The organism is Desulfobaculum sp. SPO524, from assembly GCF_044987625.1.
In the GTDB taxonomy this organism is placed as follows: domain Bacteria; phylum Desulfobacterota; class Desulfovibrionia; order Desulfovibrionales; family Desulfovibrionaceae; genus Desulfobaculum.
On sequence record NZ_JBJDSB010000004.1, the window covers coordinates 1 to 115,343 of the forward strand.

The following is a 115,343-nucleotide window of genomic DNA, read 5'->3' on the forward strand; positions in this document are numbered from 1 at the left end:
CGCGAAGCACAGAAACACCAAAGCATTCGAACGCTTTTAAGCGTTCAGAGCGGCCAAGCCCGTGCCGTCCTCCACCATGCGCCCGCCACCAAGCCCCGCGCACAGCACCCGGTCAGCCCGCCCACACTAGCCTAAAAACCACGCCCGAGACCGCCTCGCACTCACCACCTCTCTTCATCCGGCTCCGGCTGGAGGGGGACGGGTGTCCAGAGGGTGAGGGGGAATCCTGCAAGGTTCCCCCAACACCCTTTGGCCGTCGGAGACACGGCGACAACATACAGAAATACCAACGAAAGCACTTCTCGGCCCCGCCACCATGGCGCATCACCACGGCCTCCATTTCTTCCATCCACTCGCACCTCCCAGCACCTCAGCATCCACAACCTCCGCCAATTCCATCCCCTGCGATCCCCACTGTCTTCACGCCGCCCCTCATCTTCCTTCCTAAAACAAAACACCCACCACGCCTCTCGCGCAGTGGGTGCTCCTCCTCTCCATCTTATCCGAATTCTTCTTGCTCAGTTAATCTTACTTCAATGTCTCCCAACACTGAGACAAATCATTCCTTGCCCCCACCAATTACCCCATACGCTGCATCCGCAAAATACCGATGCGTTGCCGTCATGGGATGCCAGTCATCCCACCACATGAAGCCATTCGCTTTGGGATAGGAGTAGGTGCCGAGCCAAGGGCTGTCGGTGACCTTGAAGGCTCCTGATGTGGCGAGGGTGTTGAAAAGGCCGTAGGCATCGACAGTGTGCAGGGTCACCTCCGGGTATTGCTGCGTGAATCCGCCTCCCCCGTGCAACGCGGCGCCCAGCTTTGCGTTAATGTCGACGACGAGTTGCGCCACCACATCCTTCACATGGGCGTATTCCCCCCTATAAGCCGGGGCGAGGGTGATGTCGGGGAGAGTGCTGACCAGGCATGTCCGCATGCCTTTGTCGGCAAGGCGGGCCAGTGCGCCGATGGTGTTGGCGACCACGTCGCCCGCGTCCGCGCCGCCTTCGTAGATGTCGTTAATGCCGATAAGCATAGTGCACAGGGCCTGCGGCAAGGCGTTGCCTTCGTCACAGGTGTCCACCTGCCATGCGAAGCCGGACCAGTCCTTGGGACCGGAGGTGTTGCCGAGGCCACTTTGCGCGCCGCACCATGCTCTGTCCTCAAGCGGTACGCCAAGACGCGCCGCGAGATGCTCAACCCACACGGGGCCGTTGCTGAGGCGGTTAAAGCCGCAGCCGTTGCTGAATCCGTTGTCCGAAAAACTGTCGCCAAAGGCGATAACCCGCTGAAACGCCATAAAATCTCCGCTGATTGGCCGACGCGATGGAACGGCGTTGATTTCTGATCGTGATCACTTTTCAACCCACGTACCGCGATGCACGCGGAAGTTCAATCCTTGCCGAGGCGGCAGGCGGCGGTTTGCCCTGCCCGCTCGATGCATAAGGTGCAGGTCCGGGCAGGAACGAGGAAGCCCGGCGAGACGTCATGGTCTAGCCATGAACGTGAGCGTTGTGGCGAGGAAGCGGACAGGGAGGGTGTTTCTTGTGGCTCCAGCGTGCTTTGGGGGGAAGTGAAACCTTGGCGCGTAAACGTCTCCTCATTCTTTGTAGAATGTTGTAGTATGCGTGGTGTTTGCATCTTGTGGTATGTGGGATGCGGGACCGGGCTTACGGAACAATGAATGAAGGTGGTGGATATGCGTGTGTGGCACTATGCAGTACTGGCTTTGTTGACGGTGGCGCTGTGCGCTGGGTGTGGCGAGGATGAGGTGCAGCAGCCGGAGGTGGTGCGTCCGGTGAAATCCATGCTCGTTGAGTCGCCCTCTAAGGGCCGGACCTATCGTTTTCCGGGGCGCGTTGAAGCCGCAAAGGAAGTGGAGCTGGCTTTTCGTGTTTCTGGCACGCTGGTCGAGTTGCCAGTGAAGGAAGGGCAGACCGTGGTGCAGGACCAGCTCATTGCCCGGCTGGACCCGCGCGACTTTGAAACGGAAGTGTCCCGCATCGAGAGCCAAATCAATGAAGCCAAGGCCCAACTGGAGGCGATGCAGTCCGGCGCGCGCAGCGAGGACGTTCGCAGTCTTGAGGCCAAGGTGGCTTCGGCTGAGGCGAAGGCCACGGAAGCAAAACTGCAGGCCGAGCGCAAGGCGAAGCTGTTTCAGGACAATGTAATTTCCAAGATGGAATACGACAACGCCGTGGCCACGCGTGATGTGGCGCAGGCGAATCTGGAGGGCGCGCGGCAGGAACTGCGCAAGGCGCGCCAAGGCGCGCGGCGTGAGGATGTGCAGGCAATGCAGGCGAGAATTGCTGGTCTGCGCACGCAGTATAAGCGCGCCATGGACGCCTTGGCGGACTCTGTGCTTCGCGCGCCATTTGCGGGCACGGTGTCGCGGAGGTATCTGGAGAACCATCAGGAAATCTCCGCACGCACGGCGGTGGTGAAGCTACAGAACCTGACGGATGAGGTCCAAATCGGCATTGATGTTCCGGAAAGCATTATTGCCCACGGCGAGCGCGGCGAGGCAGAACTTTTTGTGTCTTTTGAATTTTTGCCGGGTGAGCGCTTTCCGGCCGAGGCAGTGGAAGTGGGAACCGAAGCGGACCCGGCGACGGGCACCTTCCCGGTCAAGTTGGTTATGCGGCCCCGCAACGGCACCGAGCGCTTTAATGAAGACCGGCGCGGGACGAACATTCTTCCCGGTATGACTGCGGTCGTGGAGGCTGTGACCTATCCGCCCAAGCAGGATCAGGACGCGCCGCTGCGGGTGCCGGTGCATGCCGTGGCCGCGGACGCTGATGGCCGCCCGTATGTGTGGGTGGTCACCCCCAAGGACAACACGGTGCACAGACGGCCCATCATACGCGGCAGGCTTGAGGGAAGCAGCATTGAGGTCATATCCGGCCTTGCGGTGGGCGAGCGGATTGTGACGGCTGGCGTGGATTATCTGGTGGAAGGCCAACACGTCCGGATTGGCGAGTAGGTGCGTCATGAGCATAGCTGAATTTGCCATACGTCGCAGAACCGTGACCCTTGCCCTGTGCGCCGTCATCCTGCTGGGCGGGCTGTATGCCTACGAAAAGCTGGGGCGCCTTGAAGACCCGGAATTCACCATTAAGGACGCCGTGGTCATTACCGCCTATCCGGGAGCCTCAGCGCGCGAGGTGGCGGAGGAGGTGTCTGACGAGATTGAAACGGCGGTCCAGCAGCTAGCCCAGCTTAAGGAAATCACATCTATTTCACGTCCGGGGCTGTCCATTGTGACCGCGCGGGTGAAGGATAAGTTTGGGAAAAGCGAAATTCCGCAGGTGTGGGATGAACTGCGCCGCAGAGTGCTGGACGCCCAGCCCAAGCTGCCCCCCGGCGCGTCCACGCCGCAGGTGAATGACAACTTCGGGGACGTGTTCGGCATTTTGCTGACGGTGTCTGGCGAAGGCTACACCTATGAGGAATTGCGCCGCTATGTGCAGTTTTTGCGGCGCGAGCTTTTGCTTGTGGACAACGTGGCCAAGGTGGAGCTGTGGGGGCTTCAGGAAGAGGCGATCTTTATTGAATTTTCGCGCTTTAAGCTGGCGCGGATGGGCGTCAGCCCGGATGTGTTTGTGCAGGCGCTGGCGACGCAGAATCTGGTATCGCCTGCCGGGTCTGTGCAGGTGGGGCCTGAGCGCGTGCGCATCAGCCCCACGGGGGAGTTGCTGTCCGTGGAGGACATTGCAAGCCTGGAGGTGCGCGACCCGGCATCGAACCGGCTTGTGGCGCTCAAGGATGTGGCCACGGTGTCGCGGGGCTATGTGGACCCGCCGGACCATGTGCTGCACTTTGACGGCAAGCCTGCCCTGTCCATTGGCATTTCCGTGGCCCCCGGCGGCAATGTGGTGAAGCTGGGCGATGCGGTAAAAGCCCGCATGACGCAGCTGGAGCAGTACCGTCCTGTGGGTATGGAAATCGGCGTGGTGAACTTTCAGCCCGATGACGTGCGCAAGGCCGTGGATGGCTTTGTGGTGAATTTTATAGAAGCGCTGGCCATTGTGGTTGTGGTGCTGCTTGTCTTTATGGGGCTGAAAAGCGGGGTGCTAATTGGCGTGGTGCTGGCGCTGACGGTGCTGGCGACCATGATAGCCATGGACATGATGTCCATAACCCTGCAACGCATCTCCCTTGGCGCGCTGATTATTGCCCTTGGTATGCTGGTGGACAACGCCATTGTTGTGACCGAGGGCATGCTGGTGCGCATCGAGTCCGGTGTGGACCGCATCAAGGCCGCCAATGAGGTGGTGGGGCAGAATATGATGCCGCTGCTTGGCGCAACGGTCATCGCCATCTTGGCCTTTGCCGCCATTGGTGGGTCCTCGGACGGCACGGGCGAGTATTGCCGCTCGCTGTTTCAGGTGATGCTGTTGTCGCTGTTTATTAGCTGGGTACTGGCTATTACGGTGACGCCGCTTTTGTGCACCATGGCGTTTCGGCCAAAGGCCGGCGGCGGGGACGGGAGCGACGCCTACTCCGGGCGGCTGTTTACGGTGTACCGCCGGTTTTTGGAGGCCGCCCTTGCGTGGCGCTGGCAGACGGTGATTGTGCTGGTGGTGCTGCTGGTTGGGGCGGTGCTGTGGTTTGGCACGCTCAAGAACAGTTTCTTCCCGCCGTCCACGCGTCCGCAGTTCCAAATCCACTATTGGCTGCCCGAGGGGACGGATATTACGCGCACCGTTGCGGATATTTCCGTCATTGAGGACAAGCTGCTGGCGGATGAGCGGGTAACGTCCACGGCCTCGTACATCGGCAAGGGCGCAACGCGCTTTATGCTGGTCTTCGGGCCGGAGCAGTCGCAGTCCAAGGCCTATGGCCTCATCCTTGTGCGGGTGCATGACTATAACGACATTGACGGGCTTATTGACGAGTACGGGGCGTACTTGGCGGAGCGTTTTCCTGATGCGGAGCCAAAGCTGGATAAGTTCGTTCTTGGTCCCGGCGGCGGCTACGATGTGGAGGCGCGCTTTTATGGCCCGGACCCGGCGGTGCTGCGTACGCTGGCCAACAGCGCCAAGGATGTGTTCCGTACCTCGGCGAAGGCCACAGCCATCCGCGACAACTGGCGGCAAAAGAGCATGGTCCTGCGCCCGCGCTTTAACGAGACTATGGCGCGGCAGAACGGCATCACCCGGCAGGACGTGCTGGAAACGCTGGAGTCGGCCTTCACGGGCAGCCGCATAGGCGTGTACCGCGAAGGGGACGACCTGCTCCCCATTATTGCGCGCTCCAATCAGGAACTGCGCGATGACGTGGCCCATATCAGCGAACTGTACGTGTGGAGCTCCCTCACCCAGACCATGGTGCCCATCACGCAGGCGGTCACGGGCTTTGACGTGCTGTGGGAGGATACCCTCATCCGGCGCGAGAACCGCAAGCTGGTCATCACCGCGCAGTGCGACGCCGTTCCCGGCGCGCTGGCGAGTGAGGTGTTTCAGGAGGTTCGGGCAGGCGTGGAGGCCATTGACCTGCCCTTTGGCTACACCATGGAGTGGGGCGGCGAGTATGAAAGCTCGCGTGATGCGCAGGAGTCCCTTGCGGGGCTGATTCCCATCACCATCATTGCCATGGTGCTTATCGTCATCATGCTGTTCAACGCCCTGCGCCAGACGGTCATCATCTGGCTGACCGTCCCGCTGGCGATTATCGGGGTGACCTTTGGGCTGGCGGTGTTTGACCTGCCCTTTGACTTCATGGCGATACTGGGCTTTTTGAGCCTTATCGGCATGCTCATCAAGAACGCCATTGTGCTCATTGATCAGATTGATTTTGAGCGGCAGGGGGGCAAGGCGGACTATCAGGCCATTGTGGATTCGGGCGTCAGCCGTCTGCGGCCTGTGTGCATGGCGGCCATTACCACGGTGCTGGGCATGCTGCCGCTGTTGCAGGATCCGTTTTTTATCTCCATGGCGGTGACGATTATGTTCGGCCTCAGCTTTGCCACGGTGCTGACCCTCGTGGTGGTGCCGGTGCTGTACGCGCTGTTCTTTGGGGTGCGTGGGCCGGAGGCGGCGGTGTCAGGGACTGATTAATGCGTGGATTCTTGCCCGCATGTGTGGGCTGTGCTACGTCACCAGTATTCAACGAAATTGACGTCGGAGGTGAGATCGCATGAGTGTTGACGGATACATCCTGTACAGTGGCGGCGCACGCGGCGCGGAATCCTGCTTTGGCACGCTTGCCGAGCGGTATGGCATTCAGGAAGTGAACTACAGCTTTGACGGCCACCAGACCGAACGCACCAGAGGCATCCGGACCCTGACCACCGAGGAGCTTGCCCTCAAGGACGTGAGCCTGACCTATGTTTCACGGCTGATGAACCGTAAATTCTCGCGCGCTCCCCTGTTCCGCAAGGTGCTCCAGAGCATCTGCTGGCAGGTGGCCAGCGGGCACGAGGTGTTCGTGGTCGGCTCCATTCAGGAGGACGGCACCGTCACCGGCGGCACCGGCTGGGGCGCGGAGTACGCCAAAATCTGCAACAAACCCCTCTACGTCTTCGATCAAAGCAAGGATGCGTGGTTCAAATGGGCCAAAGCCCAGTGGGAGGAAGTGAAGGAGCCTGTTGTGGGGCACCATCATTTTGCCGGAACCGGAACGCGCTTTCTTGAGGAAAATGGCAAAAAGGCGCTGGAGGACTTGTTCTTCCGCAGCTTCGGCAACTAAGCCGTAGCGCAAGCGCCCCCAGGAACCACAAAGCCGCCCGGTCTGCATGCAGGCCGGGCGGCTGTCTTTTATGGTTTTGGATTTAGCGGAACATATACTTCATGGCGTAGCCAAAGGACGGGTAGGCCCACAGCATGGAGCGCAGGTCGTCGATGGAGACCTTGGTGCGCATGGCAAGGGCAAAGAGGTTCACCATTTCCTCTGCGGCGTCGCCAAGGACGTGCGCGCCGAGGAGTTGGCGGTTGTCCGCGTCGATGATGAGCTTGAACCCGGCGCACTTTTGCCCGATGCGTTCATACTCGGACCAGCCCGAGGCGTTGCCGGTGACGATGTCCACCGTGCGGCCCTGCGCGGCGGCTTGCTCTTCCAGCAGGCCCACGGCGGCAAGGGGCGGGTAGGTAAAGAGGGCGTAGGGGATGGGCCCGTATTCCATGGCCTGCGGCGTGTTGCTGAGCAGGTTGTGGATGACGGTGTCGGCCTCCTTGGCCGCAACCGGGGTGAGGGGCATACCGCCCGCGATAACGTCCCCCGCCGCGTAGACCGCCGGATTGGTGGTGCTGCGCAGGGTGTGGTCCACGGTGACGGCGCCCTTGTCCGTGGCGACGTTCGCGGCCTGGAGGTTCAGGTCCGCCGTGGCCGGAATGCGCCCTGCGGCCTGCACAATGAGGTCCGCCGGAAAATGCTCCGCGCCGCCGGGACCGGCATGCAGGACAAACCCGTCGTCCTCGGCGGTGATGCTGTGGGGCGGCAGGTCCGTGAGGATGGTGACGCCCTGTGAGCGCATGTGGTCCATAAGGCGCTGGGCAAGGTCGGCGTCAAAGGGCCTGAGCACCCGGCTGCTGCGGTGGACGATGGTGACGTCCGCACCGGCCGCGGCGGCGATGTGCGCCATCTCAAAGGCAATGAACCCGCCGCCGATGAACACGATGCGCTCCGGCAGGGCGGCAAGTTCCAGAAAGTCGTCGCTGGTGACGGCGTGCTCGCCGCCGGGAATGTCCAGCATGCGGGGCACGGCGCCGGTGGCGATGCAGATGCGTTCGCCCTCCAAGATGGCGGAGCCGGTGTCTACGGTGTTGGGGCCGGTAAAGCGGGCGCGGCCCTTGTGGATGTCCACACCGTTTTTGGCGTGCACGGCCTCGATTTTGTCCGAGATGGTGTCCGTGAAGGAGCGCTTGAAGGCCATGAGTTCCTGCCAGTCGATATGCGCCTGCCCCACCACGCCAAGGCCTGCGCTGTTGTGCAGGCGCTCGGCGGTTTGGATGACGTCCACCATCATTTTTTTGGGCTCGCACCCGCGCAGGGGGCAGGTGCCGCCGAATCCGTCGTGCTCGATGAGGGCGACGGTGCGCCCGGCCTTGTGACAGCGCGAGGCAATGCGTCCGCCTGCAGCGCCGGAACCTATTACAATCACATCGTAGTGTTTGGTGCTCATGGTTTTCGAAGCTCCTTTTATGCAGTAGGGTACATCATATGACACAGCATTCAACCCCTCAGCATACTGCAAAAAGTATACGGCGTGTACCTGTTTTGGCAACGGGGCAACAGTCCTGCCATGATGTGTCCGGCGCGGACATTCCGTGTTCCGGCTCCGGGCAGGATGCCGAAAGCGCTCCGGGCCTGCCGTGGCCCTCGCCCCGGTTTGTGGCGCAGGGTGACACCGTGCGCGACGCGCTCACCGGCCTTGTCTGGACCGCCAACCCCACCCCGGCGACCTTTTCCATGCCGTGGGACGAGAGCCTTGCCTTTGTGGAGCAGATGAACGCCGAGGCCTATGGCGGGGTGACCACGTGGCGCATGCCGGGGCGGCGGGAGCTTTTTAGCCTTGTCAGCTTTGCGGACCGCCGTCCGGCCCTGCCCGGAGGGCATCCCTTTGGGCGGGTGTTTCTGGGCTGGTATTGGACCTCCACCACCTTTGCCGGAGCGCCGACCCATGCGTGGCGGGTGCATATGGAGGGCGGGCGGATGTTCTACGGCCGCAAGGGCGAGGATTCGCTCCTGTGGCCCGTCAGCGGCGAAAGTGCCGTCCTGCCGGAGTCCGGCCAGCGGGACCTGTATGACCCGGCCGGACGGGACGCCCAGCATGGCGCGTCACTGCCTGCGCCGCGCTTCAGCCCTGAGGGTGACGGCGCGGTGCGCGATGCGCTCACAGGCCTGCGTTGGCGGCGCGCTGCGGACTTGTGCGGCGAGGTGGCGTGGGCCGAGGCCTTTGCACAGGTGACCGAGCTTGCCCGCCGCGAGGACCGTCCGTGGCGTCTGCCCACCATCCGCGAGCTGGAGAGCCTTGCCGATGCGTCCCGCTCGTTCCCGGCCCTTGCCGCAGACCATCCCTTTGGCGACACCGCCGACGCGTATTGGTCGTCCACCACCAGCAGCTTTGAGACGGATTGGGCCATGGCCTTTTACCTTGGCAAGGGGGCCGTTGGCGTCGGGCACAAGGGCACGGCGCGTTTTGCGGTGTGGGCCGTGATGGATGCGGATTAATTGTCTGTCAGCTTGAGGTTGCCGTAGCCACCCCAAGCCTGCTGCACCACGCCGATGACCACAAGGGCGTCCGGGTCAATCTGCGAGATCATAAACCGCAGGTCGCTCACGCGGGAGCGGCGCACCGTGCAGTAGAGCATGGTGCGGACTTCCTTGGAGTAGCCGCCTGTGACTTCCCACATGGTGACGCCGCGCTGCATCTCGTTGACGAGGGCGTAGCGGACCTGCTCCGGCTTTTTGGTGATGATGATGGAGGTGCGCAACTGGCTGGAGCCTTCCATGGCAAAGTCCGAGAACAACCCGTTCATGACGAGGGAGAAGAGCGCCAAGAGGGCCATTTCCCAGTTGTAGACAAGCCCGCCAAGGCAGATGACGCCAAGGTCCGTGAACAGGTAGACCTGGCTCATGGGGTAGCCGGTGAAGTTATGGATAATGCGCGCGGGGATGGACGTGCCGCCGATGGTGGAGCCAAAGCGGAAGATGATGCCGCTGCCAAGGCCGAACAGCACGCCCGCGTACAGGCTGGCTAAGAATTTATCATGCGTGATGGGGTAGGGGGCAAGCAGGCCCGGCATGATGTTCAGGAACAGCTCCACAAAGGCGGAAAAGGCAAACACCGCCATGATGGAGGAACTCAGAAAGCGCCAGCGCCCCAAGTACACAAAGCCCAGCATCAGGAGGGGAATGTTCACCAGCCAGATGACGATACCCTCGGACAGCCCAAAGGTGTCGCTCAGGATAATGGCAAGGCCGGAGATGCCGCCAGCCGTGATGTTGTAGGGCACCTGAAACAGCACAAAGCCAAGAGCCGCAATGGCGCAGCCCATCAGCACCATAATGGTGCGGAAGGTGAAGCGGCGGATTCTGGTGGCGAGGGGGAGTTCCAGCTTTTTTTTAATCTTTTGGCGCGTGTTCATGGGTGCAGGCTCGTTGCGGTTAAGGGGCTGTGATAAAAGAGTGCGCTGCAGCGCTTCTGGGTGACGTCTGGTCCCCCACGCCGCAAAAAGGCGTGCAGGCTGTGCCGTGGCCTTGTACGGGGCGGGCGCGGCATCATTATGCAGTCCACGCCTGATGTGGTGCGACGCCGTGCATAAGAACAGGCCATGGCCCGGGGGCACGCTCCACGTGTAGCATTATTTTGTCCGGGATGACAGGGGGATGCGGGGCGCGTCCCTATTCCGCCGTAGCGCGCTCGTCCGCATAGCGGGAAAGGCCAAGGCGCGTAAGCTCCGGGACGAGCTGGTCGTAGTTGTCGATGATATCCGAGAGGGCGTCCGGGCTGACCTTTTGGTAGTCCGTGGTCACCGGAGCCTTGGCCGGGTCAATGCCAAGGAAGGGAAACAGCTTCGTCTGCGTCTGCGGGGAAAAGGTGTGTGCGCTGCCCCGCACATGCCCCACCATGTCCTCATACGTGATTTCCACGTGCTCAAAGTCCGAAACAATGGCCCGAAAGCGTTGCTTGCGTTTTTCCAGTTGCACCAGTGTGCCCAGCAGGCGCTTGGTCAGCGTGACGGTGAGCGTGGTTTCGCCGGTGCGGACAAAGCCGTCGTACTCGCGCATGGGCAGGGTGCCTGTGTCCACACCACGGTTGCGGCACGCCAGCAAAAAGGCCGAGATGTGCGCGCGCAGGGTGTTGGTGCGGATGAGGTGGACCACCTTTGGCGGGTGCGTGGAAAAGTAGCCGGAGACAAAGGCCAGGCGGTCCCAGAAGTCGTACTTGATGTCCATGCCCACGATGCTGTGGCGGGCCATGCTGTCGAAGGTGGCGTCGATGAAGCGGCGGGCAAAGGCGTTCATATTGCGGAAGGTGATTTGCGCGGGGTCGCGCATGACGGCCTTGTGCCACTGAACGTAGAAATTCTCTTCCCTGTCCGGGCGGAAGGCCCAGTCGTCAAAGAGCGCTTCGCCGAACATATGCACGTCCGGGTGGCTGTTGAGGGCGCTGCGGAAAAAGTTGGTGCCCGAACGGATGGCGGCCAGCAGGATGAAGCGCGTCATGGACTCCTCACGGCTTGGGGCATGGGTAATACATACAGTATATATGGGGGCTTTGGCGCGGCGTCAACGCGTGTGCATTCCGGGCCGCGCCGCCGTGGTTGATAAACGTTCTATTTAGCGGTATGCAGGGCAGTCCTGCTGTGTGCCCTGTACTGGCTCCGCCAGAGCCGCCACGAACCGACTTCCCACCGGCCATGCGGCCTTCCTGACGGGCTTTGTCCATGTAGGAACGGCGCCGCAGCATTTCCAACGTGATGACGCTTTTTGCTGGATAACACCACCACCGGCCACCCCGGTGGACAATCTTCATCTTTCTTATGGCCCCGCGGGCAAGCCGTCCGGGGCTGCCGGAGGCGAACATGCTCCTGAGTCTGAACTGGTTGCGCGAGTTCGTTCCGTTCACGGGAACGGACGAAGAGCTGGCCGACAGACTGACCATGCTCGGATTGGAAGTGGAGGAGGTCAGCCACCCCTTCGCCCATCTTGAGAATGTTGTGGTCGGTCATGTGCTGGAGTGCGACAAGCACCCCGAAGCCGACAAACTGTCCGTATGCAGTGTGGACGTCGGCGAAGACGAACCCCTGCCCATCGTTTGCGGCGCGCCCAACGTTGCCAAGGGCCAGAAGGTGGCCGTTGCCAAGGTTGGCGCAGAGCTGCCCGGCGGGTTCAAGATCAAAAAGGCCAAGCTGCGCGGTCAGGTCTCCAAGGGCATGATTTGCGCCGAGGACGAAATCGGCCTCGGTGACAGCCACGCCGGCATTATGGTGCTGGACGAGGCCCTTGCCGTGGGCACCCCCCTTGTGGACGCCCTGAATCTCGACACCACCGTCTTTGACCTGGGCATCACGCCCAACCGCGGCGACTGCCTGAGCATGCTCGGCATTGCGCGTGAGGTGGCCATGGCCTACGGCCTGCCCCTGACCCTGCCGGAATGCGCCCTTGAGGAAGTGGCCGAGTCCGCCGCGGACCAGTTGACTATCCAGATTGACGACCCCGCGCTGTGCCCCCTGTATCAGGGCCGCATTTTGAAGGGCGTGCAGGTTGGTCCCGCTCCGGCGTGGATGCGCTACCGCCTTATTGCCGTGGGCATGCGCCCCATCAACAACATTGTGGACGTGACCAACTACCTGCTCATGGAGCTTGGTCACCCCTTGCATGCCTTCGACCGTGCCAAGCTGGCGGGCGATACCATCCGCGTGCGCGCCGCCGAAGACGGCACCGCCTTCACCACGCTGGACGATGAAAAGCGCGACCTGCTCGGCAGCGACCTGCTCATCTGCGACGCGGAAAAGCCCGTTGCCCTCGCCGGCGTTATGGGCGGCGCCAACTCCGAAGTGTCGGACGCCACCACCGACGTGGTGCTGGAATGCGCCGTGTTCGATCCGCCCACGGTGCGCAAGACCGCCCGCCGTCTGGCCCTGCACAGCGAGTCGTCCTTCCGCTTTGAGCGCGGTGTGGACCAGGGCAACGCCCGCTTTGTTGCGGACCGTGCCGCCAGTCTGATGGCCCAGCTTTCCGGCGCACAGGTGCTCTCCGGCGTGGCCGTGGCCGAGCCCACCCCGTGGGAGAACCGCACCCTGCGTTTCCGCCCCGCCCGCTGCAACAGCCTGCTGGGTGTGGACCTTGACGCCGAATTCTGCCGCACCACCTTTGAGGGCCTTGGCTGCTCCGTGGATGCCTCCAATCCCGAGGACTGGACCGTTGTGGCGCCCAGCCACCGCCACGACCTTGAGCGCGAAGTGGACCTCTATGAGGAAGCCGCGCGCGTGTACGGCATGGACCGCATCGAGGCCGTACTGCCCCGCGTGTCCAAGTCCCTTGACGGGTTGGCCCTTGCCGACCGCCGCTACGCCTTCACCATGCAGCTCAAGCACTGGGCGCGTGGCGTTGGCCTGAACGAGGCCGTGAACTACAGCTTTGTCGGTCACGAGGATTTGGATTTCTTCAATCTGCCGCAGGACAACCGCGTGCCGGTCATGAATCCGCTCTCCGAGGAGCAGAACGTGATGCGTACCGCGCTGGCTCCAGGCCTGTTGCAGAATGTGCGTACCAACGTCGGCCACGGCTCCGCCCGTCTGCGCCTCTTTGAAGTCGCCAAGGTGTTCTGGGCCGATGCCGAGTCCGAGACCACGGCCACGGAGCCGACCCGCCTCGGCATGCTGGTCTACGGCCGCCGCGAGCGTGAGCGCTGGCCTTGGCCCGAAGAGGAAAACGCCGCCTACGCGGACATCAAGGGCATGGTGGAGCACCTGCTCCAGCATCTGGAACTGCCCGGCGCGCAGTATCGCCTGAAGGACGGCCACCCCTATCTGGCCCCCTGCGTCGAGGTTGTCCTTGATGATGAGGTTATCGGCGAAATGGGCCGCATCAAGCCCGAAATCGCGGATACCTACAACGCCCGCCGCGAGGTGTGGATTGCCGAACTGGACGCCGACGCCCTGCAGGAATGGCACGAAGGCGTGCTGCCCGGCTTCTCGCCGCTGGCCAAGTTCCCGCCCATCAAGCGCGACATCACCTTCATCGCTCCCGAGACGCTGACCGCCGGCGCGGTGGTGGACGCCGTGCGCGGCGTGCAGGAACCCCTGCTGGAGGACGTGGTGCTGGTGGACTGCTACCAGCCCGAGGACGCGGAAACCCACAACCTTACCGTGCGCCTGACCTACCGCCACGCCGACCGCACCCTGAAGGACAAGGAAGTCGAAAAGCGGCATTCCAAGGTCGTTAAGAAGGTGCTGGACGCGCTTCCGGTACACGTCTAGAATATCTTGATAATCCGGCGGTCCGGACCGTTGTGGTCCGGACCGCATTTCCCAAAAGCGTACACGACAGGTTGGAGAGTGGACCATGGGCCGGACCTACCGCATCGGGCAGGCAGCTCGGAAGCTCAATCTCAACACCTCCGTGCTGCGGTATTGGGAGTCCGAATTTCCGCAGATACAGCCCATTCGCACCCGCAAAGGCCAGCGGCTGTACACCGATGAGCACATCGAACAGCTGACGCTTATCCGGCATCTGCTCCACGAGGAGGGGATGACCATTGAAGGGGCGCGTAAGAAGCTGGAGCGCGACGACGCCATCGCCGCGGCGGAAGCCGCCAGTGACGACGAAACAAGCGCGACCCTCCGGCTGGATGCATTCCGGCGGAGTATGATTGCCGAGCTTGAGGAGATGAAACGCCTCCTCAAGGGTGAATGACCACAACCCGCCCCCGTGGCGGGTTTTTTGTGAGCGATGACATGCGGCGCGCCGCGGTGCGCCGCCCTGAGGAGACGCCATGATTCTTGACGCATACGGCATGCAGCACTGGGCCACCTTCTTTGTTGCGGCCCTACTTTTGAATATTTCCCCCGGCCCGGATATGGGCTTTATCCTTGCCAACACCGTGCGCGGCGGAAAACGGCACGGCTTTGCCGCCATGTTTGGCGTGTGGACCGGTTCGCTGTGCCATACGCTGTTTGCCGCTGCTGGCCTGTCCGCACTGCTTGTGGCATCGGCCACGGCCTTTTCCATGGTCAAATACGCTGGTGCGGCCTACCTTGTGTGGCTGGGTATTCAGGCGCTGCGGTCCAAGGGCGCGTTTGCCGCGCAGGCGGGTGGCGGCCCTGTCGCCTCGCCGGGGCGCATCTACCGTCAGGGTGTGTTCATCAACATCCTCAACCCCAAGGCCGCCGTGTTCTTCCTCGCCTTTTTGCCGCAGTTTGTGGTGCCGGGGGTCGCCCCCGTGCCCATGCAGCTGGCCCTGCACGGGGTGCTCATTATTCTGGTGGCCGCCCTTGTGGAACCGATGGTCATCTTCGCCGGTGACCGCATTACCACCAGCCTGCGCTCCAACCGCCGCGTGTCGCAGTGGTTCGACCGCACCCTTGGCGCGTTTTTCCTCTTCCTTGGCGTGCGCCTCGCCGTCTCGCGCTAAGAGCGCGCCCCTTTGTCCAAAACGCGGCCCGGCATCCCATCATGGGGTGCCGGGCCGTTTGTGTTGCGCCGTACGGGAAAGGGCAGTGCATTGCCCAGTTATTGATAACAGGTTCCCAAGATTCGGGAAAAATGGTGCGCGGGTTGCCTGAAACGTTTCAGCGTCCTACGATGGGCCGTTTTTCCCTTTTGTCCTGCCCCTTCTCACAAGGCACAGAACGCCGGATGGCTGACGTTCGGGGACGGGACCGGTGTTTTAGAAACAGGAACGTAGAGAAATGAGCTACCCCATGAACGCAGTGCGCGGTGACATCTTCGGAGGTTTGACAGCAGGCATCATCGCACTGCCTCTTGCCCTCGCCTTTGGCGTTGCAAGTGGAGCGGGCGCGGCCGCCGGATTGTACGGCGCCATCGCCCTTGGACTTTTTGCTTCCATCTTTGGCGGCACCCGGACGCAGGTGTCCGGTCCCACCGGACCGATGACCGTGGTCATGGGGACGGCTGTCGCCGCCTTCTCGGGGCAGCCCGAGGCCGTGTGTCTGGTCGTGCTGCTGTGCGGTCTGTTCCAGATGCTGTTTGGCGTGTTCCGCCTTGGCGGGGTGGTGAAGTTTATCCCTTATCCCGTCATCTCCGGCTTTATGAACGGCATCGGCGTGATTATCGTGCTGCTTCAGATTCAGCCGCTCATGGGCTGCGAGAGCCTCAAGTCGCCGCTTTTGGCCCTGATGGGTCTGCCGGACGCAGTCGCCGCCATGAATCTGTATGCGGTGGGGCTCGCCGCCGCGACCATGGCCATTGTGTTCCTGACTCCCGCACGCATCTCGCGCGTTGTGCCGTCGCCGCTTATTGCGCTCATCTCCATGAGTGTGCTCGCCTACGCGCTGAAGATGCCCGTGCCCACCATCGGCGCTATTCCGTCCGGATTGCCCGAACTGCACATTCCCGGTCTGCCCCTTGCCGACTGGGGACGCATCGCCACCCTTGGCTTTGCCCTTGCCCTGCTGGGCACCATTGATACGCTGCTGACCTCCATCGTTGCGGACTCCATGTCCAAGGATCAGCACAACTCCAACCGTGAGCTGATCGGCCAAGGCCTCGGCAACATGGTGGCGGGCTTTGTAGGCGGCCTGCCCGGCGCGGGCGCGACTATGCGTACCGTCGTCAACATCAAGGCCGGCGGCACCACGCGGCTGTCCGGCGTAATCCATGCGCTGTTCCTCGTGGCGGTTCTGCTGGGCCTTGGTCCCCTCACTGCCAGCATTCCTCTTGCCGTCCTCGCGGGCATCCTCGTGAAGGTGGGTGTGGATATCTTGGACTACAAACTGCTGCGCCTTGTGCGCAAGGCCCCCAAGCAGGACCTCGTGGTCATGCTGGCTGTGTTTGGCATTACCGTGTTTGTGGACCTTATCGTGGCCGTTGGCGTTGGCGTGGCCCTTGCCTGCCTGATGCTCGCCTACCGCGTTGCCCGCCAGACGCGCATTCAGGTCACCAGCATGGAAGACGACGCCGACCGCGACAAGTACATGGACGCCATCACCGCCAGCGATAAGCAAGTGCGTGTGATTACCATCAACGGCGCGTTCTTCTTCGGGACATCCTCTCTTATGCAGGACAAGGTGGACCGCCTCTATGGAACGCGCTGTGTTGTCGTCAACTGCACCAGCGCGCCGTTTATGGACATCTCCGCCGTGTTCGCCCTGAGCGAAATGCTGGAGAAGCTGGTGGACGAAGGCGTGCGCGTGATGCTTGTGGTGAATGCGGACCAGCGCACCACGCTTGCCGAATGCGGAGCAGGGGACATTCTGCCCGCACAGGACGTCTTCTCCACGCTGGATACGGCCCTGGATGCCGCCCTTGACGCCGTGGCTATAGACCACAAGGACAAGGCCGCGCGCATCGCCGCGTTGCGCTACGCCAGCGCCTCGGCCTAAACGCCATGCATCCCGGCCCGTTGCCCGCCATATTCGGCCTCCGGCGCGGCGCAAAAGCCCCATGATACCGGGCGAGTGCAGGCATGGCGCGGATATGTGGACAGGCCGGGGAGAAAATGCGAAAAAAATGAAAAAGGGCGTTGACATTTGGGCCGATGCCACCTAGATATCTACCTCGCCGCTTGAGAGAGCGGCTTTGAAAACTCGTCGGGATGTGGCGCAGTCTGGAAGCGCACTTGAATGGGGTTCAAGGGGCCGGAGGTTCAAATCCTCTCATCCCGACCACGATGAGATTAAGGCGGGTTATGCAAAAGCATGGCCCGCTTTTTCTGAAAAACGTTGCCGCGCTTCGCCAGACCTCGAAGCCACAACCCCAGTGAGGCAATGATTAAGCCCATATAGCTCAGTAGGTAGAGCGCATCCTTGGTAAGGATGAGGTCAGCAGTTCAATTCTGCTTATGGGCTCCATCCGTCAGTATAAGGCCAGTCCGAAAGGGCTGGCCTTTTTTGCGTTCTGCGCACGGCGCAGGAAGACGGAAGACGGAAGAAAAGGCATGCCTCCGGCGGCTCAAGGGTGTGACACCCTTGAGAATCCCCAGGATTTTTGAGGCGGAAGCCGCCTCAAAAATAGGGGGGTGGGTGCTTGAAGAAAAACGACCGCGCGGCATTGCCGCGCAGTCGTTTTTTGGGTCTTGTTCTCTTCCCGACAGGGATTCTCACCGGTCTTCATACGGCGACAAGGCCCCCAAAAAAAATCTTCCCATCCACACGGACGGGAGCTTCACAGGGGTGACGACTGTTTCATGCACTGGCACCCGGCCTGTGCGCACATGGGATTCTCAAGGGCCCACGGCCCTTGAGCCTGCGGAGCAAAAAAACTCCCGCCCCATTCGCCAACACACTCCACCCGGCACGTCCCCGTTATAGGGGCAACTCCCCTTTAACGGCCAGCGGAATGCCGCTGACGGACAGCACCACGGTGCTGGCGCAGGCGGCGAGGCGTTGGTTAACGGCGCCGGTGAGGTCGCGGAAGCGGCGCGCGAGGGCGTGTTCGGGGACGATGCCGCTGCCGACTTCGTTGGAGACGATGACCACGGCGCAGGGGAGGTCGTCGAGGGCGCGGACGAGGTCGTTTGTGCGGGCGAAGACGTCTTCGTCGTCCATGCCTGCCATGAGGCAGTTGGTGACCCAGAGGGTGACGCAGTCGAGCAGAACAACGTCGGCGTGTTGGCTGGCGCTGAGGAGGGCGGGGACGATGTCGAGAGGTTCTTCGACGGTGGTCCAGCCTTGGCCGCGGGAGGCCTGATGGGCGTCGATGCGCTTTCGCATCTCGTCGTCGAGTGCCTGCGAGGTGGCGAGATAGACGCGGGCGGGACCGACGGATTCGGCGTAGCGCTGGGCGTAGCTGCTCTTGCCGCTGCGGCAGCCGCCTGTGACGAAGGTTATGGTGCTCATGCTGTATCCTTTGGCAGTGATGTTGGGATTGTGGGTAGCATGATGATGGGCGTTGCGCCAGTGAAGGTGCAGGGCGCAAAAAGGCCCACCCGGGGCGAGCGGGCGGGCCAAGGCTTGGGAGGCACACGGTACTGTACGAAAAGTGGCAGGGCTATTTGCGCTCCGCTGTGGGGGCGGCGCTGGCCTGCTGGGCGTCGTTGGTGTTCGGGGCGTCCTTCTTTTTGAAAACGCTGGCGAACAGGGAACGGGCCGAAGTGCGGGACGAAATGCTGGATCGGCAAACGGTCATGATATGAGCTCCAAGGGTTGAGGTCGCTGGGGGGCGCGGCATGGCTGTGCGGGGGCGGCAGTGGTGGGCAGGCCAGCTGCGCGCCGCATGGCCGGAAAGGTCGCCGCGATGATGTCCTTGCCCCGGGTGAGTGCGTTGACGACTTCGGGGTCGTATTTGGTTCCGGCAAGGCGCAGCACGTCGGCGTAGGCCTGCGAGAACGTCTTTGGGCGGCAGTAGGGCCGCGGTTGCAGCATGGCGGAGAGGCTGTCCGCCACGGCAATGATACGTGCGCCGATGGGAATGGCCTGCCCACTGAGCCCGTGGGGATAGCCGGAGCCGTCGAGGCGCTCGTGATGGTGCAGAATCATCCCGGCAATGCCGTTTTGCGGCGCGAGGGCCGCGATGGGGCGCACGATGTCTGCGCCCATGCGGGGGTGCTGCTGAATGATGTTCCATTCGTCGTCTGTGAGTGGCCCGGGCTTGCGCAGCACGGCGTCCGGGATGCCGATTTTTCCAATGTCGTGCAGATGCCCCGCTATGTGGATGGTCTCGGCCTCGTCCTCGTTCATGCCGAGGTGCAGGGCGAGTATCCGGCTGATTTCCGCGACTTCCTCGGAGTGGAAGTGCGTAGAGTGGTCCTTGGCGTCCACGGCGTTGCCGAGGGCCTCCGCGAGCTGATGCCCGGTAAGGGACAGCTCGCGGCAGGTGGCGAGACCGCATGTTCCGGTGCCGCTTGCTGAGGCGCTATGCCTTGGGCACACGGACATGCGGCAGGTGGTGCTCATGCGGCAAGCCCCTCAAGGTTGGAGCGGATGCGCTCGTGAAAGCGTGTTTTGGTCAGCCCTGTTTGGGTGACGGTGTCCAGCGCCTGCGCAAGAAGGCTGCGGGCCTCGTCTGTGCGGCCCTGCATGATGAGGATGAGGGCGAGGTTATGGCGCACCTTGGCGCCGGGCAGGGGAGACGTGCAGGCGCGCGAGCGCATAAGGGCCTGACGCAGAAGAAATTCGGCATTTTTCAGGTCGCCGTCTTGGCAGGCACGCATGCCTTGCCGGTTGAGCTGACCCATTTCCATGATGGGGTTCATGCGTCCCTCCGCGGGGCGTTTGGGCAATTGGTGTTGGTGCATTCAAGGCACTGTCGGAGCGTGGAAATGCCACAGGAGTGCATGAGGTGCAGGGGAATGTTGTTGGCCTTGGCGTAGGAGCACACTTCCTTGCGGGCCTTGTGGGACACCTGATTTGTGAACACAACGACGAGGTCGGCCTTGCCCAGCTTGGGGGCGATGGCGTTCTCCTTGCCTGTAAAGACCTTGAGCTTGACGCCCATATCCTTGGCGGCGTTGATGTAGTTCCGTTTCAGGCGGTCCATTCCGCCGATGACTGCTGCGCACATGACGTTCTCCTGTGGTGGACTCTTTCGCGCCTGCGCGCCACATGGCGCGCAGGGCGAAAGGGTTGATGGTGTGTGCCTAAAGGGCGCTCCCCATCTGGAAGGCGAGCGTTGCCAGCGAATAGGCAAGTGCCGTGTTGAATACGACGGAGAATGCAGCCCACTTCCAGCCCGATTCGCGGCCGATGACAACCACCGTCACGAAGCAGGGGGCATAAAGCAGGGTGAAGATGATAAGGCTGATGGCGCTCCACATGGTGAAGGCTTCGTCCGCGGCCAGCCGGTCGGACAGGCTGCCTGCGTCCTCGGCGTCCACTTCACCCAGTGAGTACGCGGTACCCATGGTGGACACGATGACTTCCTTGGCGGCGAAGCCGCCGAAGAGGGCGATGTTGGTGCGCCAGTCAAAGCCGGCCAGTTCGGTAACAGGCTCAAAGAAGGTGCCCACGCGGCCTGCAAAGGAGTGCCGCAGTTCGGCCTGAGCAAGATGGTGGTCAATGTCGCCAAGCTGTTCGTTCAGGGAGGCGATGGCGGTTTCGTCGGAGGTCTGCTCCAGCTGCTGCTCAACGGCGGCGCGCTGGGATTCAAAGGCCTGAGACTGGTCCTCGGGCAGGCCGGGGAAGGTCATGGCCGCCCACAGCAGGATGGAGATGGCCAGAATGACGGTACCGGCCTTCTTGATGTACTGCCAGCCGCGTTCCCAGGTGTGGATGAGCACGCCACGCAGGGTGGGGATGCGGTAGGGGGGCAGTTCCATAAGGAACGGCGTGGCCGGCCCTTTGATGACGGTCTTGCGCAGGATGAGGGCAACGATGAGGGCCATGGCCCAGCCCGCGAGGGTGATGATGAACAGTGCGTCAGCGCCCTGCTGCGGGAAGAACGCCGCGATGAGCAGGATAAAGACGGGCACCTTGGCGCCGCAGGAGAGATAGGGGGCCGTCAGAATGGTGGCCAGCTTCTCACGCGGGCTGCGCAGGGTGCGCGCGGCCATAACGCCGGGGACGGCGCAACCGCCGGGAATGCCGCCGGAGATAATAAAGGGCATCACGGAGCTGCCGTGCAGGCCAAACATCTTGAATACGCGGTCGAGCATGTAGGCCATGCGCGCCATGTAGCCAAAGTCTTCAAGGAAGGACAGGCAGAAGAACATAACAAGGATGAGCGGCACAAAGCCGAGCACGCCGCCTACGCCGTCGATGACGCCGGAAACAATAAGGGACTGGAAGAGTCCTGCCGGGATGGCGGCTTCTGCCGCACCGGACAGCCAGCCGAAGAGTTCCTCAACCCAGCCCATGGGAATCTCGCCCACGGCAAAGGTGAGCTGGAACATGCCGTACAGAACGCCCAGCATGATGATGGGGCCGAGGAAGGTGTTGGTCAGCACCCGGTCCAGCTTGTCGGAAATCTGCAGGCGTTCGTGGGTGACGTCCTTGCTGACCACGTCCTGCTTCACCAGGGAAGAGATGAAGCCGTAGCGGTGGTCGGCAATGAGGGCGTCGGGCGTGGTATCCAGCGTCTTTTTGACGTGGTCCGCCAGCTTGGCGGCGCGGGATTCCAGCTCGTCGGAGAGGGGACCGGCCTTGCGGCCACGTTCCAGCACCTCTTCGTCGCCTTCAAGGTATTTCAGGGCGACCCAGCGCGCGGGGAGACGGTCCGTCAAAAAGCGCGCGGCCATGATTTTCTGTTCCAGTTCGTCCAGGGCGGCGTCAATGTCCGCGCCGTAGGAGATGCGCAGGGGTTCCACTTCGCCTTTGTGGGCTTTGGCGTGGTCCAGTGCCTCGCTCAGCATTTTGTCCATGCCCTGACCATCGCGGGCGATGGTTTCCACAACGGGGACGCCAAGCAGGGTGGAGAGCTTGGCGGAGTCGATGAACATGTTGCGGCGCTTGAGCTCATCAATCATGTTCAGCGCCACAATGACGGGAACGCCCAGTTCAAGGAACTGCACAACAAGGTAGAGGCTGCGCTCAAGGGTGCCGGCGTCCACCACGTCAACGACGGCGTGGGGCTTTTCGCCGATAAGGAAGTTGCGCGCGGCCAGTTCCTCTTCGGAATAGGGGGTCAGGGAGTAGGTACCGGGCAGGTCAACGATGCGCGTGGCAGTTCCGTTGACGGTGATGGTGCCTTCCTTCTTGGTCACGGTGACGCCGGGATAGTTGCCAACGTGTTGGCGCGCGCCGGTCAGCGCGTTGAACATGGTGGTTTTCCCGGAGTTGGGGTTGCCCGCAAGGGCAATGGTCATTTCGGCATGCATTGCTTAGGCCTCCAAAAGCTCAACGGTAATGTGGTCTGCCTCATTGTTGCGCAGGGTGAGGGTAAAATCTCTCAAACGCAGGGCAACGGGGTCTCTGAGAGGGGCTTTGCCCACCAGCTCTATTTCGGTGCCGGGGACGAGGCCCATGTCGCGGATGCGGCGGCCCAGTTCACCATCAGCCTTTATGGATGCGATTTTTGCCTTGCCGTTTTGGGGCATCTTCCGAAGCCCAGTCACACGTGCCATCGAAGCCTCCTCTTTGCGTGATTGCTCGCGAAATGCAGTTTTCAGCAATTGAAATTCATTATCAACAACTGATCAAAAAAAATGGTTTTGGATGCCACATCGGCCTGTACGCGGTGCACTGCGCCTGCGCAGGAAGGCAGAAATGGAGCGGTGCGGCACATGGTTGCGCCCGTGCCGCCTCCAAAAGCACTGCCGAAGCTATTGAAGTTGAGAACCAATGTCAATTGCAAAGAGCATTTTTTCTCCCATTAAGGATACTTCTGTTGGATTTTCCGTGTGATGCCGGTCAAAAAATCGTCGCGCGCTGCGCTGTGCCGCACAACAGGTGACGACTTATTGACAATGAAAATCGATTTCAATATATGCCATGAAGCCGCCAAACGCAAGGACTTTGCAAACTTATATGACGGCATAACCTTGAGGAAGGCCGACATGCGTGTTGAAACGGGGATACTTGGCGTGCTGCTGGTTGTGGTTGTGGTCCCTCTTGGGACGGGAGCCATGCTGGTGCATGAGGGGTTGTACGCCGAGGCGGAGGGATTTTTGGCGTTGGGGTTCATTTTGTCCATTGTGCTGGCAAAGCCCATCGCGTGGGGCGTGGCCCATTACCTTATGATGGGCGAGGTGCGCTCCATGAATACATTTTGTGAGAATGCCCGCAATGGGGAGTATCCCACGTCGTGGGATCTGCCCGAGCAGACCGAGGGAGAAAGCGACCTGCTGCGGCTGCGGCGTAACCTGTATTGGTTGGTGCGCGCGGCGGCGAACCGTGAGGAGTGGCTCGCCGCGCGTCTGTCGCGTGCGGCGCGCTCCAGCTGGGAGTACGAGCGCCTTGCCAATGTGGACCCTTTGACGGGCGTCTCCAACCGGCGGCACTTTGAGCTGTTTATGCAGGAAGCAGTGACGTCCGGCGGGGTGATACATTTGCTGCTTGTGGACTGCGACGGATTCAAGGCCGTGAATGACACCATGGGGCACGCGGCGGGGGATGAGCTGCTCAAGCGGCTTGGTGCGGTGCTGTCCGGGGCTGTGCGCGGGCCGGAGGATTGTGTTTTTCGGTATGGCGGCGATGAATTTGGCGTGGTGCTGCGGGGGCGGGAGCGGGACACGGCGCTCGCTGTGGCAGAGCGCGTACGCGCGCGTTTTGCCCGTGAGGGGCGCGGGGTTACCCTGAGCATTGGTGTTGGGGAGTGCCGCGTGCGGCGGCGTGTAGACCCGGATGAGGCGGCACGGCGACTGCACGCGGACGCGGACGCCGCGGTGTACGCGGCCAAGCGGCGCGGGCGCAACCGGGTGGAAGCGGCCTGGACCCTGCCCGGCGGCGACGGTGCGCTGCGAAAGATGGCGGCGTGCGGCAGGACCGCAGGATAAGAACGCCAACCGAAGAATTGCGGAGAAGATGGCCGGACGGTCTTGCGGTACGCGGCGGAACCGGACAAAATGCGCCCAGCATTGCGGCCGAGCATGGGGCTGGCCGCCAACTCCGGAGAATATATGGGCCTTCGACGTACCGTGAGCCGGGGACTGGGCGCAGTTCTCGTTTGTCTCTGTCTTGTGGGGATGCCGACTCGTGGCATGGCGCATCCCCATGTTTTTGCGACGAATATCGCCACGTTTGAGTTTGACGCCAAGGGCGTGAAGGGCATCCGCCTGCTGTGGCACTTTGATGAAATGTTCGGATCCTTGCTCCTTGAGGACTACGACGCCGACGGCGATGGTGCCTTCAGCCCCGCCGAGCAAAAGGTGCTCAAATCCGAGGCCTTTGATAACCTGAAGAACTTTGGCTACTTCAGCCACCTGTCCATTGGCGGCCAGCCGCATAAGGTCACCGACGTGCAGGACTTTACCGCCGGGGTGGACGGGGCCGAGGTGTTCTACAGCTTTGTCATACCCTGCCGTGTTGCGCCGGGGACGGATATCTCGCTGGCGGTGTTTGACCCGGAATACTATGTGGACTTCTACACGCCGGAAGGTGCGGCCGTGCGCCTTGAAAATGCGGATGCGTATTCCGTGACCTCCAAGGTTGCGCCCAATGCGGACATTTCGTTTTCCACATGGCTTATTACGCCAACCGAAATATCCCTGCGGTTTTCGCGATGAAGCGCCGTCATCTTGTGGCCCTGTGCGTGGGGCTGTTTATATGTATGGCTGTGGCGCCGTCGTGGGCGGCGAATCCTTTTATGCGCGGCGGCTCCGGTGCGGATGACGCCCCGGCGCGTGTGACGCGTTCCGCACCCGCTTCGCACGGGCTGTTTGCGGCGCTGTACGCCAAAAGCGTGACCATTCAGCGCGACCTGCGCACCGGCTTGTCCGGCTACGTGCGGCGCCTGAAAACGTCGCCCTCGCCGTGGGAGCTGATGCTGTTTCTTGGGCTGGCCTTTGCCTACGGCGTGGTGCATGCCGCCGGGCCGGGGCACGGCAAGTCCGTGGCGTCGTCGTATTTCCTCTCGCGCGGGGGGAGTGTGGGGCAGGGCGTGGCCCTTGGCCTTGGCATGGGCGCGACCCATGCGGCGTCGGCGTCCCTTGTTGTGGGCGGGGTGTATCTGGTGGTCCAGCGTACATCCATGACCAATTTTGCGGCGGCCAGCGCCACCATTGAGCAGGCAAGCTACCTGCTCATCACCCTGCTTGGGGCGTGGCTGGTGTGGTCTGCCGTGGCAGGGATGCGCGGTGCAGATGGCGAAGGGGACGCGCCTGTTGTCCCGGCCACGCGGCGCAGCCTGTGGGCGGTGACGTTGTCGGCGGGTATTATTCCCTGTCCGGGGGCGGCGCTTATTTTACTCTTTGCCTGCGCGCAGCAGGCGCTGGCCCTTGGGCTTGGGGCCGTGGTCGCCATGGCCGCCGGAATGGGGGTAACCATCGCCGCCGCCTCCGTGGTGGCCGTGTGCTGCCGGGGGCTGATGCTTCGGTCCTGCGGCGCGCGTCGGCGCTGGCAGAGGATTGTGCGCCACATCGTGTCCCTTGGGGCTGCGGTGGTGGTCTTTGGCTTTGGGCTGATGCTCCTTATGGGGAGCGTTGCTTAGGCCCTGCCGTCTTGCAACAGTGAAGAAGCGTGAAGCGGGTGCGGAACCGGAGTGGTTCCGCACCCGCTTATTTTTTGGCGTTTGGGGCTTGCCCCCCAAGGGTTTCGCCGTGCTCCAGCACATCGTGGATGGCTTGCGACAGGACGGCGAGGTCAAAGGGCTTGAGCAGGATTTTGCGGATGCCGCTTTCGTCCTTGGTGATGTGGCGAATGCGGTCCGAAAAGCCGGTGCTGATGATGATGGGAATATCCGCCCGGATGGCCACAAGCTCCTCGGCAAGGCGCTCGCCCGTCATGCGGGGCATGGTCTGGTCCGAGATGACAAGGTCGTAGTCCGCGCTGTGCGTGGCAAACAGCGTCAGCGCGTGGTGGCTGTCCGTGGTGCTGTGGACGGTGTAGCCAAGGTCCTCCAGCATTTGCTGCAGCACGTCCACCATGCTCTGCTCATCGTCCACCACAAGGATGGTGCCCGAGCCGGGGATGACCTGCCGGGCGTCGCGCCGGGGCGCGTGCGGGTCGGTGTCCGTTTCCGGCAGCAGCACGGTAAAGGTGGTGCCCGCACCCTGCGTGCTGGTCACGCTGATGGTGCCGCCGATGCTGCCCACCATGCCGTGGACCATGGACAGCCCCATGCCCGTCCCCTTGCCCTGTGGCTTGGTGGTAAAGAACGGGTCAAAGATGCGGCCGAGAATGTCTTTTGGAATGCCGGGACCGGTGTCCGTGACCATGAGTTGCAGGTACGGCCCCGGCGCGGTCTTGGGGGAGGCCGACGCCGCGTCAATATGGCGGTGGTTGAGGCTCACCGTGAGTTGCCCGCCGGATTTGCCCATGGCGTAGCCCGCATTGGTGCCAAGATTCATAATGATTTGATGAATCTGCGTCGGGTCCGCAAGGACGGTGCGCCCACGGGCGTGGATGTCGCGGTGCACCTCAATGGTGGCGGGCAGGGTGGTCTCCAGCATATCCAGCACCTCGTCCAGCACCGGAGCAAGCTCCACAAGGCGGCGCTCCGGCTCGCGGCGGCGGCTGAAGATGAGGATTTGGTTGACCATCTCCTTGGCGCGGCGGCCCACCTTGGTGATGTTTTCAAGGTTGGTGTGCGCGCGGGAACCCGGCTCCGTCTTGAGGAGCGCCAGTTCCGCATAGCCAAGGATGGCTGCGATGAAGTTGTTGAAATCATGGGCGATGCCGCCGGCAAGTGTGCCCAGTTCCTCCATCTTTTGGCTTTGGCGGAGCTGCTCCTCCAGCTGGCGCTGTTCCGTGATGTCGCGCGTGACTTCCACGTAATTGATGACGCTGCCGTCGTTGCCGAAGATGGGCGACACCGAGGCGTCCACCTCGTAGAGCGCGCCATCCTTGCGCTGGTAGGTCGAATGTCCGCGCCAGACCTCGCCGTTTCGCAGCGAGGCCCACAGGTCGTTGTAGAAGGCGCTGTCCTGCCTGTCCGAACGGATAATAGCGCAGTGCTGGCCCACAAGCTCCTGCTTGCTGTAACCGGACATGCGGGTAAAAGCAGGGTTGGCGTATTCAATGACGCCGCTGGTATCGAGGATGAAGATGCCGTCCTCGGTCTGCTCAATGGCCGTGAGGAGCTGCACCCGCGCTTGGAGTTCCCGTTCAAGCTCGTCGGTGCGCTCGCGCACGCGGCGCTGGAGGGTGCGGTTCCATGAGATGATGGCTACCAGCAGGAGCACCACGGCGAGGATGCCAGCGCCCACCCAGTACCAAAAGCGCTTGTTCTGCAAAAAGAAGGACACGTAGTTTTGGTCCAGCGTCACCCATTTGCGGAAGATGCGTTCCTTTTCCTGCGGGGTGATGGAGTCCAGCCCTTTTTGGATGATGCGGCTGAGCATGGGCCAGTCCGAGCGCACGGCGATGCGGTTGTAGATTTTGAAATCCGTGTGCCCGGCCACGCGTAGGTTGGTGATGCCCTTGTCCTTGATATAGTAGCTGGCCTGCGGCAGGGAGATGATGGTGGCGTCAATTTCGTCGAAGGAGACGTGCAGGAGCGCCGCAAGGTAGTTGTACACCGGCTGGACGTGGATATCCGAGTGGTATTTCTCAATGAAGTCCAGAACGGCGTATTCTTTGGGCAGGGCAAGGTCCATGTCCTGCATGGTCTCAAGGGTAAGGAAGCGGTGCTGGCTTTTGTTGACGAGGATGACGGTGGGCAACTCCAAAAACGGGCGGGTAAAATGCATAAAATCCACCCGCGCAGGGTTGGCCGCAAAGGCGCTGATTATGTCCACCTCGCGGTTCTTGGCCTTTTCCAGCACTTCCGTGAGGTTCTTGGATTGTACAACCGTAAACTTTGTGCGTAGCTTCTTTTCCAGCAACGTCACATAGTCCGCCACCATCCCCTGATAGCGTCCTTCCGCGTCAAAGTATTCCAGAGGTTTGTTGGACGGCGTTGCCGCAATGCGGATGGTGCCAACATGGGCGCTGAGCCATTGGCGCTCGCGCGGGGTGAGGGGATCGTGCCAGCCCGCAGGGCGGGTGGCGATCCAAATCACCGCGAGCAGCAGAAGTGTCGCGGCAACGAAAAGTGGCGTGGATTGCCTGAGGCTGGCCTGATTGTCGGTCATAAGGCGGCTCCGGGACAGGGGTTACGCCGTGGCGCGGGGAAATGACGCGGCCCGCAAAAGGGCAGAAAGCGCATTCCGCCAGCGGGCGGGGACTCGACATCGCCTTGAAAATGGGACATGGAGCCTTTCAGTCGGCCACAGTAGAGCGCATTCCGCCGACGGTGCAAAGGGAGGAGTGATGGCACGCATTCTTATTCTGGACGATGATCCGGATATTACGAATATCATAACCCAGCTCGCTGAAGATGCGGGGCACGAGGTTGTTTCCGCCGCGACCCTTTCACGGGGTATTGCGGCGCTGCATGCATCCCCGGTGGACCTCGTGTTCCTTGATGTACGTTTGCCGGATGGAAGCGGTATAGATGCTCTGCCGGAAATCCGCAAGACACCCGCGCATCCGGACGTCATCATCATTACCGGCCTCGGCGACCCCGATGGCGCGGAACTCGCCATCCAAAACGGCGCGTGGGACTACATCGAAAAGACGAGCACCATCAAGCAGATTATGTTCTCCATGGACCGCGCGCTGGCCTACCGCGAGCGGCACAAAAAGCCGCAGCCTCTGTTAATCAAGCGCGACGGCCTTATTGGCGACAGTCAGGCCATGTTGCCTGTTTTGGAGAATGTCGCCATCGCGGCCAGCGGTGACGCAGGCGTGCTGGTCACCGGCGAAACCGGAACCGGCAAGGAAGTCATCGCCCGGACCATCCACGACAACAGCCCCCGCAAAAACGGACCGTTTGTGGTTGTGGACTGTGCGGCGCTGTCTGAAACCCTTGCCGAGGGCGAACTCTTTGGTCATGTGAAGGGCTCCTTCACGGGCGCCCATACCACGCGCACCGGCCTTGTGGGCCAGGCCGACGGGGGCACGCTCTTCCTTGACGAGGTGGGCGAGTTGCCGCAGGCGGTGCAGGCGACCTTCCTGCGCGTGTTGCAGGAGCGGCGCTACCGCCCCGTGGGGTCGACATTTGAGGAGGAGAGCGACTTTCGCCTCATCGCGGCGACCAACCGCGATTTGTACGTCATGTGCGAGAACGAGAGCTTCCGCAGCGACCTGTACTACCGCATCAAGTCCTGCCACATCTCCATGCCGCCCCTGCGCGAGCGTGCCGAGGATGTCCCGGACATCGCCCGTTTCCATTTAAAGCGCCTGTGCAAGCAGTACGACATTCCCGAAAAGACGCTGTCCGAGGATGTGTTGGTGGCCCTTGCCAACTACGACTGGCCCGGCAACGTCCGTGAACTGGTGCAGACCCTTGAGCGAACCCTCATGCGCGGCCGCGCCGAGGATGTCTTGTATCCGGAACACCTGCCCGTGGACGTGCGCGCCCGCGCCGCCCGCCGCGCGCTGGAGCACGCCGAAGGTGCCCCCAATAACTGCCCGCCGCAGGTGGTCATCCAATCCTATTCCGATTCCCTGCTGGCCGGTCCGCTCCTCGGCTTTAAGGAATACCGTAAAAAATGCATTGCCCACGCCGAGGGCAAATATCTGGAGCGCCTGCTGCAGGAAACCGGCGGCTCCATCAAAGAAGCCTGCGCGCTCTCCGGCCTCTCCCGCACCCGGCTTTATGTGCTCATGAAAGAGCATGGCATCACCCGGCACGGGGTGTGACGGGGCGCGGAGGAGTGGTCCTGGCGAAAAAGCGAGGATTTCCCCTTGATTTTTGATGCGGTCCAGCCATAGTGCGCCGCAGAACAATCGATATGGCTTGGGGCATAAATGGAGTGTGAGAAGTCGCAGAAGGAGAAAAGCGTGGCGCTTGGTGGAGAGAGCATTCGTGGCTGGATATTGGATTGGGGCAAGGCGACGGGCGCGGAGAAGGCGGAAGGCTTTCGCACGGCGCTGAGCTGGGTGTTTGTTGTCTCCCTTGCGCTGTTTCCCTTTGGACATTCTTTCCGTGAGGCGGGCCCGATTCTGTGCGGGGTGCTCCTTGCCTGCTATTACCGTTACGGCTATGCGGACTCCAACCTTGCCCGCTTTGGCGGCAAGTGGCTGTTTGCGCTTTTTTACGCCTTTGTGGCCGGTAACGTCCTGTGGTCCATGGATATGCCCCACAGCTGGGACTATGTGCGCCCCAACCTGTGGCAGGGCTTTTTGCTTCCCTTTATTGGCATGGAAGTAGTGCGTAGTGTCCGCGATTTGCGGCGCGTGGTTGTGGCGTGCTGTCTGGCGGTGTTTTTTCAGGGGCTGGATGGCGTGTGGCAGTTTTTTGCCGGCGTTGACCTCATCAAGGGCGACCCCATTATGAGTGGGCGATTGACGGGGTCCATGAGTACCTACCGCGTGGGGAACTATATGGGCATTGCGCTCTTGCCAGCGTGCGGATTTTGGGCGCTTTTGGCCGCGCCGCGGTCCGCGTGGGGACGTGCGGGGTTAACGGCGTTGGTGCTTGCTCCGGCGCTGTTTTTGTGGGTGTTTGCCAAGACGCGCAGCGGGTGGTTGGCGTTCTCCGGTGGGCTGTTCCTCCTGTGGGTGGCCGTTCTTGGCCGCTTTGCATGGTACAAGGTGCTTATCCCGGCCGCAGGGGCTGTGGCGCTTGTGCTGTTTGGCCCCCAGCGCGCGAGCCTTGAGACCGCCATGCAGGATGGGCGCGTGGAGATATGGCGCATTGCGTGGAAGATTTTTGAGTCCCACCCCTTCATCGGAGCCGGAGCCTCAACCTTTGGTCCCGGACGCGACGCCCTTGGGCTGGAGCTTGTCCGCAACCCCCATGATATTCCGCACCCGCACAACATCTATCTGCAGTTTCTTTCCGACGGCGGCGTGCTTGGTTTGCTCATCGGCTGCGCGTTCCTCTTTGGGCTGGCGTGGTGGGCGTGGCGCATTATCCGGCGCGGCATTTGGAACGGACGGCAGGGACAGCGCGTCTTTTGGACGCTGGCGGCCTTTGTGTGGGCTGGGTATATGGGTTACCTCATTACCGGCATGACCGGGCATAATTTTTACAGATCGTGGTGGCTGGCGCAGGGCATGGGCCTGCTTGGCGTGACACTCGGTGCCTGTGTGGCCGGGCGGCGGCGCGACACCGCGTAAGCACAGCATAGACCACGAGACGCACAAAGGGCGGCTCCGCAGAAAGCGGGGCCGCCCTTTGTGCGTGAAAGGCGTGGCGTGTGGCTAGGACGCGGCCATGGCGGCGTCAATGGCGCGCTGCATGTCGTCCTTGAAGCGCTGCGGACCGAAGGCTTCGGCGTGGGCGCGGATGGCGCTGGTGGAATAGGCCTCAAGGGTCTCTTCAAAGGCGGTGATGGCCGCAAGCAGAGACTCTTCGGTTTGCTCGTGGAAAAAGCGGCCGGTGACGCCGTCCTTGACGGTCTCCAATGCACCCCCCTGCCCGAAGGCGATGACCGGAGCGCCGGAGGCCATGGCCTCCACGGGCACGATGCCGAAGTCCTCTTTGCCCGGAAAGAGCAGGGCGCGGCACCGGGACATGTAGTCCCTGATGACGGAGAACGGCTGACGGCCCATGATGGTGACGCTGGGACCGGCCATGGTTTTGAGGTCTTCCAGTTGCTCGCCGCCGCCGATGACGACAAGGCGCTTTCCGGTGCGTGAGCAGGCGCGCACGGCAAGGTCCGCGCGTTTGTAGCCGACGAGTTCGCCTACCATAAGGTAGAAGTCCTCGCGCGGGGCGTCGTGGGTGAAGGCGTCCACCTCCACAGGCGGGTGCACCACGGTGGCCCTGCGGCGGTAGTGCTTGCGGATGCGGCGCTGAACAAAAGCGGAATTGGCCACAAACTTGTCCACCCGGTCCGCGCTGAGCCTGTCCCACAGGCGCAGGTAGTGCATGAGCGGGGCGATGAGGGCGCGCTTGAGCGTGCCCGCTGATGCAACATAATCATGATACATGTCCCACACATAGCGCATGGGGGAATGGCAGTAGCACACATGCGTGGTGTCCGGGCCGGTGATGACGCCCTTGGCCGGGCCGGATTCGCTGGAGATGACAAGGTCATACCCGCGCAGGTCAAGCTGTTCGAGAGCCAGCGGCATCAGCGGCAGGGCGTACTGATACCATTTGGCAATGCGCGGCAGACGCCCGATGAACGAGGTCTGCACCCGGCGGGCATTGATGGTGTCCGACATGGCGGCGGGGGCGTAGACGTGCGTGAAAATGTCAGCCTGCGGGTACATCTCGCACAGGGCTTCCAGCACGCGTTCGCCGCCCCTTCTGTTCACGAGCCAATAATGGACGAGGGCAACCTTCATGGTGGTCCTTGGAGGAAGAGGTGAAAGGGCTAGTAGGCGCCGTCGCCGTCAAGCACCACGCGGAAGGTGCGGGTTAGGATGTGGATGTCCATCCAGACCGACCAGCTACGGGTGTAGTACATGTCCAGCCGGATGCGCTCCGCGTAGGAGGTGTTGCTGCGGCCCGAGACCTGCCACAGGCCTGTGAGGCCGGGCATGGTGCGGGTGTAGAGGTCAAAGGCCTCCTGATAGCGTTCGATTTCGCTTTCCACAATGGGGCGCGGTCCCACAAGGCTCATTTCCCCAAGGGCGACGTTGATGAGCTGGGGAAGTTCGTCGAGGCTGGTCTTGCGCAGGAAGGCGCCAACGCGTGTAACGCGCGGGTCGTTTTTGAGCTTTTGCGTCTCGGCCCATTCCCTCGCGATGGCCGGATTGGCGGCGAGGTGGTCGCGCAGGACGGCGTCGGCATTGGGAACCATGGTGCGGAATTTCCAGATGCGGAAGGGCTGGCCGCCATGGCCGATGCGCTCCTGCCGGAAGAAGGGCGCGTGGCGGTCCTCAATGAAGATGGCGAGGGCGATAAGGGCGAAAAGGGGAATCAGCACCGGCAGGCTGAGGATAATGCAGATGAGGTCCATGGCGCGCTTGATGCGCTGGCGTACCGGGTCGTGCCATTTGGTGTGCGATTGCAAAAACTGCGTGCCACCGATGTCGTGCACCGTCAGGTTCAGCGTTTTGAGAAACGCGGGCGGCAGGAACAGGATGCGGCGGAAGTGGTTCTCCAGCCAGTGGATGCGTGAGGTATCCTCAAGGTGGTGCGGTTCAAGGGCGCACAGGACGATGGGCATGGGCCGCATCTGGGCTGTGTAGGCAAGGGCGTTTCGCGCCGCGTCGTCGTCCACTTCGTCCGAGGCAATGATGTGTTTGACGCGGATGCCGAGGCCGAGCTCTTTATCATAAAAGGCCGCAATATCGTCCACCATAGACCGGGGGCCGTACAGCACGGCGGGAACGCCCCACCAGTCCCTATCACTGAGCCTGGCGCGCACAAGGCTGCGGGCAAAGGGCACCGTGCCAAGGGACAGAAACCAGCCGCCGATGATGGCAAGGCGCGAGAAGTCGTCCGCCGTGCGCATAAAGAAGGTCATGGATAACAGGCTCAGAAACACAAGGCAGGTGGCGAGGGTCTGCCGCTTCAGCTCCTCATGCCGCGCCACCAGTATGCTGGGGTATAGCCCCGCAAAGGCGTAGAACAGCGGGAAGAGCAGGGTCACCGGCGACATCTCCATATAAAAGCCCAGCGAAAAACTGCCTCCAAAAACAAGGCGCAGCACGATGCACAGGCTCATGGGAATGGCGATGGCCAGGGTGTCGCACAGCACAAGAAGAAGATTCATTCGGGAAAAAAACACTGCGGCCTCGGTCTCTTAGGGGTGTACGGCGTCAGCAGGGCCACGCGGGGAAACTGGCCGTCTGCGCTTTCCATGCATTGGATTTATGGGCTTTCTGATAAGCTCCCCCGCATTTGCTTGTCAACGAACTGGGAGAATTTCCAGACATGGTCGCGAAGGCGACACCCCCCCCCGTCACAAAAACAGAACACCGATACAGAGGCCATTGCGGGGCATGTTCACAAAAGCGGAACAGTTCTGTTTTCCGGGATGCTATATCCCGTGTTTGTGAACCGTTTGTGGGGATGGCGGTGTGGTGTCGGTTCGGTGACAAAAGGGCGACTTGGCATTAAGCGTTTAATATATATAAGAAAATATCAGTTGGCACCCTTTGTGATGTAAGGGGGATGTCTGCGCGCTGCGAAAGCGCATTGCGAGACACCGAGTTTGTGGAGGGGGCCGGACGTGGGGTCCGGCCCTGACTCGCAAGGACGTTCAACCTTTGCCAGAGGGATGAAGACTGATGAAGAAGATTCTCATGCTCGTGCTCAGCATGATCGCCGCTGTGGGACTTGTCGCCTGCAACGACGAAAGTGCAAAGACCGGTAACGAACCCGTGGTGCTCAAGTTCGCCACCCAGCATCCTGTGGAGCACATGGCCCACAAGGCCGCCGAGCGCATCAAGGCCCGTGTCGAAAAAGAGACCGAAGGCCGCGTGCAGATCAAAATTTACCCCGCCAACCAGCTTGGCGACGCGTCCCAGATTTACGAGGAAGTCATCCGTGGCTCCATCGACATCGCGCACATCACCGTGCCGGACCAGTATGACTCCCGCCTTGGCGTTGGCTTCATTCCCTACATCGCCCGCGACTACGACCAGATTCGCGAAGTGTTCGCCAAGGGCACCTTCATCGACACCGAAATGGCGAAGATGCACGACGCCCTCGGCGTGAAGTTCTTCTCCTACTTCGGCGAAGGCTTCATCGGTGTGGGCACTGTTGAGCCCATCGAGAACATGAACAAGCCCGGCGTTGAAAAGGGTCTGATGATCCGCGTGCCCGGTCTGGACGTGTTTAAGTTTGGCGGCGAGGAGCTGGGCTTCCGCACCACCTCCATCCCCTACGCCGACACCTACTCCGCCCTGCAGACCGGCGTGGTCAAGGGCTGGCTCGGTGGCCCGCCGAACCTGAACTACCTCGGCTTCCGTGACGTCATCAAGCACTACTACCAGTTCAACGTGAACTTTGAGTCCACCCAGTACGTCATGAACAAGGCCAAGTTTGAAGGTCTGGCTCCTGAGGACCGCAAGGCTGTCGAGGCCGCCTTCACCGACGAAGGCCAGCAGAGCTTCCTGATGGCTGAGAGCGAAGACCAGATGTACCGCAAGAAGCTGGCCGAGGCCGGCGTTGAAGTGGTGACCTTCTCCACGCAGGAACTCGAAGCCTTTGCCAAGTACGTGCGCGAGCACGCCTGGAAGCGCCTTGAGAAGAACCTGACGCCCGAGATCGTCAACGGTCTGCGCGGCTCCTACGAGTAAGAGATAATCCGAATCCGGCAGGGCGCCTCTCCTCCATGCGAGGCGCGGGCGGCGGGCGATTGCCCGCCCGCCGCCACCCCTGCCTTCTTTCAGGGGGAGACGCTGTGACTTTTCTCGATAATCTGCACAATTATCGCTTTTGGCGGAACCTGAACCGGTTCCAGAAGTTCATGATGGCCACGTCGAGCATCCTCATCGTCGCCATGATTTGCATCGCCGTTGTGGCCCGCTACATTTTTGAATCCGACTTTTATGGCTCTGAAGAACTCATCTCCATGGTGGCCTTTTGGCTGTACTTCATGGGCGCGGCGCAAGGCAGCCACGACAAGAGCCAGATTTCCGCAGACATTGTGTCCTGCTACATCAAGGGCGATAAGACCCGCCGCATCATGCACATTGTGACGGACCTCGTCACCTTGGCTATCTGCCTGCTTGTGACCGTATGGGCTGTGCAGTTTGTGGCCTGGGGCTTCAAGATGAATCCCAAGTCGCCGGTTTTCCGTTTGCCCATGCTTATCCCGCAGTGTGCTGTGGGCCTCGGCTTCATCCTTATGTCCTGGTACCACCTCGTGTATCTGGTGCAGGACATCCGCACCCACCTGAAGCTGGTCCGTCAGGGCAGCTAACAGGGTTTCAATACAGGGAAGAGAGCAATGACCATCGCCATAGCCATGTCCATCCTTGTGGTGACGCTGTTCATAGGCGTGCCTATCCCGTTCGCCTTTTTCAGCTCCGCTGCGTATCTCATATATACTGGGGGCTACGACCCCAGCTTCCTGCTGCCGTACGGCTTTTCCAAGATGAACTCCATCGTCCTGTTGACCATTCCGCTGTTCATTATGGCGGGTGGCGTCATGGACAAGGGCCGCATCGGCGACAAGCTTGTTGACGTTGTGGATACCATCGCCGGACGCATCCGCGGCGGCCTCGGCGTTGTGACCGTTATCACCTGCGCCATTTTTGGCGCGGTGTCCGGCAGCTCCTCGGCCACGGTGTCCTGTATTGGCTCCATCATGATGCCCAAGCTCAAGCGCGCGGGCTATCCCATCGGCCACGCGGCGGCGCTGCTCGCCTCCTCCGGCGTGCTGGGTATTTTGATTCCGCCGAGTATGCTGATGATTTTGTACGCGTGGATGGGGAACCAGTCCGTTTTGGCCTGCTTCCTTGCCGCGTTTACGCCGGGCCTTATCCTCACGGTCCTGCTGTCCGCCGTGAACCTGTTCCTCTTGCGCAATAATAAGGACATTGAGGTCCGCCCCCACGAGCCCATTGGCGAAACCGCCAAGCTGTTCGTGTCCAAGAGCGCCAAGGCGTCTCCGGCGCTGATGATGCCCGTCATCATCCTTGGCGGCATCTACGGCGGCTTCATGACCCCCACCGAGGCGGCGGCTGTAGCCGTGATCTACGCCATTCCGGTGGCGATGTTCATCTACAAGGGCCTGAAGGCGCGCGACCTCGTGGCAACGCTTATCGAGTCCGCCACCACCACGGGCGTTATCATGGCCATGATGTTTGCGGTGATGATTCTCTCCCGCCTGTACATCATGGAGAACCTGCCCGATCAGCTCATGGGCGTGCTGACCGCAGTGTCGGAAAACCCAATTATCATCATGCTGATGATCAACGTGTTTATGATCGTCATGGGCATGCTGATGGACGACGTGTCCGGCGTGCTGCTTGGCACGCCAATCCTCGTGCCCTTGGTGACGCAGCTTGGCGTGGACCCGGTGCACTTTGCCGCCATCATGGGTGTGAACCTTGGCCTTGGCAACGTCACGCCGCCCACCGCGCCGCTTCTGTACCTGTCTGGCCGCATTGCGGGCGCGCCGGTGAACAAGATGATGAAGCCCACCATTTATCTTATCCTGTTCGCCTGGGTGCCCACGCTGCTCATCACAACGTATATTCCCGAAGTGTCCCTTGGTCTGGTACACCTGCTCATGGGCAACTAACGGACGCGCAAGGAGTTGATGATGGAATCTCTTCGGGAACTGTATCGCATTGGCGTCGGACCTTCCTCCAGCCACACCATGGGGCCGCGCAAGGCCGCGGAGCGTTTTTTGGCCGCACACCCCGAGGCCGCCCGTTTTCGGGTGACGCTGTTCGAATCTCTTGCCGCAACGGGCAAGGGCCACCTGACGGACTGGGCCGTGAACGACGTCCTTGGTGAGGACCGCACCGAAGTGGTGTGGAAGGCTGAGGAAAAGCTCCCCCAGCATCCCAACGGCATGCGCTTTGAGGCGCTTGACGAGGACGGCGCCGTGACCGGCGGCTGGACCGTGTACTCCGTTGGCGGCGGCGCCATCCGCGAGGAAGGGCAGGACGCCTCCGCCGGGGAGCAGGTCTACGACCTGCCGGATATCGCCACCATTATGGCCATGTGCCAGCAGAAGGGCATCGCGTATTGGGAGTACGTTGAGCAGTGTGAGGGCCCTGAGATATGGGACTTCCTGCGCGAGGTCTGGACGGTGATGGAAGCGGCGATACACCGCGGCCTCAAGGCGCAGGGCGTACTCCCCGGCTCCATCGGTCTGCGGCGGCAGGCATGGAGCTACTACCGCAAGACCAAGCACTCCGGGCTGGATATGCAGCAGACCGGCAAGGTGACGGCCTACGCCCTTGCCGTCTCCGAGGAGAATGCGGGCGGCGGCGTTATCGTCACCGCGCCCACCTGCGGCGCGTGCGGGGTGGTCCCGGCCGTGCTCCATTATCTGAATGAAATTCACGACGACCTCGACGAGGGCGATATGCTCAAGGCTCTTGCCACGGCAGGCCTGTTCGGGAACGTCATTAAACATAACGGCTCCATCTCCGGCGCGGAGGTTGGCTGTCAGGGCGAGGTCGGTTCAGCCTGCGCCATGGCCGCTGCCGCCGCGGCCCAGCTTATGGGCGGCTCTGTCGGCCAGATTGAATACGCCGCAGAGATGGGACTGGAGCATCACCTTGGCCTCACCTGCGACCCGGTGGACGGGCTGGTGCAGATTCCCTGCATTGAGCGCAACGCCTGCGCGGCCACGCGCGCTTTGTCCCGGGGCCAGATGGCTATCCTGTCCGACGGCACCCACCGCGTGCCCTTTGACGAGGTGGTCGAGGTCATGACCCAGACCGGGCACGACCTGCCAAGCCTGTACCGCGAGACGTCCACGGGCGGCCTTGCCAAGGCGTACGGCAAGCGTGTGCTCGGCGCAAAATAAAGCCCCCCGCCGCATCCTGCGCGAGTGATGCGGCGGTTTCGCACCTCCACCACGTTGGAGCATTGCGCCCGTCCGGAGCGGTTGACGCCGCCACCCGGACGGGCGCTTGTCTTTTCTGGGCGGGCGTTTGGACGCGTTATGACGCGGGGCGCGGGCCGTGCTATACTCCGGCAGGGCATATGACCCATGCAGAGGAGGAGCCTATGGGCGTTCGGATGGTAGTGGCGGCGATGTGCATGGTGATCCTTGCGGCGGGAGCCGCGTGGACCGCGGAGCAGGAAGGAGACGGTATGACAGCGCAGACAGCAGTGGCGACCTTTGCCGGAGGGTGTTTTTGGTGCCTCGAATCGCCTTTTGATAGCGAAGAGGGCGTGCTTGAAACGCTGGTGGGCTACACCGGCGGCGAAACGGAGAATCCGACGTACGAGCAGGTGTCGTCCGGCGGAACCGGGCACGCTGAAGCCATCCAGATTACCTATGATCCGTCCGTTGTAGGGTATGACAGACTGCTTGGCATCTTTTGGCGCAATATTGATCCGCTGGATGCGGGCGGGCAGTTTTGCGACCGGGGGAGTCAGTACCGCAGCGCCATCTTTTATCATGACGAAGAGCAAAAGCGCCTTGCCGAGGCCTCGCGCGATGCCCTCGCCGCGTCGGGCCGTTTTGACGGGCGGATTGTGACGGAGATTGTTCCTGCGGGCGCTTTTTGGCCTGCGGAGGAGTATCATCAGGACTACTACCGCAAGAACCCCATCCGGTATAAATTCTACCGCTATGGCTGCGGGCGGGATAACCGCCTCAAGGAAGTGTGGGACAAATAGCGCGGCGCAGTGGCAGCACATGATGCAGCGGCCCCGGACGGAAACGTTCGGGGCCGCTGTGCGTTTTTTAGACGTCGTCGGGAGTTTGGGACAGCAGCTGGGTGCCAAGGCCGGTGAGGAGCCAGTCCAGCGAGGTGCCGGTGCGGATGCCCACGGTCACCAGCCAGTCCGGCGGCACGCGGCGGTTCTTTTTGGCGTTGGAGATGGACGCCGAGGAGACGTTCAAGAACGCGGCGAGTTCCTTGTAGGTGGCGCTCTGGGTGGCGGTTTTCAGGCGCTCCAGCACGCGGGTGGGCGAGCGCAGCAGCTTGGCGCGCGACAGGTCGCGGACCGTGACGTACATGCGCGGCTCGCCAAAAAACGTGTCGTTGTAGTGGGCGCGGATGAACACCGTGGAGAACCTGCGGCGGCGGTAGCGCACGTCGCATTCAAAGCTGACGGGGCGCTTGCGGGAGAGCACGCGGCGCATGGCCTCCTGCGCGCGGGGCAGGTCTTTGGGGTGCAGCAAATCCACAATGGAGGTGATGTCCTGCACGCGGCCGTCCTCGGTGGCGCCAAGGATGGGCTGATGGCGTTTGGATGTGGCGGTGCGGATGATGCGGCCTTCGGAATCAATGACGAGAAGGGAGTCCGTGCCTTGCTCCATCAGGCTGTGCATGTAGGTGGTTTCCTTCTCCACCTCGTCCGTGATGTCCTTACAGATGCCGATGAGGCCGATGATATCCTGCGAGGCCTCGTCAAATACCGGGCGGCGGACGATGCGGTACCACTTGTCCTCTCCGGTAAAGTGGCGGGCCAGCGGTGTGGTGATCTCGCGCCGCTCCTGAAAGACCTGAATGGCGGTCTGGATGAGCGGGCGCGACAGGTCCTCCGGTAGAAATTCCGACTCCGTGCGTCCGGTGATGTCCGTGCGGCTGAGGCCGAAGGCGGCGCAGTAGGCGTCGTTGGCGGTGACGATGCGGTGGTCGCGGCTCTGCACCCAAGCGATATCCGGCAGGGCGTGGACCACGGGGGAGAAGTCCTTGGACAGCTTGTTGGTATGCGGAAAGCCGCTGGGCAGAAAGTAGCCGGAAAAGGCGCGGATGCGCCCGGAGGCGTCGCGCACGGGATGGGCGGTGTACAGAAAGCTGATGGGCGCGCCATTTTTGCAGCGCAGGGTCACCTGTCCGCGTTCAATGCCGCCGCGGCGGAGCATGGTTTTGATGGTGCGGCGGTCTTCTGGGCTGTAGTAAAGCTCGCCCGTGTTGGTGGCGAGGACTTCCTCACGCGTGTAGCCGCACATGGAGCAGATGGCGGCGCTGATGTCGAGGATGGCGCCGGCGGGCGTAATGGTGAAGCCCATGGCGCTTTCGTCTTCGTCCTCGCCCAGCGGATGCAGGGGCTTGCCCTGCGCCACAACAAGGTTGGACTGGCCTGACGGAGTGAGGATTTCCATACCCTGCCAGCGCAGTTGGCGTACGCCCGACCCGTCGCGCGTACGCATGCGCAGGACGAGTTCGGCCATGTGGGTGGTCTTGGAACTGCTGGCGATGGTGCCCTTGAGCGCGGCGACTTCCGATGGTTCGATAAGCTCGAAGATATTGCGCCCGAGGATTTCCTCGCGCGCTTGTCCGCGCCTGTCGAGATAGGCGTCGTTGACGTAGAGCACGGTGCCGTCGGGCTGAAAGATAATGCCGCAGTCTTCACTGTTGGACAGGCCACGGCTGTAGAACGAAAGGGCGTCCAAGGCGGTCTCCTTGTGGTGCTGCGTTGTGCGTGGTTGGCGCGGCTCATGCGCCTTGCGCCTGATGGGGCGCGCGGGGGGCGGCAACGGGGGCGGCGTCCTGCCGCTGTTACCGTCATGCCGTACGCTCCGGGGGCGCTTTGGCGGCGCATGACTCGGCGCGGGCCATGCGCGAACGCCCTGCACAGTGCCAGAGAGTTCATAAAAAGTGAATCGCCTTTCCTCCCCTTCATAAATCGTGAATGTAAAATGGCGGGGTGTGCCTTGCATAAAAGGTTTTTTGCGGTACTGTACCGCGCCTGTCATTAAGCGCGTGCGCGCGCAACCGTTTGATATTCTACAGAGAAGTGAGAGGGGGAAAAGAGTGAAAAAATGTCTTGTGGGGCTTATTCTCGCCCTGTTGTGTGGAGCAATGCTTGGTGGGACGGCGTTTGCGTCCGGCTACGGCATCTATGAGTGGAGTACGCGGGGCAACGCCCTTGGCGGAACGCTTATCGCCCGCGCCGACGACCCGAGCGCTGTGGCCTACAACCCGGCGGGCATCACCCAGTTGCCGGGCATCAACACCATGGCGGGCCTGACCGTTATCGCGCCCAACGCCGAGGTGAAGATGGCCAGCGGCGACGGCAACGGCAAGGGGGCGGATGCCGCATGGGCCATCCCGCACGCCTACTACACCCATCAGTTGAGCGACACCGCATGGTTTGGCGTTGGCACCTTCTCCCGCGTGGGCCTTGGCACCGAATACGTGGACGACGAGAACTGGGCTGGCCGCTACAACTGTTCCTACGCGGGCATCAAGTCCACCTCCCTGAACCCGAACCTCGCCATCAAGGTCACGGACAAGCTGTCCGTTGCCGCGGGTGTGGAGATCGTGTTTTTGGAGTTTGCGTTTGATAAGGCGGCGGACCTTGATGCTAAAGCAGGCAGTTCCGCACCTGATCCCAGCTCCAACACCACAGACGTGAAGTCCAAGACCCGCGCTCAGGGCTGGGCACCGGGCTGGAACCTTGCCATGCATTATAAGGCCACGGATTGGTTGTCCCTTGGCGCTGTGTACCGCAGTCAGGTGGATATGACCGTTGACGGTAAGACGCATTTTGACGCCAATCCTGGTGCAGCTGCGATGATTAGCGCTATCCCATCATTTAAGGCTGCCTTTGGCGACCGCACTGATTCCAAGGGCACCGCCCCCATTCCGGCGTCCACGTCATTCGGCATCATGGTCAAGCCCATGGATAAGCTGACTGTCGAAGTCGACGCCGTGCATACGGACTGGAGCTCCTACACGGACCTGACCTTCGAGCATGAAAATCCTGCCCTCGGCACTGTTGGCAGCGACAAGAACTGGCGCGACACCTGGCGCTACCAGTTCGGCGTGGAATACGCCATGCGCGACTGGATGGACCTGCGCTTCGGCTACGTGTGGGACGAATCCCCCATTGTTGACGACCACGCCGACTACGCCGTGCCCGGCAACGACCGTCAGATTCTGACCGGTGGTGTGGGCATGCGCTTTGACGAGTGGACCGTGGACCTGTCCTACGGCTACCTCTGGATGAAGGGCCGCGATATCGAAGCCCGCCCCGATGAGGGCGTGTTTGAATCCGAGATCGAAGACGGCCACTCCCATATGGTGGGCTTGTCTGTGAGCTATGCGTTTTAATTTGTGATGCCGGACCGCTGAAGCGCTTTCTGCCACTGCGCTTCGGCCGGGACCTCTCCGGTATGTTGCGGGGATGGATGCTACGTGCGTCCGTCCCCGTTTTTGCGTGCTGAGGGCGAAAGCTGTGAGTGAGGAGGGGTGATAGTCCCCTTGGCAAGGTGGCGGGGCACCGCGTGGGAGGGGAGCCTGGGCGGTGCAAGAATGGCGCGTGGCGACGCTGTATGCCGCAGGCGGCATCCGTACGGCGCTTTGGGCTCCACATCGCCGCGCATTCCGCCGCTATTCTTCCGGGGCCTCCGTGGGCAGTCCCGCAAGGGTGCGCTGCAGCCAGCGGGCGGCCGGGCGCAGGGTGCGGCCTCGCGGCCAGATGAGATAGATGGGCGCGGTGATGGTGGCGCCCTTGAATTCCACGGGCAGTTCCACCAGCCGTCCGGCGGCAAGGCTCTCCTGCGTGAGGGACGTGGGCAAAAAGGCCCAGCCCACGCCGGATTCCACAATGCTCCGCACAATGTAGTAGTTTTCGGCCAGCCACACCGTGTTGCCGATGACCGCCTTTTCGTCGAGCCGTTCGCCGCCGCGGCTGGTGGGAATGACCTCGCGGTAGGCCGCAAGGTCGTCCACGGTAGGCCCAATCATGGCGGAGAGCGGATGCTCCGGCGCGGCAACAACAGTGAATTCCAAATTATGCAGCAGACGGAAGTTGAGGGACGTTGGCGCGTCCTGCCGAAGCGGCGTCATCAGCCCAATTTCCGCGCGCCCGGAAGTGACGAGTTCCGCCACGTCACCAAGGGCGGCGAACAGGCATTCCAGCTCCACATGGGGGAATGTCTGGGCAAAATCCGCCAGCACGCGGTTCAGAACGTCCGGTGGGGCCATCTCGTCTGTGGCGATGGTGACGCGGTGCTCCATGCCAAGGGACAGGGTGCGGGCGCGCTCCTCCATCTCCGCCCCGCGTGTGACGATGTGCCGGGCGTCGCGCAGGAGGGCGTTTCCTTCCTCGGTAAGCACGGGCAGCTTGCCGCTGCGGTCAAAAAGGTCAACGCCGAGGTCGATTTCCAGATTCATAATGGCTGTACTGACGGCGGACTGCACTTTGCCAAGGCGCCGCGCCGCCGCTGAAAACGAGCCGCTTTCCGCCGCGGCGATAAAGGCTTTGAGATGTTCAAGGTTGAGACTCATGCCCACATCCTGTAGAAGGTTCATCCATCTTGATTCGAGATGGTATCTGACTGGATATTGCCTGTAAACACGATATACAGTCGGGTTGTTCGCACGGGATAACCGCGAACACTCAACGCCGGAGCCCCCGGCGGACCCACCCCTTCCTGATGAGCCAAAGCGCTGCGAGCGCGGCATTGCCGCGTCCCGTGACAGGCGGGGTGCGCACAACGCGACAATTTTTCAAGCGAGAGGAATATACAATGCGTACGACAAACGACCGTCTGCGCCACGCGGTTCTCTTTGAACTGTTTGGCCTGCTTATCGCGGCTCCCATGGCCGCATGGGTGACCGGAAAATCCATTTCCCACACAGGCGTTATGAGCCTGAGCCTCAGCCTGTCCGCCATGGTGTGGAACTGTGTGTACAACTGGGGCTTTGACCACATGCTGGTGTGGATGAAACGCCCGCTGCACAAGCGCCCTGTGTGGCTGCGCTCCGTGCACGCGCTGCTGTTTGAAGTCACTTTCCTGCTGCTGACGCTGCCCGGCGTGGCATGGTGGATGGATATGCCGCTGTCGCATGCCCTTGTCATGAATATTGGCTTCTCCACCTTCTTTATGGTGTACGCCTTTGTGTACAACTGGGCCTACGACATTGTGTTCCCCTGCCCGTCCGCGGCGCAGGCCGAAGCTTAACTCGGGCTTTTCTTGGTGATGCAAAAGCGCCCCCTCCTGGTGGAGGGGGCGCTTTTTTTTTGAGTTTCGCAGGTTCAAGGCGTTGCCCTTAGAATCCCAAGTGCGGTCAGAACGTGCGGGTGTGGAGGGGATGCGGCGTCTCTGTTGCGCTTTCGGGGGGGGGCAGTGAGAGGTGACGCCGTGTTAGGTCATCAGGTCGCGGACCTTGGCATTGGCGTCGGCCACGCGCTCGGACAGCAGGTTGACGATAAAGCGGTGAATGGCCGCAGTGAAGTGCGGCGCCTTGGCTTGCAGCTTGTGCAGGACCGTGGTGGACAGGCGGTACAGGGTGCAGTCCTCCGCCGCGATGATGGTGGCCGAACGCGGGGCCGAGGTATAGATGCCCATCTCGCCGAAGGCGGTGCCCGGTCCCATTTTTTTCAGGCGCAGAATTTTGCCGCCTTCCAGCTCCAATTGCACGTTCACCATGCCGGTTTCAATAAAGTACATGGCGTCTGACGGGTCCCCCTGCCGGAACACGGGCGTGCCCTTTTTAATCTGCACCTTCTTGAGCACTTTCATCAGCAGGGGAATATAGCGCGGTTCGGGGAAGACGGGCCGCAGAAGCTCCGCCAGGGGCTGACTGTCCACGGTTAGGGCGTCTTCGGCGTCGAGGATATGGTCCTCGGCCCATTCAAGGGCGTAGTCCAGTGAGGTGACAGTGAGGGAGTGGCGTTCCGGATCGTTCAGGATGCATCCCGCGCCCTTGAGCTGTTCCTCAAGCTCAAAGGGGATGTTGGTGAACACCAGCATAAAGCTGAACTTGCGCGCCATCTGCTGGAGCTTGGTGAAGGAGAGGGCCACGGAGGAGTCCAGCCCGCCGATAAAGGTGAAGTCGAGGAGCAAAAAGCGCAGGGGGTTGTGCTCTCTGTCGCGGATGCGGGAGTGGATGTGGCGGAGCAGGCCACTGATGGTGCCCAGAAAGATAAAGCCCTGCAAGGCGATGACGTGAATCTGGTCGCCTTTTTCCTTGAGGATGCGGAACTGTGAGGGCGCGCGGTCCACGTTGCTGTGGAAGGTTGCGCCGGACATTTCGTGCTTGACCACGCTCATGGAGCCGTAGCGTCCGGCAACCACCAACAGCGCGAGGGCTGCGCCAATGCCTGCGCCGACAAGGATGCCAAAAGCGCAGGTGAGGAGAAAGATGAGGACAAGCAGGGAGTAGTCGCCCTTATGCGTAAACTGCGTGCGGGTGGAGATGAGCCAGCGCCACATCAGGGACAGACCAAGAGCGAGGAGCAGACCCGTCGGGACAAAGCGCGGAATGTACGCAATGGCGTAGTGGATGCCAAACAGCGCGCCTGCGCAGGTGAGGGCGGCAATGATTCCAGCGACGGCGCCGCGTGCGCCAAGGGCCTTGTTGCTGAGGCTGCGCGATAGGGCGTAGGTGGCAGGCACGCCGCCTAAGAGGCCCGTCAGCAGGTTGCCCATGCCCATACCGAGGTATTCGCGGTTGATGTCCACGTCGCGGCCAAGGGCAATTTCCATCTGCGTAATTTTGTACATGGTGCCAACAAGGATAAGCCCCGTCAGTACCACGATGTAGCCAACGTTGCTGACAATGGCCGCAAGGTCCACGTCATGAACAAGGGATGAGGAGTAGATGTTCCAGAAGTGGTCCTGCGCCATGGGGGCAAAAAGCCAGCCCTGCATGCGCGCTGTGTCAAGGTCCATCCCAAAGGCGAAAAACGCCGCGTGCGCGCCGCCTATGGCAAGGAGCATCAACGGCAGAATAAGCGCGTCCCCGCGCCTGAGGCGCATAGCAATAAACAGCACCAGCCCGAAGGCCGTAGGCGGAATCCACATCAGGCAGGTGGATTCGTCAAACAGCCGCAGCAGCAGGTCCATCCCGGTCCCGGAGCACCCAACCACAAAGGCCAGCGTGTATTTGATGACATAAAAGCCCACACCCGCCGCCATGCCCCCGATGGCCTGAATGGGGACAAAGCGCAGCCAGTCGCCATTACCCACGCCGCCAACGGTCCACAGGCACAGCCCCACAAAGATGGTGAGGACCATGGTGGCCGCAATCAGGGTGGTGCGCACGACGATGGGCGCCGCTGTGTCTGGCAGGGCGGCGTGCACCCCGCCGAGGTACAAAAACAGCAGCAGGGCCACAATGGACTCCGGCCCGGCAAGGGCAAAGGCAACGCCGCTGCGCGAGGCGATGACCAGCCCCACCACGGTGGCGCTGATAAGAGTGATGCTGAGGGCGTGGGCGAAACTATTGGCCGTCGGCACCTGCGAGGAAATGAGCAGGGCGGCGGCAACGCAAAACAGAATGCTCAGCAGACCGGAGAACACCCCGGCAAAGAGGTTCAGCCCGAAGTTGCCCTGAAAGATATGCACCGGTTCTACTTCGGCTTCGGTGAGCAGTTCATGCGGGGCATTGGAGGGCGGCGGGACCGCTGAGGCGCGCGGCGTTGCGTCTGGAATCATGTCGTCCAGATTCAGTTCACCGGCCTCGGCTTCGGCCATAACCGGGGCGTCGCACGACGGGCAGGCAATGGTCTGCCCGAGCGATTTTTCGGAAACGGTGTGAGATTGCCCGCACTTATTGCAATGTACAACTGCCACGGTGCTGACTCCGTCTGAGTGGTTAAAGGCCAAATTTCAATCAATATAGCCTGTTTGCGGAGCAAAGTGCAACTCGTGGTGTGGAAAAAGAGTTGGCGCGGGAGCGCCGCGTACATGCAAGGCGCGGCACCAGTCGTCCCTTGCGGGGAGTGAAGGGGCGCTGGGGAACACCCCGTACCGCCAGAACCTATTCCGTATGTTCCCGGACAGAAGGGTTCCCCATGTTCCGGGGTGTACAGAGAGAACAGGTGGGGCAAGAACAGGAAAAGGGCGCGCAGGGCCAAGAACCCAATGCGCCCTTCCGGCCGAAGCCGGAAGGGCCGCAGGGCACACCGCGGCGGAGGGATGGCCGCGGCGTGACAGCATTCGTGTGATGGAGGTATGGAGGTAAAAGACCGGCGCAAAGCGCCGGATGGTTCCATGTTCCGCACGCGCCGCGTGGCTGTTTGGAGGACGGTGCGCGGCGCGTGCGGGAAATGGGTGTGACCGAGGTGGGAGCCCGGTCACCAAAGAGTGGGATACGGATTGGCTCTATGCGCCAAAACTGCTGGAGTGCTTCTTGGATTCGAGAATGTGAACACAGGCTGTACCCAAAGGAGGGAGGCCCGGTCGCCAGCAGTATGAGGGCTTTTATGAGCGTAAAGACATCCAGAGTATCCAACATGGCTTTACGTCGAGGTCGATGGGGCTCATCGTTCGCTCGTGGGTTCTATGTAGATATTTTCACATGGCATGGCAAGGGGTTTGTTCACTTTTTTAGTAGAGAAAAAAGATTCATAAAATACGTATGGTTAGCGAAAAGTGAACACTCATTCCTAACGACTTCTGCGCAAAGGCTTCAAAAAACTCCAACAAAAACAGTCTCTTACAGTGTCGTTTGGACGACGCAGAAATTTTGTGATCGCGATCATTAAGTTATATAATTCACATAATGTCGAGCGTTGCTGAATTCTGGCGTGTGGTGGGGTTTTGGTGGCGCTGCGGGCTGGCGCAAAAAAACGGGCGGGAAGCGCACTGCGCATCCCGCCCGTCGTGGTGGCAGAAAGAGTGAGGCTAGGACTCGACGAGTTCCAGATTCACCTCAAGGCGCGACAGGTTCACGTCGCGCAGGAAGACCCGCACGCTCTGGCCTATGCCAAAGCGTTTCTTGGTGCGTTCGCCCCAGATTTCCTGACGGTCGGCCATATAGGCGTAGTAGTCGTCCTCCAGCGTGGAAAGGCGCACAAGGCCTTCGGCCATGACTTCATTCAGCTCCACCCAGAAGCCAAAGTCCGCCACACCGTTGATGATGCCCGTAAACTCCGCGCCAACCTTGTCGCGCAGGAACAGGATGGTCACGCGGCGCAGGATTTCGCGCTCGGCCTTCATGGCCACACGCTCACGGGCGCTCAGGTGGTCGCCAAGGTCGGCAAGGGTGTCAAACTCCGGCGCAGGCACATCGCCAAAGCCCAGGGCCGCCTTGACCGAGCGGTGGATGACAAGGTCGGCGTAGCGGCGGATGGGCGAGGTGAAGTGGCAGTAGCAGTCCGAGGCAAGGCCATAGTGCCCCTCGTTTTCCGGGCCGTAGCTGGCCTGCATCATGGAGCGCAGCACAAGGCGGCCCACAATGAATTCCATATCCGTGCCCTCGGCGGCGGCAATGAGGTCACGCACGGCCTGCGGGGAGGGAGACGTGGGAATCTTGGACCCAAGCTCGGTGCGCGCCAGCATCTTAAAGACGGACTGGAGCTTCTCTGCATCCGGCGAGGGGTGCACGCGGTAGAGGCAGGGCATGTCCCGGTTCTCCAGAAAACGCGCAACCGCCTCGTTGGCGGCAATCATGAACTCCTCCACAATCTGGTGGGAGAAGGTGCGCGCCTTGGGCTGGATGTCCGTGGCGACGCCGTCCATGTCGAAAAAGATTTCCGGCTCGGGCAGGTCAAAGTCCAGCGTGCCGCGGTCCTGCCGCATACGGTTCAGGATGCGGGCAAGGCGCTCGGCGTCCTCCAGCATGGGAACAACGTGGCTGACGGCGGTGCGTTCGGCCTCGTCCTTGTCCTGCAGGATGCGGTGCACCTGCGAGTAGGTCAGGCGCGCATGGCTGCGGATAACGGCGGGGTAGAACGTTTCGCCGCTGCACTGGCCGTCCTTGCCGATGACCATCTCGGCCACCATGGCAAGGCGGTTGACGTTTGGGTTCAGACTGCACAGGCCGTTGGAGAGCGCCTCCGGGAACATGGGTTCCACGGACTGGGGGAAATAGTAGGAGTTGCCACGCTCGATGGCTTCCTTATCCAGCCCGCTGCCCGGCCGCACATAGTGGCTGACGTCGGCAATGGCCACCCACAGGCGGTAGCCTTTGCCCTCGGGGCGCACGCAGATGGCGTCGTCAAAGTCGCGGGCCGTTGCGCCGTCAATGGTGACCAGCGGCAGGTCGCGCAGGTCTTTGCGGCCTGCGAAGTCCGCCTCGCTCGGTTCAACGGGCAACTGTTGCGCCTCGGTCAGGGCGCTGTTGGGGAATTTGCGCGGCACGCCGTGCATCATCTTCACCAGCCCTTCCTGAACGGACACGTCGTCCTCGGCGCCTAGGGCCTCCACGGCGTCACCGGCCCACAGCTTGTGGTCCAGCTTTTCACCGGGCAGCACGGAGACAATGTCTCCAAGCGCCGGTTCTTCGTCCAGCGGCTCCGTGTCGCACATAATGTTGAACTGGAGCTTGGTATCCGTGGGGTGGGAGATGAACATGTCCGGGCCGAGGCGCTTGATGAGGCGTACCGTAATCTTGCGCAGGGAGCGGTCCAGAACGCGGACGATGCGGCCTTCCGGGCTTTTGCCCTTGCGGGCGGCGGGGATGACGGCGGCAACCACGCGGTCGCCGTTCCAGGCATCGCCAAAGTTGTTGGGGCTGATGAAAATATCCTTGCGGCGCTTGTCCTCGGGGAGGAGGAAGCCAACGCCCGAGCGCTGGACTTCCAGCGTGCCCGTGACAAGGGACATGCTTTCGGTCAGGCCGTAGGCGCCGCCCTTGGTGCGGATGATTTTACCGTCGTCCTCAAGGGATCGCAGCAGGTCTTTGAGCGCGCGCTTGGCGCCTTTGCCCTCCTGCAGGCGGGAGAGGATTTCGGCGATGCGCATGGGGCGGCCGACATCCTTGAAGAGCTTCAGCAGATTGCGGGGATTGATGCCGCGCTGGGCGGGACGTGTGTCCTCGCCGGACCGGGAACGTCTTTTCTTTCGTTTACTTGCCATAATGGTTTTATCGTATCCTTTGGATGTGAAATTTTGATGTCGGGGGAATCCGGCATTCTTGTACTGTGCTGGTCTGGGCGCGCTGTGTCCAGCCGTTTGGGCGTGTGGGCAGGGACGGCGCGCCGCGTGTGTGGTGGCGGCGCGGCCAGCGTGTGGCGGCGGATGAAGGGCCGGGGCCCGTTTTGTGTGGCGGCGCTGCGGACGGCTGCGCCGCGCGGGGCGTTAGTCGCGGGGGCGGAGGATGGTCCACCATTCTTCCCACCAGTTGGGGAAGGTCGTCTCCGCGAAGTAGGCCGGACCAAACTCCAGCGTGTGGTCAAAGGTCCACAGGTTGCGCGGCTCAAAGCGCGCCAGCTTCACGGCGTCCTTGGCCGTGCAGAGGATGTGGCGGATGTTTTTCAGGTTCGACTGGTTGCGGATTTCGTCCCAGTCGCGCTGGGTGTAGGTGTAGTGGTCGTCAAACCGCAGGTGCAGTGACGGACGGTCTCCCAGCAGGATTTCCGTGGTCTCCACCACTTGGTCAGGCTCGCCGACGCCGGTGACGAGGGTGTAGGGCGCGCCGCCAAAGGTGCGCGCGGAGTCGGCAACATCCAGCCGCTTGATGCCAAGGGGCTTGAAGGAAAAATTGAACACCGGCGCATTGTACTTGGCGAGGCGTTCCTGAATAAGCGGTTCCAGCGACTGGAACTCGTCCTCCTGACATTTGATAAGGAACGCGGCGGCGCGGGTGAGGGCGCCTTCATCCTCGCGCCACGATCCGGCGGGAATCACCGAGTTCCATTGGTCGATGAGGTCCTTGGGGCGCAGCAGCACAAGGTCAAGGTCGCGCTGCACTTTGAGGTGCTGGAAGCCGTCGTCCAGCAGAAAAAGGTCGGGGCGGAACTCGCGCCATGCCCATTTGGCGGCGCGGGTGCGGTCCGGGTCCACAATAACGCGCGACTCCGGGCACGAGCGCGCAAGGAGCAGGGGTTCGTCTCCGGCTTCCTGCGGCGTGCTGTCCGGGGTGACGAGGTAGTGCGGACCGGGCGGATTGGCCCCATAGCCGCGCGTGAGCACGGCGGAGCTGACATCGTGGCGCTCGCTCCAGCGCATCAGCCATTCCGTCAGCGGCGTTTTGCCACTGCCGCCCCAGCCGATATTGCCAATGCTGACGCAGGGGCGCGGGGGGCGGTGGGAGAGGATGCGGCCATGTTCATACCATTCGCGGCGGGCGCGCATGAGGCGTGCGTAAAGGCGGCTGGGCAGATAGAGCAGCGGGGCGAGAGTCTGTTGCAGAGAGAGTAGGTCGCTCATAGATAAAAAAAGGGGGTGGCACTGCGCCACCCCCGGGAAGGCTTAGTCTCGGGAGGCTCCAAAGAGCCTGAGGAGCATGAGGAACAGGTTGATGAAGTCAAGGTACAGGGTCAGGGCGCCAAGGATGGTGCCGCGGCGGATGGCGGTGTGATCGCCATGGGGCGCGGACTCGCCCATCATGCGCAGGCGCTGGGTGTCATACGCCGTCAGACCCGTGAAGATGACCACGCCAAGCACGGAAATGCCCCACTGCAGCGCGGAGCTGCCGACGAAGATGTTCACGATGGAGGCAATGATGATGCCGATGAGGCCCATGAACAGGAAGCTCCCCCACGAGGTGAGGTCCTTCTTTGTGGTCATGCCATAGACGCTCATACCCGCGAACATGCCCGCGCAGATGACGAAAGTCATAAAGATGCTCTGGCCGGAGTACACCAGCAGAATGCTGGACAGGGACAGCCCCATCAGCGCGCTGTAGGCCAGGAACATGCCCGTTGCCATGCCGGCGCTCATGCGCTGGATGCCAGCAGACAGGAAAAGCACCATGATAAAGGGCGCGAAGATGATGACGTAGCCCATGATGGACCCGCCAAAGAGCAGGTTCAGCATGGCGGGGCTGGACGCCGTAAGGAAGGCGCACAGCGCGGTGACGCCAAGGCCAGCGGCCATCCAGTTATACACGCCACGCATGAACGCATTCACGCCCTCGATGGAGCGCGTCTGCGAGCTGCTGACACTACCGAATCTGTTCATTGTATGTCCTCCTTGAGGATATTTGAGGCGTTTTACGTATGGGTGAATCTAATACCGATTGCGCAAACTGGCAAGTGCCACCGGATGGTACGGCGTAGAATGTGGCGAAAGTGCAGGGTTTTTCACATCGCGCAACTGTTCTACAACAGCGAAGGGACCCAGCGCACCAGTCCAAGCAGCAGCAAAAGCAGTCCTTCCTTGCGGCTGACCTCCCAGCCCGTGCGGATGCACAGCAGCACAATGGCCACGGAGCCTACCAGCATAAGTAGGCTGGTGGTGGCCGCGCCGGAAATGGCCAACGGATGCAGCAGGCTGGTCAAACCGAGCACGCCGCAAAAGTTAAACAGGTCCGAGCCGATGAGGTTGCCAAGGAGCATATCGTTCTTGCCGCGGACCGACGCCGCAAGGCAGGTGACAAGCTCCGGCAGGCTGGTGCCTGCGGCGACAATGGTCACGCCAATGGCCCACTCCGAAACGCCAATGTGGCGCGCCAGCTCTGTGGCCGCATCCACCATCAGGCTGCCGCCGAAGGACACGCACACAAAGCCCACCAGTAGCTTGGGGCCGTCCAGCCATGTGGCGATACGTTCGTCACAGGCGGGTTCTTCGGTGTAGGCGGTCTTGGGACGCCGCAGAATAAGCACAAGGATGTATGTGACAAGGGTGCCCAGCAAAAGTGTGCCGTCCAAGCGGCTGAGGGTGCCATCCAGCGTGGTGAGGGTGATAAAGCCCACAACGCCAAGCAGCAGCAGGCCATCACGCTTCAGCACGGGTTTTGCCGCGGCAATGGGGCGCAGCATGGCCATACTGCCGAGGATGATGCCAAGGTTGAAGATATTGGAGCCAACAACATTGGACAGCGAAATATCCGACAGCCCCTTGAAGGCCGCGGACGCGGTGACCAGAAACTCCGGGGCCGACGTGCCGATGGCAACAATGGTCAGGCCGATGATCAGTTCCGGCACCTTAAAGCGGCGCGCAATGGCCGCGGCGGCGTCAACAATAACTTCCGCGCCGAACCAGAGCAGCGCGGCGCTTATGAGAATGAACACGAACTGAATGAGCATGAAATCCTCAAGAATCAGGTCCGTCCGGGCATGCCACAGGCAGAGGGCGGGCGGACCCGGATGAGTGTTGGGTGAGTTGTCGAATACAGGATGATGCGTGCTCGTACCACATCATGAAGCAGCGGGTGTTGGCAACCTTGGGCCGACGAGGAAAAGCCCGGTCCAGCCGCGGTGGCGTCCGGGTCGAATCGTAATGAAAATCGTGGCCGTTGCCCGGCTCGTTTCTGTGGTGTTGATTCGCCTCAGGACACCCGGTTCGCGTACTGACCAGGCTTTGTGGAATACTAAGCAATACCCGTGCCGTTAGCGCTTTTTGGGGTCCATGGCATTGCGCGTTGGTATGGCGTCCTGCCAGGTGCATTCCTTCCAGCCAAGCGCCGTCTCGCGTGAAGGGTAAATGGTGACGGTGTGTTCGGTGTCACCCTGCGTGACGGTAACGGTGATGTCCGTTTCCGCGCGGCGCGCCTTGGGCGAGAACGACGCCATAAAGGCGGCGGCGTCACGTACGGCGTCTTCGGTCCATGCGCCGGTAAATTGACGCCCCAGCGCGAGGGGACCGGGATAGCCCACCACGTCAAAGACGAGGTCCGTCTCGGTGATGTTGCGGCGGATCATTTCATTACTATGCTGGTCGCGGCCGATGGTTAGCCAGTGCGTGCCCGCCCAGTATTGCCGCCCCACGTTGGACAGGTAGAAGTCCTGCGCCGTGGGCGCGGGGTGGTGCTGGAACACCGGCGCGTAACGGCAGGCCGAGGCCTGTTCCGTCAGGCGGCAGCCGCCAGCGGGGGTGGGGATGTCCGTGATGCCGAATTCTTCGGCAAGGCGTAGCTGGTCCTTACGGCCACGGCCGGAGATGCCGTGCAGGCGCTCGCGGTCCACCAGACCGGATTCCTCCATGGGCGTGGGCGGCAGGGTTTTGGCGCACAGCGGGCGCAGCAGCAGACCTTCGGTGTCGGATTCATTGATGACGGAGTTCATGGCGTCACGCCGCTGCGACATGGGGCGCTGGCCCACCACCTCGCCGGTGGCGATGAATGTGGCGCCGTACTTCTCCAGCAGCTGGCGGGTGTGGCGCAGCATGATGATTTTGCAGTCCACGCACGGGTTGTAATACTTGCCAAAGCCGTACTTCGGCTTATCAAGCATCATCTGGACGTAGTCGTCGCCGATATTCACGACGTCGATGTCCAGCCCGTAGGTTTTGCGCCAGCCGCGCACGCGGCCCGGATGCCCAAAGAAGGGCGTGACGAAGTGCAGGCATTTGACGCGGAGGCCCTGTGCCTGAAGAACCTTGGCCGACAAGAGTGAATCGAGCCCGGCCGAAAACAGGGCCAGAGCGTCGTATGTGGTGTTCTTGGTCATGGGAAGAAAGGCTATACCCATGCTCGGCGCGGGTGGCAAGGGGTGAGGCTGGCGGGAAAACCTTATGCCAAGCGGCTTCGTCAATTATTCCGAGAGAAATGGTCGGAATGTTTGCTGCACACAAATTTTCTCCTGCCGCCTCCCCTGCGGGGACACGTGCGCAGTTGCCGGACGGCGGGGGTTCTGCTATGTGTCGGAGGCTTTCGCTATAAATATTTCATGGAGTGATACATATGGCCAAACGTCGTACCCAGCAGCTGAGTCCCGAAGAAATGCGCAGGGAGGCATTGAGCACCGCTCTGTCGACCATTGAGCGCAAGTACGGTCAGGGTTCTGTCATGAAGCTGTCCGACGATGCGCATGTCAATATACCGACCATTCCCACCGGCTCCATTGCATTGGATATGGCGCTGGGTATCGGCGGCATCCCGCAGGGACGCGTCACCGAGGTCTACGGTCCCGAATCTTCGGGTAAGACCACGCTGACCCTGCATATCATTGCAGAGTGCCAGAAGCAGGGCGGTGTGGCCGCGTTTATCGACGCGGAGCACGCACTGGATATCAACTACGCCCGCCGCCTTGGTGTGAACACCGAGGAACTCATCATCTCCCAGCCGGACTACGGCGAGCAGGCGCTGGACATCGCCGACATGCTCGTGCGTTCCGGAGCCGTGGACATCATCGTTATCGACTCCGTTGCCGCGCTTATCCCGCAGGCCGAGCTGGAGGGGAACATGGGCGAGACGCAGGTGGGCGGACAAGCGCGCCTGATGTCCCACGCCCTCAGAAAGCTGACGGGTACCATCCATAAGTCCCGCGCTTCCGTCATGTTCATCAACCAGATCCGTATGAAAATCGGCATGACGGGCTACGGCAGCCCCGAGACCACCACCGGTGGTAACGCGCTGAAGTTCTACTCCTCCATCCGTATGGACATCCGCCGCATTCAGACCTTGAAGGACAAGGAAGAATCCTACGGCATCCGCGCCCGCGTGAAGGTGGTGAAGAACAAGGTCGCCCCGCCCTTCCGCGAGGCCCAGTTCGACGTGCTCTACGGCACCGGCATCTCCCGCGAGGGTGAGCTTCTGGATATGGGCGTCGATAACGGCATCGTGGAGAAGAGCGGCTCGTGGTACGCCTTCGGTTCCGAGCGCCTTGGGCAGGGCAAGGAGAACGTCCGCGCCATGCTGCAGGAAAACAAGGAACTGGCCCAAACCATCGAGACGGCCCTGCTCAAGCATCTGGGCGTCATTGAAGACGATGAGGCCGAAGCCCCCGCGGCGGAAACGGAAACGGAAACCGAAACCACCCCGGCCGAGGCATAACTTTACCCCAATCGGCGGGCTGCTCGCACGGAGCAGCCCGCCGACCTGCCTTTATACCCTAGACCCGCCAAAAGAATTTCATCGCCCCGCATGGGGCGAAACGCATGTGTACAGGAGAGCTGCATCGTGTTGAGTGCCAATGAGATCAGGACGAAATTCCTGGAATATTTCGAACGCCACGGGCATACCATCGTGGAATCCGCCTCCCTCGTCCCCAAGGACGACCCGACCCTGCTGTTTACCAACGCAGGTATGGTCCCCTTCAAAAAGATCTTTCAGGGGCAGGAAAAGCGTGACTACAAGCGCGCCACCACCTCCCAGAAATGTCTGCGCGTAGGCGGCAAGCACAACGACCTCGAAAACGTGGGCCGCACCGCGCGCCACCACACGTTCTTTGAGATGCTCGGCAATTTTTCCTTTGGCGACTACTTCAAGGAACAGGCCATCGGCTTTGCCTGGGGCTTCATCACCGAGGAACTCGGTCTGCCCAAGGATAAGCTCTACATCACCATCTACAATGATGATGACGAGGCCGCTGAGCTGTGGCAGCGCGTTGCAGGCGTTTCCCCGGACCGCATCTACCGCCTTGGCGAGAAGGACAACTTCTGGTCCATGGGCGACACCGGCCCCTGTGGTCCCTGCTCCGAAATCCACATCGATCAGGGCGAGCACATGTCCTGCGGCCCGGACTGCGGCATCGGCAAGTGCGACTGCGACCGTTTTCTGGAAATCTGGAACCTCGTGTTCATGCAGTACAACCAGCACGCCGACGGCACCCGCACCGACCTGCCCCGTCCCAGCATCGACACCGGCATGGGCCTTGAGCGCATTGCCGCCGTGTGTCAGGGCGTGTTCTCCAACTTTGATACCGACCTCTTCCAGTCCATCATCGGCTACACCGCCGAGCTTACCGGCGTGAAGTACCGCCAGCAGGGTGAGGACGTGGACACCGCGCTGCGCGTCATTGCCGACCACAGCCGCGCCATTGCCTTCATGATTGCCGACGGCATTCTGCCTTCCAACGAGGGCCGTGGCTACGTGCTGCGCCGCCTCATCCGCCGCGCCCTGCGCTTCGGCAAGCTCATCGGCCAGAGCGAAGCCTTCCTGTACAAGGTCGCCCTCAAGGTCACCGACGACATGGGCGAGCAGTACACCGAACTGCATGAGAACAAGGACTTCATGACCCGCGTGGTCCGTGAAGAGGAAGAACGCTTCGCCCAGACTCTCGACAAGGGCCTCGTCATGCTCGAAGAGGAGCTTGCCGCCCTGAAGGACGCCGGCAAGACGCAGGTTTCCGGCGAAGTCGCCTTTAAGCTGTACGACACCTACGGCTTCCCCCTCGATATCGTGAACGACGTTGCCGAGAAGCAGGGCTACACCGTGGACGAGCCCGGCTTCGTCGCCCTCATGAAGGAGCAGAAGGAGCGCGCCAAGGCCGCTTGGAAAGGCTCCGGCGAAACCACCCTCGCCAGCCGCTTTCAGGCGCTGCTGGAGGAAGGCTTGCGCTCCGAGTTCGTCGGCTACGACTATCTTGCCGCCGAGTCCCGCATCGTCTCGCTCATGAACGACTCCGCCGACGCCGTGGACCAGTTGGCCGAAGGCCAGGAAGGCTACATCGTCACCACCCGCACGCCCTTCTACGGCGAGTCCGGCGGGCAGAGTGGCGACACCGGCATGATTTCCGCCCCCGAGGGCACCGCGCTGGTGCTGGATACCCTCAAGCCCGCCGCCGAGCTGACCGTGCATCACGTCAAGGTCGACAAGGGCACAGTACACGCCGATCAGGAAGTGCTGCTGGAAGTCACCGAAGAGGAGCGCCTTGCCGCCGCGCGCAACCACACCGCGACGCATCTGCTGCACGCCGCGCTGCGCACCGTGCTTGGCGAGCACGTCAAGCAGTCCGGTTCCCTTGTGGAGCCGAACCGCCTGCGTTTTGACTTTACCCACATCTCCGCCATGACCGAGGACGAAATCAAAGACGTGGAAGCCCTCGTCAATCGCGCCATCATGGCCGACATTTCGCTGGATGTGCAGGAGATGGACTATCAGGACGCCGTCGCCAAGGGTGCCATGGCCCTCTTTGGCGAAAAGTACACCGAGTCCGTCCGCGTGGTGGAAGTGCCTGGTGAATCCATCGAGCTGTGCGGCGGAACGCATCTGCGCAGCACCGGTCAGGCCGGGCCGTTCATAATTCTGTCCGAGACGGGCGTCGCCGCTGGCGTGCGCCGTATCGAGGCCGCCACCGGCTGGCGCGCCATGCAGCAGCTCATGGACTACCGCACCGTGACCACTGAACTCGCCGCATCCCTCAAGGGTAAGCCCGAAGAGGTTGTGGACCGTGTTCATGCCCTGCAGAAGGAAGTCAAAAGCCTCAAGAAGGACATGGAAAAGCTCGCCGCGCAGGCCGCATCCGGCAAGGGCAGCAACCTTATGGACAGCGTCGAGGAAATCGGCGGCGTGAAGGTGCTGGCCGCCAAGGTGCCCGCCCCCAACATGGGCGCCCTGCGTAAGCTCATGGACGACGTGCGCTCCAAGCTGGACTCCGGCATCGCCGCCCTTGTGTGCGAAGCCGACGGCAAGGTCAGCCTCGCCGTCTACGTCTCCAAGGACCTGCACGACCGCTTCACCGCACCCGCCCTCATCAAGCCCGTTGCGGCTGAGATTGGCGGCTCCGGTGGTGGACGCCCCGACATGGCGCAGGCTGGCGGCAACAACCCCGCAGGCATCGACGCCGCCCTTGCAAAGGTGAAGGAACTCCTCTCCGCCTAAGCGTCGGCGCAGTCGCAACGATATCCCAACGGCCGGGCTCCCATTCAGGAGCTCGGCCGTTTCTCATCATGGCGCGCGGGCGCCAAGGTTGACAGGCGGTCAGCCATATGGAAAACGCACCATGTGCAGACAGATATTACAGACGGCGCAATATTTCGCGTTGTTTTCAAAGGAGAAAATTATGATGAAGCATATCGTTCTGGCCGTGCTGCTTGTCGGCCTTGTGGCCGGGTGCAGTGTTGCGACGAGGGACAGCCAAAGGGAAAAGTCCACCATGCTGCACTCCGTGGAGGCGCTTCGCGACGCCGTGGAGCAGCATGACGTCGAGAAAATTCGGACCTACATCGACCTGCGTCACATCGTGGAGCAGGCCGTTCGCAGCGACACGAAGCGGCGTCTGGAGGCCGGGTTGCCCTCGCCCTTTGGGCACCCTTATGAGCTGCTCCAGAAGAAGGGCACGCAGGATCATCTCGTCACCATGTGGTACACCATCATCAAGGCCGAGCTGAGGCGTGGTGAAGACACACGATACGACGAGCCCATCGACCTGTGGCCCTATTCGGTGATGACGTATCAGCGCCTGCGCGCCATGCTGGCAGAGGACCCGGAAATCCGCGAGCAGGGCGGCGTGCACCATGCGACGTTTCATATTCCGGAATTCGAGGGCGTCGCTCCCGTGGATGTCGATTTTGTGATGGTCAAGTCCGGCGAGATTTGGCGGCTTTCCTCCATCGACAATATTCACAGCGTGATTGACGTTTTTGCTACGTCGATAAACAACTAATTCGGCCATCGGCCCCCTTGGGCGAGGCAGACAACACAGGCCGGAGGCGCAAGAGTGCGTCTTCGGCCTTTTCTTTTTTGCTCCGCAGGCCAAAGGGCCGCGGGCCCTTTGGGATCCCATTTGCGCACAGGCCGGGCGGCTTTGGAGAGGGCGGTCGTCACCCCTGACGGCTCTCGGGGGCACGGGAGGTGATGGCGTGTGGTGGAGTGGGGGGCAGGGCTTTTGTGCTCCGCAGGCCAAAGGGCCGTGGGCCCTTTGGAATCCCATTTGCGCACAAACCGGTTGCTTTGGGATGGAACAGTCGTCACCCCTGACGGCTCTCGTCCGTGTGGAGGGGGAATTGTATTGGGGGGTGTTGGCGCGTGGGGCTGGGCGGTGAGAATCCCTGTTTGGGGGGAAGATGGCTGAGGGGGGGGTATTGTGGGAGTGTATGATCCCACCCTAAACCCCGTATTTTCGGGGGCGGCTTCCGCCCCCGAAAATCCTAAGGATTCTTAAGGAAATTATTTCCTTAAGTCGCCGAAGGCATGCTTTTTCTTCATTTTTGCCTCCTCAAATGAGGTGGGATGCGTATGGGCCTTCATTCAGCCGTGAAGGGCCATACGCATCCCGAACCACAACCCGTTTTCCGGCCCGGCTCTCTGTGGGCCGAAATTTGGGTGCCTGCAGAGGGTGGCAGCGCCTGAGCAGGCAGGAGGCAAACGGGTGTGTGCTACGTGTTCAGCCGTGGGCGTTTTAGGACGCGATGGCCTTACGCAGCACCTCCATGGCGGGCTTGCCGTTGGCGGCTTTGACGCCCTTCAGCCAGGGGGCGATGGTCTTCATATTATTTTTGATCCACTTCGTGGCGACGGTTTCGGGCGCCTGTTCCTTAAAGCCGTACTCGTTAATCCACTCACTCTGGGTGTGGCCGGAGATGTACAGGTTTTTCAGGAAGGTATGCACCTGCGGGAAGCGGTCCTTAAAGTCGTTGCTGGCGAGGGTGTAGACGATGGACTCGTTAACGAGGCCTTCGGTGCCCGGCACGCCCGTGAGGAACTTCATATCCATCTGGAAGTTCATCCAGTGCGGGCGCCAGCCGTGGAACACAACCCACTGCTTGTGCTTAATCTTGTCCTGCACGGCCTTAATCATGGCCGGTACGGGGCTGCACAGCATTTTCCAGTCGCCGAGGTTGGCGACGTTGTTGTCGATGATTTTTTCCGTAGAGGTCTGCATGCCGCTACCGACCTCAATGCTGTAGATGGTGTTTTCAAACTTATCAGCATTGGGGGCCAGGTCGGCGATGGAGCGCACGCCGGCGTCCCACACGTAGTTGGGCACGGCGAGGCTGACGCCTGCTTCATCGAGGTTGGTGCCCACGATTTCGAAGGCGTTCTTTTCGTTCAGGGGGTTGAACAGTTCGTTCTGCAGCGGAATCCAGCTGGCAAGGTAGGCGTCGACGTCGCCGGTGGTTAGGCCGTTGTAGACCATAACGGCGCTGACTTCGACCTGCTTGCTCTCGTAGCCGATGGCTTCGAGAATCTGGGCGACGACTTCGGTTTTGACGGTAACGCCCGGCCACGGCGGAACGCCGAATTTCACGGGCTGCGCATGGGCGCTGAGGGGGGCAATGATACAAAAAACGGCAATGGCGAGAGTTGCGAGTATGTTTCGCAAGCGAACCTCCTGGTTATAGTGCATAGGGTCGGCTCTGCATCCCGTGAGCGGGGCGTGCAGGAGCCGGACCGGCCCATCCCCTGCGCTGCATCGGCACATATGCCGTGAGGCGGCTTACGGAGCCAGCATGGTGACCGGCTGGATGGTCCGGGGCCACGCGCCAACGGCAGGCCGTGCGGGGGCTGATGCCGGGGCGCTGTTTTGGCGGTCTGTCGGCCAAGTGGCGACAGACCGCATGCTCACATCGTTCTAACCGGCAAAGTCCCGGCGAACGGCGTCGATGGCGGGGGTACCGTCGACAGTCTTGACGCCGTCAAGCCACGTGGCAACGGTGTCGAGGTGCTTTCGAATCCAATCCGAGGCGACCTTCTCCGGGGCGAGTTTCTCAAACCCGAAGCTGTTGATCCATTCACTCTGCGTGTCCGCCTTGACGGTGAACTGCTTCAGGAACGTATGCGCCTGCGGGAAGCGGTCCTTAAAGTCGTTGCTGGCGATGGTGTACACCATGCTCTTGCTCACGAGGTCCTCCGTGCCGGGGACGCCTTCAAGGTACTTGATATCCATCTGGAAGTTCATCCAGTGTGGCTGCCAGCCGTGGAAGACCACCCACTGGTTGTTGCGGATGCGCTCCTGTACGGCGGAGAGCATCACCGGCGTGGTGCTGCTGACAAGCTGCCAGTCCGCAAGACCAGCGACGTCGTTCTCCACCATCTTTTCCGTGGCGGCCTGCATGGCAGAGCCAACCTCAATGGTGTACAGCTCGTTGTCAAACTTGTCCGCGTAGGCGTCCAGGTCCGCAATGGAATGCACGCCAGCGTCCCACACATACGAAGGGACACAGAAGCTGATGTTGGCCTCGCTGATGTTCATGGCCACGACATCAATGGCGTTTTTTTCCTTCAGCGGCAACAGCATGTCGTTTTGCTGCGGCAGCCATGCGGCAAGGCACGCGTCCACATCGTCCGTGGTCAGCCCTTTGTAGATAATGGGCGGGCCAATTTCGAGCTGGACGGTGTCATACCCCATGGAGTCCAGAATTTGGCAGACAACTTCCGACTTCACAGTAACACCCGGCCACGGCGGGACACCAAAGCGTATGGAATCCGCACTCGCGGAAAGCGGTACACACAAACTCAGTACAAAAAGAAGTACACTAAGACAGAGCCTACTCAATACGACCTCCAGGTTGCGGTGGGAAAGTCCGGCGCGCTTTGCAATATGATGCGTTCCACTGCGCGCCAGCTGAAAGACTATGCAGTGTAGTAGATAGAAAATGCCGCAGTCCTTGTCAAATTCATCCCCACAGTACCCTATTAACGGGTACGTATCGGTTATATCCGTATTCTGCGTTTTCGCGCTTTTTCTCAGGTTTTGCGTCGCGCAGCGTTGCGTCGCTATCCCAACACTACAGCGGCTTTGCCGTCATCCGGCACCCACGCTTTTCCCGATTTCATAGGCGCTTGTGCTGGTGTTCGCATTATTGTTTTGCGTATGCGCGCAACGTGGCATGAGTGGCGTGCATCGTGTGAGTGGGGATGTTTTGGGTATGTGGCGTGCAGAGAAGAGGACACGAAAGAAGAAGAGGAAGAGTTGTGCTCCGCAGGACAACGAGCCGCGGGCCCTTTGGGATCCCATGAGTGCACAGGCCGAGTGTATTTTGGATAGGGCGGTCGTCACCCCTGACGACTCTCGGGGGAGGAGGGTGTGATGGCGTGTGTTGGAGTGGGGCGCAGGGCTTTTTGTGCTCCGCAGGCCAAAGGGCCGTGGGCCCTTTGGAATCCCATTTGCGCACAAACCGGTTGCTTTGGGATGGAACAGTCGTCACCCCTGACGGCTCTCGTCCGTGTGGAGGGGGAATTGTATTGGGGGGTGTTGGCGCGTGGGGCTGGGCGGTGAGAATCCCTGTTTGGGGGGAAGGGAAGGTGGTTGAGGAGTGGGGTTGTACAGGTATTGTGGGAGTGTGTAATTCCACCCTAAACCCTGTATTTTCGGGGGCGGCTTCCGCCCACGAAAATTATAAGGATTCTTAAGGAAATTATTTCCTTAAGTCGCCGAAGGCCAAAAAAGGCCCGGCATCTCCTCCATACCTCCGCCGCATGGCGCCCTGCACGCCACAACACAAAAGCCCCGCGACTTTCGTCGTGGGGCTTTTGTGTTGCGATGTCTCTGGCGAGTGGTGTGCTGTTAGTCTTGGCACTTTTGCATGTAGCGGTAGATGGTTGCTTCTGAGGCGTCGAGGTACTGTGCGACGACGCCGACGCTGCCTTTGATGAGGAAGACGCCTTTTCGGTTGAGTTCGGCGACGATTTCGGTTTTTTCGTCGGCGGTCATGCGTTCCGGCGGGATGTTGTAGCGGCGGATGACGTTGAGGACCATATTTTCGGTGAGGTCTTCGATATTTTCGTGGAAGCTCTCTTCGCCGTGCGTAGGGGCGATATCGGGTGAGAGCGACGCGCCGAAGCCGCCGTTTTCGATCATATTATCGAGCAGTTCGCGCACTTGGCAGACTTTGGTGACGTCCATGTTGAGGCAGAGCATCCCCAGCAGTTCGCCATCGGCGTCTTTGATGAAGTAGGTTGCGGAGTGCAGGCGTTTGCCGTCTTTGGACAGCGAGCTGTACTCCATGATGAAGCTACGGTTCTCGTATTGTTTTTCGCGCAGGAAGCTGAGTGCGAGATCGGTCAGGGGCGCGCCGATGCGGCGTCCGCTGATGTGGTTGTTGGCGATGGCGACGACGGATTTTTCAACGCTGGTTGTGTCGTGCAGGACGACTTCGCAATCCTTCCCCAAGAATGTGCCGAGGAATTCCACAAGGGGGATGTAATCCTCGATAGAGCACAGATGCGATGTTTTTTGAAAAGCCACTGCTGGTTCCCTTTGTTGTGTGTTGCGAATTGATGTTTGTGTATACAATGGCGTTTCCGTGTGTGCAATGTTGCTGTTTTTCATCGTGTAAAAGCGGCCCCGAACTATTCGGGGCCGCTTTGTTGTGTCATCTCGTCATGTTGAGCACTGGCTTATGAGGTAGGGATGGGTGCCGGTAGCTCTATGCGGCTGTTCCTTGACGAGTTGCCGCGTGCGGGCAGCCTTTTGACACCATGGTTTTAAGGATGACCTTGTCGGTTTCCTTCATGCCATGAGAGCCAAGGCAGCCGAGGTTGAGGATGGTCTTTTCGACATCATTGTCGACGATGCCTTCACTGCCGGAGATGCTGTGTCCCTTCATGGCGAGGAAGGCGGACTGCAGGCCGGTGCTGACGGCGGAGGCGACCTTGAGGGCGCAGCCGTTTTTGGCACCGTCGCAGATCATACCGGCGATGCTGCCGACCATGTTGTTAATGGTCATCTCCACTTCCTTGATGCCGCCGTCCAGCAGAAGGACGAGGGCGCATCCGGCGGCGGTACCGGCCACGGTGGCTCCGCACAGAGCGGACAGGCGTCCGAGGCTGTGCTTGATGTGGATGCTGGTGAGGTGGCTCATGATGAGCGCCCGTGCCAGCTTTTCCTCGGAGGCTTCGAGGCGGTTGGCGCAGGCCAGCACAGGGATGGTGCAGGTCAGGCCTTGGTTGCCGCTGCCGGAGTTGCTCATGACGGGCATCTGTACGCCGTGCATGCGGGCATCGGTGGCTGCGGTGGAGAGCTTGACCGCTTCATTGATGATGGAATCACCCATGATGTGGTCTTTGATGCTCTCTTCGATGTTTTTGCCCACGCCGAGGCCGTAGGAGCCGCTGAGGCCCTTCATGGCCATGGCTTCGTTCATGCGGGCGGCTTCGAGGATGAAGGAGATGTCCTCAAAGGGCGCGTTGTTGGCAAAGTCGAAGATGCTGTCCATGGTGAGGGACCATTCTTCGTGCTCTGCGTCCTCTGCGCTTCCGGAATCCACATGCATGATGACGTCGCCGTTTTTTTCTACGTAGACGAGGCCGGTGTGGTGGCCTTTGAGGATGACGCGCGCGGAGTCGTCGCCTTTGGTGGCGATGACTTCGCAGTAGATGAGCTCGTCATTGTCTGCGACGTCGAGGACCACACGTTCTTCGGCCAGCATTTGCTTGGCCTCTTCGGCCTGCATGGGTGAGAGGTCTTTAAGGACCTCAAGCATGGCTTCGGACTTGCCGCCTATGGCACCAGCGGCGACGGCGATATTCAGGCCGCGTTCGCCGGTACCGGGGACGCCGACACCCATTCCGTTCTTGAGCAGGTTGCCCGAGACGAAGGCTTCGAGTTTCTCGGGGGTGGCACCGAGGGTCTCTGCGGCCTTGGCTGCGGTAAGGGCCACAGCGATGGGTTCGGTACATCCGATGGCGGGAACGACTTCACGGTGAAGCAGTTCGATGTATTGGGTCCATTCGGCTTTCATGTCTGTTATCTCTTATTCGTTAGCGGCGGCTGCTTGGGCGTTGGCCTTTGTCAGCTCGCCGTTTTTGTTGAACAGTCCTTCCAGCATGAGGGCGATGGCGCCGTCACCGGTCACGTTGCACGCGGTGCCGAAGCTATCCTGCAGGGCGAAGACGGCAACCAGCAGGGCGACACCCGCGGGGTCGAACTGGAGCACGCCGACGACGATGCCGAGGGAGGCCATAACCGTGCCGCCGGGGACGCCGGGAGCGCCGATGGCGAACACGCCGAAGAGGATGATGAACAGGAACATGGTGCCGAAGGTCGGCAGGTGGCCGTAGAGCATCAGGGAGATGGTCATGGCGAAGAAGGTTTCAGTCAGCACGGAGCCGCACAGATGGATGGTGGCGCCGAGGGGGATCATGAACTCGCTGGTGTCCTTGGAGAGCACCTTGGACTTGCCGGCGCAGCGCAGGGCCACGGGCAGGGTGGCGGCGCTGGACATGGTGCCAACGGCGGTGAGGTATGCGGGACCGTAGTGCTTGATGACTTCAATGGGGTTACGGCCGGAGATGATGCCGGCGATGGTGTACATCACGGTCAGCCAGATGGCATGGCCGAGCAGCACCAGCACGATAACCTTCAGGAACACGGGCAGCTGCTTGGTCAGGCTGCCTTCGTATGCCAGAGCGGCGAAGGTGGTGGCGATGAACAGCGGCAGGACGGGGATGACCATTTTCTGGATGACCTTGAGCATGATGGCTTCAAACTCGAACAGGCCTTTCTTGAAGCCCTCGGCCTTGGTCCACAGCACGGTCACGCCGAGGATGATGGCGGTGACGAGTGCGGTCATCACGGACATGATGGGCGGAATGTTGAGCTGGAAGGTGATCTCCGGCAGCTCGCGCAGGCCGGCAACGGCGGTGGGCACGGACAGGTGCGGGATGATCAGGTAGCCAGCGACACAGGCCATGGTGGCCGCGCCCACGGCGGAGAGGTAGGCGATGCTGGCGCCAGCGCCCAGCATGCGGTTGGCGTTATTCTGCAGCCGGGTAATGGACGGCGCGATGAACGCGATGATGACCAGCGGGACAGTGTAGAAAATGAACTGTCCAAGGACGTGCTTCAAGCTGCACACCACTTCCATGACGGCTTCGTTGGCGACGAGACCAACGATCACACCTGCGGCGATGCCCATCAGGAGCTGGAGAATGAAACCCCATTCACTCTTCTTTTTCTGACTCATTGCAAAACCCCTCTTCAAGAATCGGTTGAGTGTGTCGCATCACCGCACTGCACACGAGGTGATGCGAGCCGCCCCACACAGCGTGGGGCGGCACAATTCGGACGGGAACAACTATTTGGCGGCGATGACTTCAATCTCCACCAGTGCATCCTTGGGAAGTCTGGCGACCTGGAAGCAGCTGCGGCCCGGGAAGGGTTCGCCGAAGTAGGAGGCGTACACTTCATTCATAGCGCCGAAGTTGGCCATGTCGCTCAGGAATACGGTGGTCTTGACCACGTCGGTGAGCTGCGCGCCGCCGGCCTCGAGGATGGCCTTGACGTTTTCGAGAGACTGCTTGGTCTGCTCTTCGATGCTCTCGGGCATGTCACCGGTTTCGGGATTGATGGGCAGCTGGCCGGAGGTAAAGATCAGGTTACCTGCGACGCCGGCCTGAGAGTAGGGGCCGATGGCTGCGGGGGCGTTGGTGGTACTGATGATATCGGGCATTGTTGGAGCTCTCCTTTGCTGGATTACCGTTTCGTGTGTTTGTGCTTTTGGGATAGTTCTGTTTTTCACGCGGGTCAATAAAAAATTTGCACAGCGATAAGAATTTTTTATTACACTGCGGCACATGCCGTGGGTCCTGTGTTCATTAAATGCTGGAATTTGAATGAGTTGGCCGACACTCGCAGCGTGAGAGAAAATCGTGCAAGTGTGAGAATTTTTGTCTCATGGAGAGAAAAGAGCGCGCGAAAGAGGTGGTAAGGCGGCGGTTTTCACTGGGACGCAGGTCTGGCGAAAGGAGAAGTGGTGCTGCGGCAAGAGAAGGGCGGCAGAAATCAGAAGCGTTGACGTGGGCGAAACAGGGCGCGGGCGTGGGGCGGATGATGCTGAACAGGTGCAGGTGGTGGCGCTGGAGAAATGGTGGCGGTGGTCTGCGGCGCGGAGTGGTGTAGGCCGGGATGCGGCGTGTGCGAAGGAGCGCGGCGAGTGTGGGCCGAAGGGGGAACCCTATTCGTGGTTGCGCAAAATGTCCAGAATCTCAAAGCGCGACGCCTGCCACGCCGGGTAGCCGCCGGCGGCAAGGCCCAGCAGTACGGACCCCACAAGAATGCCCGCCATCAGTCCGGGACGGTACACAAAGGGGAACCCCGCCACGGCGTAGACCACGCTGATGAGGCCAAGGGCGCAGATGACGCCAAGGGTCCCGCCGATGCCGGAGAGCAGCCCCGCCTCAAAGAGGAATTGACTGATGATGTCTGAGCGGCGGGCGCCAACGGCGCGGCGGATGCCAATCTCCATGCGCCGTGCGCGGACCAGCAGAATCATAATGGATAGGATGCCCAGCCCGCCAACGGCAAAGGACACCGTGGAGCTGATAAGCCCCAGCGTGCCCACAAGGTCGAGGGCCTGTTGCTGGAGCTTGATGGTATCGCGCGCGGTGAGCACGGCAAAGTCGTCGGGCTGGCCTTCGGAAATGTTGTGCCGGTGGCGCAGAATGGCTGAGGCCGACTCCTTGGCGCGTTCTGGGGCTACCCAGTCCGCAAGCTGAACATACGCGCCGGAGATGGCGTCGGTGTTGGCCATGCGGCGCATATAGGTCGTGATGGGGACAAAGACCTGCTCGTCTTGGTCCGTGCCAACGATGTCGCTGCCTTTGGCCTCCATAACCCCAATCACGCGCAGGCGCGCGCGAAAGAAGGTGACGCGCTGGCCAAGGGCGCGTTCCGGCTGTCGGAACAGACGGGTGGCGATTTTTTGCCCCAGCACGCAGACCATGGCCTTGTCGGTGACGTCTGCGGCGGAGATAAAGCGGCCAAAGTCCGGCGTAAGGTTGCGGACGGTGCTGTACTCTGGCGTGACGCCGATGAGCACGGAGGGAATTTTGGTGTCGCCCGCGCGGATGGGCATATCCGTTTGGGTGAAGGGGGCGTGGCGGCGCGCTCCGGGCATGCCGTCGGCAAGGGCTTGCGCGTCGGCCATGGTAAAGGTGCTGGCCGTGTCCTTGACGCGGGCGTTGCCGCGCCGCCAGCGGATGCGGCCGGCGCGGGCCATGAAGAGATTGGGGCCGAGCTTTTGGATTTCCACCTCGGCCTTGCGCACCATGGCCGTGGACATGTGCTGTACGCCCGTCAGCGCCAGTGCGCCCAAAAACACGCCAAGCATGGCAAGCGCGGTGCGCAGCTTGTGTGTTTGCAGGGACCGTATGGCGATGTTCAGGCTGAAGTGCATGCAGGCTCCGCGTGTGGCGTCTGGTGAAATGCGCGGCCTCCGTGCGCCGCACCGCAGAGAATACGGGAAAAGACGGCGGGGGCAAAGCCCCGAAAGGATGGAAAAACGCGCCGCCGTCTCCATCTGGAAGGTGACGGCGGCGCGGGTGGGTTACATTTCCTGTGGCAGCTCTTTCAGCTCGGCCCATGAGAAGACGGGGCCGTCCACGCATACGAATTTGTTGCCGATATTGCAGCGGCCACATAGGCCCACGCCGCACTTCATGCGGCGCTCCAGCGTGGTGATGATGCGCTCGGGCGGAAAGCCCAGCTCCTCCAGAGCCTGCACGGTGAACTTAATCATAATGGGCGGGCCGCAGGTGACGGCCACCGCGCCCTCGGGCGAGGGGTTCATTTCGCGCAGGATGTTGGGGATGAGGCCGACGTGGCCGGTCCAGTCGTCGGAGCCGTTGTCCACGGTCTGCACCAGTTCCACGTCTTCGCGCGCGGCCCAGTCCTTCAGGTCTTCATCGTAGCAGAAGTCCTCGGGCGAGCGGGAGCCGTAGAGGATGGTGATGCGGCCGTAGTCCTCGCGGTTGTCCAGCATGAACATGATGAGCGAGCGCAGGGGCGCCATGCCGATGCCGCCGCCAATGAACACGATGTCCTTGCCCTTCATATCCTCATACGGAAAGAAGTTGCCCAGCGGCGCGCGCACGCCGACGGTGTCGCCAACGCTCAGGCAGTGCAGGGCCGCGGTGACTTCGCCCGCCTTCATGACGCTGAACTGGAGCATGTCCTTTTGCGTGGGCGAGGAGTTGATGACAAAGGTGGACTCGCCCGTGCCAAAGACGGACAGCTGGCCCACCTGACCCGGCTCAAAGGTGAAGGCCTTCATGCGTTCCGGCGCATTGAGCACAACGCGGAAGGTCTTGATATTGGCAGTCTCCTCCACAATCTCGGTGATGGTGCCGAGGTCGGGGAGGTAGGGATTCGCGTCAGGCATTGTGCTTCTCCTTGGCACGCAGGACGATGGTGCGGATGTCGACTCCGGCGGGACACTTTTTGACGCAGCGGCCGCAGCCCACGCAGCCGAACTGTCCGCCGTGTCCGGCAGGATGGTAGTTGAACTTGTGCTGGATGCGGTTGCGCAGGCGGTAGTTCTTGGTCATGCGCGGATTGTGGCCGCTGGCCTCACGCGTGTACATGGGCGACATACAGTTGTCCCATGTGCGCAGGCGTTCGCCGGAGGTTCCGTTGGCCTCGTCCGTGATGTTGAAGCACGAGCAGGTGGGGCACAGGTAGGTGCACGCGCCGCAGCTGAGGCACTGGGAGGCGATGTCGTCCCAGAACTCGTCATCGGCAAAGCAGGCCTGCAGGGCTTCGGGCGCGTCGGACAGGTCCGGGGCGTCGCCAAGGCGCTCGCGCGCGGTGTCGTGCACGGCCTTGGCGGCTTGCACCTGTTCTTCGGTGGCGTCGGCAAAGGGCGCTTCGGCCACAAGGGCGGCGCCTTTTTCCGTGACGCCGTCGGCCACGTAGCCGCCATCAACAGGGGTCAGCAGGATGTCGGTGCCTTCGGTGCTGTCCGGACCGCCGCCGGTCCAGTGGCAGAAGCAGGTCGCCTGCGGCCGGGCACAGGCCACGGACACCAGCACGGCGTTGTTGCGCCGCGCGGCGTAGTAGGTATCCTCCACCGGGCCTTTGAGCAGAATCTCATCCAGCACGGCAAAGCCGCGCGCACCGCACGGGGGCGTGCCAAAGATGAGAACGCGGTCCTCCGAGACGGTGGGCTGCAGGTCCACCTGCGCGTTGCCGTCGTGCTCCGTGTCGCGGCGGATGCGGAAGCGGAAGAGTACCTCGGTCTGCGGGAAGATGGCGTCCTTGGGCGGCATGGAGGGCAGCGTCTCCAGCTCGGGCATGGACGAGCCGTCATGCTGGCGGAAGACCACCGCCGCGCCCTCGCGCATGGGGGCGATGACGCGGTGGTCCTGCCCCATGCGGGACAGCCACGGGACGATGTCGTCATGGGCAAGAAAGCGTGTGGACATTACCACTCCTTCTCTTCGATATGGTCTTCCTCCACCTTAAAGGTGAAGAGCGGCGGCGTGGCGCTTTCGTCCAGTCCGGCTTCATAGTCGAACAGGTCGAGGACCTCGCGGTTCAGCTTCTTCTTGAGCATGAGCACCGGGATGTCCATGGGGCAGGCGCGTTCGCATTCGCCGCATTCGGTACAGCGTCCGGCGGTGTGCATGGCGTGGATGAGTTGGAACATCCATTTTTCCTGCACGCCCGTTTCCTGCGACAGCCAGTGCGGGTCGCGGGTTTCGGCGATGCAGTGGTCGCGGCACACGCACAGGGGGCAGGCGTTGCGGCAGGCATAGCACCGCGTACACCGGCTGAGTTCCTCCTGCCAGAAGCGGAAGCGGTCCTCCAGCGGCTGTTCCTCGAACTTCTCAAGGCGGGCGAAGCGGTTTTCAATCTCTTCGCGGGGCTGGATAGGCTCGCCCGCGATGTGGTCGAACACCAGCGGGTTGGGATACTTGCAGGACAGACACTTGTCCGCCGCAATGTCCGCAAAGGGGAAGTCGCGCTCGCCTTCGTCGGTGGTGATGGTGATGGTTTCGCCGTGGAAGGTGACGCCGGTGACGCGGTTCACGTCCATGTGGCGGCGCAGCTTGTTGTGGCTGACCACGCCCTCGCAGGGCATGCCGAAGATGACGAGGTTGTCGCGGGAGATGAGCTTTTCCTGCAGCAGTTGGATAACGGAGCGGCTGTCGCAGCCCTTGATGACCACGCCAACGGTTTTGTCCTTGAGGCTGGGCAGATAGGTCGCCAGATTGTGGACGCAGCGCTGGTCAAAGACCATTTTATCCACGTCCTCCGGGGCGTACATGCGCAGGGGCGAGGCGTGCAGCGGGTCGTACCCGGCCTGCCAGCCAAGGACAAAGTCCACATCGTCCAGGCGGTCGAGGATGAGCTTTTTGAGCGTCTCTACGCGGGCCATACGTCGCCTCCCTGCTGCAGTCGGCTGATAATCTCGGCGCGGGGTTCGCTGAGGCGCGGGCCGGGGCCGAGGGTGTGGATGTGCTCCGTAAAGGTGGTGACGACGTTGCGCCACTTGTTGCCCTCTGAAGCGGACACCCACGTGTATTCAAAGCGCCGGGGGTCTATGCCGAGCACGGGCATGAAGCGCTTGAGCACCTCAAGCCGCCGCCGGGCGTAGAAGTTGCCCTCGGTGTAGTGACAGTCATTGGGATGGCAGCCGGAGACGAGCACGCCGTCAGCGCCGCCCATGAAGGCTTTGAGCACGAACAGCGGGTCCACGCGCCCGGTGCAGGGCATGCGGACGATGCGCAGGTCCGTGGGCTGGCTGAACCGGGCCACGCCGGCGGTGTCGGCACCGCCATACGAGCACCAGTTGCACAGAAAGCCGACTATGCGAAGTTCTCTTTGTTCCATTTCCGGCATAGGGCATTGACCTCGGCAAGAATCTGATTGTCAGTGAAATGCTGGAGCTGAACGGCCTTGTGCGGGCAAGCCACGGAGCAGATGCCGCAGCCCTGACAGATGGTTTCCACCACCTGCGCCTTGGGATTGCCGAACCGGTCCTCCACACTCTGGATAGCGCCAAAGGGGCAGACGGAGATGCATTTGCCGCAGCCCACACAGCGCCGCTGGTCCACAAGGGCGATTTGCGGGTCCGTCTCCATGGTCTCCTTGGCGAACATGGACAGCACCTTGGCCGCCGCCGCACTGCCCTGCGCCACGGAGGACGGAATGTCCTTCAGGCCCTGACAGGCGCCGGCAACAAAGACGCCGGCGGTGTTGGTCTCCACAGGTCGCAGCTTGGGGTGCCCTTCCATGAAGAAGCCGTTGGTGTCGTACGAGATGCGCAGATGCTCCGCCAACTCGCGCGCGCCGTGGGACGGTTCGCCGCCAACGGCCAGAACCACAAGGTCCGCGTCAATTTCCACCTGCGCGCCGAGCAGGGTATCCATGCCGCACACCGTCAGATGGTCCGAATGCGGGTGGATGCGCGACACGCGGCCGCGCACGTACTGCACGCCGTATTCAATTTTGGCGCGGTCGATGAACTCTTCGTAGCCCTTTTGCGGGGCGCGGATGTCCATATAGAAGACATAGGTCTCGGCGTCGGGGATATGGCTTTTGGTCAACACGGCCTGCTTGGCCGTGTACATGCAGCAAAAGCCGGAGCAGTAGGGCCTGTCCTTGGCCTTATCGCGCGAGCCAACGCACTGGATGAATACCACGCGTTTTGGTTCGCGTCCGTCCGAGGGGCGCGTAACGTGACCGCCCGTGGGGCCGGAGGCCGAGAGCATGCGCTCGTACTGCAGTGAGGTAATGACGTCCGGGTATCGCCCGCCGCCGTATTCCTCGTACTTGGAGTGGTCGAACACGTCGTAGCCCGTGGCGGTGACAATGGCGCCCACCTTGTGGGTGACGGTTTCGTCCTTTTGCTCAAAGTTCACGGCCTGCACCGGGCAGACCTTGGCGCAGACGCCGCATTTGTCCTTGGTGAGCTTGATGCAGTGGTCCGCGTCGATGACGGCCTTTTTGGGGATGGCCTGCGGGAAGGCAATCTTGATGGCCGACGTGGTGCCCACGCCCTCGTTGAACGAGTCGAAGGACTTTTTGCTGGGGCACTTTTCCATGCACAGGCCACAGCCCGTACACAGGTTCCAGTCCACGTAGGTGGTCTTTTTGCGGATGGAGACCTCAAAGTTGCCTACATAGCCGGACACCTCGTCCACCTCGGCATTGGCGATGAGGGTGATGTTCGGGTGCTGGGCCACGTCCACCATCTTGGGGCCAAGAATACAGGTGGAGCAGTCCACCGTGGGGAAGGTTTTGTCCAGCTTGGCCATCTTGCCGCCGATGGTGGGGCTTTTTTCCACCAGCACCACGTCCAGCCCGCCGTCGGCGCAGTCCAGCGCGGTCTGGATGCCCGCCACGCCGCCGCCAATAACCAGCACGCGCCGGTTCACCTGAAAGGTCTTGGGCAGAAGCGGTCTGTCGCGCCGCAGTTTTTCCACGGCGGCCAGCACAAGCTCGGAGGCCTTGTTGGTGTTCAGCTCCTTGTCGCTGCCCACCCACGAGACATGCTCGCGGATGTTGGCCATCTCGAACATGAAGCGGTTCAGCCCGCCGCGCTCCACGGCGCGCCGGAAGGTGTTCTCATGCATGCGCGGTGAGCACGAGGCCACAACCACGCCGTCCAGCCGGTGGTCCCGGATGGCCTGCACAATGGCTTCCTGTCCCGGTTCGGAGCAGGTGTACATATGGTCCATGGCGAACACCACGTCCGGGTATTCGCGCGCCATTTCCGCCACACGCGCACAGTCCACGGTGGCGGCGATGTTGCTGCCGCAATGGCAGACGAAAACGCCTACTCTCATGCGTCGTCTCCTGCCGTGTTGGTGTTGGCGAGCACCGCCTGCGCGAGGCCCTTGGGGCTGACGGCGTGCTGGTCCAGGCCAAGGTCGCGGATGTCCAGACCCAGGGCCAGTCCTACCAGCTGCGTGATGTAGAATACGGGAATATGGTGCGATGAATGGTTGGCCCGGTTCACTTGGCCCTGACGCAGGTCAAGGTTCTGGTGGCACAGCGGGCAGGCCGTGACCACGGCGTCCGCGCCCAGTTCGGCCGCGGCGTCAAGGATGCGCCCGGTGTTGCGCATCACAATGTCCTTTTTGGGGATGCCGTAGGCCGCGCCGCAACATTCCATCTTGTACGAGAATTCCTCCGGCACCTCGGCCCCAAGTGTGCGGCACAGGCGGTCCATGGAGGTGGGATTCTCGGGGTCGTCAAAGTCCATCAGCCCCGCCGGACGCGTAAGCAAACAGCCATAGTAGGGGACAATGGTCAGCCCGGACAGGCTGTGCAGGGCGCGCTGGGCAATGGTTTCTTCGCCTACGTCCTCCAGCAGAATCTGGAGGATGCTGCGACAGTCCACATTGCCCGCGTAGGGGCGGTCCAGCAGGCCGTTGACGCGCTCGCGGAAGGCCTCATCCTGCATCTTCGTATTGGCGGAGCGCAGGTTTTTCAGGCAACCAGGACACGGCGTGGCAACGGTGTTTTGTCCAGCAGTGCTGGCGATTTCGAGGTTGCGGGCCGAAAGGGCGGCGGCCAGTTCGTGGTCCACCGTGTGTGCGGGTGTGGAGCCGCAACAGCTCCAGTCCGTCATTTCAATAAGCTCCACACCCAGTGCGGCAAGCACCGCGCGGGAGGAGCGGTCGTTCTCCCGGGACGTACCCTCTTGCGAGCACCCCGGATAGTACGCGTAGGCCTGACTCACAGCGCGTGGCCTCCTTCCTTCTTGCGGCGTTCCAACCATCGTTTGGCGATGGCGGCGACCTCGGCCTTGCCCGCGATGTCATGCGGGCGCAGGGACAGCTTGCCCTTGGGCAGGATGCGGTGGGCGAGGTCGGCCCCCGTAAACGGGCGACCGGAACGCAGGTTGTACTCCGCCATCAGCCCCATTTCGTACACCCGCCCATGGCGGAAGATGCTGCGCAGGAAGCTGTCGTGGAAGAGCTTGACGTTGCGCTCCGAGGCAAAGCCCTCGCGGCGGGCCATGTGGCGCAAAACGTCCATCACCAATGCCACGTCAATGCCGTTGGGGCACCGCGTGGAGCAGGTTTCGCACGTGGCGCACAGCCACAGCGAACGGGCGGAAAGCACAGCCTTGCGCTGACCGGCCTGAACAAGTCGGAGTATTTGGCTGACGGGAACGTCCGACGCGCTGGCGGCAGGACAGCCCGCAGTACACTTGCCGCACTGGTAGCACAGCGCAAGGTCCTGCCCGCTGGCCTCCCGGACGTCCTGAATGAACGTGCGGTCGGACTCGTCCGTGAAACGTATGGTCTTCTCCATGAAGGACGCCTCCAATGGATGCAGTGCGCGGCGTAAACCCAATCCCCACCAAAGTTCAAGGGATGGCTTTTGCGCCGGAAGGGAATGAAAGCATTACTTCATAATGTCATACTTTGTCACCCTACCCTTCTGCGTGCGGGTTGCAGAGGGAAGAGTGGTGCGCTGAGGCAAGGGTAATATGGAAATCCCCGCGCCCCAGAGGTTTTGCCATTATGATCATCATGTTGGCCGTGGTAGGGGAGCGTTTGCGCGGCAAGCGCCTTTTTTGTTCCGCATCCCTTTTTTTGCCCCGGATGGGGCGGTTTTTCCACCGAATCCGTGGAAGTTTGTATGAGTTTTTCAAGAGCCAGCGGCCCTTGCGACGCCATATGTTGTAAAAGCCAGACTTTATAGTTTTGGGCTGGCCGGGTCGTGGCGCGTGGGTCAAGAGGTTATCTCCGATGGCTTAAGGGCCTTGCCCTTAAGAATCCCACCATTGGGCGTTTTTCTCCTGACAAGGCCGTTGCCCGGTATGCCAGTGTTCCTGCCCTTTGCCTTGATAGAGGCTGCCCTTCTCGCGCACCCCGGTGCGTGGAGAGGGGCTTTGCTAGACGTTATACGTTGGGCTGGCCGGGTCGTGGCGCGTGGGTCAAGAGGTTATCTCCGATGGCTTAAGGGCCTTGCCCTTAAGAATCCCACCATTGGGCGTTTTTCTCCTGACAGGGCCGTTGCCCGGTATGTCAGTGTTCCTGCCCTTTGCCCTGATAGAGGCTGCCCTTCCAGCGCACCCCCGGTGCGTATAAATGGGATTCTCAAGGGCCCGCGGCCCTTGAGCCGCCGGAGGCACTGTCTTTTCTCTATGCCGGAGGCATCTTTATCTCTTCGCTCCTTCGGCCTGTTGGGCCGGAGGAGCAAAGAGCAAAAGTCGCCACACTGGCTGGGCCACCTGTTAGGGGTTCAGGCTGATGTCGAACTTTTTCAGGTAGCCTATGGGGTTGTAGGATTCTTTGGCTTTTCTCAGGCCGGGGTCGCCGAGGTCCTGTTCGCGGTTGACGGAGACGTAGTCTGTGGCGTCGCCGGAGAGGAACATTTGGTTGATGGCTTGGTAGACGCCTTTGTAGGGCGTATGGCCTTTTTCGAAGTGGATGACGAGGGTGTCGTTGGTGAGGCGCTCGGCCACGGTGTAGGCGGCCTGCGCGCCGTCCACTTCGATAACGCCGCCGAACACGCCGCACAGGGCGTCCCAACTGGTGAGCACGCGGGCGATGGCGCGGTTTTCCGCAGCGAGGGTCTGCTGGGATTCTTCGTCGCGCCACGAGAACCATTCGTGCTGCATGTCGAGGGCGGCCTCAACGCAGTCGGGCGTCATGGAGTGGTAGACGTAGTCGTATTTTTTCTTGAACTGGTTGAGCAGGTTTTTCTTTTTGTGAAAGCGGTTGCCCTTGAGCTGTGAAAGCTCGGCCACGTCGTAGATGTAGTCCCAGTGGTCGCGGGCTTCATTGATGGAGATGGCGTCGCCGAAGGTGGCACCCCAGATGTCGGCCAGCACTTCGGGCACGCGGATATAGCGGCCGCCCGGAGCGTTGAGCACGGGGCACTTGGTCCAGTCGGTATCGGTCCACGGGCCGACGGGCGCCCAGTAGACGATGTCGGGGCGGGTCTGGCGCAGCCAGACGTGGGACTCACCAAAGAACCATTCCAGACCGTATTCCTCGGCCCAGCCCCAGATGTTGACGAAGCTGTAGTCCGATGCCTTTTGCGGGCACTGGGCGAAGCGTTCGAGATATTCGGCCTGCCTGTCCAGCGAGACGGGTGTGAATTCCGGAGTCGTCATGTTTTCTCCGTTGGGGGCTTGTCTATTTACGCAAGGGGTTGCCGTTGGGTGTCAACGGCGTCCCGGCCGGAGTGGTCCCGGTGCGCGATGTTTTCACTCTCCGTTTAATCATGGAGAAGCGTTGCCATTTACCGAAGACGAAGGCGTACAGGATGAGAAGCGCCTGTACGATTTGGGACGTGAGCTGGGAAATCCAGATGCCCGTGGCTTCGCCGATGATATGGTGCCCCAGCGTATAGGCCAGGGGCAAACGCACGCCCCACACGGTGACGCCAAAGATGACCATGCTGTACCATGTGGCGCCGGCGCCATTGAGCGCGCCGCCGATGATCATGCTGGTCAGAGTGAAGGGAATGGCGATGAGGTTGAAGAAGAGGTAGTTGATCATATGGGACTGCACGGCCGCTTCTGGCGTGACAAGGGCCGAAAGTGGCGTCACATACTGCCACACCACAAGGGTGACAAGGCTCATGCCCGCACAGCCCAGCGCCCAGATGCGCAGGCCGTAGCGTTTGGCTTCGTCAACGCGGCCTTCGCCAATCAGATTGCCCACCAGCACGCTGGCCGTCATGTTGAAGGCGAATCCCGGCAGAAAGAGAATGGACTCAATGCGCAGGCCCGCCGTCATGCCCGCAAGGGCGGGGATGCTATCGTTGGGCAGGCTGGCGGTAATGGCAAAGAGCACCAAGTAGCCGCTCTGCCACAGAATCTGCATCAGGCCGGAAGGCCATGCGACCTTAAAGAGATAGGGCACGGCGCGGCGAATCCAGCGCATGGGCGGAAAGGCCCCGGCAGAGAGCATGCCCTTTCTGTAAACGCGAAAGAGGTTCAGCACCGCGCCGGCGGTCACGGACCAGAAGGTGGCCCACGCAAGGCCTTTGTGCCCGAGTTCCGGCAGCCCCCACAGCCCGAGGCCAAGGCCGAAGTCGGCCAGCGTGTTCACGGACGTGATGAGAATCATGGCGTACAGGGGGTACATGACCTCCTTGCGGGCGCGGAACACGGCGTTGGTGATGAGCAGAATATAATAGGGCGGCAGCACAAGGGCGTAGACGTTCAGAAAGTCGCCGGTGATGCCGGAGATGGCGTCCGGAACGCGCAGGGCGGCGAGGAGCTGCTCGTTGAAGACGAGGCCCAGCGTCATGATGATTATGCCGCAGATGAGGGCCAATTCCAGACACAGCCCCACGTAGCGCTTGGCGCGCATGGTCAGCCCCGCGCCGATGGATTGGCTGATGGCGGCCACGGAGCCGTTGGCAACGCTGACGGCGATGATGAGCAAAAAGAACAGACAGGACGAAATGATGCCGAGGGCGGCCTGCACTTCCTTATTGAGGAGCCCGGCAACATAGACGTCAACGAAGCCGATCCAGAAGTGGAAAAACATCATGATGATCTGCGGCCACGAAAGACGCCAGATGGTGCGGTATGGTGAAGTGTCAGTCATTGTTGGTGCATATATCCTTGGAAAATTCGGCGGAGGGAGTGGAGCCGCAATATTGCAGGATAAGGCCCGGAAGGCACCGGGTCAACCCCGCCGCAGGGCGACACCGAACGACAAAACGGGCGGCGGAGATGCATCTCCGCCGCCCGTTCGTGTGAAGTGGGTGAAACGTTCTACGCAGGCTTTTGCATGATAAAGAACTCATACCCGTAGCTGTCGCCGTGGGCGGCGTACATATCCAGCTCGGCCTGCATGGTTTGGAAGATGGTCTGTGCTTCCTCGTCCCCGGCGTAGGCCTCGCGCTGTTCGTTGAGCCGCTGCTGAAAGGGACCGTAGTAGTCGTGCCAGCAGGAGGCGGGCAGGGGGAAGGTGGTGACGATGGTGTACCCGTGGTCCTCAATGCTGCGGCGCACGTCAGGGACGGTGCGCATGGCGGGGTAGACCTCGCGGAAGAAGTCCGCCGCGGGCTGCGCAGGCTCCGGAGTACACCAAATCAGTTCCGAGACGCAGAAGGTGCCGCCCGGACGGAGCAGGCGCTTCCACAGGTCAAGGCCGTTGTCGAAGCCGGAGATAAAGGCGGAGCCTTCGCACCACAGCAGGTCAAAGGATTCGTCGTCGTAGGTGATGGCGCTCATGTCCATGTTGACGGCGCGGACGCGGGCCGACAGCCCTTCGCGCTCCGCAGCGCGGGTGAGGGCGTCCAGCACGGGCTGGTGCACATCAATGCCGGTGACGGTGCCGCCGGTCTCTTTGGCGAGGACGATGCTGTGGCGGCCGGGACCGCAGCCGATGTCGAGGATGCGCGGGGCTTCTGGCAGGTCCGGCACGAGGGACAGGGCGCGACGGGTGTGTGCGTTGTCGCCGGGGGAGTGGATGTCCAGCGGGGTCATGGTTTCAAGAAACAGTTCCATAAAGCGTTCGCTCATATCAAGGAGCCTCCTTACGCGGTTCGGGGCGTTGTAGAGTTTTTGGACGAGGGCGGACTCGTCTATGGGGATGCCGAGGGCCTCCACAAAGCGGCGGTGCTCGTCTGGGGCGGCGTCGTGGAAGGTTTGGTGCCAGCGGCGCATGGTGTCATGGTCCAGCCCGGAGGCGTTGAGAATTGAGGCCCACGCTGCATCGTCGCTGGTGTCGCAGGCGTCCAGCATTTCGCTGCTGGCGAGCAGGCGGGTGATGACGTCCTGTTGAAAGCGCAGGCGGCGGTGCTCCTGCGCCAGTTCCTCAAGGCGCGATTCCAAAATGTCCGTGGCGTCCGAGGCCGCGCCGTCCAGTAGAGCGGCGATGGATTTGAGCGGCATTCCGGCGTCGCGCAGGCGGCAGATGCGGCGTAGGCGGTGGGCGTCGCCCTCGCTGTAGAGGCGGTAGTCCGCCGCGGTGCGGCTGGAGGGAACAAGCAGGCCGATGCGCTCGTAATACAGGAGCGTACTGCGCGCGAGGCCAAGCTCCCTTGCCAGTTTTCCAACGGTGTAGTGCATGCGGCACCTTGTCGGTCTGTGGCGCGCCGGGCGCTGCGCCTGTGTGTGAACAAATGACTGACCCGGATGAAGAAAGCATGAACCCGTCACCTGTAGACAGGTCAAGCGGGAAAAAGCCGAAAGGAAGGCCCATTCATCGGCGGAAAGGGAATCGCCCCGGATGGCGGGCAGTTGCGGGAAAAATGAAAAGTGAAAAAAATTTTTCGCCTGCGGTGTTGACACTTCGGAAAGCGGCTTTATTTTTCTTTTCACCAAAACGGAGGTGAAAAAAATGGTAATCGATTTTGGAACCTTCTATGATTTTCCTCGTGAACTCAATCGGTTCTTTGAAGAGGTCATGCAGCCTGTGTCGATAAGTCAGCGCAGGGTGTCTTACCCGCAGGTCAACGTCTCGGAAGATGACGATGCACTGTATATTGAAGCTCGCGTCCCCGGTGTTGCAGAGGAAGACATTGAGCTGACCGTCACGGAAAATGACATCGTGCTCAAGGGCATGCGCAAAGCCGACGACGGCAAATACTACCGTCAGGAGCGTGGAACCGGAGCGTTCCAGCGCATCTTCAACATTGCCACCAACATTGACCGCGACAACGTCACGGCGACCCTGAAAGATGGCATTCTGGAAATCGTTCTGCCCAAGGCAGAGGCCGTGAAACCCAGAAAGATCTCCATCAGCGCGTAGGAGGGAGTCAGACATGTCCACCGAACTTGAAAAGACCACGCAGCATCAGGCCCGGAAGATGGAACGCGTCATCCCGGCTTCGGATATACTGGAGCGCCCGGACGGCTGGCACATTGTTGTCGACATGCCGGGCGTGATGAAAGATGACCTCGTCATCGACATGCAGGAGCGCGAACTCATCCTGCGCGGCAAAAGCGCCTACACCTTCAAGGAAGGGCGCGAGCTTCTGCGCAGCGAGTTTGCCCCGGTTGAATATGCCCGCACCTTCACCCTCAGCGACGAGATTGACCGCGAGAAGGTGAAGGCGGTGTTCAAAAACGGTGTGCTGGACCTCTTCCTGCCCAAGGCGGAAAAGGCCAAGCCGAAACGCATCGAAATAACGGCAGGTTAGCCGGAGACTCGGACGGAGCCGCATGCGGGGCGCGTTTCCCCTGCCCGTCCTGTCCAGGTGCCACATTCGCGGACGTTCCACCCGCACTGGCGCTGGATGCTCCGTCCACACCGGCAAACCGAACCATCCATGTGTTCTCCAGTGCGCGGACCGGCGCTGCGCGGCCTCTTGTCAGGCAGCGCGCCGGCCCGCGCCTCTTCCGGGTCCCCCCGCCCGGACTGCAGAGCAGAGCGATTCAATCAGCCCTACCTCCATCCACAGAAAAGGCCCGGCATATATGCCGGGCCTTTTCTTGTGCGCGATTCGGCGCGCAGAAGTGTGGGGAAAACGAGCCACTCACTGCGAAAGGGGTGGAGCGTGCGCCCCCCCCTCACGCGCTATTCGCCCGTACGCAGAAGCTGGTAGAAAAACGTCTGCACGAATTTGCCGGAAATGACGTCCGGCAGAATGAAGGACAGCGGCGTGCCCGTGAGAAAGCGCGAGGTAAAGGCAAAGAAGAGGTTGGAGGAAATGGACGACAGGGCCGCGGGCATGATGTTGGTCATGAGCGGGTCGCCGAGCTTTGCCGGCGGCAGGTCCGTAAGGCGGCAGGGCAGGGGGCGCCTGTCGAAGATGCGGCATTCGCCCCATTCGTTCAGGGGGCAGACTGTGCCAAGGGCGGCGTAGTCCTCGTGGATGGCGCCGGTCAGGGTGGTGGGGTCCTGCGGGTCGTAGCCCAACTGGCGTAGCTGCTTCCCCGCGTCCGCGCTGACGCCGATGGCGTTTTGGCGTTCCTGCTGGGAGAGGGTCCGGTTCATGGCGTGGTTGATGTACACGGCCTCGACAAGGGGCATGGTGACCAGTTTGGTGCAGCAGGCTGAGTGGTCGCGGCCGCACAGCCCGTGCTCTCCGCCCTCGCCGATGAGGGCGTCCACGTGCGAGACGACGCGCTCGTAGTCCTTGAAGAAGGGCGTCAGGTCCACGAGGTGGCGGCTCTCCAGCGAGGGTTCGCGGATGGTGAGTTGGCGTTCCTGCTTGCCGTAGCGGCGGATAAAGCGCCATTGGTCGAAGTTTTGGGGCTTGGAGCGCAGGGATTTCAGCTTTTTGTGCGCCAGCTTGTGCCCTAGACCCTTGCGCAGCAGATAGGCGTTGAGCACCGTTCCCGTGCGGCCAATGCCGTGGCGGCAGTGGATGAGGACGTGCTTGCCGAGGTAGATGGACTCGTCCAGCCAGTCGAGGGCCTTTTCCAGCTCCCCAAGGTCCGGCGTTTCCTCATCGGGAATGGGGAAGTAGTAGACGTCGAATCCTTCGCCCGCTTCAATCCAGTGCAGGTCGCAGAACTCATCGCACAGGTTCAGGATGGCTTCCACGCCTTCGGCGCGCAGGCTCTCAAGGGACACATAGGACATGGGCGCGCCGCCCACGGCGAGCTGGTCCGTGACCCACGTGAGGTCGTATCCCGCTTTGCCTGTGCCCATGACCATGCCTGTCTCCCGCGCCTAAATGGAATCCAAGAAGTCGTCCACAAGTTGCTGGACCTGATTGTCGCCGGTGAGGGCCATGTCCATAAGCCGCGTTTTGCCAAGCAGGGTGCCGATGAGCGTGAGGTTCAGCTCAATCTTGGGCCGGGGCGCGCGGTTGAGTGAGGCTTCCAGCATGTCGCCGGTGATGCGCACGGTAAAGCCCGCGTCCTTGAGCACCTTGTCCACAAAGGCGAGGCGCAGCTTGCGCTGACCAATGCCCGCGCCGCCGCCCTTGAAGCGGAAGTTGATGTAGTTGGAGTCCGCGTGGTCGGTACTCATGGTGTCCAGCACGGCGAAGTGGTAGCCGAAGCGGATAAGCGCGTGCATGTAGTCCCGCGCAAGGATGACGTAGCTGGACAGGGTTTTGGACTTCAGGCTCACCACGCCCGCGCTCATGCGGTCGAACTCTTCCCAGTCAAAGGCCAGCAGGCTGCCGTCCCATTGAATGTCCGGGTGGTTCAGCCCTTCCCACAGGGCGCTGATGCTGTCGCTGGCAAAGTGGCACGGGTCCACGGCGCTGGCCTTGTGCGCCTGCGGGGTCAGCCCGCCGCCAAGGTCCAGAATATACATCACCAGCGGCAGGCCGCCTTCCAGAATCTTGGCCTGTGCCAGACCGCGCCCGCCCTTGTCCACAAGATTGAACATCTCGGCCACGGCCTTTTCGTGGCAGAAGCGCACAATGTCGTGCATGGTCCGGCACCCGTCCGGGGCGAAGTCGTCGCCTTCGGGGTCGGTGAGGTTGAGGGGCACGATGTGGTCCATGACCTTGCGCAGGCGGCGGTGGAAGGGCGTATCCAGCACGTTGGCCCGCATGGCCGCGCGCTGGCGCAGTTCGGGGAGTTCGCCGTCGTAGACGTGCCCATGGTCGGCGTCTACGGTGACAAGGGCGCCGTCTGCAAGTTCTCGCGTGGCAAATTTAGCGTCCACAATGACCGGCACGCCGAATTCACGCGCGACGGAGGCAAAGTGGCTGGCCTTGGAGCCGGTATCTGTGATGACGGCGGCGAGGCGCTCCAGCACGCTGGCAAAGGACGGGGACAGGGTGTCCGCCACCAGCACGCAGCCTTCGGGCACGTCGTCCAACTCCATGATGCGGAGGGGCTTGCATATTTGACCGATGCCCACTCCCGGACTGGCCGGGATGCCGTTCAGGATGGGTTCCGCGTCCGGTTCGGGCGGCACGTCGTGCTGGTCGTCGAGGGGCGCTTTGCGCGTACCGAGGGGGCGGCACTGGATCATGAACAGCGAGCCCCAACGGTCCATGCACCATTCAATGTCCTGCGGGCCGCCAAAGGCGTCCTCAAGGGCCATGCCCCATTTGGCAAGGGTCAGGGCGTGCTCTTCGCCGAGGGCGGGGCCGTCTTCGGGAATGTCGCCGGAGATAATCTGCGGGGCGGCCGCGCCGGAAGTGCGCGAAAGGATGCGCGGCGCGTTCTCGCGCGAGAGGGTGACGATATCCGGCGAGGAACTGCCGTCCACAAGGGAGCGGGCCATGCCCTCCACGGAGTACACGGACAGGCAATCGCCGTCGTGGTCCGAGGGGTCGTGGGTGTAGACCACGCCGCTGACGCGGGCGTCGATCATTTCCAGCACCAGCACGGCCATGGGGGTTTGCATGTCCGGCATGCCGTAGCGGATGCGGTAGGTGACGGCCTTGGGCGAATATTTGCTGGCCAGCACCTTTTTGTAGGCGTGGGAGAGGTCCGACAGGGACACGCCAAGCTCGCTGTCGTACTGTCCGGCAAAGGAGGCCTCGGTATCCTCGCCCACGGCGGATGAGCGGACGGCCAGCTGCAACTGCCCGCCGCGCGCGGCGGCAAGGGTCAGGGCGTGGTCGCGGTAGGCTTCCTCTACGGCTGGGGGCACTTCCGCCTCCATGATGAGGCGCTGGATTTCCTCGCAGATGTCCAGCACAAAGCCGGGCGAGTCGAGAGTGACCTTGGACAGTAGCGTTTCAATGCGCGAGCGCAGTTCGTTATATTCAATAAAATAATGGAACGCCCGTGTGGTGATGACAAAACCACCGGGCACGGGCAAGTCTTCCACCTCGGCAAGGCTGGACAGGCGCGCGGCCTTGTTGCCCGCCTCCGCCGCCGAAAGGTGCGCTTCGGACAGCGGTATGGCGTAGGGCGGGGCAAAATCGAACTCCGGCGGCTCCGTCTGCATGGACAGATAAAAATCTATCTTGCGGCGGTAGTCCGGCAGGTCGAGGTAATGGCCCGGACGCATGCGCATAAGCTCACGCGTAAGGCTCTTCACGTCGGCGGAGAGGGTGCGCGTAAGCATGGTCACGCGGGCCCAGTCCGCCGGGACGCGGCCATAGTAAAGCTCCTCCATCTCGGCGATGTGCTTCAGGCACGTGCGGTCAAGATCGAGAAGCCGTTTGAACGCTTCGTACTTTTTGCGCAGAAGCGTGCCCGGCGCAAAGACCTGATAGGTCCAGTGGCGGAAGAGCTGCTTGAGTTCCAGACTCATGATGTCCTTATGTGGTCAGTGCCTTGGAGACTTTTTCTTCCAGTTCGTCCTTGTCGATGGGCTTCACGCAGTAGTCCACGGCGCCCAGTTCCTGACATTGACGGGCCGTTTCAAGGGTGGGGTAGCCCGTGAGCATGATGACCTTGACGGCCTTGGAAATCTTTTTGATTTCCTCCAGCACTTCCACGCCGGTCATCTTCTTGAGCTTGATGTCCAGTATGGCAAGGTCAACGGTCTGCTTGCGGATATGGTCCAGCGCCTCTTCCTCCTCGGTGAAGGAGTGGACCACATGGCCCTTGCGCTCCAGTATTCTGCGGATGAGAATTCCCGCATCCATTACATCGTCCAGTACGACTATCTCTGCCACGACAGGCCTCCTGCTGAATAGTCTCCTTTGGAGGAGAGAACTTCCGTCACTTCGGGGCATTCCTCGTCGGGCAGCCCCTCCTTGGTGAGGGGCAGTTCCACGATGAACAGCGTGCCCGGTCCCGGGCGCGCGGAGGTATGCTTGTCCCCGCTTGTTTCAATATAGTCCAGCGGTGCGGGACTGATGGCCGATATGCGGCCCTTGTGGTCGCTGATGATGCCAAAGGACACGGCAAGGCCGAGCCCTGTGCCCTCGCCAGCGGGCTTGGTGGTGAAGAACGGGTCAAAGATGTGGTTGATGTCCTCCTGCGATACGCCGGAGCCGGTATCCGCCACACTGATGACCACCCGCCGCCGGTGGCTGCACATCTTGGTGCCCACAAAGATGGACCCGTCCGAGCCAATGGCGTCGAAGGCATTGTTCAGAAGGTTCATCCACACCTGTTTCAACTTGTCCTTGTCGCCGACAATAGGAGTGACCGTCGGGTCAAAATCCGTCACGATGCTGACACGTTCCTGCTTGAAGATGTGGTCCACAAGGGACGTAACTTCCTCTATGGACTGGTTCAGGTCCATGGTTTCCATGCTGCTTTCAATGTGCCGTGAAAAGCCCAGCAGGTCGGCGACAATCTTTTTGCAGACTTTGGTCTGTTTCTCGATAGTTTTCAAGTCTTCACTGAGCTGCGACCCATCGGGCGCGTCCTCGATGAGTAGCTGGGCATAGCCCAGCACGATGCCGAGGGGGGTGTTGATTTCGTGCGCCACGCCGCCGGCCAGCTTGCCGAGGTCCTGCATCTTCTGGGAGTGGATGAGCCGCTCCTGATATTGCTTGATGATGGTAATATCACGCGCGGTCAGCAGCAGGCCGATGATTTCGTCGTTGTCGTAGACCGGCACCTTGATAATGTGGAACCAGCGCTTCTGGTCGCCGCTTTGCAGCAGCTCCTGCTTGGACATGGGGTGTCCGCTGAGCAGGATTTGCATGTCTTCGTGATAGTTGCCGTCGGCGACGTATTCGTCAAAGAGGTCAAAGTCCGTACGCCCGACGATGTCGGACTCATTGAGATGATAATAGGTGCAAAAGGCTTTGTTCACGGCCATGTAGCGCAGGTCCGTCCCCTGAAGTGACACAAGGTCCGGCGTCACGTCGAGGATGGTCTTCATGAGTTGCTGTTGGCGCTCAAGGTCAGCCTGCGTCAACTGCAACTCCTCAAGGTGCTCCTTGAGGGCGAGGGCCATGACGTCAAAGGTTTCGGCAAGGCTTTGGATTTCGTCGCCCATATTCTCCACAAAGACATCACACTCGCGGCAGGTCTGGAGCTTTTCCGGGTAGGACTTGGGCGAGCAGTCCGGGCACAGCGTGCCCGCCAGATACCAGCACCGCCGCCTGTCGTCCTTGTAGGCCGGGCACTCGGTTTTGCCGCATTGTTGAATCTCCCAGCAGTTGCGGTACAGGCGCGGGCCGGTCTGCACGTCCAGATTGCCGCGGACCACGTCCTCTGCGCTTTGGCGCAGGGCGTTGATGCGCGCGGCCACATTGCGCGAGAAGATGCTCCCCAGCAGCACGGCCACGGCGGCCACGGCGGCGGTGACGCCCACAATGGTGGTCAGCACCCGCCGCTGCACGGCCTGCACCCGCGCCTGCGAGACGCCAAGGCGCACCGTGCCGAAGGTCCAGTCCCCAATGAGAATGGGCGCGGCAAAGTCGTAGATGCGCTTGTCTCCGGTATCCAGCAGTTGGATGCTGACGCCGTTCTCCTGCGGGGCGTTGGCGCCTATAAGCTCCACTGGGAAGCCGCGTTTAAAGGTGTGTACCAGTACGTCGTTGTTTTTGTCCTGAATAAAGGCGTAGAGCGTGTAGTCCGACAGGCGCTCAATTTCGTCCACGAGGTTTTTCAGGCGCAGAAAGTCCTTGGCCAGCAGGGGGTCCACTGCGCGCGAGGCCATATTCACGGCCATGCTACGGCCCCGGTCGCGGTTTTCCTCCAGCAGGGTGACCACGGCCACGCGGCTGACCAGCACCGCCGACAAGACGCCAAAGAAGATCACCACGCTGGTGATGCCGAAGTTAATCTTATCCTTAAAGCGCATCCGCGTGAGCAGGCGGATGCCGGGCAGGGGTTTTCGGCCATAGGGGTCCAGCCGTTCGCGCAAAAAGCGCAGAAACGGATTGGTCAGGCGCTGGAGCAGGGAAAGGGGTGCGTTGTGCTCGGTCATGCCGTCCTACCGGGAAAGGTTAAGGCCAATGCGCCTGGCAAGGTCACGTACGGGGTCGAAATCCTTGTCGTGGGCCGGGATGATTTCAATAATTTGGGCCAGGTCCAATATTTGCCGGTCTGCCGGGTCGGACATGGAAAGGTCCGCCATGGCCTCGCTCACCTTGCGGACCACCTCGGGGTCAAGGCCTTTGCGCGCGGCGTAGACCCAGCCGGGGTACCAGCGGGTGGTGGCAAGGACGCGGATGCGTGAGAGGTCGATAGCGCCTTCCAAAACGTCGAGGGTGCCCTCGCGGATGGAGCCGACGCCAAAGCGTCCGGAGTACACGCCAAGGACGACCTTCTCCTGCTTGCCGCCCGGTCCGGGGGCAAAGGCGATTTCCGCAAAGTCGTGCTTTTTGATGCCGTTTTCAAGGAAGTGCCCAAGGGCGAACAGGTAGCCGCCGGCGGAAGAGGGGTCCACCGCCAGCCAGTGCTGGCCTTTGACGTCCTGTAAGGTCTTGATGTCCGGGTTGTCGGTACGGACGATGATTTGCCCGCGGAAGTTGGCCCCGCGCCCGCGCTCCACCACTCTGGCAAAGGCGCGCGCGCCGTAGCGGTCCGCCAGCTTCACGTAGATGAAGGGGTTGGAGAACGAGATATCGATGAGGCCTTCGCCCACCATGTTCATGTGCTCATCAAAGGTATCGGGGAACACTTGGCGGAATTTCAGCCCCGTAGCCTCGGACAGATGCTCCACCAGCAGGTGGTGGCGCTGGTAGGATACGCTGTGGGAGTACTGTGGCAGATAGGCGTAAGTGATTTCCCCTTTGCGGGCACGGAAGGTGACCTCCTCCCTGTGGGAGAGATCCACTTTTTTCACCGGTTCGGGGTCCGTGCAGCCAAAGACCGCGACGAAGCCGAGAATGATGGTGAGCGCGAGGGTGTACTTCAGAGGTCTGAACATGATGTTTTCCTTAAGGGTGCGATGGTAGAGCGCATTTACCATACCCTGACGCGCCCCGAAGGGAAACCCCGTCAAAAGGCCGGGAAGCAAGGGTTGTCGCGGGGCCGACGCGGATGCGGCGAGGGGGGCGCGAAAAAAAGTTCCAAAAAAATTTCGTCACAGGTGTTGACTATCCCCCCCGGCGGACTAATGTTTCATGCGTTGCCCGGTTTTCGGGTTTGCTTTTTGCTGAATCAAGCTATAACTGCTTAGCGTCGCGATTGGCACTCGCCATGACCGAGTGCTAACAGCGCATCGAAAAAATTCGCTAATGGAGGAACCGAAATGAAGTTGAAGCCGCTTAACGATCGAGTCCTGGTCAAGCGCCTGGAGAGTGAGGAAGTGTCCGCCGGAGGCATCATCATCCCCGACACGGCCAAGGAAAAGCCCATGCGTGGCGAAATCGTGGCCGCTGGCCCCGGCAAGACCGACGAGTCCGGCAAGACCATCGCTATGTCCGTCAAGGAAGGCGACATGGTTCTCTTCAACAAGTACGCCGGTACCGAGATCAAGATTGACGGTAAGGAACACCTCGTCATGCGCGAGGATGACATCCTGGCTATCGTCGAGCAGTAGAATTTTCGATCGCAAATAGATTTTTAGAGAGGAGAGACCACAATGGCCAAAGATATCCGTTTTGACGCAAAGGCCCGTGAAAAGCTGAAAATTGGCGTTGACACCCTTGCCAACGCCGTCAAGGTGACCCTCGGCCCCAAGGGCCGTAACGTTGTCATCGAAAAGTCCTTCGGCTCCCCCATCATCACCAAGGACGGCGTCACCGTCGCCAAGGAGATTGAGCTGGAAGACAAGTTCGAGAACATGGGCGCCCAGATGGTTAAGGAAGTTGCTTCCAAGACCTCCGATGTTGCCGGCGACGGCACCACCACGGCGACCATCCTCGCTCAGGCTATCTTCACCGAAGGCGTGAAGCTTGTGGCCGCCGGCCGCAACCCCATGGCCATCAAGCGCGGCATCGACAAGGCTGTCGAGGCCCTCTCCGAAGAGCTGGTCAAGCTGACCAAGCCCACCCGCGACCAGAAGGAAATTGCCCAGATCGGCACCATTTCCGCCAACAACGACGCCACCATCGGCAATATCATTGCCGAGGCCATGAACAAGGTCGGCAAGGAAGGCGTCATCACCGTTGAGGAAGCAAAGGGTCTCGAGACCACCCTCGACGTTGTGGAAGGCATGCAGTTCGATCGCGGCTACCTCTCCCCCTACTTCGTGACCAACCCCGAGAAGATGGTCTGCGAAATGGAAGAGCCCATGATCCTCATCAACGAGAGCAAGATCTCCAACATGAAGGATCTCCTGCCCGTTCTGGAGCAGGTTGCCAAGATGTCCAAGCCCCTCGTCATCATTGCCGAGGACGTGGACGGCGAAGCCCTCGCTACCCTCGTTGTGAACAAGCTCCGCGGCATCCTGAACGTGGTCGCCATCAAGGCCCCCGGCTTTGGCGAGCGCCGCAAGGAAATGCTCAAGGACATCGCCATCCTCACCGGTGGTCAGGTTGTGTCCGACGATCTCGGCCTCAAGCTCGAGAACGTCAGCGTTAACGACCTTGGCACCGCCAAGCGTGTTGTCATCGACAAGGAAAACACCACCATCGTTGACGGTGCTGGCGAAGCCGAAGACATCAAGGCCCGTGTGGCTCAGCTCCGCGCGCAGATCGACGAGACCACGTCCGACTACGACCGCGAGAAGCTCCAGGAGCGCCTGGCCAAGATCGTCGGCGGTGTCGCTGTGATCAACGTTGGCGCTGCCACCGAGACCGAGATGAAGGAAAAGAAAGCCCGCGTGGAAGACGCACTCAACGCCACCCGCGCAGCTGTCGAAGAAGGCATCGTGCCTGGCGGCGGCGTGGCTCTGGTCCGCTGCTCCCACGTGCTGGAGAAGGTCTCCGTGGCCGACGATGACGAGGCCGCTGGCGTCTCCATCATCTCCCGCGCTATCGAAGAGCCCCTGCGCATGATCGCCAACAACGCTGGCCTCGAAGGCTCCATCGTTGTCGAGAAGGTCCGCTCCAACAAGGACGGCTACGGCTTCAACGCCGCCTCCTGCGAGTACGAAGACCTCATCAAGGCCGGTGTCATCGATCCTAAGAAGGTGACCCGCAGCGCTCTGCAGAACTCCTCCTCCGTGGCTGGCCTGCTGCTCACCACCGAGTGCGCCATCGCCGAAAAGCCCGAAGAGAAGGGCGCAGCTGCTCCCGCTATGCCTGCTGGCATGGGCGGCATGGGCGGCATGGGTGGCATGTACTAAACGCCATCCGCGACCATTCCATTGCGAAGACATATGGGCCGGCCCTTCGGGGCCGGCCTTTTTTTTGCGTCCTTTGTCTGGAGCGGGCGGAGGGCTGGCAGCCAAGTCAGGTGCCCAGCGGTGGCGGGAGGAGGGAGTGAGGAGGGATGGGTGGTGGCGTGGTGGGTGAGGGCGGGGCTTTTTGTGCTCCGCAGGCTCAAGGGTCGCGGACCCTTGAGAATCCCGAGTGCGCTCATCACGGGTGCGCGCAGAGAAGGCGCTCGTCACCCCTGACGGCTCTCGTCCGTGTGGATGGAGATGGCGGGGCGTGGGTGTGGATGAAAGATTGGGGAGTGGGGTGTTTTCGTTCGTCGTGTGCCGCACGTTGCGGCGTAGAAGATGTTCTTCTCGCCACGGAAACATTTGTGGATATTTCGCTCTAATCGGGTGTAATCGATTGTATTTGCATCTCCTTAGGTTTTGGTGCGGTCAAAATTTTGAGCGGTTGAGCGCTTTTGCGGGGTTGAAAACGCTCCAAAATGGGTTTGAGAGGGGAAAAAAAGGGTGGTGTGACGGATGCCAATTGCTGTTTTAGGCGTGCCAATGCTGGTGGATGCGTTGCGAGGTGCTTCGGTATGGCGTGTGATGGCGGTTGGTTGCGTCCTAATTGTGCTTTTTGCGGCGCCAAGGCATCATGTATGTCAATTGACAGACTCTAGAAGTCACTCTTCTAGTTGCAGTATATTTCGAAATAATTGGGTGTAATCGGGTGTAGATGGCTCTCATTGTGTCTCTTTGGGTTTGAGATTTTGGGCAAAATGTTTCCGCATGGAAACATTTGAGGCGCTGGAAATGGGGTAAAGGGGGCGATTCATGGGGGATTTCGTGTCATGTTGTCCCGAGACAACATGTCCCCGCTGGCAATTTTGAGCGCAAAAGGCTACACACGCACAGACGCGCATCACCTTCAACCACCGGCGACCCGCATGTTCAAGTTCATCGTTCTCGCGCTGGTCCTTATATGGATAATGGGCCTCTTTCTCGGCAGGAAGCGGCGGCTTATCAAAAGTACGTCCCAGCTTGTGCGCCTTATTCTCTGGGCGTGTTTTGGCTTTTTTGGGGCGACGGCTTTGCCGCGCATGGATATGTACCAAGGCCATAACGTGTTCTTGGCCGTGTCGTTGGTGCTGTGGATTGCCGCGTCGTGGTGGGTGGCGGGCGCGCTGACCCGCTCCATGGACAAGAAGAAGTCCTAACCCGTGCCGCGCGAAAAAGCCCGCTCATTCCGGCTTGCGGCGCGGCGTGAACGGGCTGGTGTGCGTTGTGGCGCTGGGCGGCGGCCTCTGCTAGGGCTTAACCACAAGCAGGAACATCTTAAAGCGCTTTTCCGCGCGCACCCCGTGGGGGATGTTGGCGGGCATGACGATGGCCTCGCCGGCGGGCACCGTGAAGTCCTCGCCGTCGATGGTGACGGTGGCTTCGCCGTCTAGCACATGGACGATGGCGTCGCCCGGCGCGCTGTGGGTGCTGATGGCTTCCCCGGCGTCAAAGGCGAACAGGGTGGTGTTCACCGTAGGCCGCTGGCTGATGGTGCGGCTGACCACTTGGCCGGGGGCGTAGTCCACAAGCTCCGCCATGACCACGGGCTGGGAAAAGGGCATGTTCTTTATCAGTGTTTCTTCTGGCATGGTGCCTCCTTGCCGGATATTCCGGCTGTGTCTGCATGATGTGCGTCCACAGTAGCCTACCACAGCCCCGCCGCCTTGACGTGCGTCAAACCCCGGCCACTTTTCCCAGACGGGCTTCAGCCCGCGCCGCCCTTTACAATATGGGCGGATTATTCCTATGTACCAGTCGCTGTGTGAGACAGCGCCGCCGCCTGTGTGTGGCCGCGCTGCGCAGCGATACAGCGCCAAGTCCCGCCCGCGACGCGACGCAGCGACCCGCCCGCGCCGGGCCTCTCCCCGCAGACGGGGCCACACTCTAGCCAGGAGACCAGACCTATGCCGTCTCTCGACATTGTCAGTCAGGTGGATTTGCAGGAAGCCGATAACGCCGTGAACAACGTGGTCAAGGAAGTGGCCACGCGCTACGACTTCCGCGGCGTGCACACCGAAATCAAGCTGAACCGCAAGGACAAGGTCATCAGCATCGTCACCGGTGACGAGATGAAGATCAAAGCCCTGCGCGAGATGCTCATCGCCCATTTTACCCGCCGCAAGCTCGACTCCAAGTGCTTGGAGTTCAAGAAGCACGAGGCCACCTCGCAGGGCCAGCTCAAGCAGGACGTGGCCATCAAAGAAGGCATCTCCAAGGAAATGGCACAGAAAATCGTGAAGACCATCAAGAATCTGAAGCTCAAAAAGGTGCAGCCCGCCATTCAGGACGATCAGGTCCGTGTGACGGCCAAGCAGATTGACGACCTTCAGACGGTTATGCAGACCCTCAACAACGCCGATTTCGACCTGCCGCTGCAGTTCGTGAACATGAAGCGCTAGCGGAGACAGGCGTGGCGCTCATTAGCATCAAGGATATTCGGCTGGCCTTTTCCGACGCACCCGTTCTGGACGGCGTCAGCATGCAGATTGAGGCCGGGGAACGCGTGTGCCTTGTCGGCCGCAATGGCGAGGGCAAGTCCTCGCTTATGCGCGTGGTCACCGGGGACATGAAGCCTGACGGCGGCGAGATTGCCATCGGCAAAGGCGTGCGTGTTGCCCGTCTGTCGCAGGACGTGCCGCAGAACATCACCGGAAGCGTGTTTGAGGTGGTGGCCACCGGCATTGGCGAGATGGGCACCGCCCTCTACGATTACCGCTCCGCCGTGGCCGCTGTGGAGCGCGACGCCTCGGCCATGCCCGCACTGGAGGCGGCCCAGCAGGCCGTTGACGCCAGCGGCGGTTGGGAATCCTACCGCACGGTGGAGACGGTGCTCTCGCGCCTGAAGCTGGACGCGGATGCCGAGTTCGCCACGCTGTCCGGCGGCCTGAAGCGCCGCGTTATGCTGGCCCGCGCTCTTGCCAGCGATCCGGATGTCCTGCTCCTTGACGAGCCCACGAACCATCTGGACATCGACTCCATCACGTGGCTGGAGGAATTCCTGCTCCGCCACGTGAAGACCCTCTTCTTCGTCACCCACGACCGCGCGCTGCTCCAAAAGCTGGCGACCCGCATTGTGGAGTTGGACCGAGGCCACCTGGCCGATTGGCGGTGCGACTACCAGACCTACCTCACGCGCAAGGAGGAACTCCTGCACGCCGAGGAAAAGGAATGGGACCGCTTCGACATTAAGCTGGCCGAGGAAGAGCAGTGGCTGCGCAAGGGCGTCACCGCCCGCCGTCGCCGCAACATGGGCCGTCTGCGCGACCTCAAGAAAATGCGCGAACAGCGCAAGGCCCGGCGCTACCGTCCCGGACAGGCCAAGATGCAGCTGCAGGAGGCCGGGCTGTCCGGCAAGCTGGTGGCCGAGGGGCAGGACCTGACCGTGGCCTTTGACGGCGCCCCGGTGTTCAGCAATTTTACCACCGCCATCATGCGCGGGGACAAGGTGGGCATCATTGGCCCCAACGGCGCAGGCAAGACCACGCTGCTGCGCACCCTGCTGGGCAAGCAGACCCCGGACAGCGGCGCCGTACGCCTTGGCACCAATCTGGAGATTGCCTACTTCGACCAGCTGCGCGCCAGCCTCGACATGGACGCCCGCGCCTATGACGTGGTGGGCGACGGGCAGGAGTGGGTGACTGTGGACGGCAACAAGCGCCACGTTATGGGCTACTTGCAGGACTTTCTGTTCACGCGCGACCGTGCCCGGAGCAAAGTCCACACCCTGTCCGGCGGCGAGCGCAACAGGTTGCTCCTTGCCAAGCTGTTCACGCGTCCGTCCAACGTCCTCGTCCTTGACGAACCCACCAACGACCTCGACGCCGAAACGCTGGACCTGCTGGAAGAACTGCTGATGCAGTACACCGGCACCGTGCTGGTGGTCAGCCATGACCGCGCCTTCCTCAACAATGTGGTCACCTCCACCATCGCCTTTGAGGCGGACGGCGTGGTGCGTGAATACGTTGGCGGCTATGACGACTGGCTGCGTCAACGGCAGCAGGACGAGGAGAGCGCCGGTCCCAAAAAGGCCGAAGCGCCAAAACCCCGCCAGCGCCCCCGCGCCGACGGCAAGCGCAAGCTGACCTTCAACGAACAGCGCGAGCGCGACGCCCTGCAATCGGAATTGGACGAGACCCCGGCGCGCATCGAAGCCATGGAGGCCGCCCTTGAAGACCTCAGCGCCAAGCTGGCGGACCCGGACTTCTACCAGCGCGACCCCGCTGGCTTTGAGGCCGCAACGCAGAATCTTGGCAAAGCCGAAGCTGAGCTTGACGCCGCCCTTGAGCGGTGGGAGGAAATAGAAAGCCGTTTGGCGGAGTTGTCGGAAGACGGCCCGGCCGCGTAGGCTGGTGAAGACGGCATTCTGCCGCAAGCGTCGCGCACGGCTCGGCCACGAGTACAGGCCCTGCGCACTGGGCGCAGTGCTCCGCGCCGCGTTCCGCCGGTTTTACGCCGCCCACGGTGGTGATTGTGGAGCGGACAGCTTGGGGCGCATGGCCCCAAAGGACAAAGGGAGACGCGTATGATCCGCATGCTGCTGAATATCCTGTGGCTTGTTCTTGGCGGCCTGCCCATGGCCATCGGCTGGTGGCTGTCCGGTGTGGTCATGATTGTGACCATCATTGGCATCCCGTGGGCGCGGTCCTGCTTTGTTATCGGCACGTTTGCCCTGTGGCCCTTTGGGCGCGAGGTGGCCGACCGCCGCGACGTGACCGGGCGTGAGGACATTGGCACCGGCCCGCTTGGCATGCTCGGCAATGTGATTTGGTTCATCCTTGCGGGCATTTGGCTGGCAATTGGGCACCTTGTGGCCGCTCTGGCCAATTTCATTACCATCATTGGTATTCCCTTTGGTTTCCAGCACTTGAAGCTGGCCGTCATCTCCCTTGCGCCCATCGGCAAGACCGTTGTGGTGCGCGAGGGGTAGCGCGCTGCGCGTTGAGGGCGGCAAAGCCGCGTGTGGCGGGCTTTCGTCCGTCATATGGCCCGGTGTGGCCCATGGGGTTGCACAGTCGGTGGAATCGCGGGTATATGTGCGGAGGCAAAGACAATTTCAGCCGAGTTCACGGCTCGCCTGCAACCTTACACACGGCAACCTGCACGGTGTTCATGCATAGACGATACACTCTCCCTTCCACATCCCGCGGCGTCATGCGCCGCGTTCAGGCCCGGTGCATCATTGTCCTGCTCATGGCGGGGCTGATGCTGTCCATGACCGCTGTGGCCCACGCCGCCAGCCAGCGCACTGCGTTTCTCGACGCGGTGTCACGTTTTAAAAAGGTTGGGGCGTCTTCAAGTTTGGCCCAGCGCCGGGATATGTGGAAGGATGTGCACTCGCGCTTTCGGCGTGTGTTGAACATGAATCCGGGCAGTGGCTATGGGCCGAAGTCCCTGTACTACATGGCCCGCTGTTATGAGGAGCTTGCCGAGCGCTCATGGTTGAAGTCCGACGCGCGCGAGGCCGTGGACGCCTTCCAGCGCGCGGTAAACCATTTCCCCGCGCGGCATAGCTGGGTGGATGATTGCCTCTACCGCAAGGCCGCGCTGTCCTATTCGCGCCTTGGCGACGCCGCCGGGGCGCGTTCGGATTTGGAGCGCTTGCTCCGGTCCTATCCCCGTGGCGATTATGCCGGGCGCGCCAAAAAGCTCCTTGCCGAGGTCAAGAAAAAAGCCCCGGCGGTGACGCGTCCTGCGCCCACCAAATCTGTCTCCATGTCCTCGTCGGTCCTGCGCCGCGAATACACGCGCGCCGTGGACCGCTTTAAGGCGTTGCAGCGCGACCGCCGCGCCCAGCGCGATGATTTTTTGCGTTTGGCGCGGGAGTTCAACCGCCTGTCCCGCGTGCGGGGCGGGGGCGTGTATGCTGCGCGCTCTGCGTACTTTGAGGGCTATACCTACGACGAACTTGGCCGCCGGTCCGGGCGGCGGGACGACTCCCGCCTTGCCGCCGAAAAGTACCAGCGCGCCCACGATATGTTTGACGAGGATGACTCATGGCGCGATGACGCGCTCTTCCGCAAGGGCGAGGTGGAATACACAGCCCTTGGCGATGAGAATCAGGCCTATGCGGACCTGCTGCGTCTTGTGCGCGACTACCCAAAGGGAGACCGCTACGCCGACGCCAAGCGCCTGCTGCGCAAGATGGACCACGCCCGTGTGACATCCAAGCCCAAAGCCAAGAAAAAGCCCGCCGCCACGGCCGCGGCTCCGGCGGACTCCGGCGATACGGCGCGGCTGGTGAACATCCGCCACCGCAGTGGTGACGACTTCACCCGTGTGGTGCTGGATATGGACCGGTCCGTGAAGTTTGAGGACCACTCCCTGCCGCCGGACCCGTCCCACAATAAGCCCCACCGCATGTTCATCGACCTTGAGGGAACGCGCCTTGCGCCGGACCTCGCCGCGCGGGTGAGTGTGAAGGACGGCATCCTGAGCGGCGTGCGCGCCGGCCAAAATGATGTGAAGACCGCGCGGGTGGTGCTCGATTTTCAGCGCCTGAACAAATACCACCTGTTCACGCTGGAAAACCCTTTCCGCATCGTCATTGATGTGTTTGCCGAGCAGCGCGCTGCAGGCGCGGCCCCGGTCAAGAAGACCAAATGGCCCAAAATGCCCGACGCCAACCACAAGCCCACCACCAAGGACAAGCAGGTGGCCAAGGATGTGCTGGCGCAGTTGGGGATGACCATCGGCACCATTATGATTGACGCCGGTCACGGCGGCAAAGACCCGGGCGCGCTGGACTATGTCTACTACAAGGACAAGCGCGGCCGGAAAAAGCGCCGCATCCGCACCATGGAAAAGGACGTCACCCTGAGCCTTGCGCGCATCCTTGGGGCCAAGCTCCAAAGCCGCGGCTTCCGCGTCCTGTACACGCGCACCGGGGACACCAAAGTCCAGCTGGAAGACAGGGCCATGGCCGCCAACATTAAAAAGGCGGACCTGTTCATCTCCCTGCACTGCAACGCCAACCGGCGTTCGTCCGTGCGCGGCTTTGAAACGTACTACCTTGGCAAGGCGCGCAACGACATTGTCCTGCGCCTTGCGGCCAAGGAAAACGACGTGGACCCCATGCGCATCAGCGATACGCAGAAAATCGTCATGGACCTGGTGCACAGCTTTAAGATCCGCGAATCCAAGGTGCTGGCGCAGCACGTGCAGAAAAACTGCGTCACAACGCTCAAGCGCAAGTATAAAGGCGTTCGGGACCATGGCGCGCGCAGTGCGCCGTTCTTCGTGCTCATTGGCGCGCGGATGCCCGCCATCCTCGTGGAAACCGGCTACATCACCAACCCCACGGAAGTGCAGTGGCTGCGCAGTAAGGACTATCTGAACCGGGTGGCCGACGGCATCGTGAAGGGTGTGGAGGCCTACCGCAAGGAATTGGCGCAGGTCGGCCCCTAGACGGGGCGCGAGCGTGGCCCCCAGCACGACAGGCTGGCGGCAAGTGCTTCATACGGCAGCGGAAAATGCCCGCATGCCGGATATTTTTGCGGCCGCCGCATGGCATGCGCCATGCGGCGGCAAAGCGTCAGAAAGTGCTCTTTGCTTTTCTTGTTAGTGGAAATCTGGCATAGACTGACAGGAAGACCTTACCTATTTCCCGGCTGCGACCGTTGCGCCTTGTTGCCGGATGAGAGGGAACTATGGCTCTTGAGAATGAAACGTCACCCGCCATGCGGGTGCTGGTCATCGAAGACAGCGCAGTGCAGGCGAAAATTGTTTCGCGGCACATAGAAGGGCTGAGCAATTTTTCCACCGTGTGGGCCGGGACGCTTGAAGAGGCCCGCTCCGTGGTGGAAGAAATGCGCGAGGAAATCTTCGTGGCCGTGGTGGACCTGAATCTGCCCGATGCGCCCGATGGCGAAGCCGTGGACCTCACCATGTCGTACGGCATTCCCAGCATCGTGCTGACGGCGACCTTCCATGACGATGTGCGCGACTCCCTCCTGGAACGCAACGTGGCCGACTATGTGCTCAAGGAAAGCATGGTGGTGCTGGACAGCGTGGTGAACGCCATCTCCCGGCTGTTCAAGAACCAATTTCTCAAGGCTGTGGTGGTGGACGACTCCCGCGCGGCGCGCAACCTTGTCCGGACCCTTTTGGAGATTCAGAACTTTCAGGTTTTGGAGGCCGAAAACGGGCAGGAGGCGCTGGACATGTTGGCCGAGCACCCCGAGGTCACACTTGTGGTCACGGACTGGGAAATGCCAGTGATGGACGGCTTTCAGCTGTGCAGCGAGGTCCGCAAAACCTACAAGAAGGACCGCCTAGCCATTGTCGGCATCTCCGGCGCGGGCGGCTCGGCCATGACGGCTAAGTTTTTGAAGCTGGGGGCCAACGATTTTCTGGCGAAGCCCTTCTCCGCAGAGGAATTTTCGTGGCGTGTGAACCAAACCATGGAAATGGTGGACCTCGTGAAGGAACTCCACGAATGTAAAAGAGAGCTTAACGGCGAGTAAATCGTCATTCCTGCGACTGTATGGCGGCGGTTCCCATGGCGGGGACCGCCGCTTTTCTTTTGGAAAATGCCCACGGCCGCATGCCCCAAAACACCCGTGAAACGGGCAATACCATTGCACCTGCGATAATGTGCCAAGGCTGGTTGCTGTTGATTGAGTGACCAATTTTTGCCATTGGCGTCAAAAAATGTTCCCGCAGTGTGCGAGAAAATGTTGCACTTTACGATAGTGTCATTTCGGGGTAATGATTTCGCGGTAATTCATCGCAACACTCTCGATTTCTGTAAGGATAGAACCAGATGGCTTTAGACAAAACCTTTGCAAGCGATAACAACTCAGGCGTGCACCACAAGGTGATGGACGCCCTGAGCCGCGCCAACACCGGGCACTGCGTCGCCTATGGCGACGACGACTTCACCCGGACGGCGCGCGGGCGCTTTGCACAGGTCTTCGGTGACGATGCGCAGGTGTTTTTCGTCTATAACGGCACCGGGGCCAATGTGTCGGCCCTGTCCGCCATGCGGCGCTCGTTTCAGGGCGTTTTGTGCGCGGATTGCGCCCACATCAATGTGGATGAGGGCGGCGCGCCCGAGGCCTTTATGGGCTCCAAGCTGTTGCCGTGCCAGACGGTTAACGGCAAGCTCTCGCCAGAGTCCATGAAACCCCACCTGCACGCCCTTGGCTTTCAGCACTGTTCCCAGCCCCGCGTGGTGTCCATCACGCAGGCTACGGAGCTTGGCACCCTGTACACGCCGGATGAAATCCGGGCCATTGTGGACTTTGCCCACGACCATGGTTTTCTTGTGCACATGGACGGCGCGCGCCTTGCCAATGCGGCGGCCGCGCTGGAGGTGCCCCTTGCCGCGCTTACCTCGCAGGCCGGGGTGGACGTGTTGTCCTTTGGCGGCACCAAAAACGGCCTTATGTTTGGTGAGGCCGTGGTGGTGTTTCGCCCCGAGCTTGCCGGGGAGTTCCCCTATGTGCGCAAGCAGTGTGGACAACTGCACAGCAAAATGCGCTTTATCGCGGCGCAGTATGACGCCCTGCTGAGCGATGGCCTGTGGCTGGAGAATGCGCGCCATTCCAACGCCATGGCCCGGCTGCTCGCCACGGAGGCGGCGTCCCTGCCCGGTGTTGAGGTGTCCCGTCCGGTGGAGACCAACGCGGTCTTTGCCCGGGTCCCGCGCGAGGCGATACCCGCCATGCAGGCCGTGTCCTACTTCCATGTATGGGATGAGGCCACGGCCGAAGTGCGCTGGATGTGCTCCTATGACACCACGCCCGGCGATGTCCGGGCCTTTGTGGCCGGGATGCGCGAGGCGCTCCAAATTCAGCCCCAGACAGCAACCTAGAGATACGGCGTGGACGGCGCAGCAGGGTGGAATCCGCAACACATCCGCCAGGCTGCGCAGCCCGCGTTATACACGACGCTGCCGCGCGGAAGGCGCCGCGCGGCGGGGCAGCCCGTCCAGTTGAGGACGGCTTGCCCCGGCCCCAAGCCGCCATTGGCGCGCACGGGGCCACACGCGACAGAGCCGCTTAAGTAGAGAAGGGAGGCCGTTCTTGATTCGTTTCCGCCGGGTCAACAAGTGGTATGGGGATTTCAATGTTCTGCAGAACATCGACCTGCATATCAAAGAGGGTGAAGTCGTCGTGGTCTGCGGACCGAGCGGCTCGGGAAAGAGCACGCTCATCCGCTGCATCAATCGGCTTGAACCTATCCAGGAAGGGGAAATCCTCGTTGACGGCCACAACGTCAACGACCCCAAGACCAATCTGACAATGCTCCGCGCCGAAGTGGGCTTTGTTTTCCAGCAGTTCAATCTGTATCCGCATATGACGGTGCTGGAGAACGTGACCCTCGCGCCGGTGATGGTCCGCGGGCTGGAACGCCGCGAGGCCGAAGACCTTGGCATGGAATACCTCGCCAAGGTCAACATACCGGACAAGGCCGGGCAGTATCCCTGCCAGCTCTCGGGCGGCCAGCAGCAGCGCGTGGCAATTGCGCGCGGCCTCGCCATGCAGCCCAAGATCATGCTCTTCGATGAACCCACATCCGCGCTGGACCCCGAGATGATCAACGAGGTTCTGGACGTGATGAAGACCCTGGCCCGCGAGGGCATGACCATGGTCTGCGTCACCCACGAAATGGGCTTTGCCCGCGAAGTGGCGGACCGCATCATCTTCATGGATGAAGGGATACTCATTGAAGAGAATGCCCCGAGCGAGTTCTTCTCCAACCCGCAAAGCGACCGGGCGAAGGACTTCCTGAGCAAAATCCTGAGTCACTAGCCCGTGGGGCTGTGCTCAGGTTTTTTGTTATGTATTGGCTCTTTGGATTCGGATTCACATCACTCTATTCGCATGGAGGAAGGGATGAAACTGTGGAAATGCGCCGCTTTGGCGTGCCTGACTGTGGCTCTTCTGGCGCAGGCGGCCTTTGCCGGGCCTGTCTGGGACACCATTCAAAAGGACAAGGTGCTGCGCGCCGGCATCATGACCAACTCCATCCCCGGCGCGTTCTATGATGAGAACAACGAGTGGGTGGGCTTTGACGTGGATATCGCCGAGGAAGTGGCAAAGCGCCTTGGCTGCACCCTTGAGCGCGTGGCCGTAACGGACAAAACCCGCATCGCGTTCCTGCAGCAGGGGCGCATTGACATTTCCGTTGCGAACATGACCCACAAGCGCGAGCGCGATAAGTCCATCGACTTTTCCATCACCTACTTCTTCGATGGGCAGAAAATTCTGTGCAAGGATGGGAAGTACGCGGGCTGGAACGACCTTGTGGGCAAAAAGATTGCCACCACGCAGGGCACCACGTCCGAGCTGAACATCAAGGCGCTGCTCAAGAAGCTGGGCGACCCCAACTACCAGAAAAACGTCATTTCCTTCCAGGACTACGCCGCGGCCTTCAACGCCCTGAAGATGGGCCGCGTGCAGGGCTTCACCACCGACTCCACCATCCTGCTTGGCTACGCCGCCAAGGAGCCGGGCAAGTATGAGCTGGTCGGCGATTTCTTCTCCGACGAGCCGTACGGCATCGGCCTGCCCGAGGATGAGTCCAAGCTGCGCGACGCTGTGAACTTTGCGCTGCAGGACATGTGGAAGGACGGCACCTACATGGACATCTACAACAAGTGGTACGGTCCCGACACGCCGTACTCCTTCCCCATGACCGAACAGATCGAAATGTGGCCCTAGCACCGTGCGCTTATAACGCAGCCAACAGCATGAGCCCGGCGCGGTCCGGGCTCATGCCCCTCCCAAACGACTGGATGTCATGATCAGATACTGGATGGAAAAAACCTGGGTGCAATACCTTGTCCTGCTGCTCATCGTGCTGGGCATGGTGTATTACTGGGGCTTTGTTTTCGACTTTGGCTATACGTTCGACTGGAGCGTTTTATTCGTTACCAACGAGACCTACGGCCAGCACATGGGGCTTATGCTGCTCCATGGCCTGACGGTCACGATAGAGATTACCATCATCAGCTCGTGTATCGCCCTTGCCCTTGGGACGATATTCGGTCTTATGCGCGTCTCGTCGTTTAAACCTGCCTATTATTTCTCCACCGCGTGTGTGGAGTTTTTCCGCAATACGCCGCTTTTGGTGCAGCTGTTCTTCTGGTATTTCGCCATGCCCATGGCCCTGCCCGAAGCCGCGCGGGAATGGATATTCGAGCGCAATTTTGAGTTCTGGAGCGCCACCATCGGCCTGTCCATCTACACGGCGGCCTTTATGGCCGAGGTCATCCGCGCCGGACTCCAGTCTATTCCCAAGGGCCTGTTGGAGGCCGCCTACTCCAGCGGCCTCAACTACACGCAGGTGCTGCGCAAAATCATTCTGCCCGTGGCGTTTCGCGCCATCATCCCGCCCCTTGGTAGTGAGTTCCTCAACAATATGAAGAACTCCTCCCTTGCCATGGTTGTTGGTGTGTCCGAAGTGGTGTGGTCCATGCAGAACGTGGAGTCCCTCACCTTTAAGGGGTTCGAGGCCTCCACGGCGGCCAGCGTCATCTATCTTTCCCTGTCTCTTGTCATTTCGTCCGTGCTGAACGCGGTGAACCAGCGCCTGCGCATCGCGCCGGGCCAGCGCCGTCCCTTAGGGGAGCGGGTGCTTGGCATGGTGGTGGATCCCGCCGCCGGGGCCATGCGTATGTGCACGCGTCCCGTGCGCCGCGAGATGCGCCGCAGGCAGCGCGCAACCCGCGCCGGAGTGGTGGTCCGCACCGGCTGGAAGGCCGTGGCCTGCGTGTGGGGCCGGCAGTTGTGGCGGGGGCTGGTGCTCTCGGCCAAGACGCTGTTTATTCTGGGCCTTCTTGGGCTGGGCTACGCCATTGCCATTGCGCTGTACCATTACAACTGGGACGTCATCTGGGACAGCCTGCCGCAGCTTTTGGTGTGGCGCTTCCCCAATGGCAACCACAATGAACTCTTCTGGGGGCTGGGCGGCCTGTCGTACTCCGTGCTTATGGCCGTTATCGCCATCAGTGTGAGTTTTTTCATCGGTATTGTGGTCGCCCTTGGCCGCACGTCCAAGAATGCGCTGCTGCGCGTGCCGTGTCTTGTGTACATTGAGGTCATCCGCGGCAATCCGCTCATTATGGTCATTTTCTGGATCTACTTCTTCATCCCCATTTTGACCGGGGCGTTTTTGGATGTGTTCTGGAGCGCGACGCTGGCGCTGACGGTGTTTACCGGCGCGTACCTAGCGGAAATCATCCGCTCCGGTATTGAGAATCTGCCCCCCGGCCAGAAGGAAGCCGCCCTGTCCACGGGGCTGACCTACTGGCAGACCATGCGCAAAATCATCCTGCCGCAGGCCCTCAAGCAGATGATTCCCGCCATTGTTGGGCAGTTTATCGCCATCTTCAAGGACACCTCGTTGGCCTACGTCATCGGCGTGCTGGAGCTGACCTTTGTGGCGCAGGGGCTGGATAACCGTTTGATGGTGTATTCCTTTGAGATTTACACGACTGTGGCCTTCCTGTACTTCGTCTGCTGTTACACCATGAGTGTGTACGCCAACAGGCTTGAACGCAGGCTGTCGCCGGAACGGACCCGGCTGCAGATGTAACTATCAGGAGGCACTGGCATGATTCGCATTCTCGTCACCGGCGGTACGCTGGACAAGGAATACAACCAGCTGGACGGTGAGTTGGTCTTCACCAAGACGCATATCGCCGACATCCTGACGCAGGCCAAGTGCACGGCCGAGGTCACCATTGAAACGGTTATGCTTAAGGACAGCCTGCACATGGTGGATGCCGACAGGCAAAGCATTCTGGAGAGCATCCGGCGGTGCCCGGAGGACAAGGTCATCGTCACCCACGGTACGGATACCATGCCCGAAACCGCCGCAGTGGTGGGGCAGGCCGTCACGGACAAGACCGTTGTCTTTGTGGGGGCCATGGTGCCGTATTCCTTTGTGAATTCCGATGCCCTGTTTAATTTGGGCTGCGCCTTTACGGCGGTGCAGGTGCTGCCGCGCGGCAGCTACATCACCATGAATGGCAAGGTGTTCCAGTGGGATAACGTGCGCAAGAACCGCCAGAAAGGGGAGTTTGAACCCCTGAGTTAACTCCGGCCACATCCGGAGAATATGACGCGCCACAAGGCCCGCCGCATATGCGGCGGGCCTTTTTGTGTGCTATAGATGGGGCGTTATCTGTTTGCAACATATGTCGTGAGCCGCCGTCATACTACAGCTCCCGTGCTTTCGCCCGCTTGGGGCCACCTGCCGCGCCGCGCCGACCTCCATCGCCGCAACATGTCACGAACTCTCCCATATCCCGTCACATACTCGTCACAGTGCGTCCCTAGATAGAGGATGCGACGACGGTGGTTATCAGAATCGTCACATACAAGAACAATCCATTTGGAGGAAAGGTATGCGGATCAAACATCTCCTGCTGACGGCGGCGCTGGTGCTGACCATGGTGTCCAGCTCCTTTGCGGCCAGCCTGAGCGTCAAAGGCTCCACGACTGTGCTCCCCATTATGCAACGCGCTGTTGAGGCCTACCAGAAAGCCAATCCCGGTATGTCCATCTCGGTCTCCGGCGGCGGCTCCGGCAACGGCATCAAAGCCATCATCGACGGCACCACCGATGTGGCCATGGCGTCCCGCTTCATGAAGGGCAAGGAAGTGAAGCTGGCCATGGAAAAGGGCGTTTACCCCGTTCCCTTCGCCGTTGGCATCGACGCGCTGGTTCCCGTTGTGCATCCCTCCAACCCCGTGAGCAACCTCACCCGCGCCCAGCTCAAGGCCATCTATAAGGGCGAGGTGAAAAACTGGAAGGACGTCGGCGGCCCGGACCGCAAGATTGTTGTCATCTCCCGCGATACCTCCTCCGGGACCTACGAGACCTGGGAAGGCAAAATCATGAATAAGGAGCGCGTGTACGCCGGCGCTCTGCTGCAGGCCTCCAACGGGGCCGTGGTGCAGGCCGTGTCCAAGAACAAGTACGCCATCGGCTACATCGGCTACGGCTACCTGGACAGCTCCACCAAGGCCGTGACCGTGGACGGCGTTGAAGGCAACCCCGAAACCGCCTCCAGCGGCGAGTACCCCATCTCCCGTTACCTCTACATCTTCACCAAGGGCTGGCCCAAGGGTGAGACCGCCAAGTTCGTGATGTACCTTGTGAACCCCCGTCAGGGTCAGAAGCACGTCAAGGACGCGGGCTACGTTCCTCTGTACTAAATAACAGCCGAGCGCAGGCCGCACCCGGACCTGCGCACAGGGCGCCCCCTTCACGCTCGCCGGAGCGTGGAGGGGGCCAGCTTGCGAACATGGCCGGACAGACCGGCCATACTTGAGAGAGGATTCCAATGGCACTGAGTCGACAAATCAAAGAGCGGGCTATCCGTGCCGGGTTCTTTACCACGGCGTTTACATCCATCTTTGTGCTCGCGCTGATTCTGTTCTTCCTGTTCAAGGAGGGACTGCCCATATTCGATGTGTACCCCATCAAAAAATTTCTTTTTGGTACGGAGTGGTACCCCACGGCAGATCCGCCGGACTTCGGCATTTTCCCGCTGCTGGTTGGGTCCATTTTGGTCACGGTGGCGTCATCTGCCATCGCCATTCCCCTTGGGGTGATGACGGCCATTTATCTGGCCGAGATTGCCTCGCACCGGGTGCGCAGCATCGTCAAACCCATGGTGGAACTGCTGGCCGCGTTGCCGTCTGTTGTCATCGGCTTCTTCGGCATGGTGGTGTTCGCGCCGTTTTTGCAGAACTGGCTGGACGTGGCCACGGGGCTGAACCTCTTTAACGCGGCGGTGATGCTGGCGTTTATGAGTGTGCCCACCATTTGCTCCATCTCCGAGGACGCCATCTACGGCGTGCCCAATGAGCTGAAAGAAGCCTCCTTGGCCCTGGGGGCCACCCACTGGGAGACCATCTTTAAGGTTGTGCTTCCTGCCAGCCTGTCCGGCATCTCCACAGGCGTCATCCTTGGCATGTCGCGCGCCATTGGCGAGACCATGGTCGTGCTGATGGTGGCGGGCGGCGCGGGGCTTATTCCGGAATCCATTTTCGACCCGGTGCGGCCCATGCCTGCGTCCATCGCGGCGGAAATGGCCGAGGCCCCGTTCCAGGGCGACCACTACTACGCGCTGTTTGCCACGGGCATCGTGCTCTTTCTCTTTACCCTGCTGTTCAACGTGCTGGCCGACTACATCGCGGAGAAGCACAAGCAGGTAGGCGCCGCCACGCTGTAGGCCGCACGAAGGAATCGATTCATGACAACGGAAACAACAATGAATGGACGGGAGTCTGCCGTGGGTACCGCCGAATCCACTTCCCCGGATATGACCATGAATGGCAAGGGCGTCCGCAGCGCTGTGGAAAAGATCATGTTTGGTCTGTTCCGCGGGGCCTCGGGCATTAACGGGCTGGCGCTCATCATCATCTGCGCCTTTTTGCTCTACAACGGTCTGCCCGCCATCTCGTGGGAGTTTTTGACCGAAGCGCCGCGCAATTCCATGACCGAGGGCGGTATCTTCCCCTGCATTGTGGGGACGTTTATCCTCTCCTTTGGCGCGATGTTGGTGGCGTTTCCCCTTGGTGTGGCCTCGGCCGTGTACCTGAACGAGTACGCCACCTCGCGCAAGATGGTGCGCGTTATCCGCCTTGGCATCAATAACCTCGCCGGGGTGCCGTCGGTGGTCTTCGGCCTGTTTGGGCTGGCCTTCTTTGTGACGTTCATGAAGATGGGCGTCAGCATCCTTGCGGGTGTGTTGACCCTTGGCGCTTTGGTGCTGCCTGTCATCATCGGCACGGCGGAGGAAGCCCTGCGGACGGTGCCGGACACCTACCGCGAGGCGTCCCTTGGCCTTGGCGCGACCAAGTGGCAGACCGTGCGCAGCGTGGTGCTGCCTGCGGCGCTGCCGGGCATGCTGACGGGCGCCATCCTTGGCCTGTCGCGCGCGGCGGGCGAAACCGCGGCCGTTATGTTCACGGCCTCGGTGTTCTATACCCCCAAGATGCCGAACTCTATCTTCAGCGACGTTATGGCCCTGCCGTACCATGTGTACGTGCTGGCAACGGCGGGTACGGAAATAGAGAAAACCCGTCCTTTGCAGTACGGCACGGCGCTGGTGCTCATCGGCCTTGTGCTGGGCATGAATATTTTCGCCATCTGGCTGCGCGCCCGTTTGCAGAACAAGCGCTAACCGGTCATCAGGAAGTGAGCAGTGGCGGGACTTTGCGCGGGTGTGCAAAATGTGTAACGTAATTGTAACACTGTAACAATACGCACGTCACAGTGGTGGTGTTGAAACACAAGCGTCACACATGCACGTACTCAGTCTGGAGAGCACATGGCCAACGAAAATATTCTGATTGTGGAAGACGACGAAGACATCCTGCAATTGTTGTCGTTCAACTTCGAGTCCGCAGGGTTTGTGGTGAACACCGCGCGCGATGGCAAGGACGGCCTCATGAAGGCGCGGGAAAAGCACCCCGACATCGTCCTGCTGGACCTGATGCTGCCGGGGATGGACGGCTTTGAGGTGTGCCGCGAACTCAAGCGAGAGGAAACCACCTCCGCCATTCCGGTCATCATGCTCACAGCGCGCGGGCAGGAAGTGGACCGCATTGTGGGGCTGGAGCTGGGCGCGGACGACTATGTGGTCAAGCCCTTCAGCTTCCGCGAACTGATGCTGCGCGTGCGCGCCGTACTGCGGCGCGTTGGCGGCATTGCGCCGGAGCGCACCGTGCTGGAGCGCGGCGAGCTGCTGGTGGACCTGGAGGCGCACAAGGTGAGCGTCGGCGGCGACGAGGTGGCCCTGACGGCCACGGAATTCAAGTTGCTGTCCGAGCTTATCTCCTCAAGCCCGCGCGTGCAGACGCGTGACCAGTTGCTGTCCACCGTCTGGGGCTATGAGTTTGAGGGCTACGCCCGCACTGTGGATACCCACGTGCGCCGCCTGCGGCAGAAACTTGGGGACTGCTCCCGCTATGTGGAAACCGTGCGCGGCGTTGGCTACAGGTTTAAGGAGTAGGGCGTGGCGGGCATGTCATTTCGTACACGGCTCCAGCTTGCGTTTATCCTCGTCATTGCTGCGGCCCTGCTGATTCCGGCGCTGTACTCCCGCTACGTTTTTCGCGGGGATGTGCTGGAGGACGCCAAAACCGGCGCGGTGCGCGAGCTGCGCCTTGCCGAACAGCTTCTCATTATCCATGGGAATTTTCCCAGCGAGGAGAGCTTGCACCACTGGCTGGAAGACCTTGGTGTGCGGCTGGACTCCCGCATCACCTACCTGACCCGCGACGGCAGGGTGGTGGCGGATTCCCACGTTGGCTACTCCGTGGTGCCCACGCTGGACAACCACGCCTTCCGCCCGGAAATCGTGCAGAGCGAGTCCCAGCGCTATGGCCTCAGTGTGCGCTACAGCGGCACGCTGGAGCGCAAGCTTGTCTATGCGGCCAAGCGGGTGTCGGGCATTGAGGGACTGCCGGACGGCATCTTGCGCCTCGCCGTGCCCTTTGCCGATGTGCGCGAACGCCTTGATAAAATTTACGACAACGTTGTCTACACCTTTGCCGCCGCCATCTTTTTGGCCTTTGTGCTCAGCTGGGTCATGTCGCGGTCCATGGGCCGCTCCATCAAGGAGATGATTGACGTGGCGCAGGCCATTGGCAACGGCGAGTACGAAAAGCGTCTGCGCTTCTATCCGGGCCGGGAGTTTGAGCCGCTGGCGGATACCATCAACCAGATGGCCAGCTCCATTGAACAGCACGTCTCGGTCATCACCGAGAAGAAGCGCGAGTCCGACGCCATATTGAACGGCATGCGCGAGGGCGTGCTTGTGCTGGACGCCGACGGGCGCATCTCCAAGTACAACCCGGCATTGGCAGGCATCTTTCCGTCATCGCAGGAGATTATAGGCCTGCGTCCGCTGGAGATTGTGCTGTCGCCCGAGCTGCAGCAGGCCTGCGACAAGGTCCTCGCCCCAGACGGCGACAACCGCGCCAAGCTGCAGATCGAGCCGGTGAAGGACCGCGTGTACGAGGTCGCCATTGAACGGCTGGACAACAACAGCGTGGGCCTCGGCGCCATTGTCGTGTTCCACGACATCAGCGAGCTGAAGCGGCTTGAGCGCGTGCGCCGCGATTTTGTGGCCAACGTCTCCCACGAACTGCGCACCCCGCTGACCACCATCAAGGGCTACTCCGAAACCCTGCTGGATAACCACATGGCACGGGGCGAGCGCGCGGAGGCTTTCCTGGAAATTATTCTCAAGAATGCCGACCATATGGCCAAAATGGTGCATGACCTGATGAGCCTCTCCCGTCTTGAGGGCCGCCAGGAGCGCTTCCACATGCAGCGCATCAACGCGCGGGGAGCCATGATGGAGGCCATACGCACCTGTCAGCCCCTTGCTGACGCGGCCGATGTGGCCGTGCACCACGACTTGCCGGAATCCGGCGTGCCCGTGCATGCGGACTTTGACCGCGTGGTGCAGGTGTTCCGCAACCTGCTGGAGAACGCCATCCGCTACAGCCCCGCAGGGACGCAGGTGACCATCTCGTCCCGCGAGGACGGCGATAACGTGGTGTTCAGCGTGGGGGACCACGGTCCCGGCATCCCGCAGGAAGACCGCGAGCGCATCTTTGAACGATTCTATCGAGTGGAAAAACACCGCACCAAGAACGGCAGCGGCTCCACAGGGTTGGGGCTGGCCATCTGCAAGCATATCGTCGAGGCCCACAAGGGGCGCATCTGGGTCGAGGCCCACGACGACGGCAGCTCCGGTGTGGTCTTTCATTTTACACTTTCCGCCGCCCGCTCGGACGAAGCCGGCACGGAACCGACCACGAACGAACAGGAAGCATAACGCATGCAAAAGCCACAGAAAATGGCCGCCAAAGGGCTGGACTTCTATTACGGCGACTTTAAGGCGCTCAAAAACATCAGCCTCGGATTCGGGGAGAATGAGGTCACGGCGCTCATCGGTCCCTCGGGTTGCGGCAAAAGTACCTTTCTGCGCTGTTTGAACCGGATGAACGACCTCATCCTCGGCACCCGCGTGGATGGCGAGGTGACGCTGGACAGCGCCGACATCTACAGCCAAAAGCTGGATGTGGTGGACCTGCGGCGGCGAGTGGGCATGGTGTTCCAAAAGCCCAACCCCTTCCCCAAGTCCATCTTTGAAAACGTCGCCTATGGCCTGCGCGTCAACGGCTGGCGCGACCGCACCCGCATTGCCGAGCGTGTGGAACTCAGCCTCAAGCAGGCCGCCCTCTACGACGAGGTGAAGGACCGCCTTGACGAATCCGCTCTCGGCCTCTCCGGCGGCCAGCAGCAGCGCCTGTGCATTGCCCGCGCCCTCGCCGTGCAGCCGGAAGTGCTGCTCATGGACGAGCCCGCCAGTGCGCTGGACCCCATCGCCACGCAGAAGATTGAGGAACTGGTGCACCAGTTGAAAAAGGACCTCACCATCATCATCGTGACCCATAATATGCAGCAGGCGGCCCGCGTGTCGGATGTGACGGCGTTTTTCTACATGGGGGAACTCATCGAGTCCGACGCCACGGAGACCATCTTCACCAGGCCGCGCCAGAAGCAGACCGAAGACTACATAACCGGCCGATTCGGCTAGGAGGCCATATGAACGTAGAACGCCACTTTCACCGGCAACTGGACGAGCTCAAGATGCATGTTCTTGAGATGGCCGCCTATACCGAGCGCGCCGTGGTCAAAGCCACCGAGGCGCTTCTGGAACGCGACGCCGACGCCGCGGAACGCATCATCGAAGACGACGCAACCATCAACGACATGGAACTGCACATCGACGAGGTGTCCCTGCACCTTTTGGCCCTTGATGCGCCCATGGCGCGCGACCTGCGCTTCATCACCGGCGTGCGCCGCGCCATTATTGACTTTGAGCGCATGGGCGACGAGGCCGTGAACCTTGCCGAAAAGACCATCTTTCTCGCCCGGCTGCCCGAATTGCCGCATCCGCAGCTATTGAACGAGATGGTCAGCGTGGTTCTTGATATGCTCAAGGTGACGCTGGAGGCCTTCCGCGAGCAGAATGTGGACAAGGCCGTGGACGTGTGCCGCATGGACTACAAGGCCGACGACCTCAACGTGAAGATTCTCAAGCAGACCATGGACGACATGGTCTGCGAGACCACGGGCGTTCGCCGCGCCATCAACACCATCCTTGCCGCACGGCATCTGGAACGTGTGGGGGACCTTGCCACCAACGTGGCAGAGACGACAATTTTCATCGCCAAAGGCCTGAATGTGAAGCATCAGTGCCAAAAGACGTGACGCCGGGTTCCTCTCTCCCCGGTTTACGTGAGGGGCGGGGCTTCGTGGCGGCGAAGCCCCGCCGTTTTTTCCCCGCGCATGGCGCAAAAAAAGCGGCCCTCCGGTCAATGACCGGGGGGCCGCCTTGTGCGTGGCGTACAATGAGGCCCGGCGTTAGCGGGCAATCATGGAGCGCAGGATGTCGGCACAATTTTCGGTATTGTGCGCCATGCCGTGCAGCTTTTCCACAAAGTGGATCAGCTGGTAGATGTCCTTAAAGTCCATGTCTTCGTTGTAAATCTCGGACACCAGCTTGTTCTTGGCCTTAAAGATGGCGTGGCGCTTTTTGCGGATGGCCCAGAACTGGTCCTTGGTGCCGCGCCTGTCCAGGTGCTCGGTGTAGATGAGGCCGAGGGTGGCCTTGAGCGCCGGGCCGAGCATGTCGGTCAGGGAATCCACATCGTCGATAAGCTCGATGATTTTGCGCTGGTAGGGCACGGGGATGTCCACGGGGCGCATGGCCAGCCACTGCATGGCTTCCTGCGCTTCGTCAAGGACGTTGTCCTGCGCCTTGGTGTAGTTGAGGAACAGGGTTTTATCCACGGGCATGAACAGACCGCGCGGCAGGTGGTTGCGGATCCTGCGCTTAATCAGGTCGGCCTGATTTTCAATGTGGTCGATCTGCTTGGCGAGCTCCATGAACTCGCGGCACGCTCCGCCCGCCACGTAGCATTCCAGAGAATCTTTAATGATCTCCGTGCACTCGTGGATCTTCTCGTAGTGGTCCACCAGTCCGTCAAGCGGGCTGCGGGAGGTCAGCAGTCCAAACAGGGGCAAACGCATCGGGTGTCCTCCTTCCTCTATGAGGTATGGTCGTTACCTATCAGTAAACAGACCACTTTAAAAACTGAAAAATAACGATCGACGTCAGGGCCGCGATGGGTACGGTCAGCAGCCAGTAGATGACGATCTTGCCCAGTACACTGAAGTCCACGGCCTTAAAGCCGCGGGCAAGCCCCACACCGGTCACGGCGCCAACAGCGGCGTGGGTGGTGGACACGGGCAGGCCCAGCTTGGACGCCACGAGAACCGTCGTCGCGGCGGAAAAGTCCACGGCAAAGCCGCGGGTATTGGTCAGCGTGGTGATCTTCTCGCCAACGGTGGACATCACCTTGTGGCCCAGAACGCAGATACCAAGTGCAATGCCCGCGCCGCCAATAGCCAGCATCCACAGCGGCACCTCGGCCTGCGTCAGGAAGGCATGCTGCTTGGACAGCACATAAATGGCGGCAATGGGACCAATGGCGTTGGCCACGTCGTTCGCGCCCTGCGACAACGCCACATAACACGAGGTGAAAATCTGAAGGCGTCGGAAAATGCTCTCCACACCTTCCACGCTTTCGTCAAGCTCCATGGATAGGCGGGTGACCATGCGCACACCCACCAGCCACGCTGCGACAGCCAGCATAACGATAACGCCGAGGGATTCCCACCACGTCAAGGCCAGCTGTTTGCCCACAGGGGTCTTATACATAAAGGAAAAGCCCACCAAAACCATGGTCAGGCCCATCCAGCGGGGGCCCCATGCCTTGGCGTGCTTGATGAAATTGCGCCGCATAAAAATCTTGCGGCGAATCTGCGAGAAGATGAAAAAGGCAATGCCCGCCGCTAAAAACGGCGAAATAAACCACGAGAGGACAACCCCGCCAAGCTTCACCCAGTTCACAACGCTGGGGCCGCCAGCCACAAGGCCAAAGCCCAAAATGGCGCCCACAATGGAGTGCGTAGATGAAACGGGAAGCGCCGTGAGGGTGGCAATAAGCACCCAGAGCGCAGCAGACAGCAGGGCGGCGAACATCCCAATCAAAATCAACTTGGGGTCGCCAATGGTCGAAGCGTTGATGATGCCCTTACTCACCGTGGCCGTCACATGCGACCCAAGAAAAACAGCGCCGACAAAGTTCAGGCTGCCCGCGATAAACACGGCTTGCTTCACGGTGATGGCGCGCGCACCCACAGCAGATGCCATGGAGTTGGCGACATCGTTGGCACCAAGGTTAAAGGCCATCAAAAATCCTGCCCCAAGGGACAGGAGGAGAAAAAGATCATAAATATCCATCATTTGTTCCTTGCTGGCAGGGTGACGGTTTCGGCGTTCCCTGTTCGCGACGCCGAGCAACTGTCGGCGTGTATGTCACAGCTTTGTTACAGCTCTGTGTCGAAAACGTCATGCGGGACTCATAATAGAAAACGGCCGTTTTGAACAGCACCACAGCCCGTTTTC

General features: G+C 61.2%; 93 protein-coding genes and 2 tRNA genes. 48 read left to right on the top strand and 47 right to left on the bottom strand.

Going from position 1 to position 115,343, the window contains the following annotated elements; all coding sequences use genetic code 11:
- Positions 1 to 559: 559 nt before the first annotated feature.
- On the bottom strand, positions 560 to 1,300 hold the full coding sequence (locus tag ACI3L3_RS13110; RefSeq protein WP_404845591.1) for an SGNH/GDSL hydrolase family protein: 741 nt from the start codon (positions 1,298 to 1,300) through the stop codon (positions 560 to 562).
- 384 nt (positions 1,301 to 1,684) lie between these two features.
- Between ACI3L3_RS13110 and ACI3L3_RS13115 the strand changes: the two genes are divergently transcribed.
- The 3 genes from ACI3L3_RS13115 (at position 1,685) to ACI3L3_RS13125 (ending at position 6,690) form a co-directional block, all read left to right on the top strand.
- A complete protein-coding gene (locus ACI3L3_RS13115) occupies positions 1,685 to 2,983 on the top strand; it encodes an efflux RND transporter periplasmic adaptor subunit (RefSeq protein WP_404845592.1) in 1,299 nt (432 codons plus the stop codon).
- A gap of 7 nt (positions 2,984 to 2,990) precedes the next feature.
- The gene (locus ACI3L3_RS13120) at positions 2,991 to 6,059 is read left to right on the top strand and encodes an efflux RND transporter permease subunit (protein ID WP_404845593.1); all 3,069 of its coding nucleotides are present in this window, start codon (positions 2,991 to 2,993) and stop codon (positions 6,057 to 6,059) included.
- 79 nt (positions 6,060 to 6,138) lie between these two features.
- Positions 6,139 to 6,690 (top strand): hypothetical protein, encoded by a 552-nt coding sequence (locus tag ACI3L3_RS13125; RefSeq protein WP_404845594.1) that lies wholly within the window; start codon positions 6,139 to 6,141, stop codon positions 6,688 to 6,690.
- An 82-nt stretch (positions 6,691 to 6,772) separates the two neighbouring features.
- Here ACI3L3_RS13125 and ACI3L3_RS13130 read toward each other — a convergent pair whose 3' ends face one another.
- Complete coding sequence (locus ACI3L3_RS13130) at positions 6,773 to 8,122, bottom strand: dihydrolipoyl dehydrogenase family protein (RefSeq protein ID WP_404845595.1); 1,350 nt, start codon at positions 8,120 to 8,122, stop codon at positions 6,773 to 6,775.
- A 95-nt stretch (positions 8,123 to 8,217) separates the two neighbouring features.
- Between ACI3L3_RS13130 and ACI3L3_RS13135 the strand changes: the two genes are divergently transcribed.
- Positions 8,218 to 9,171, top strand: a complete 954-nt coding sequence (locus ACI3L3_RS13135; RefSeq protein ID WP_404845596.1) for a DUF1566 domain-containing protein — start codon at positions 8,218 to 8,220, stop codon at positions 9,169 to 9,171.
- Here ACI3L3_RS13135 and ACI3L3_RS13140 read toward each other — a convergent pair.
- Together ACI3L3_RS13140 and ACI3L3_RS13145 are read right to left on the bottom strand one after the other, a co-directional pair.
- Complete coding sequence (locus ACI3L3_RS13140; protein WP_404845597.1) at positions 9,168 to 10,088, bottom strand: YitT family protein; 921 nt, start codon at positions 10,086 to 10,088, stop codon at positions 9,168 to 9,170. The two genes, ACI3L3_RS13135 and ACI3L3_RS13140, sit on opposite strands and share 4 nt — an antisense overlap.
- Positions 10,089 to 10,344: 256 nt before the next feature.
- A complete protein-coding gene (locus tag ACI3L3_RS13145; RefSeq protein ID WP_404845598.1) occupies positions 10,345 to 11,169 on the bottom strand; it encodes a hypothetical protein in 825 nt (274 codons plus the stop codon).
- Positions 11,170 to 11,528: 359 nt separating this feature from the next.
- Between ACI3L3_RS13145 and pheT the strand changes: the two genes are divergently transcribed.
- From pheT to ACI3L3_RS13175, 6 genes are all read left to right on the top strand, one after another.
- On the top strand, positions 11,529 to 13,928 hold the full coding sequence (gene pheT / locus ACI3L3_RS13150) for a phenylalanine--tRNA ligase subunit beta (RefSeq protein ID WP_404845599.1): 2,400 nt from the start codon (positions 11,529 to 11,531) through the stop codon (positions 13,926 to 13,928).
- Positions 13,929 to 14,013: 85 nt separating this feature from the next.
- The gene (locus tag ACI3L3_RS13155; RefSeq protein WP_404845600.1) at positions 14,014 to 14,364 is read left to right on the top strand and encodes a MerR family transcriptional regulator; all 351 of its coding nucleotides are present in this window, start codon (positions 14,014 to 14,016) and stop codon (positions 14,362 to 14,364) included.
- Between the two features lie 79 nt (positions 14,365 to 14,443).
- A complete protein-coding gene (locus ACI3L3_RS13160) occupies positions 14,444 to 15,082 on the top strand; it encodes a LysE family translocator (RefSeq protein WP_404845601.1) in 639 nt (212 codons plus the stop codon).
- 277 nt (positions 15,083 to 15,359) lie between these two features.
- On the top strand, positions 15,360 to 17,012 hold the full coding sequence (locus ACI3L3_RS13165; RefSeq protein ID WP_404845602.1) for a SulP family inorganic anion transporter: 1,653 nt from the start codon (positions 15,360 to 15,362) through the stop codon (positions 17,010 to 17,012).
- Positions 17,013 to 17,220: 208 nt separating this feature from the next.
- Positions 17,221 to 17,297: transfer RNA gene (locus ACI3L3_RS13170), tRNA-Pro, on the top strand.
- Between the two features lie 107 nt (positions 17,298 to 17,404).
- Positions 17,405 to 17,480, top strand: a tRNA-Thr gene (locus ACI3L3_RS13175).
- A 453-nt stretch (positions 17,481 to 17,933) separates the two neighbouring features.
- Here the strand turns inward: ACI3L3_RS13175 and cobU are convergent.
- The 7 genes from cobU to ACI3L3_RS13210 all read right to left on the bottom strand — a co-directional run bounded on the left by cobU (position 17,934) and on the right by ACI3L3_RS13210 (position 22,600).
- Positions 17,934 to 18,467 (bottom strand): bifunctional adenosylcobinamide kinase/adenosylcobinamide-phosphate guanylyltransferase, encoded by a 534-nt coding sequence (gene cobU / locus ACI3L3_RS13180; RefSeq protein ID WP_404845603.1) that lies wholly within the window; start codon positions 18,465 to 18,467, stop codon positions 17,934 to 17,936.
- Positions 18,468 to 18,618: 151 nt separating this feature from the next.
- Positions 18,619 to 18,756 (bottom strand): hypothetical protein, encoded by a 138-nt coding sequence (locus ACI3L3_RS13185; protein WP_404845604.1) that lies wholly within the window; start codon positions 18,754 to 18,756, stop codon positions 18,619 to 18,621.
- On the bottom strand, positions 18,753 to 19,523 hold the full coding sequence (locus ACI3L3_RS13190; RefSeq protein ID WP_404845605.1) for an HD-GYP domain-containing protein: 771 nt from the start codon (positions 19,521 to 19,523) through the stop codon (positions 18,753 to 18,755). Before ACI3L3_RS13190 ends, ACI3L3_RS13185 begins: the two co-directional genes overlap by 4 nt.
- Positions 19,520 to 19,822, bottom strand: a complete 303-nt coding sequence (locus tag ACI3L3_RS13195) for a tetratricopeptide repeat protein (RefSeq protein ID WP_404845606.1) — start codon at positions 19,820 to 19,822, stop codon at positions 19,520 to 19,522. The genes ACI3L3_RS13190 and ACI3L3_RS13195 overlap by 4 nt, the downstream gene beginning before the upstream one ends.
- Positions 19,819 to 20,130: a DUF2325 domain-containing protein gene (locus ACI3L3_RS13200; protein ID WP_404845607.1), complete on the bottom strand. Its 312-nt coding sequence runs from the start codon at positions 20,128 to 20,130 to the stop codon at positions 19,819 to 19,821. The genes ACI3L3_RS13195 and ACI3L3_RS13200 overlap by 4 nt, the downstream gene beginning before the upstream one ends.
- A 76-nt stretch (positions 20,131 to 20,206) precedes the next feature.
- Positions 20,207 to 22,381, bottom strand: a complete 2,175-nt coding sequence (gene feoB / locus ACI3L3_RS13205; RefSeq protein WP_404845608.1) for a ferrous iron transport protein B — start codon at positions 22,379 to 22,381, stop codon at positions 20,207 to 20,209.
- Positions 22,382 to 22,384: 3 nt separating this feature from the next.
- Positions 22,385 to 22,600, bottom strand: coding sequence for a ferrous iron transport protein A (locus ACI3L3_RS13210; protein WP_404845822.1), 216 nt, complete (start codon positions 22,598 to 22,600; stop codon positions 22,385 to 22,387).
- A 44-nt stretch (positions 22,601 to 22,644) separates the two neighbouring features.
- Here ACI3L3_RS13210 and ACI3L3_RS13215 point away from each other — a divergent pair, with 44 nt between their 5' ends.
- From ACI3L3_RS13215 to ACI3L3_RS13230, 4 genes are all read left to right on the top strand, one after another.
- Positions 22,645 to 22,956, top strand: a complete 312-nt coding sequence (locus tag ACI3L3_RS13215; RefSeq protein WP_404845609.1) for a hypothetical protein — start codon at positions 22,645 to 22,647, stop codon at positions 22,954 to 22,956.
- Between the two features lie 103 nt (positions 22,957 to 23,059).
- Entirely contained in the window at positions 23,060 to 23,998 is a 939-nt protein-coding gene (locus ACI3L3_RS13220) for a diguanylate cyclase (RefSeq protein ID WP_404845610.1), read from the top strand.
- 123 nt (positions 23,999 to 24,121) lie between these two features.
- Positions 24,122 to 24,727: a DUF1007 family protein gene (locus ACI3L3_RS13225; RefSeq protein WP_404845611.1), complete on the top strand. Its 606-nt coding sequence runs from the start codon at positions 24,122 to 24,124 to the stop codon at positions 24,725 to 24,727.
- Positions 24,724 to 25,650 carry a nickel/cobalt transporter gene (locus ACI3L3_RS13230; protein WP_404845612.1) on the top strand — a complete coding sequence of 309 codons (927 nt, stop codon included), beginning with the start codon at positions 24,724 to 24,726 and terminating at the stop codon, positions 25,648 to 25,650. Before ACI3L3_RS13225 ends, ACI3L3_RS13230 begins: the two co-directional genes overlap by 4 nt.
- A 67-nt stretch (positions 25,651 to 25,717) precedes the next feature.
- Here the strand turns inward: ACI3L3_RS13230 and ACI3L3_RS13235 are convergent, their stop codons facing one another.
- Entirely contained in the window at positions 25,718 to 28,234 is a 2,517-nt protein-coding gene (locus ACI3L3_RS13235) for a PAS domain S-box protein (protein WP_404845613.1), read from the bottom strand.
- A 178-nt stretch (positions 28,235 to 28,412) separates the two neighbouring features.
- On the opposite strand from ACI3L3_RS13235, the gene ACI3L3_RS13240 reads away from it, so the two are divergent.
- Together ACI3L3_RS13240 and ACI3L3_RS13245 are read left to right on the top strand one after the other, a co-directional pair.
- A complete protein-coding gene (locus ACI3L3_RS13240) occupies positions 28,413 to 29,846 on the top strand; it encodes a sigma-54-dependent transcriptional regulator (RefSeq protein ID WP_404845614.1) in 1,434 nt (477 codons plus the stop codon).
- Positions 29,847 to 29,987: 141 nt separating this feature from the next.
- Positions 29,988 to 31,268: an O-antigen ligase family protein gene (locus tag ACI3L3_RS13245; protein ID WP_404845615.1), complete on the top strand. Its 1,281-nt coding sequence runs from the start codon at positions 29,988 to 29,990 to the stop codon at positions 31,266 to 31,268.
- 84 nt (positions 31,269 to 31,352) lie between these two features.
- On the opposite strand, the gene ACI3L3_RS13250 is transcribed toward ACI3L3_RS13245, so the two are convergent.
- Positions 31,353 to 32,444 (bottom strand): glycosyltransferase, encoded by a 1,092-nt coding sequence (locus ACI3L3_RS13250; protein WP_404845616.1) that lies wholly within the window; start codon positions 32,442 to 32,444, stop codon positions 31,353 to 31,355.
- A gap of 29 nt (positions 32,445 to 32,473) precedes the next feature.
- On the bottom strand, positions 32,474 to 33,820 hold the full coding sequence (wbaP, locus tag ACI3L3_RS13255) for an undecaprenyl-phosphate galactose phosphotransferase WbaP (protein WP_404845617.1): 1,347 nt from the start codon (positions 33,818 to 33,820) through the stop codon (positions 32,474 to 32,476).
- 517 nt (positions 33,821 to 34,337) lie between these two features.
- Here wbaP and dctP point away from each other — a divergent pair.
- The 5 genes from dctP (at position 34,338) to msrA (ending at position 39,366) form a co-directional block, all read left to right on the top strand.
- Positions 34,338 to 35,351 (top strand): TRAP transporter substrate-binding protein DctP, encoded by a 1,014-nt coding sequence (dctP, locus tag ACI3L3_RS13260; protein ID WP_404845618.1) that lies wholly within the window; start codon positions 34,338 to 34,340, stop codon positions 35,349 to 35,351.
- 104 nt (positions 35,352 to 35,455) lie between these two features.
- On the top strand, positions 35,456 to 35,977 hold the full coding sequence (locus tag ACI3L3_RS13265; protein ID WP_404845619.1) for a TRAP transporter small permease: 522 nt from the start codon (positions 35,456 to 35,458) through the stop codon (positions 35,975 to 35,977).
- 27 nt (positions 35,978 to 36,004) lie between these two features.
- Positions 36,005 to 37,303 carry a TRAP transporter large permease gene (locus tag ACI3L3_RS13270; RefSeq protein ID WP_404845620.1) on the top strand — a complete coding sequence of 433 codons (1,299 nt, stop codon included), beginning with the start codon at positions 36,005 to 36,007 and terminating at the stop codon, positions 37,301 to 37,303.
- A gap of 21 nt (positions 37,304 to 37,324) precedes the next feature.
- Positions 37,325 to 38,545, top strand: a complete 1,221-nt coding sequence (locus tag ACI3L3_RS13275; RefSeq protein WP_404845823.1) for an L-serine ammonia-lyase — start codon at positions 37,325 to 37,327, stop codon at positions 38,543 to 38,545.
- A gap of 290 nt (positions 38,546 to 38,835) precedes the next feature.
- Positions 38,836 to 39,366 carry a peptide-methionine (S)-S-oxide reductase MsrA gene (msrA, locus tag ACI3L3_RS13280; protein ID WP_404845621.1) on the top strand — a complete coding sequence of 177 codons (531 nt, stop codon included), beginning with the start codon at positions 38,836 to 38,838 and terminating at the stop codon, positions 39,364 to 39,366.
- 67 nt (positions 39,367 to 39,433) lie between these two features.
- On the opposite strand, the gene ACI3L3_RS13285 is transcribed toward msrA, so the two are convergent.
- Complete coding sequence (locus ACI3L3_RS13285) at positions 39,434 to 41,092, bottom strand: PAS domain S-box protein (protein ID WP_404845622.1); 1,659 nt, start codon at positions 41,090 to 41,092, stop codon at positions 39,434 to 39,436.
- Between the two features lie 361 nt (positions 41,093 to 41,453).
- Between ACI3L3_RS13285 and ACI3L3_RS13290 the strand changes: the two genes are divergently transcribed.
- On the top strand, positions 41,454 to 42,755 hold the full coding sequence (locus ACI3L3_RS13290; protein ID WP_404845623.1) for an OmpP1/FadL family transporter: 1,302 nt from the start codon (positions 41,454 to 41,456) through the stop codon (positions 42,753 to 42,755).
- A 279-nt stretch (positions 42,756 to 43,034) separates the two neighbouring features.
- On the opposite strand, the gene ACI3L3_RS13295 is transcribed toward ACI3L3_RS13290, so the two are convergent.
- Positions 43,035 to 43,934, bottom strand: a complete 900-nt coding sequence (locus ACI3L3_RS13295) for a LysR family transcriptional regulator (protein WP_404845624.1) — start codon at positions 43,932 to 43,934, stop codon at positions 43,035 to 43,037.
- Positions 43,935 to 44,176: 242 nt separating this feature from the next.
- Between ACI3L3_RS13295 and ACI3L3_RS13300 the strand changes: the two genes are divergently transcribed.
- A complete protein-coding gene (locus ACI3L3_RS13300; RefSeq protein WP_404845625.1) occupies positions 44,177 to 44,611 on the top strand; it encodes a PACE efflux transporter in 435 nt (144 codons plus the stop codon).
- A gap of 183 nt (positions 44,612 to 44,794) precedes the next feature.
- Here ACI3L3_RS13300 and ACI3L3_RS13305 read toward each other — a convergent pair whose 3' ends face one another.
- From ACI3L3_RS13305 to ACI3L3_RS13330, 6 genes are all read right to left on the bottom strand, one after another.
- Positions 44,795 to 47,227: a cyclic nucleotide-binding domain-containing protein gene (locus tag ACI3L3_RS13305; RefSeq protein WP_404845626.1), complete on the bottom strand. Its 2,433-nt coding sequence runs from the start codon at positions 47,225 to 47,227 to the stop codon at positions 44,795 to 44,797.
- A 1,053-nt stretch (positions 47,228 to 48,280) separates the two neighbouring features.
- Positions 48,281 to 50,455 (bottom strand): ribonuclease R, encoded by a 2,175-nt coding sequence (gene rnr, locus ACI3L3_RS13310; RefSeq protein ID WP_404845627.1) that lies wholly within the window; start codon positions 50,453 to 50,455, stop codon positions 48,281 to 48,283.
- Between the two features lie 222 nt (positions 50,456 to 50,677).
- Positions 50,678 to 51,748 (bottom strand): tetraacyldisaccharide 4'-kinase, encoded by a 1,071-nt coding sequence (gene lpxK / locus ACI3L3_RS13315; protein ID WP_404845628.1) that lies wholly within the window; start codon positions 51,746 to 51,748, stop codon positions 50,678 to 50,680.
- Between the two features lie 42 nt (positions 51,749 to 51,790).
- The gene (locus tag ACI3L3_RS13320) at positions 51,791 to 52,501 is read right to left on the bottom strand and encodes a Bax inhibitor-1/YccA family protein (protein WP_404845629.1); all 711 of its coding nucleotides are present in this window, start codon (positions 52,499 to 52,501) and stop codon (positions 51,791 to 51,793) included.
- A gap of 140 nt (positions 52,502 to 52,641) precedes the next feature.
- Positions 52,642 to 53,568, bottom strand: a complete 927-nt coding sequence (locus ACI3L3_RS13325; protein WP_404845630.1) for a calcium/sodium antiporter — start codon at positions 53,566 to 53,568, stop codon at positions 52,642 to 52,644.
- Positions 53,569 to 53,871: 303 nt separating this feature from the next.
- Positions 53,872 to 54,930, bottom strand: a complete 1,059-nt coding sequence (locus ACI3L3_RS13330) for a tRNA(5-methylaminomethyl-2-thiouridylate) methyltransferase (RefSeq protein WP_404845631.1) — start codon at positions 54,928 to 54,930, stop codon at positions 53,872 to 53,874.
- A gap of 233 nt (positions 54,931 to 55,163) precedes the next feature.
- On the opposite strand from ACI3L3_RS13330, the gene recA reads away from it, so the two are divergent.
- The 3 genes from recA to ACI3L3_RS13345 all read left to right on the top strand — a co-directional run bounded on the left by recA (position 55,164) and on the right by ACI3L3_RS13345 (position 59,808).
- Positions 55,164 to 56,255 (top strand): recombinase RecA, encoded by a 1,092-nt coding sequence (gene recA, locus ACI3L3_RS13335; RefSeq protein ID WP_404845632.1) that lies wholly within the window; start codon positions 55,164 to 55,166, stop codon positions 56,253 to 56,255.
- A gap of 126 nt (positions 56,256 to 56,381) precedes the next feature.
- The gene (alaS, locus tag ACI3L3_RS13340; protein ID WP_404845633.1) at positions 56,382 to 59,024 is read left to right on the top strand and encodes an alanine--tRNA ligase; all 2,643 of its coding nucleotides are present in this window, start codon (positions 56,382 to 56,384) and stop codon (positions 59,022 to 59,024) included.
- 181 nt (positions 59,025 to 59,205) lie between these two features.
- The gene (locus ACI3L3_RS13345) at positions 59,206 to 59,808 is read left to right on the top strand and encodes a hypothetical protein (RefSeq protein WP_404845634.1); all 603 of its coding nucleotides are present in this window, start codon (positions 59,206 to 59,208) and stop codon (positions 59,806 to 59,808) included.
- Positions 59,809 to 60,543: 735 nt separating this feature from the next.
- On the opposite strand, the gene ACI3L3_RS13350 is transcribed toward ACI3L3_RS13345, so the two are convergent.
- From ACI3L3_RS13350 to ACI3L3_RS13430, 17 genes are all read right to left on the bottom strand, one after another.
- Positions 60,544 to 61,467 carry an ABC transporter substrate-binding protein gene (locus ACI3L3_RS13350; RefSeq protein ID WP_404845635.1) on the bottom strand — a complete coding sequence of 308 codons (924 nt, stop codon included), beginning with the start codon at positions 61,465 to 61,467 and terminating at the stop codon, positions 60,544 to 60,546.
- A gap of 249 nt (positions 61,468 to 61,716) precedes the next feature.
- Complete coding sequence (locus tag ACI3L3_RS13355; protein ID WP_404845636.1) at positions 61,717 to 62,640, bottom strand: ABC transporter substrate-binding protein; 924 nt, start codon at positions 62,638 to 62,640, stop codon at positions 61,717 to 61,719.
- A 1,011-nt stretch (positions 62,641 to 63,651) separates the two neighbouring features.
- Complete coding sequence (locus ACI3L3_RS13360) at positions 63,652 to 64,332, bottom strand: transcriptional regulator (RefSeq protein WP_404845637.1); 681 nt, start codon at positions 64,330 to 64,332, stop codon at positions 63,652 to 63,654.
- A 181-nt stretch (positions 64,333 to 64,513) separates the two neighbouring features.
- Entirely contained in the window at positions 64,514 to 65,827 is a 1,314-nt protein-coding gene (locus tag ACI3L3_RS13365; RefSeq protein ID WP_404845638.1) for a serine dehydratase subunit alpha family protein, read from the bottom strand.
- A gap of 12 nt (positions 65,828 to 65,839) precedes the next feature.
- On the bottom strand, positions 65,840 to 67,051 hold the full coding sequence (locus ACI3L3_RS13370) for a dicarboxylate/amino acid:cation symporter (RefSeq protein WP_404845639.1): 1,212 nt from the start codon (positions 67,049 to 67,051) through the stop codon (positions 65,840 to 65,842).
- A 111-nt stretch (positions 67,052 to 67,162) separates the two neighbouring features.
- Positions 67,163 to 67,537, bottom strand: coding sequence for a RidA family protein (locus ACI3L3_RS13375; RefSeq protein WP_404845640.1), 375 nt, complete (start codon positions 67,535 to 67,537; stop codon positions 67,163 to 67,165).
- A 504-nt stretch (positions 67,538 to 68,041) separates the two neighbouring features.
- The gene (locus ACI3L3_RS13380) at positions 68,042 to 69,262 is read right to left on the bottom strand and encodes an ABC transporter permease (RefSeq protein ID WP_404845641.1); all 1,221 of its coding nucleotides are present in this window, start codon (positions 69,260 to 69,262) and stop codon (positions 68,042 to 68,044) included.
- Between the two features lie 150 nt (positions 69,263 to 69,412).
- Entirely contained in the window at positions 69,413 to 70,246 is an 834-nt protein-coding gene (locus ACI3L3_RS13385; RefSeq protein ID WP_404845642.1) for an FAD/NAD(P)-binding protein, read from the bottom strand.
- Positions 70,239 to 71,288, bottom strand: coding sequence for a 4Fe-4S dicluster domain-containing protein (locus ACI3L3_RS13390; protein ID WP_404845643.1), 1,050 nt, complete (start codon positions 71,286 to 71,288; stop codon positions 70,239 to 70,241). The genes ACI3L3_RS13385 and ACI3L3_RS13390 overlap by 8 nt, the downstream gene beginning before the upstream one ends.
- Complete coding sequence (locus tag ACI3L3_RS13395) at positions 71,288 to 72,244, bottom strand: 4Fe-4S dicluster domain-containing protein (protein ID WP_404845644.1); 957 nt, start codon at positions 72,242 to 72,244, stop codon at positions 71,288 to 71,290. Before ACI3L3_RS13395 ends, ACI3L3_RS13390 begins: the two co-directional genes overlap by 1 nt.
- Positions 72,232 to 72,708 (bottom strand): hydrogenase iron-sulfur subunit, encoded by a 477-nt coding sequence (locus tag ACI3L3_RS13400; protein ID WP_404845645.1) that lies wholly within the window; start codon positions 72,706 to 72,708, stop codon positions 72,232 to 72,234. The genes ACI3L3_RS13395 and ACI3L3_RS13400 overlap by 13 nt, the downstream gene beginning before the upstream one ends.
- Positions 72,675 to 74,657, bottom strand: a complete 1,983-nt coding sequence (locus ACI3L3_RS13405) for a 4Fe-4S binding protein (protein ID WP_404845646.1) — start codon at positions 74,655 to 74,657, stop codon at positions 72,675 to 72,677. Before ACI3L3_RS13405 ends, ACI3L3_RS13400 begins: the two co-directional genes overlap by 34 nt.
- A complete protein-coding gene (locus tag ACI3L3_RS13410; protein ID WP_404845647.1) occupies positions 74,654 to 75,556 on the bottom strand; it encodes a CoB--CoM heterodisulfide reductase iron-sulfur subunit B family protein in 903 nt (300 codons plus the stop codon). Before ACI3L3_RS13410 ends, ACI3L3_RS13405 begins: the two co-directional genes overlap by 4 nt.
- Entirely contained in the window at positions 75,553 to 76,134 is a 582-nt protein-coding gene (locus tag ACI3L3_RS13415; protein ID WP_404845648.1) for a 4Fe-4S dicluster domain-containing protein, read from the bottom strand. The genes ACI3L3_RS13410 and ACI3L3_RS13415 overlap by 4 nt, the downstream gene beginning before the upstream one ends.
- A gap of 928 nt (positions 76,135 to 77,062) precedes the next feature.
- Positions 77,063 to 77,947, bottom strand: a complete 885-nt coding sequence (locus ACI3L3_RS13420) for a DUF2156 domain-containing protein (protein WP_404845649.1) — start codon at positions 77,945 to 77,947, stop codon at positions 77,063 to 77,065.
- A gap of 22 nt (positions 77,948 to 77,969) precedes the next feature.
- Complete coding sequence (locus tag ACI3L3_RS13425; protein WP_404845650.1) at positions 77,970 to 79,394, bottom strand: MATE family efflux transporter; 1,425 nt, start codon at positions 79,392 to 79,394, stop codon at positions 77,970 to 77,972.
- Between the two features lie 170 nt (positions 79,395 to 79,564).
- A complete protein-coding gene (locus ACI3L3_RS13430; protein WP_404845651.1) occupies positions 79,565 to 80,866 on the bottom strand; it encodes a methyltransferase domain-containing protein in 1,302 nt (433 codons plus the stop codon).
- A 271-nt stretch (positions 80,867 to 81,137) separates the two neighbouring features.
- Here ACI3L3_RS13430 and ACI3L3_RS13435 point away from each other — a divergent pair, with 271 nt between their 5' ends.
- Both ACI3L3_RS13435 and ACI3L3_RS13440 read left to right on the top strand, forming a co-directional pair.
- Positions 81,138 to 81,548: an Hsp20/alpha crystallin family protein gene (locus ACI3L3_RS13435; RefSeq protein ID WP_404845652.1), complete on the top strand. Its 411-nt coding sequence runs from the start codon at positions 81,138 to 81,140 to the stop codon at positions 81,546 to 81,548.
- A gap of 13 nt (positions 81,549 to 81,561) precedes the next feature.
- Complete coding sequence (locus ACI3L3_RS13440) at positions 81,562 to 81,939, top strand: Hsp20/alpha crystallin family protein (RefSeq protein WP_404845653.1); 378 nt, start codon at positions 81,562 to 81,564, stop codon at positions 81,937 to 81,939.
- A gap of 377 nt (positions 81,940 to 82,316) precedes the next feature.
- Here ACI3L3_RS13440 and ACI3L3_RS13445 read toward each other — a convergent pair whose 3' ends face one another.
- Genes ACI3L3_RS13445 through ACI3L3_RS13465 form a run of 5 tightly spaced genes read right to left on the bottom strand, consistent with a single transcriptional unit; the run spans position 82,317 to position 89,444 of the window.
- Positions 82,317 to 83,396: a dual specificity protein phosphatase family protein gene (locus ACI3L3_RS13445; protein WP_404845654.1), complete on the bottom strand. Its 1,080-nt coding sequence runs from the start codon at positions 83,394 to 83,396 to the stop codon at positions 82,317 to 82,319.
- 21 nt (positions 83,397 to 83,417) lie between these two features.
- A complete protein-coding gene (locus ACI3L3_RS13450) occupies positions 83,418 to 85,916 on the bottom strand; it encodes a PEP/pyruvate-binding domain-containing protein (protein WP_404845655.1) in 2,499 nt (832 codons plus the stop codon).
- A 7-nt stretch (positions 85,917 to 85,923) separates the two neighbouring features.
- The gene (locus ACI3L3_RS13455; protein WP_404845656.1) at positions 85,924 to 86,283 is read right to left on the bottom strand and encodes a response regulator; all 360 of its coding nucleotides are present in this window, start codon (positions 86,281 to 86,283) and stop codon (positions 85,924 to 85,926) included.
- Complete coding sequence (locus tag ACI3L3_RS13460) at positions 86,271 to 88,499, bottom strand: ATP-binding protein (protein ID WP_404845657.1); 2,229 nt, start codon at positions 88,497 to 88,499, stop codon at positions 86,271 to 86,273. Before ACI3L3_RS13460 ends, ACI3L3_RS13455 begins: the two co-directional genes overlap by 13 nt.
- A 6-nt stretch (positions 88,500 to 88,505) precedes the next feature.
- Positions 88,506 to 89,444, bottom strand: coding sequence for a phosphate/phosphite/phosphonate ABC transporter substrate-binding protein (locus tag ACI3L3_RS13465; RefSeq protein ID WP_404845658.1), 939 nt, complete (start codon positions 89,442 to 89,444; stop codon positions 88,506 to 88,508).
- Positions 89,445 to 89,768: 324 nt separating this feature from the next.
- Between ACI3L3_RS13465 and groES the strand changes: the two genes are divergently transcribed.
- The 3 genes from groES to ACI3L3_RS13480 all read left to right on the top strand — a co-directional run bounded on the left by groES (position 89,769) and on the right by ACI3L3_RS13480 (position 92,983).
- Positions 89,769 to 90,059 carry a co-chaperone GroES gene (gene groES / locus ACI3L3_RS13470; protein ID WP_404845659.1) on the top strand — a complete coding sequence of 97 codons (291 nt, stop codon included), beginning with the start codon at positions 89,769 to 89,771 and terminating at the stop codon, positions 90,057 to 90,059.
- Between the two features lie 42 nt (positions 90,060 to 90,101).
- Entirely contained in the window at positions 90,102 to 91,748 is a 1,647-nt protein-coding gene (gene groL / locus ACI3L3_RS13475) for a chaperonin GroEL (protein WP_404845660.1), read from the top strand.
- Between the two features lie 965 nt (positions 91,749 to 92,713).
- Positions 92,714 to 92,983, top strand: coding sequence for a hypothetical protein (locus tag ACI3L3_RS13480; RefSeq protein WP_404845661.1), 270 nt, complete (start codon positions 92,714 to 92,716; stop codon positions 92,981 to 92,983).
- A gap of 90 nt (positions 92,984 to 93,073) precedes the next feature.
- Here ACI3L3_RS13480 and ACI3L3_RS13485 read toward each other — a convergent pair whose 3' ends face one another.
- Entirely contained in the window at positions 93,074 to 93,415 is a 342-nt protein-coding gene (locus ACI3L3_RS13485) for a cupin domain-containing protein (protein WP_404845662.1), read from the bottom strand.
- Positions 93,416 to 93,730: 315 nt separating this feature from the next.
- On the opposite strand from ACI3L3_RS13485, the gene ACI3L3_RS13490 reads away from it, so the two are divergent.
- The 17 genes from ACI3L3_RS13490 (at position 93,731) to phoU (ending at position 113,080) form a co-directional block, all read left to right on the top strand.
- Positions 93,731 to 94,225, top strand: coding sequence for a YajQ family cyclic di-GMP-binding protein (locus tag ACI3L3_RS13490; protein ID WP_404845663.1), 495 nt, complete (start codon positions 93,731 to 93,733; stop codon positions 94,223 to 94,225).
- A gap of 11 nt (positions 94,226 to 94,236) precedes the next feature.
- The gene (gene abc-f / locus ACI3L3_RS13495; RefSeq protein ID WP_404845664.1) at positions 94,237 to 96,171 is read left to right on the top strand and encodes a ribosomal protection-like ABC-F family protein; all 1,935 of its coding nucleotides are present in this window, start codon (positions 94,237 to 94,239) and stop codon (positions 96,169 to 96,171) included.
- 177 nt (positions 96,172 to 96,348) lie between these two features.
- Entirely contained in the window at positions 96,349 to 96,753 is a 405-nt protein-coding gene (locus ACI3L3_RS13500) for a YccF domain-containing protein (protein WP_404845665.1), read from the top strand.
- Between the two features lie 182 nt (positions 96,754 to 96,935).
- Positions 96,936 to 99,230 carry an N-acetylmuramoyl-L-alanine amidase gene (locus ACI3L3_RS13505; RefSeq protein WP_404845666.1) on the top strand — a complete coding sequence of 765 codons (2,295 nt, stop codon included), beginning with the start codon at positions 96,936 to 96,938 and terminating at the stop codon, positions 99,228 to 99,230.
- A 242-nt stretch (positions 99,231 to 99,472) separates the two neighbouring features.
- The gene (locus ACI3L3_RS13510; RefSeq protein ID WP_404845667.1) at positions 99,473 to 100,288 is read left to right on the top strand and encodes a response regulator; all 816 of its coding nucleotides are present in this window, start codon (positions 99,473 to 99,475) and stop codon (positions 100,286 to 100,288) included.
- A gap of 299 nt (positions 100,289 to 100,587) precedes the next feature.
- The gene (locus ACI3L3_RS13515; protein ID WP_404845668.1) at positions 100,588 to 101,640 is read left to right on the top strand and encodes a threonine aldolase family protein; all 1,053 of its coding nucleotides are present in this window, start codon (positions 100,588 to 100,590) and stop codon (positions 101,638 to 101,640) included.
- Positions 101,641 to 101,851: 211 nt separating this feature from the next.
- Positions 101,852 to 102,580 carry an amino acid ABC transporter ATP-binding protein gene (locus ACI3L3_RS13520; RefSeq protein WP_404845669.1) on the top strand — a complete coding sequence of 243 codons (729 nt, stop codon included), beginning with the start codon at positions 101,852 to 101,854 and terminating at the stop codon, positions 102,578 to 102,580.
- A gap of 84 nt (positions 102,581 to 102,664) precedes the next feature.
- Entirely contained in the window at positions 102,665 to 103,492 is an 828-nt protein-coding gene (locus ACI3L3_RS13525; protein WP_404845670.1) for an ABC transporter substrate-binding protein, read from the top strand.
- Between the two features lie 79 nt (positions 103,493 to 103,571).
- Positions 103,572 to 105,368, top strand: a complete 1,797-nt coding sequence (locus ACI3L3_RS13530; RefSeq protein ID WP_404845671.1) for an amino acid ABC transporter permease — start codon at positions 103,572 to 103,574, stop codon at positions 105,366 to 105,368.
- An 18-nt stretch (positions 105,369 to 105,386) separates the two neighbouring features.
- Complete coding sequence (locus ACI3L3_RS13535) at positions 105,387 to 105,872, top strand: asparaginase domain-containing protein (protein ID WP_404845672.1); 486 nt, start codon at positions 105,387 to 105,389, stop codon at positions 105,870 to 105,872.
- Between the two features lie 310 nt (positions 105,873 to 106,182).
- Positions 106,183 to 106,995 (top strand): PstS family phosphate ABC transporter substrate-binding protein, encoded by an 813-nt coding sequence (locus tag ACI3L3_RS13540; protein WP_404845673.1) that lies wholly within the window; start codon positions 106,183 to 106,185, stop codon positions 106,993 to 106,995.
- A gap of 128 nt (positions 106,996 to 107,123) precedes the next feature.
- Complete coding sequence (pstC, locus tag ACI3L3_RS13545) at positions 107,124 to 108,017, top strand: phosphate ABC transporter permease subunit PstC (protein WP_404845674.1); 894 nt, start codon at positions 107,124 to 107,126, stop codon at positions 108,015 to 108,017.
- A 135-nt stretch (positions 108,018 to 108,152) separates the two neighbouring features.
- A complete protein-coding gene (gene pstA, locus ACI3L3_RS13550; protein ID WP_404845824.1) occupies positions 108,153 to 108,971 on the top strand; it encodes a phosphate ABC transporter permease PstA in 819 nt (272 codons plus the stop codon).
- 147 nt (positions 108,972 to 109,118) lie between these two features.
- A complete protein-coding gene (locus tag ACI3L3_RS13555) occupies positions 109,119 to 109,802 on the top strand; it encodes a response regulator (protein ID WP_404845675.1) in 684 nt (227 codons plus the stop codon).
- 12 nt (positions 109,803 to 109,814) lie between these two features.
- Complete coding sequence (locus ACI3L3_RS13560) at positions 109,815 to 111,638, top strand: ATP-binding protein (RefSeq protein ID WP_404845676.1); 1,824 nt, start codon at positions 109,815 to 109,817, stop codon at positions 111,636 to 111,638.
- A 3-nt stretch (positions 111,639 to 111,641) separates the two neighbouring features.
- The gene (gene pstB / locus ACI3L3_RS13565) at positions 111,642 to 112,403 is read left to right on the top strand and encodes a phosphate ABC transporter ATP-binding protein PstB (RefSeq protein WP_404845677.1); all 762 of its coding nucleotides are present in this window, start codon (positions 111,642 to 111,644) and stop codon (positions 112,401 to 112,403) included.
- A gap of 8 nt (positions 112,404 to 112,411) precedes the next feature.
- Complete coding sequence (gene phoU, locus ACI3L3_RS13570; RefSeq protein ID WP_404845678.1) at positions 112,412 to 113,080, top strand: phosphate signaling complex protein PhoU; 669 nt, start codon at positions 112,412 to 112,414, stop codon at positions 113,078 to 113,080.
- A 153-nt stretch (positions 113,081 to 113,233) separates the two neighbouring features.
- On the opposite strand, the gene ACI3L3_RS13575 is transcribed toward phoU, so the two are convergent.
- Both ACI3L3_RS13575 and ACI3L3_RS13580 read right to left on the bottom strand, forming a co-directional pair.
- Positions 113,234 to 113,902 carry a DUF47 domain-containing protein gene (locus tag ACI3L3_RS13575; RefSeq protein ID WP_404845679.1) on the bottom strand — a complete coding sequence of 223 codons (669 nt, stop codon included), beginning with the start codon at positions 113,900 to 113,902 and terminating at the stop codon, positions 113,234 to 113,236.
- Positions 113,903 to 113,942: 40 nt separating this feature from the next.
- Complete coding sequence (locus tag ACI3L3_RS13580) at positions 113,943 to 115,178, bottom strand: inorganic phosphate transporter (protein ID WP_404845680.1); 1,236 nt, start codon at positions 115,176 to 115,178, stop codon at positions 113,943 to 113,945.
- Positions 115,179 to 115,343 lie beyond the last annotated feature (165 nt).

Bases quoted from the DNA above. Each gene is read 5' to 3' on its own strand.
- ACI3L3_RS13250 (WP_404845616.1), bottom strand. From the start codon at position 32,444: ATGAAGGTTGCCCTCGTCCATTATTGGCTCGTGAACAGAAGGGGCGGC.
- ACI3L3_RS13300 (WP_404845625.1), top strand. From the start codon at position 44,177: ATGCGTACGACAAACGACCGTCTGCGCCACGCGGTTCTCTTTGAACTG.
- ACI3L3_RS13505 (WP_404845666.1), top strand. From the start codon at position 96,936: ATGCATAGACGATACACTCTCCCTTCCACATCCCGCGGCGTCATGCGC.
- ACI3L3_RS13420 (WP_404845649.1), bottom strand. From the start codon at position 77,947: ATGACGACTCCGGAATTCACACCCGTCTCGCTGGACAGGCAGGCCGAA.
- ACI3L3_RS13425 (WP_404845650.1), bottom strand. From the start codon at position 79,394: ATGACTGACACTTCACCATACCGCACCATCTGGCGTCTTTCGTGGCCG.
- ACI3L3_RS13490 (WP_404845663.1), top strand. From the start codon at position 93,731: ATGCCGTCTCTCGACATTGTCAGTCAGGTGGATTTGCAGGAAGCCGAT.
- dctP (WP_404845618.1), top strand. From the start codon at position 34,338: ATGAAGAAGATTCTCATGCTCGTGCTCAGCATGATCGCCGCTGTGGGA.
- pstB (WP_404845677.1), top strand. From the start codon at position 111,642: ATGCAAAAGCCACAGAAAATGGCCGCCAAAGGGCTGGACTTCTATTAC.
- recA (WP_404845632.1), top strand. From the start codon at position 55,164: ATGGCCAAACGTCGTACCCAGCAGCTGAGTCCCGAAGAAATGCGCAGG.
- ACI3L3_RS13120 (WP_404845593.1), top strand. From the start codon at position 2,991: ATGAGCATAGCTGAATTTGCCATACGTCGCAGAACCGTGACCCTTGCC.
- ACI3L3_RS13110 (WP_404845591.1), bottom strand. From the start codon at position 1,300: ATGGCGTTTCAGCGGGTTATCGCCTTTGGCGACAGTTTTTCGGACAAC.
- ACI3L3_RS13575 (WP_404845679.1), bottom strand. From the start codon at position 113,902: ATGCGTTTGCCCCTGTTTGGACTGCTGACCTCCCGCAGCCCGCTTGAC.
- ACI3L3_RS13465 (WP_404845658.1), bottom strand. From the start codon at position 89,444: ATGTTCAGACCTCTGAAGTACACCCTCGCGCTCACCATCATTCTCGGC.
- groL (WP_404845660.1), top strand. From the start codon at position 90,102: ATGGCCAAAGATATCCGTTTTGACGCAAAGGCCCGTGAAAAGCTGAAA.
- ACI3L3_RS13430 (WP_404845651.1), bottom strand. From the start codon at position 80,866: ATGCACTACACCGTTGGAAAACTGGCAAGGGAGCTTGGCCTCGCGCGC.
- groES (WP_404845659.1), top strand. From the start codon at position 89,769: ATGAAGTTGAAGCCGCTTAACGATCGAGTCCTGGTCAAGCGCCTGGAG.
- ACI3L3_RS13560 (WP_404845676.1), top strand. From the start codon at position 109,815: ATGTCATTTCGTACACGGCTCCAGCTTGCGTTTATCCTCGTCATTGCT.
- ACI3L3_RS13185 (WP_404845604.1), bottom strand. From the start codon at position 18,756: ATGACCGTTTGCCGATCCAGCATTTCGTCCCGCACTTCGGCCCGTTCC.
- ACI3L3_RS13160 (WP_404845601.1), top strand. From the start codon at position 14,444: ATGATTCTTGACGCATACGGCATGCAGCACTGGGCCACCTTCTTTGTT.
- ACI3L3_RS13555 (WP_404845675.1), top strand. From the start codon at position 109,119: ATGGCCAACGAAAATATTCTGATTGTGGAAGACGACGAAGACATCCTG.
- rnr (WP_404845627.1), bottom strand. From the start codon at position 50,455: ATGGCAAGTAAACGAAAGAAAAGACGTTCCCGGTCCGGCGAGGACACA.
- ACI3L3_RS13440 (WP_404845653.1), top strand. From the start codon at position 81,562: ATGTCCACCGAACTTGAAAAGACCACGCAGCATCAGGCCCGGAAGATG.
- ACI3L3_RS13530 (WP_404845671.1), top strand. From the start codon at position 103,572: ATGATCAGATACTGGATGGAAAAAACCTGGGTGCAATACCTTGTCCTG.
- ACI3L3_RS13485 (WP_404845662.1), bottom strand. From the start codon at position 93,415: ATGCCAGAAGAAACACTGATAAAGAACATGCCCTTTTCCCAGCCCGTG.
- ACI3L3_RS13515 (WP_404845668.1), top strand. From the start codon at position 100,588: ATGGCTTTAGACAAAACCTTTGCAAGCGATAACAACTCAGGCGTGCAC.
- ACI3L3_RS13130 (WP_404845595.1), bottom strand. From the start codon at position 8,122: ATGAGCACCAAACACTACGATGTGATTGTAATAGGTTCCGGCGCTGCA.
- ACI3L3_RS13510 (WP_404845667.1), top strand. From the start codon at position 99,473: ATGGCTCTTGAGAATGAAACGTCACCCGCCATGCGGGTGCTGGTCATC.
- ACI3L3_RS13415 (WP_404845648.1), bottom strand. From the start codon at position 76,134: ATGGAGAAGACCATACGTTTCACGGACGAGTCCGACCGCACGTTCATT.
- ACI3L3_RS13370 (WP_404845639.1), bottom strand. From the start codon at position 67,051: ATGAGTCAGAAAAAGAAGAGTGAATGGGGTTTCATTCTCCAGCTCCTG.
- ACI3L3_RS13365 (WP_404845638.1), bottom strand. From the start codon at position 65,827: ATGAAAGCCGAATGGACCCAATACATCGAACTGCTTCACCGTGAAGTC.
- ACI3L3_RS13225 (WP_404845611.1), top strand. From the start codon at position 24,122: ATGGGCCTTCGACGTACCGTGAGCCGGGGACTGGGCGCAGTTCTCGTT.
- ACI3L3_RS13295 (WP_404845624.1), bottom strand. From the start codon at position 43,934: ATGAGTCTCAACCTTGAACATCTCAAAGCCTTTATCGCCGCGGCGGAA.
- ACI3L3_RS13320 (WP_404845629.1), bottom strand. From the start codon at position 52,501: ATGAACAGATTCGGTAGTGTCAGCAGCTCGCAGACGCGCTCCATCGAG.
- ACI3L3_RS13385 (WP_404845642.1), bottom strand. From the start codon at position 70,246: ATGCCTGACGCGAATCCCTACCTCCCCGACCTCGGCACCATCACCGAG.
- ACI3L3_RS13125 (WP_404845594.1), top strand. From the start codon at position 6,139: ATGAGTGTTGACGGATACATCCTGTACAGTGGCGGCGCACGCGGCGCG.
- ACI3L3_RS13145 (WP_404845598.1), bottom strand. From the start codon at position 11,169: ATGACGCGCTTCATCCTGCTGGCCGCCATCCGTTCGGGCACCAACTTT.
- ACI3L3_RS13580 (WP_404845680.1), bottom strand. From the start codon at position 115,178: ATGGATATTTATGATCTTTTTCTCCTCCTGTCCCTTGGGGCAGGATTT.
- ACI3L3_RS13140 (WP_404845597.1), bottom strand. From the start codon at position 10,088: ATGAACACGCGCCAAAAGATTAAAAAAAAGCTGGAACTCCCCCTCGCC.
- msrA (WP_404845621.1), top strand. From the start codon at position 38,836: ATGACAGCGCAGACAGCAGTGGCGACCTTTGCCGGAGGGTGTTTTTGG.
- ACI3L3_RS13395 (WP_404845644.1), bottom strand. From the start codon at position 72,244: ATGGCCCGCGTAGAGACGCTCAAAAAGCTCATCCTCGACCGCCTGGAC.
- ACI3L3_RS13460 (WP_404845657.1), bottom strand. From the start codon at position 88,499: ATGACCGAGCACAACGCACCCCTTTCCCTGCTCCAGCGCCTGACCAAT.
- pstC (WP_404845674.1), top strand. From the start codon at position 107,124: ATGGCACTGAGTCGACAAATCAAAGAGCGGGCTATCCGTGCCGGGTTC.
- ACI3L3_RS13450 (WP_404845655.1), bottom strand. From the start codon at position 85,916: ATGAGTCTGGAACTCAAGCAGCTCTTCCGCCACTGGACCTATCAGGTC.
- ACI3L3_RS13345 (WP_404845634.1), top strand. From the start codon at position 59,206: ATGATGAAGCATATCGTTCTGGCCGTGCTGCTTGTCGGCCTTGTGGCC.
- ACI3L3_RS13380 (WP_404845641.1), bottom strand. From the start codon at position 69,262: ATGCACTTCAGCCTGAACATCGCCATACGGTCCCTGCAAACACACAAG.
- ACI3L3_RS13435 (WP_404845652.1), top strand. From the start codon at position 81,138: ATGGTAATCGATTTTGGAACCTTCTATGATTTTCCTCGTGAACTCAAT.
- ACI3L3_RS13375 (WP_404845640.1), bottom strand. From the start codon at position 67,537: ATGCCCGATATCATCAGTACCACCAACGCCCCCGCAGCCATCGGCCCC.
- pstA (WP_404845824.1), top strand. From the start codon at position 108,153: ATGTTTGGTCTGTTCCGCGGGGCCTCGGGCATTAACGGGCTGGCGCTC.
- ACI3L3_RS13195 (WP_404845606.1), bottom strand. From the start codon at position 19,822: ATGAACCCCATCATGGAAATGGGTCAGCTCAACCGGCAAGGCATGCGT.
- ACI3L3_RS13275 (WP_404845823.1), top strand. From the start codon at position 37,325: ATGGAATCTCTTCGGGAACTGTATCGCATTGGCGTCGGACCTTCCTCC.
- ACI3L3_RS13230 (WP_404845612.1), top strand. From the start codon at position 24,724: ATGAAGCGCCGTCATCTTGTGGCCCTGTGCGTGGGGCTGTTTATATGT.
- ACI3L3_RS13235 (WP_404845613.1), bottom strand. From the start codon at position 28,234: ATGACCGACAATCAGGCCAGCCTCAGGCAATCCACGCCACTTTTCGTT.
- lpxK (WP_404845628.1), bottom strand. From the start codon at position 51,748: ATGAGCGACCTACTCTCTCTGCAACAGACTCTCGCCCCGCTGCTCTAT.
- ACI3L3_RS13400 (WP_404845645.1), bottom strand. From the start codon at position 72,708: ATGCCGGAAATGGAACAAAGAGAACTTCGCATAGTCGGCTTTCTGTGC.
- ACI3L3_RS13405 (WP_404845646.1), bottom strand. From the start codon at position 74,657: ATGAGAGTAGGCGTTTTCGTCTGCCATTGCGGCAGCAACATCGCCGCC.
- wbaP (WP_404845617.1), bottom strand. From the start codon at position 33,820: ATGAATCTTCTTCTTGTGCTGTGCGACACCCTGGCCATCGCCATTCCC.
- ACI3L3_RS13155 (WP_404845600.1), top strand. From the start codon at position 14,014: ATGGGCCGGACCTACCGCATCGGGCAGGCAGCTCGGAAGCTCAATCTC.
- ACI3L3_RS13270 (WP_404845620.1), top strand. From the start codon at position 36,005: ATGACCATCGCCATAGCCATGTCCATCCTTGTGGTGACGCTGTTCATA.
- ACI3L3_RS13190 (WP_404845605.1), bottom strand. From the start codon at position 19,523: ATGAGCACCACCTGCCGCATGTCCGTGTGCCCAAGGCATAGCGCCTCA.
- ACI3L3_RS13325 (WP_404845630.1), bottom strand. From the start codon at position 53,568: ATGCTCATTCAGTTCGTGTTCATTCTCATAAGCGCCGCGCTGCTCTGG.
- feoB (WP_404845608.1), bottom strand. From the start codon at position 22,381: ATGCATGCCGAAATGACCATTGCCCTTGCGGGCAACCCCAACTCCGGG.
- ACI3L3_RS13500 (WP_404845665.1), top strand. From the start codon at position 96,349: ATGATCCGCATGCTGCTGAATATCCTGTGGCTTGTTCTTGGCGGCCTG.
- ACI3L3_RS13445 (WP_404845654.1), bottom strand. From the start codon at position 83,396: ATGGGCACAGGCAAAGCGGGATACGACCTCACGTGGGTCACGGACCAG.
- ACI3L3_RS13220 (WP_404845610.1), top strand. From the start codon at position 23,060: ATGCGTGTTGAAACGGGGATACTTGGCGTGCTGCTGGTTGTGGTTGTG.
- phoU (WP_404845678.1), top strand. From the start codon at position 112,412: ATGAACGTAGAACGCCACTTTCACCGGCAACTGGACGAGCTCAAGATG.
- ACI3L3_RS13165 (WP_404845602.1), top strand. From the start codon at position 15,360: ATGAGCTACCCCATGAACGCAGTGCGCGGTGACATCTTCGGAGGTTTG.
- pheT (WP_404845599.1), top strand. From the start codon at position 11,529: ATGCTCCTGAGTCTGAACTGGTTGCGCGAGTTCGTTCCGTTCACGGGA.
- ACI3L3_RS13390 (WP_404845643.1), bottom strand. From the start codon at position 71,288: ATGTCCACACGCTTTCTTGCCCATGACGACATCGTCCCGTGGCTGTCC.
- ACI3L3_RS13240 (WP_404845614.1), top strand. From the start codon at position 28,413: ATGGCACGCATTCTTATTCTGGACGATGATCCGGATATTACGAATATC.
- ACI3L3_RS13210 (WP_404845822.1), bottom strand. From the start codon at position 22,600: ATGCCCCAAAACGGCAAGGCAAAAATCGCATCCATAAAGGCTGATGGT.
- cobU (WP_404845603.1), bottom strand. From the start codon at position 18,467: ATGAGCACCATAACCTTCGTCACAGGCGGCTGCCGCAGCGGCAAGAGC.
- ACI3L3_RS13535 (WP_404845672.1), top strand. From the start codon at position 105,387: ATGATTCGCATTCTCGTCACCGGCGGTACGCTGGACAAGGAATACAAC.
- ACI3L3_RS13115 (WP_404845592.1), top strand. From the start codon at position 1,685: ATGAAGGTGGTGGATATGCGTGTGTGGCACTATGCAGTACTGGCTTTG.
- ACI3L3_RS13200 (WP_404845607.1), bottom strand. From the start codon at position 20,130: ATGTGCGCAGCAGTCATCGGCGGAATGGACCGCCTGAAACGGAACTAC.
- ACI3L3_RS13480 (WP_404845661.1), top strand. From the start codon at position 92,714: ATGTTCAAGTTCATCGTTCTCGCGCTGGTCCTTATATGGATAATGGGC.
- ACI3L3_RS13540 (WP_404845673.1), top strand. From the start codon at position 106,183: ATGCGGATCAAACATCTCCTGCTGACGGCGGCGCTGGTGCTGACCATG.
- ACI3L3_RS13525 (WP_404845670.1), top strand. From the start codon at position 102,665: ATGAAACTGTGGAAATGCGCCGCTTTGGCGTGCCTGACTGTGGCTCTT.
- ACI3L3_RS13330 (WP_404845631.1), bottom strand. From the start codon at position 54,930: ATGACCAAGAACACCACATACGACGCTCTGGCCCTGTTTTCGGCCGGG.